At 49.4% G+C, this 86,068-nt stretch carries 67 protein-coding genes and 1 pseudogene; 40 read left to right on the top strand and 28 right to left on the bottom strand.

Features of this window, described 5'->3' with window-relative positions; all coding sequences use genetic code 11:
* Positions 1-62: 62 nt before the first annotated feature.
* A complete protein-coding gene (locus tag AC23NW_RS30485) occupies positions 63-779 on the bottom strand; it encodes a hypothetical protein (protein ID WP_487454271.1) in 717 nt (238 codons plus the stop codon).
* 153 nt (positions 780-932) lie between these two features.
* Here AC23NW_RS30485 and AC23NW_RS30480 point away from each other — a divergent pair, with 153 nt between their 5' ends.
* The 4 genes from AC23NW_RS30480 (at position 933) to AC23NW_RS30465 (ending at position 4,200) form a co-directional block, all read left to right on the top strand.
* Positions 933-2,621, top strand: a complete 1,689-nt coding sequence (locus AC23NW_RS30480) for a histidine kinase dimerization/phosphoacceptor domain -containing protein (protein ID WP_487454270.1) — start codon at positions 933-935, stop codon at positions 2,619-2,621.
* 8 nt (positions 2,622-2,629) lie between these two features.
* Complete coding sequence (locus AC23NW_RS30475; RefSeq protein WP_487454268.1) at positions 2,630-3,397, top strand: response regulator; 768 nt, start codon at positions 2,630-2,632, stop codon at positions 3,395-3,397.
* Positions 3,398-3,466: 69 nt separating this feature from the next.
* Positions 3,467-3,595 (top strand): hypothetical protein, encoded by a 129-nt coding sequence (locus tag AC23NW_RS30470; RefSeq protein ID WP_487454266.1) that lies wholly within the window; start codon positions 3,467-3,469, stop codon positions 3,593-3,595.
* A 152-nt stretch (positions 3,596-3,747) separates the two neighbouring features.
* Positions 3,748-4,200 (top strand): DoxX family protein, encoded by a 453-nt coding sequence (locus AC23NW_RS30465; protein ID WP_487454265.1) that lies wholly within the window; start codon positions 3,748-3,750, stop codon positions 4,198-4,200.
* Positions 4,201-4,732: 532 nt separating this feature from the next.
* Here the strand turns inward: AC23NW_RS30465 and AC23NW_RS30460 are convergent.
* Together AC23NW_RS30460 and AC23NW_RS30455 are read right to left on the bottom strand one after the other, a co-directional pair.
* Positions 4,733-5,080 carry a hypothetical protein gene (locus AC23NW_RS30460; RefSeq protein ID WP_487454263.1) on the bottom strand — a complete coding sequence of 116 codons (348 nt, stop codon included), beginning with the start codon at positions 5,078-5,080 and terminating at the stop codon, positions 4,733-4,735.
* A gap of 87 nt (positions 5,081-5,167) precedes the next feature.
* Positions 5,168-6,574 (bottom strand): DNA/RNA non-specific endonuclease, encoded by a 1,407-nt coding sequence (locus AC23NW_RS30455; RefSeq protein WP_487454261.1) that lies wholly within the window; start codon positions 6,572-6,574, stop codon positions 5,168-5,170.
* Positions 6,575-6,814: 240 nt separating this feature from the next.
* On the opposite strand from AC23NW_RS30455, the gene AC23NW_RS30450 reads away from it, so the two are divergent.
* The 5 genes from AC23NW_RS30450 (at position 6,815) to lepB (ending at position 11,304) form a co-directional block, all read left to right on the top strand.
* Entirely contained in the window at positions 6,815-7,603 is a 789-nt protein-coding gene (locus AC23NW_RS30450; protein ID WP_293834669.1) for a ParA family protein, read from the top strand.
* Between the two features lie 109 nt (positions 7,604-7,712).
* Positions 7,713-8,633, top strand: a complete 921-nt coding sequence (locus AC23NW_RS30445) for a ParB/RepB/Spo0J family partition protein (protein ID WP_487454260.1) — start codon at positions 7,713-7,715, stop codon at positions 8,631-8,633.
* 22 nt (positions 8,634-8,655) lie between these two features.
* On the top strand, positions 8,656-9,336 hold the full coding sequence (locus tag AC23NW_RS30440; RefSeq protein ID WP_487454258.1) for a DUF5683 domain-containing protein: 681 nt from the start codon (positions 8,656-8,658) through the stop codon (positions 9,334-9,336).
* 44 nt (positions 9,337-9,380) lie between these two features.
* Positions 9,381-10,103 carry a 4-hydroxy-tetrahydrodipicolinate reductase gene (gene dapB, locus AC23NW_RS30435; RefSeq protein ID WP_487454256.1) on the top strand — a complete coding sequence of 241 codons (723 nt, stop codon included), beginning with the start codon at positions 9,381-9,383 and terminating at the stop codon, positions 10,101-10,103.
* A 34-nt stretch (positions 10,104-10,137) separates the two neighbouring features.
* Entirely contained in the window at positions 10,138-11,304 is a 1,167-nt protein-coding gene (gene lepB / locus AC23NW_RS30430; protein ID WP_487454254.1) for a signal peptidase I, read from the top strand.
* 76 nt (positions 11,305-11,380) lie between these two features.
* Here lepB and ung read toward each other — a convergent pair whose 3' ends face one another.
* Positions 11,381-12,046: a uracil-DNA glycosylase gene (gene ung / locus AC23NW_RS30425; protein WP_293834660.1), complete on the bottom strand. Its 666-nt coding sequence runs from the start codon at positions 12,044-12,046 to the stop codon at positions 11,381-11,383.
* Between the two features lie 91 nt (positions 12,047-12,137).
* On the opposite strand from ung, the gene apaG reads away from it, so the two are divergent.
* Genes apaG through AC23NW_RS30410 form a run of 3 tightly spaced genes read left to right on the top strand, consistent with a single transcriptional unit; the run spans position 12,138 to position 14,695 of the window.
* Positions 12,138-12,524: a Co2+/Mg2+ efflux protein ApaG gene (gene apaG / locus AC23NW_RS30420; RefSeq protein WP_293834658.1), complete on the top strand. Its 387-nt coding sequence runs from the start codon at positions 12,138-12,140 to the stop codon at positions 12,522-12,524.
* 11 nt (positions 12,525-12,535) lie between these two features.
* Positions 12,536-13,321, top strand: a complete 786-nt coding sequence (locus tag AC23NW_RS30415; protein WP_487454253.1) for an O-methyltransferase — start codon at positions 12,536-12,538, stop codon at positions 13,319-13,321.
* Positions 13,322-13,333: 12 nt separating this feature from the next.
* Entirely contained in the window at positions 13,334-14,695 is a 1,362-nt protein-coding gene (locus tag AC23NW_RS30410) for a monooxygenase (protein WP_487454251.1), read from the top strand.
* 105 nt (positions 14,696-14,800) lie between these two features.
* Here AC23NW_RS30410 and AC23NW_RS30405 read toward each other — a convergent pair whose 3' ends face one another.
* Together AC23NW_RS30405 and AC23NW_RS30400 are read right to left on the bottom strand one after the other, a co-directional pair.
* The gene (locus tag AC23NW_RS30405) at positions 14,801-16,714 is read right to left on the bottom strand and encodes a DEAD/DEAH box helicase (protein WP_487454249.1); all 1,914 of its coding nucleotides are present in this window, start codon (positions 16,712-16,714) and stop codon (positions 14,801-14,803) included.
* 501 nt (positions 16,715-17,215) lie between these two features.
* The gene (locus AC23NW_RS30400; protein WP_293834651.1) at positions 17,216-18,190 is read right to left on the bottom strand and encodes an NYN domain-containing protein; all 975 of its coding nucleotides are present in this window, start codon (positions 18,188-18,190) and stop codon (positions 17,216-17,218) included.
* 275 nt (positions 18,191-18,465) lie between these two features.
* Between AC23NW_RS30400 and hisB the strand changes: the two genes are divergently transcribed.
* Together hisB and AC23NW_RS30390 are read left to right on the top strand one after the other, a co-directional pair.
* Complete coding sequence (gene hisB, locus AC23NW_RS30395; protein WP_293834649.1) at positions 18,466-19,614, top strand: bifunctional histidinol-phosphatase/imidazoleglycerol-phosphate dehydratase HisB; 1,149 nt, start codon at positions 18,466-18,468, stop codon at positions 19,612-19,614.
* Between the two features lie 274 nt (positions 19,615-19,888).
* Entirely contained in the window at positions 19,889-20,455 is a 567-nt protein-coding gene (locus AC23NW_RS30390) for a 1-acyl-sn-glycerol-3-phosphate acyltransferase (RefSeq protein WP_487454247.1), read from the top strand.
* Here AC23NW_RS30390 and AC23NW_RS30385 read toward each other — a convergent pair.
* From AC23NW_RS30385 to AC23NW_RS30330, 12 genes are all read right to left on the bottom strand, one after another.
* The gene (locus AC23NW_RS30385) at positions 20,452-21,486 is read right to left on the bottom strand and encodes a hypothetical protein (protein WP_487454245.1); all 1,035 of its coding nucleotides are present in this window, start codon (positions 21,484-21,486) and stop codon (positions 20,452-20,454) included. The two genes, AC23NW_RS30390 and AC23NW_RS30385, sit on opposite strands and share 4 nt — an antisense overlap.
* Positions 21,486-24,191, bottom strand: a complete 2,706-nt coding sequence (locus AC23NW_RS30380) for a hypothetical protein (protein WP_487454244.1) — start codon at positions 24,189-24,191, stop codon at positions 21,486-21,488. The genes AC23NW_RS30385 and AC23NW_RS30380 overlap by 1 nt, the downstream gene beginning before the upstream one ends.
* Positions 24,192-24,323: 132 nt before the next feature.
* Positions 24,324-25,715, bottom strand: a complete 1,392-nt coding sequence (locus tag AC23NW_RS30375; protein WP_487454243.1) for a protoporphyrinogen/coproporphyrinogen oxidase — start codon at positions 25,713-25,715, stop codon at positions 24,324-24,326.
* 2 nt (positions 25,716-25,717) lie between these two features.
* Positions 25,718-26,482: a glycosyltransferase family 2 protein gene (locus AC23NW_RS30370; protein WP_293834640.1), complete on the bottom strand. Its 765-nt coding sequence runs from the start codon at positions 26,480-26,482 to the stop codon at positions 25,718-25,720.
* A 189-nt stretch (positions 26,483-26,671) separates the two neighbouring features.
* A complete protein-coding gene (locus tag AC23NW_RS30365; RefSeq protein WP_487454241.1) occupies positions 26,672-27,823 on the bottom strand; it encodes an acyltransferase family protein in 1,152 nt (383 codons plus the stop codon).
* Positions 27,824-27,832: 9 nt separating this feature from the next.
* A complete protein-coding gene (locus AC23NW_RS30360) occupies positions 27,833-29,494 on the bottom strand; it encodes a hypothetical protein (RefSeq protein WP_487454239.1) in 1,662 nt (553 codons plus the stop codon).
* A gap of 37 nt (positions 29,495-29,531) precedes the next feature.
* Positions 29,532-31,202 carry a hypothetical protein gene (locus AC23NW_RS30355; protein ID WP_487454238.1) on the bottom strand — a complete coding sequence of 557 codons (1,671 nt, stop codon included), beginning with the start codon at positions 31,200-31,202 and terminating at the stop codon, positions 29,532-29,534.
* Between the two features lie 51 nt (positions 31,203-31,253).
* A complete protein-coding gene (locus AC23NW_RS30350; protein WP_293834633.1) occupies positions 31,254-32,162 on the bottom strand; it encodes a transketolase family protein in 909 nt (302 codons plus the stop codon).
* A gap of 57 nt (positions 32,163-32,219) precedes the next feature.
* Entirely contained in the window at positions 32,220-34,235 is a 2,016-nt protein-coding gene (locus tag AC23NW_RS30345; RefSeq protein ID WP_487454236.1) for an NAD-dependent epimerase/dehydratase family protein, read from the bottom strand.
* Positions 34,236-34,404: 169 nt separating this feature from the next.
* Entirely contained in the window at positions 34,405-35,208 is an 804-nt protein-coding gene (locus tag AC23NW_RS30340; protein ID WP_487454235.1) for a transketolase, read from the bottom strand.
* Positions 35,209-35,271: 63 nt separating this feature from the next.
* Positions 35,272-37,044 (bottom strand): glycosyltransferase family 39 protein, encoded by a 1,773-nt coding sequence (locus tag AC23NW_RS30335; protein ID WP_487454234.1) that lies wholly within the window; start codon positions 37,042-37,044, stop codon positions 35,272-35,274.
* Positions 37,045-37,182: 138 nt separating this feature from the next.
* The gene (locus AC23NW_RS30330; RefSeq protein WP_487454273.1) at positions 37,183-39,207 is read right to left on the bottom strand and encodes an OmpA family protein; all 2,025 of its coding nucleotides are present in this window, start codon (positions 39,205-39,207) and stop codon (positions 37,183-37,185) included.
* 227 nt (positions 39,208-39,434) lie between these two features.
* Between AC23NW_RS30330 and AC23NW_RS30325 the strand changes: the two genes are divergently transcribed.
* Genes AC23NW_RS30325 through AC23NW_RS30315 form a run of 3 tightly spaced genes read left to right on the top strand, consistent with a single transcriptional unit; the run spans position 39,435 to position 41,969 of the window.
* Complete coding sequence (locus AC23NW_RS30325) at positions 39,435-40,658, top strand: nucleoside permease (RefSeq protein ID WP_293834628.1); 1,224 nt, start codon at positions 39,435-39,437, stop codon at positions 40,656-40,658.
* A 2-nt stretch (positions 40,659-40,660) separates the two neighbouring features.
* Positions 40,661-41,428: an exodeoxyribonuclease III gene (locus tag AC23NW_RS30320; protein ID WP_487454232.1), complete on the top strand. Its 768-nt coding sequence runs from the start codon at positions 40,661-40,663 to the stop codon at positions 41,426-41,428.
* 58 nt (positions 41,429-41,486) lie between these two features.
* Entirely contained in the window at positions 41,487-41,969 is a 483-nt protein-coding gene (locus AC23NW_RS30315) for an MOSC domain-containing protein (RefSeq protein ID WP_487454230.1), read from the top strand.
* Here the strand turns inward: AC23NW_RS30315 and AC23NW_RS30310 are convergent.
* The 3 genes from AC23NW_RS30310 to AC23NW_RS30300 are packed head-to-tail and all read right to left on the bottom strand — an operon-like array spanning position 41,966 to position 44,677.
* Positions 41,966-42,739, bottom strand: coding sequence for a hypothetical protein (locus AC23NW_RS30310; protein WP_293834623.1), 774 nt, complete (start codon positions 42,737-42,739; stop codon positions 41,966-41,968). The genes AC23NW_RS30315 and AC23NW_RS30310 overlap by 4 nt on opposite strands.
* Before the next feature lie 57 nt (positions 42,740-42,796).
* Positions 42,797-43,465, bottom strand: a complete 669-nt coding sequence (locus tag AC23NW_RS30305; protein ID WP_293834622.1) for an HAD family hydrolase — start codon at positions 43,463-43,465, stop codon at positions 42,797-42,799.
* 12 nt (positions 43,466-43,477) lie between these two features.
* Positions 43,478-44,677, bottom strand: coding sequence for an MFS transporter (locus tag AC23NW_RS30300; protein ID WP_487454228.1), 1,200 nt, complete (start codon positions 44,675-44,677; stop codon positions 43,478-43,480).
* A 130-nt stretch (positions 44,678-44,807) separates the two neighbouring features.
* Here AC23NW_RS30300 and AC23NW_RS30295 point away from each other — a divergent pair, with 130 nt between their 5' ends.
* Positions 44,808-45,653: a helix-turn-helix domain-containing protein gene (locus AC23NW_RS30295; protein WP_487454226.1), complete on the top strand. Its 846-nt coding sequence runs from the start codon at positions 44,808-44,810 to the stop codon at positions 45,651-45,653.
* On the opposite strand, the gene AC23NW_RS30290 is transcribed toward AC23NW_RS30295, so the two are convergent.
* Positions 45,625-46,668 carry a glycoside hydrolase family 113 gene (locus AC23NW_RS30290; protein ID WP_487454224.1) on the bottom strand — a complete coding sequence of 348 codons (1,044 nt, stop codon included), beginning with the start codon at positions 46,666-46,668 and terminating at the stop codon, positions 45,625-45,627. The genes AC23NW_RS30295 and AC23NW_RS30290 overlap by 29 nt on opposite strands.
* A 25-nt stretch (positions 46,669-46,693) precedes the next feature.
* Positions 46,694-50,365, bottom strand: coding sequence for a VCBS repeat-containing protein (locus AC23NW_RS30285; RefSeq protein WP_487454222.1), 3,672 nt, complete (start codon positions 50,363-50,365; stop codon positions 46,694-46,696).
* Positions 50,366-50,705: 340 nt separating this feature from the next.
* On the opposite strand from AC23NW_RS30285, the gene AC23NW_RS30280 reads away from it, so the two are divergent.
* The 15 genes and pseudogenes from AC23NW_RS30280 to AC23NW_RS30210 all read left to right on the top strand — a co-directional run bounded on the left by AC23NW_RS30280 (position 50,706) and on the right by AC23NW_RS30210 (position 71,334).
* On the top strand, positions 50,706-53,990 hold the full coding sequence (locus AC23NW_RS30280; RefSeq protein ID WP_293834613.1) for a SusC/RagA family TonB-linked outer membrane protein: 3,285 nt from the start codon (positions 50,706-50,708) through the stop codon (positions 53,988-53,990).
* A 24-nt stretch (positions 53,991-54,014) separates the two neighbouring features.
* Complete coding sequence (locus tag AC23NW_RS30275; protein ID WP_487454221.1) at positions 54,015-55,763, top strand: RagB/SusD family nutrient uptake outer membrane protein; 1,749 nt, start codon at positions 54,015-54,017, stop codon at positions 55,761-55,763.
* Positions 55,764-56,128: 365 nt separating this feature from the next.
* Positions 56,129-59,365 carry a SusC/RagA family TonB-linked outer membrane protein gene (locus AC23NW_RS30270; protein ID WP_487454219.1) on the top strand — a complete coding sequence of 1,079 codons (3,237 nt, stop codon included), beginning with the start codon at positions 56,129-56,131 and terminating at the stop codon, positions 59,363-59,365.
* A 42-nt stretch (positions 59,366-59,407) separates the two neighbouring features.
* Positions 59,408-61,138 carry a RagB/SusD family nutrient uptake outer membrane protein gene (locus AC23NW_RS30265; RefSeq protein ID WP_487454217.1) on the top strand — a complete coding sequence of 577 codons (1,731 nt, stop codon included), beginning with the start codon at positions 59,408-59,410 and terminating at the stop codon, positions 61,136-61,138.
* 130 nt (positions 61,139-61,268) lie between these two features.
* Positions 61,269-61,715 (top strand): HYC_CC_PP family protein, encoded by a 447-nt coding sequence (locus AC23NW_RS30260; protein ID WP_293845738.1) that lies wholly within the window; start codon positions 61,269-61,271, stop codon positions 61,713-61,715.
* Between the two features lie 77 nt (positions 61,716-61,792).
* The gene (locus AC23NW_RS30255; RefSeq protein ID WP_487454216.1) at positions 61,793-64,024 is read left to right on the top strand and encodes a TonB-dependent receptor; all 2,232 of its coding nucleotides are present in this window, start codon (positions 61,793-61,795) and stop codon (positions 64,022-64,024) included.
* Positions 64,025-64,029: 5 nt separating this feature from the next.
* Positions 64,030-64,596 carry an AraC family transcriptional regulator gene (locus AC23NW_RS30250; protein WP_487454215.1) on the top strand — a complete coding sequence of 189 codons (567 nt, stop codon included), beginning with the start codon at positions 64,030-64,032 and terminating at the stop codon, positions 64,594-64,596.
* A gap of 94 nt (positions 64,597-64,690) precedes the next feature.
* A pseudogene (locus AC23NW_RS30245) lies at positions 64,691-64,810 on the top strand (four-helix bundle copper-binding protein); the annotation flags it as partial.
* A gap of 41 nt (positions 64,811-64,851) precedes the next feature.
* A complete protein-coding gene (locus AC23NW_RS30240; RefSeq protein ID WP_293833630.1) occupies positions 64,852-65,205 on the top strand; it encodes a heavy-metal-associated domain-containing protein in 354 nt (117 codons plus the stop codon).
* A 378-nt stretch (positions 65,206-65,583) separates the two neighbouring features.
* Positions 65,584-66,366, top strand: a complete 783-nt coding sequence (locus AC23NW_RS30235) for an alpha/beta fold hydrolase (protein WP_293833632.1) — start codon at positions 65,584-65,586, stop codon at positions 66,364-66,366.
* A 160-nt stretch (positions 66,367-66,526) separates the two neighbouring features.
* The gene (locus AC23NW_RS30230; protein ID WP_293833634.1) at positions 66,527-67,195 is read left to right on the top strand and encodes a CBS domain-containing protein; all 669 of its coding nucleotides are present in this window, start codon (positions 66,527-66,529) and stop codon (positions 67,193-67,195) included.
* Between the two features lie 62 nt (positions 67,196-67,257).
* Positions 67,258-68,133: an NAD kinase gene (locus tag AC23NW_RS30225; RefSeq protein WP_487454214.1), complete on the top strand. Its 876-nt coding sequence runs from the start codon at positions 67,258-67,260 to the stop codon at positions 68,131-68,133.
* Between the two features lie 127 nt (positions 68,134-68,260).
* Positions 68,261-69,226 (top strand): DUF6089 family protein, encoded by a 966-nt coding sequence (locus AC23NW_RS30220; RefSeq protein WP_487454212.1) that lies wholly within the window; start codon positions 68,261-68,263, stop codon positions 69,224-69,226.
* A 30-nt stretch (positions 69,227-69,256) separates the two neighbouring features.
* The gene (gene porG / locus AC23NW_RS30215; RefSeq protein ID WP_487454211.1) at positions 69,257-69,919 is read left to right on the top strand and encodes a type IX secretion system protein PorG; all 663 of its coding nucleotides are present in this window, start codon (positions 69,257-69,259) and stop codon (positions 69,917-69,919) included.
* 137 nt (positions 69,920-70,056) lie between these two features.
* Positions 70,057-71,334 (top strand): anthranilate phosphoribosyltransferase, encoded by a 1,278-nt coding sequence (locus AC23NW_RS30210; protein ID WP_487454209.1) that lies wholly within the window; start codon positions 70,057-70,059, stop codon positions 71,332-71,334.
* A 33-nt stretch (positions 71,335-71,367) separates the two neighbouring features.
* Here AC23NW_RS30210 and AC23NW_RS30205 read toward each other — a convergent pair whose 3' ends face one another.
* The 4 genes from AC23NW_RS30205 to AC23NW_RS30190 form a co-directional block, all read right to left on the bottom strand.
* Entirely contained in the window at positions 71,368-72,135 is a 768-nt protein-coding gene (locus AC23NW_RS30205) for a phosphatidylinositol-specific phospholipase C/glycerophosphodiester phosphodiesterase family protein (protein WP_487454208.1), read from the bottom strand.
* A gap of 102 nt (positions 72,136-72,237) precedes the next feature.
* Positions 72,238-72,996, bottom strand: coding sequence for a DUF4397 domain-containing protein (locus AC23NW_RS30200; protein ID WP_487454207.1), 759 nt, complete (start codon positions 72,994-72,996; stop codon positions 72,238-72,240).
* 38 nt (positions 72,997-73,034) lie between these two features.
* On the bottom strand, positions 73,035-74,579 hold the full coding sequence (locus AC23NW_RS30195; RefSeq protein ID WP_487454206.1) for a SusD/RagB family nutrient-binding outer membrane lipoprotein: 1,545 nt from the start codon (positions 74,577-74,579) through the stop codon (positions 73,035-73,037).
* A 13-nt stretch (positions 74,580-74,592) separates the two neighbouring features.
* On the bottom strand, positions 74,593-77,682 hold the full coding sequence (locus tag AC23NW_RS30190) for a SusC/RagA family TonB-linked outer membrane protein (protein ID WP_487454205.1): 3,090 nt from the start codon (positions 77,680-77,682) through the stop codon (positions 74,593-74,595).
* A 233-nt stretch (positions 77,683-77,915) separates the two neighbouring features.
* Between AC23NW_RS30190 and aroB the strand changes: the two genes are divergently transcribed.
* Entirely contained in the window at positions 77,916-78,974 is a 1,059-nt protein-coding gene (gene aroB / locus AC23NW_RS30185) for a 3-dehydroquinate synthase (RefSeq protein ID WP_487454203.1), read from the top strand.
* Between the two features lie 124 nt (positions 78,975-79,098).
* A complete protein-coding gene (locus AC23NW_RS30180; RefSeq protein ID WP_293833650.1) occupies positions 79,099-79,635 on the top strand; it encodes a DUF4136 domain-containing protein in 537 nt (178 codons plus the stop codon).
* Between the two features lie 162 nt (positions 79,636-79,797).
* Here AC23NW_RS30180 and gldA read toward each other — a convergent pair whose 3' ends face one another.
* Positions 79,798-80,718, bottom strand: coding sequence for a gliding motility-associated ABC transporter ATP-binding subunit GldA (gene gldA, locus AC23NW_RS30175; protein WP_487454202.1), 921 nt, complete (start codon positions 80,716-80,718; stop codon positions 79,798-79,800).
* A 277-nt stretch (positions 80,719-80,995) separates the two neighbouring features.
* On the opposite strand from gldA, the gene AC23NW_RS30170 reads away from it, so the two are divergent.
* The 5 genes from AC23NW_RS30170 (at position 80,996) to AC23NW_RS30150 (ending at position 86,008) form a co-directional block, all read left to right on the top strand.
* Positions 80,996-82,684, top strand: coding sequence for an amino acid permease (locus AC23NW_RS30170; protein WP_487454201.1), 1,689 nt, complete (start codon positions 80,996-80,998; stop codon positions 82,682-82,684).
* A 92-nt stretch (positions 82,685-82,776) separates the two neighbouring features.
* Positions 82,777-83,154: a phage holin family protein gene (locus tag AC23NW_RS30165; protein ID WP_487454200.1), complete on the top strand. Its 378-nt coding sequence runs from the start codon at positions 82,777-82,779 to the stop codon at positions 83,152-83,154.
* 251 nt (positions 83,155-83,405) lie between these two features.
* On the top strand, positions 83,406-84,470 hold the full coding sequence (locus AC23NW_RS30160; protein ID WP_487454199.1) for a glycosyltransferase family 9 protein: 1,065 nt from the start codon (positions 83,406-83,408) through the stop codon (positions 84,468-84,470).
* A gap of 200 nt (positions 84,471-84,670) precedes the next feature.
* A complete protein-coding gene (locus AC23NW_RS30155) occupies positions 84,671-85,003 on the top strand; it encodes a hypothetical protein (protein WP_487454198.1) in 333 nt (110 codons plus the stop codon).
* 309 nt (positions 85,004-85,312) lie between these two features.
* Positions 85,313-86,008, top strand: a complete 696-nt coding sequence (locus AC23NW_RS30150; protein ID WP_487454196.1) for a carboxypeptidase-like regulatory domain-containing protein — start codon at positions 85,313-85,315, stop codon at positions 86,006-86,008.
* Positions 86,009-86,068 lie beyond the last annotated feature (60 nt).

Here is an 86,068-nt window from a genome sequence, read left to right as displayed (position 1 = left end):
TTTAGGTCTGCTTAGTTGCTGCATGATCTTGCGAAGTTAAGCAAGTTCACTGTGCCGATAAATTAGACCATCTCAGTGAAACCATTTAATGAGTAGTATTTACCACTTTGGGATGCACTCTGAATACCAGCTTTAAAGCCAAAACGAAGCCCTTTTGACTCTGATACTGACTTTGATTGATAGACAGGGGCAGGTACATAGGAGGTAGGGGCTTGTGCCGTTGTTTGTGCAGGGGTAGCGGTTGTTTGTATCGTTTGCACTGGTGTTTGTATTGCTTGTACGGCAGTTTGTGCCGGTGCAGACTGAACCACTTTTGTAAACTGTTCCAGTTCTCCATTACTCCCATACCTGAGATAACTAAAGTCAGCTTTCTGTGACCGGAAAATGGGGCCATTCAGATTATTAAAACGTTTGTAAACAATCTCTTTATCGGTTATTTCAGTGACCAGCACTTCTAGCTGTGTACCATCTCGACGAACCAAAAGGTCCGGCTTTGGAGCAGGTGGTTTATTTGTAGAAGATTTTGAGGGAGCCTGGCGAGGTGGTTTGGGTTGTGCATAAGCAGGAATTAAAAGAGCAGCAGGCAGGCTCAATAAGCATACTACCAGCAGCGTGTGGAATGTAGTCAAGTAGTGAGTTTTCATATATGATAAATACTTTATAACAATTTGGTTGCCGTTAACAAGATCAATTTTAGGCATATTTTGAACCTGCTTTTTGTAGAATTTCCCAGTTCGCCAGATTACTTTCCGAAATTCGATAATCGCTTTCCAGCCCATTTTTAACTTAAAATTTCAGGATGAAGGAGACCGGTAATCTGCTCGGAAAGCCTATCTTTACACTGAATAACTTCTCTTTTCCGGCTGTTCTCTATGGGATTGTATAGCAACAAATTGCTATTCTTGTTCGCATTCATGTTAGTCCGAACCAGTATGGGTGTTGCACAGCCATCATTCTTGCCTCTCCAGTCCGGGAAACTTGTCTATGCTCAGAAAATAGAACGGGATGCAATTGTCAAAAAAGACTCTTTACTGTTTGCCGAAGCCTATTATCTGTATGGGAAAACCTATGTAGACGCCGGTGATTATCTGACAGGCAAGCGCTATTTCATGAAGTCGCTTCGAATTGTAGAACAGAATCATCAATCCGATAAAATCAGCAGGATTTATCTCAGGCTATCATGGATAGAGCGGGAGCAAAAGAATTTGACTAAGGCCCTCGAAGAAGCCCGGATTGCTCTGGCTTATGCCCGTAATGGTACCCCGAAAACGCTGATGTCTGCTTATCAGCAGCTGGCCGATATTTACATATTTTTGTATCATGATAGTTTAGCTAACAATCGGCAGCGTCCATTGCTGGATACGATATTTCACTATGGTAAACTGGCTGAGCGGATTGCTTACCAACTCAATGATTCCGTCAGTATAGCAGGGATAAGTGGCATACTTGGGGCAGTCTATCGATTCCGGCATGAGGATCAGGCATACCGCTATTATCAGACAGCTTTAGGCATCCATACAGCATTGAAGCACACTAGCAGTCAGGCTGTAAGTAGTCTGGTGCTTGCACAAACCTATTTAGAATTTAATCAGCCCGAACGAGCGTATCACTTATTGCAGCAGGCAAGTTTATTATATAATTCCTTAAAAGTGAGAGAGTTGTCGATAGAGAGGGATTTGGCTATAGCCTATATGCGATACTATCAACAGACAAAAAACTGGCAAAAGGCATTTGAGCAATCGCAAAGAGTCCGGGGCTTTGAACGTGATCAGATGGTCGCCGACCGGAATGGAGCTGTCACCCGGCTGGGTGTTGATTATGAAATGGCTAAAAAAGAAACAATCCTGAAAAGCCAGCAGCGTGAATTAGCCCTCAGCCAGGATAATCAGAAAACGCAACATCGCCTTCTGCTTATTCTTTCTGCTTTGTTATTGGGAACTGCCTTTGCTAGCGGGGCTTTTTATCGACTGTCAAAGAAGAATCAACGACTTAGCCTTACGAATGCGAATCTGGTACGGGAGCAAAACCATCGTGTCAAAAATAATTTACAAATCATCTCGAGCCTGTTAAGTTTACAATCCAATCGTCTTGTTGATGAAAGTGCCAAAAATGCGGTGGAAGATAGCCAACGACGTATTGAAGTCATGAGTTTACTTCAGCGAAAACTCTATGATGGCGACAATCTGGTTAGTGCTCCCGTAGGCGATTTTATTCGTGAATTAACAGAAATGGTTTTACAGGCATTTAATGAATTGAACCAGGTTAAAACGGTATATCAAATTCCATCGACGCTTACTTTATCCGCCGACTACGTAATGCGTATTGGGTTGATTGTAAATGAGTTGGTTGTGAATGCATGCAAGTACGCGTTTCCGGATAATCCGCATCCTACTTTATACATAGAAGCAGCGTTAGTCAAAAACACATTTCATCTGCGTGTAGCCGACAATGGCAACGGCTTTGATTCATCAGCATCATCAAAATCGTTTGGAATGCGGTTGATTAAAATTCAGGTCGAGCAGTTGTTCGGCACCTCACAATTTGATAGTAAAGATGGTACAACCTTCACAATGACATTTCCTTTACTACCAGTTTTACCAGGTAGCAAAAGGATACAATAGTTTGGTTTATGATGAACTCACTTAAAATCCTCATCATCGAAGACGAGTTGGTGACGGCCTATGACATCCGGGAAACACTGGAGGCAGCCGGGCATACGATAACCGATATTGCCCGTAGTTTACCTGCTGCGATGACTTCCATTCGCACTAATCCTCCTGATCTGGCATTGATTGATATTCATCTGGAACACTCCGTTGAAGATGGAATTTCCATTGCTCAGCATCTCCTTAACCAGTCTCCTTTACCCATTATTTATCTTACTGGCCACTCTGAACAGCACACAATCTCACGAGCCAAACAGACCTGTCCTGCTGCCTATCTGCTTAAGCCGTTCCGGCACAAAGAACTATCGATCCAGGTTGAACTTGCCTATTACAACTACCAAACAACCCAAATTAAATCAGTTGATCCTTTTTTATCGGATAGCCTTTATCTACCCGTCGATCAGGGGAAAGGGTATGTAAAAATCAAAAAGGATGAAGTGCTTTATTTACAAGCCGCCAGAGCGTATGTTGAAGTTTATCTGATAAATGAAAAGCAGGAGCGTGTTTTTTCAATGAATTTAGGCTATCTCGCGCAATTCTTTACAAGTGAGAATTTCTATATTCTTCCTCGTTCTATACTGGTCAATCTTAACTATGTGGAGCGAATCGAAAAAGGTCAGTTTTATGTCCAGGGTCGCTCGGCGCCAGTTCAGTTTTCGGAAAGTAATTACAAAAATTTTCTACAACAATTCGCAATTATAAAAACCCCGTCTAAACGTGAGCACAGGTAAAACTGAAGTAGTCTTTTAAGGATCTGATCAGAAGCTACCGTGGAGAATACAGACTAAGGCATTGACCAGATGCCCGTCCGGAAGGGGCTGGAGGCCGGCGATAAGGCCGAAGTGTTCGGCGAGCTGCACGAAAATGACCAGCTGGTCATGACGGCCACCGAAGAAATCCGCGACGGCAGCGTGGTAACTGTAAAATAATGGTAGTGCGTTCATGGGTGGTAAAGCTGGTTTTGCCCATGAACGTGTTTACACTTGTTCGCATCTCAGGTCCCGGTCTGAAAGTGTAGAACGAAAACATGCATGGATTGGCAGTCTGCGGCAATATCCGGAAAAATACCTTGCTTTGCAGCATGAATCGAATCCTGTATACAAATGCTGCTGACTGGCCGGCATTGATTGCCAGGCTGTCCCTGGCAATCGTCGTGTTTCCGCACGGTGCCCAGAAACTGTTGGGCTGGTTTGGCGGTGGTGGTTTTCAGGGAACCATGGGCTTCCTGACCGGCGATGTGGGACTACCCTGGATACTGGCGTTGCTGGTGATCCTGATCGAATTTTTCGGACCGTTGATGCTCATCGCAGGAGCGGCTACCCGCGTGGCGGCGTTAGGCATTCTGGGCAATTTCATCGGTATTGTCGTGTCGTCGCACCTGAAATCCGGCTTTTTCATGAACTGGTACGCCGAAGCCAACAAGGAGGAAGGGCTTGAATATTTTATTCTGCTTTTCGGCCTGACCCTGATCAGCCTGATTGCCGGTGGTGGTAAAGCGAGCGTAGATGCCGCGTTGATGAAAAGACGCGTGTAGGAGTTTGTACAGGAAACCTCGTTGGGCATGGATAACATATGACCGGGCGCTGACCGGCATTCAGGCTGCTTGTGCTGTATGGCTATCGACTGGCTGTTTTGGAATTGCTGTTTTTCCTGCTTTTCAGGGTTGTTGTAGTCAATAACCATGCTTTGGAAAGCGGTAATGAGTTCGGCCATGCGTGGGTTATCAATCCGCATGATCAGAGAGGTTAAAAAGTACTCATCATCCGAACCAAAGCGATAATCGAACTTCACGAAGTTAAATACACCGGTTTGTGCCTGGTCAAACCATGCCGAAAACTTACGGTTCCTGGCGTTGGCTTACTTTTGGGCAGTACGCGGCCGGCAAGGGGCCAAGCCTGCGACAGGCCGGGCCGCGTTGAGCTGGGCCATTAGATTGACGCTCAGCAGGCCCAGGGCTGCGGTGAGGACGACGGTGGTATGTGGGTAGTGGTGGTACATTGGTTTATGGGTTACGGGATTTTGACAGGTTCTATTTTACTCAGCCTTCCCTGTAAGTCTGTCAATTTTTAATAATTGATAAATTGATAGTCAATGTCTTTATCTTCATTAAAGTTATCCCCATAGCGTAAGTAGTATTTAAGCGTATTCCATGCAGGGAAGTATTTTTTCAAGGGGTCGGAATTAGTCTTCTCCTGAAATTCCGGAAATTTCAGTTGCCAGAATTTATCCAGATTGAGCGGATAAATTCTGGGATCGTCTTCTAGTATTATATGACTCTGCTCATCAATTTTGCCATTCAGAACTATGACGGTTGCCACAGCAGTTTTCCAGTTTATCTCGGGCTTAATTTCAAATGCAATTCGCTCAAATAAACTTTCGTACAAACCGGAAACTGCCGATTTAGCTGTTCTCACTTCTTCTTGTAATTTATCCGATTCATCTAAAAAAAATGATGTTCTGAACCTGCCATCTCGAAAGACTGTTATATCACCTTTGTTCCACTAATTTACTTTTGCTGATTCTCTAATATCATCGGTAAATTGTGAGTAACCATTTAATATGGCTCTTGCTATTTCACTTCCCTTTGATCGTAAGATAATCATTCCAGCACTTACGGTATTATTTGTGGAAATTTGTATTGGATAAATTGCTTCATCCCACTCAGAATTATTGATTGTCTCAATAATTCTTTTTGAACCAATAAAAGTAGGGTTTATTTCAACTTGAATGGGTGGACTAACAGTTGTCCCATTAATTGTTGTCGTTCTCCGTTGTAAAACAGCCTGCCATTCATCTTCCATACTTTTCCAGTCACCATAACGATTTGAAACGGTATTTTGCGGAAAGTAATTTAATTGTTCAACCGGCCCGTTAAACCGCGCGCCTATCATATGTCCTCCATCGTCTACAGTGTTATCGTTAACATTACCATCTTTTTCAAATTTTGCTCTTCGTTGTTCATCGGAATCACGCCGATTAGGTCCATCATGTAACAAGCCAGTTATTTTCTTAACACGCCCTAAATCATCAGTTTCATATTTAAAGTCTATGTCAACTTCATACGTTACATTTAAAAGCAATGGCACCAAATTAAGAAATTGATTTCGTCCCGCTTTTGCGGTTACGGTCCCTACCCCACCTACTGCCTCAATTTTGTTTCCAATTAATTTCGCCCATAACTTAGCATTAGTCCCCGTTGATGAGACTGTTACATTTTTCCGTCCAACTACTTTAGTCTGATAATTATACTGTGTTGTCACATCCCGAATAGCTTTAAGATAATCAAATTTATCTTCGTAATCCGAGGTATACAATTTATCGTAAGCGCTCACCAGGTCAACCGTCAAGTCAGAAATATGCATGGACAGTTTGTTACTGTCAAATGTGGGTTCAAGCACGTCTCCCAGGAATGCCGGTATCTCTCCGGTTGCTGTAAAGCTCAATATCCGATCTACAACAGCTTTTAACTCGGGGTTACTCAGAGTACTTGAGCATAGCTTTGTTACACCTGCTTGTCCATTCATGGTACCTCCCCGTTGCTGTAAGTCCGTCAATGACTGGCAGAGGGTGGGATCGTTCTGGGTGCGGGTTTTACATAAAGCACAATTACTCTGGTCTTTAATAACGCTAATGATTGCCCCTTCGGCAGCAATGTAGGCAACCGGTGTTAATACATTATTCGCTTTGTTTATCAGCGAAACTACCTGTCCCCCTTTTGAGGTACTATTGAAAACAACCTGGCTGGCAGGCTCGAAATTAAGCGTTCCTTTTCCATCAACTACTAATTTCCCTAAGCCCGACAGGCTGCTTTCCAGTGCCTTTTCGGGTTGGCCTAGCACTTCCACAACCATAGCCTCAGCCTCGCTTATTTCGGCAGGTGTGGCATTTAGTTTAGGACTAAACTGCATAGTAGGCTTACCTACGGGCTATAAGGCTTACACACCAGCACACCGATAACATACCTTATACGCCTGCCCTCAACGCTTGCGGGGTATTGGTTTTCAATGATAAGAGTTTCATTTTTAACATATCGTTATATTTTCTCCCCTTTTCACACCATTAAGTTTTTTTGTGAAACATTTCCGTGAAACATCCTTGGATTATCCGAAAGTATCCGGCATCTTTGGGACTGCAACGAGCTAATACAAATGGGTAAAGTCATTGCTGTCGCCAACCAGAAGGGGGGAGTCGGAAAAACAACTACCACGATTAATTTAGCGGCTAGCTTAGCCGCTCTGGAGTTTCGGACGCTTATCGTCGATGCCGATCCACAAGCAAACTCCACGTCGGGTTTAGGATATAATCCAAAGGAAATATCAACCAGCATCTATGAATGCATGGTCGAAGGCGTTGATACACACGATGCAATCATTCAGACGGATTTCCCGAACCTGGATCTGCTGCCGTCACATATCGACCTCGTCGGAGCCGAAATCGAGATGATCAACCTGGGCAACCGGGAAGATAAAATGAAAGATGCCCTGGACGATGTCCGGCAGGAATATGATTTCGTTATTATCGACTGTTCGCCGTCGCTGGGCCTGATTACCATCAACGCCCTTACAGCTGCCGATTCGGTAATTGTACCGGTTCAGTGCGAGTACTTTGCGCTCGAAGGCCTGGGCAAACTCCTGAATACAATCAAGATCATCCAGTCGCGGCTCAATACCCGGCTGACGATTGAGGGTATTCTGCTGACCATGTATGACCTGCGCGTGCGCTTGTCGAATCAGGTTGTCGGTGAGGTAACTTCGCACTTCCAGCAAATGGTCTTCAATACCATCATTCCGCGCAACATCCGTTTGAGCGAATCGCCGAGTTTCGGTGTGCCGGCCCTGGCGCAGGATGCCGAGAGCAAGGGTGCCATCAGCTACCTGAATCTGGCCCGCGAAATCCTGACGAAAAACGGACTGATGCCGCACGACCAACCGGCTTAAACATAAGGCAGGGGGCGAACCGGTTCTCCTGTAATAATCAATTTAATCAGGGGCTTACGAGGGCCGTTGCAGAACGGTACCCGTAAATCATACATCATTAACTAAATGTATGGAGACATTGAATAGTAAAGCACCAAACAAACGGATGACGGGTTTAGGGCGGGGACTCGGTGCGCTGCTCCAGGATAGTGATGCGGTCAACCGGCAGGCCAAACCATCGCCTTATGAGACGATCAGTACCATGAGCGAAATCTCAATCAACCAGATTGAGACGAACCCGTTTCAGCCCCGTACGCGGTTTGACGAAGAAGCCCTGCAGGAGCTGGCCGAATCCATCCGTGTGCAGGGAATTATTCAGCCGATCACTGTCCGGCAACTGGAAAAAGACCGCTATCAGCTGATTTCGGGGGAACGCCGTCTGCAGGCCTCCAAGCTGATCGGCATGGTCACGATTCCGGCCTATATCCGGATGGCCAATGACCAGCAGATGCTGGAAATGGCGCTGATTGAAAACATCCAGCGTGAGAATCTAAACTCCATAGAAATTGCCCTGAGCTATCAGCGCCTCATCACTGAGTGCAGCCTGAAGCAGGAAGAACTGGGCGAGCGGGTCGGCAAAAACCGCACAACGGTCAACAACTACATCCGTTTACTGAAACTACCGCCGGTCATTCAGGCCGCGCTCCGCGATAACGTGATTTCGATGGGACACGCCCGCGCCATTATCAACATCGAGAATCCGGATACGCAGATCCGCATCTTCCGCAAAATTGTCGATGAAGAGTGGTCAGTACGGAAGGTAGAGGAAGCCGTTCGTAACCTGTCAGCAGATGGTACCGAACTGGTTGCCCGCAAGGTGACGCTGCCCAAAATGGAACTGCGGAGCCTGCAGTTTAAGCTGTCGTCGATGTTTGGTACGAAAGTATCAATCAAAGCCGATGAGAAACACAAGGGCGAGATCAAGATTCCGTTTACATCACAGGAAGAGCTGGACAAAATCCTGATGGTTTTGCGCCACGAAGGAAAATAACAGCCGGAAGTTACGAACTGACATGAAGTATCGGGGAGTTTGGGTGTGGATGGTCCTGTTGCTGGCAACCGGTGCGGTTCAGGCACAGAAAAAGGCAGTTGCCGATAGCGTGCGGGTTGGTAATTCGGTGCTGACCGCCGACGACTCTACTGTTGTGAATGCGACCGATACGGTTCGGATCAGCGAGAAGAAAACGGCCGAAATCCGCAAGATTATTCCGCGTCAGGCAACCATCCGCTCGGCGATTTTGCCTGGTTTGGGCCAGATTTATAATGGACAGCCCTGGAAAGTGCCGTTTGTGTATGCGGCCCTGGGCACGGAGGTGTACCTGATCGTTGATTTCAATAAAAAATACCTTCAGTTCGAATCGGCTTACCGGACCGCTTACGAGGATAAATCGACCGGCGAAAATGCGAAAACAGCCGTTGTCCGTATCAAACGGGATGGTCAGTGGCAGGATGTACGCTTTGGCGTTGCACAGTTGAAGACCATTACAGACATCTATCACCGGTATCGGGATCTGAACGTGATTCTGATGGCGGCGTTCTGGGGGCTGAATGCGGTTGAAGCCAACGTGGCGGCTCACCTGAAAACGTTTGACATGTCGGATGATCTGTCGATGCAGGTAAAGCCAATGCTGATCCCGAACTTAGCCGGTGGTCCGCCGATATTGGGGGCTAAACTTACGCTGACGATTAAATAAACGGGGATTTCGGTCTTTTAGAACGAAACGAAAATAGCTTTTACATGAATATTCTGTTGCTCGGCTACGGTAAAATGGGGCGCACCATTGAAAAGATTGCGCTTGACCGTGGCCATCACATTGCCGGACGGATCGATGTTTCTAACCGTCAGGAAATGGAATCCCTCAGTGGCGACGCTGTGGATGTGGTTATTGAATTCAGCTCACCTGAATCGGCTTTCGAAAATATAACCTATTGCCTGCAACGCGGATGGCCTGTTGTCAGCGGTACAACCGGCTGGCTCAACCACCGCGCAGAGGTGGAAGCACTGTGTGAGCAGCACAAGGGTGCTTTCTTCTACGCATCGAACTACAGCATCGGCGTGAATCTGTTTTTCCGGCTGAACAAGGTACTGGCGCAGTTTATGAAAAACTATCCGTCGTACGAGGTGTCCATGACCGAAATTCACCATACGGAAAAGAAAGACGCGCCGAGCGGAACCGCCATTACGCTGGCTGAAGGTATTCTGGAAAACCTGCCGGGCAAAACCGGCTGGGCCGAAAAAAGTCCTGAGGCTGTAGCCGGGAGTGTGCTGGAAATCGAATCCCTGCGCGAAGGGGTGGTGCCGGGAACGCACATTATCCGCTATGGGTCGGAGGTTGATCAGATCGAGATTTCACATATCGCCCACAGCCGGCAGGGGTTTGCCCTTGGTGCCGTTGTGGCGGCTGAATGGCTGGTTGGCAAGCAGGGTATTTTCGGAATGGATGACCTGTTAGGAGAGTAGCAAAGATTGAATTAGTCGAAAAAAAGAAAACGTTGTGTCAGAGGTAAATACAAAACCGCAGATTAAATCGGACAAGCCGAAAAAATCACCAGCCCGCGAGTGGTTCGACTCGATATTGTTTGCTGTTGTGGCTGCTACCCTCATCCGGTGGCTGTTTATGGAAGCGTTCACAATTCCGACGCCATCCATGGAGCGAAGCCTGATGGTAGGCGACTTCCTGTTTGTCAGCAAGCTGCATTACGGAACGCGGACACCGCGCACGCCGCTACAGGTGCCGCTTACCCACCAGAAAATATGGGGAACTGAGATTCCGTCGTTCAGCGATGCGATTCAGTTGCCGTCGTTCCGGTTACCGGGCTTCACCCATGTCAAAAACGGGGATGTCGTGGTATTCAACTTCCCGACTGAAGAGCAATACCCGCCGGATCTGCGGACAAACTACATCAAGCGTTGCATCGGTATTCCGGGCGATGTGGTCGAAGTACGTCACCGTCAGGTCTATGTAAACGGAAAGGAATCGGTTAATCCGCCGCGGATGCAGTTGTCGTATTTTCTGGACACGACAAACCCTGATCTGAATGATGCTTTCTTCCGTCAGTTCGATATTGTGAACGATTACCGCAAAGGCAGTGAGACGTATAACTGGCAGCCGATTGAGCAATACAATGACTCAACAAAAACCAATGCGCTGGTAGGCTACAAGCTCGTGACAAACGCCGAAACGATTGAAAAATTCAAGCAGTTTGACTGGTGTAAGAAGATTGTGCCATATGACGAAAACCGTCCGGAGAAACCATCGCCATACTCACAGATCTACGGCGGCGCGCTGATGAACTGGACCATCGACAATTTCGGGCCGCTGACGGTGCCGAAGAAAGGCGTAACCATTAAGCTGGACTCGGTGAACATTGCGCTGTATGGCACCGTGATTCAGAAATACGAAGATAACGGCAAGGTAGAGGTAACGCCGAAGCAGATCACCATCGAGGGTAAGCCGGTTACCTCATACACCTTCAAGCAGGATTATTACTTCATGATGGGGGATAACCGGCATAATTCATACGATTCACGGTACTGGGGCTTTGTGCCGGAAGATCACATCGTCGGTAAAGCCGTCTTTATCTGGATGTCAATCGACCCGAATCCGGAAAGCTTCTGGAATAAAATCCGCTGGAACCGCTTATTCCGGATTATTGAGTAAGCAGGTCAGGATTAACGCATAAAAAAGGGGCGGTGGATCAACCATCGCCCCTTTCTCTTTTACGATATACGGTCGTTTACCAGTCAATCTCCGGCAGACCCTGTTCGCGGAGGTATTCGTTGGCCTGGCTGAAATGTTTATTGCCGAACCAGCCGCCCCATTGGGCTGCCATCGGCGAAGGATGCTTTGATTTAAGGACTAAATGCTTCGAGGCATCGATAACAGCGCCTTTCTTCTGCGCATAAGCGCCCCATAGCATAAAGACAATATGTTCTTTCTGCTCGGAAAGCACTTTGATGGCAGCATCCGTAAAGGTTTCCCAGCCCTTGCCCTGATGCGAGCCCGCCTGGCCGGCCCGGACCGTAAGCGTGGCGTTCAGGAGCAGAACCCCCTGCACGGCCCAGCGCTCGAGGTTGCCGGATTTGGGAACGGGAATGCCCAGATCGTCCTGAATTTCCTTAAAAATATTGATGAGCGAAGGCGGTTTGGTGACCCCGTCGGCTACAGAAAATGACAGGCCATTTGCCTGACCTTCACCGTGGTAAGGGTCCTGACCAAGGATCACAACCCGCGTGTCATCAAAACTGCATTTATCAAAAGCATTGAAAATAAGACGTCCGGGAGGGTATACGCGCTGGGTACTGTATTCGTGTCGGACAAACTCAGCCAGCTCCTGAAAATAAGGCTTGTCGAATTCAGGTTGAAGCCGTTGTTGCCATGACTCGGCGATTGCAACTTTCATGGGAATGCGTGAAAAAAAACGTTTGCTGCTTGCGAAAGTAAACTAATCAACCTAATTTTCGTTTCAAGGTTGTCAAGAACGGCAAAAATTTATGGTTTCGGCAGTTACAGAAGGCATAAAGGTTAGCGTAAGGACGGAATATCAGGCCGAGTACTCAAGCCCGCTTCAATCACATTACGTATTTACCTACCGCATCACCATCGAGAACGCCAGTGAGTATACCATTCAGTTGCTCCGGCGTCACTGGACGATTTACGATTCAAACGGAACGGTTCGCGAAGTCGAAGGCGAAGGCGTGGTCGGGCAACAACCGGTGCTTGAGCCCGGCGAAGTACACGAGTACGTTTCGGGCTGCAACCTGCGCTCCAGCATGGGTAAAATGATCGGCCATTACCTTGTCGAACGCATTATTGACGGAAAATACGTCAGCGTAGCCATCCCTGAATTTACCATGGTGGCTCCGTTCAAGTTGAATTAAACGCTTCCACGTTGATTATTCCCTATTTACGGTACGCAGTTAAGGCCGGGAACGAGCATTCCCTGCATTCTCCGTTTTTGTTTGATCTGTACCGGCAAACCATCCGACCTGAAAGAAAAGGCGCTGACGAGCCGTTTTTCGCGCAGATAGAAGCGCTCCGGCGCGAACTGAAACAAAGCCGCGAAGAACTGGCCGTTGTTGATTTAGGGGCCGGTTCCCGTCTGACGCCGGCCAACACGCGGACGGTAGGGGCTATTGCCCGCCACTCGGCGAAATCACCGGCCTATGCGCAACTGCTGTACCGCCTGAGCCAACGTTTTCAGGCGCGTACCATTTTTGATTTAGGTACATCGCTTGGCCTCACAACTGCTTATCTTGCCAAAGGCGCTGCCAGGACCGGCGGCTTTGTAACCAGCTTTGAAGGGTGTCCGGCAACGGCAGAAAAGGCACGTCAGCATCTGGCCCGGCTCGGGTGTAACCAGGTAGAGGTCCTCGTAGGCGATCTGGCCGCAACCTTGCCGGAACAGGTACAGAAGGTAGCGCAGCTGGATATGGTGTTCTTCGATGCCAATCACCGGTATACGCCTACTGTTCAGTATTTTAATGTATGTTTACCCAAAATACATAACGATTCTGTGTTTATCTTTGATGATATTCATTGGTCGAACGAAATGGAACAGGCCTGGGCAACGATTAAAGACCATCCGGATGTAACCGCAACGGTCGATCTCTTCGGCGTAGGACTGGTTTTCTTTCGTAAAGAACAGTTGAAACAACACTTTACCCTGCGTTTCTGATCTGCTTTTCGCATGAAGTATTTCTTATCTTATCAAATCGCCCTGGCGGGTGTCGTTGGCATCGCTATACTGGTTGGCTCGTGTCAGCAAACCGGCACGGATGCAAAACCTGCTGATGAGTCCAGTTTCGGACTCATGCAGAAAAAAATCCTGACGCCTTCCTGCGCTACGGCCGGTTGCCATGCATCGGAAAAAGATGCGGCGTTTAAGCAGCACGGACTCGTTCTGGCAGAAGGCGCAGCGTATCAGAATCTGGTGGGCGTAGCACCGGCCAATACCGATGCGAAGGCCGATGGGTATCTCCGTGTCAAAGCGTTTGCGTCGCTACAAAGCCTCCTGTATTATAAGCTGAACTTTGAGCCGGCACACCATGCCACAAAACAGTATGGTAATCCGATGCCGTTGGGTGGTGATGCATTGTCGGTGGGTAAAATTGAGTTTATCCGGCGGTGGATTGAAGCCGGTGCGCCGAAGGATGGTAATGTTGTGGATGCATCCCTGCTGGATGATACGACACCGAGCTATGTGACATCGCTTTTTGAAGCCTTACCGGTACCGGCTGCAACGGAAGGGCGGCAGATGAGCCTGCCGCAGTTTACCGTCGCCCCGAATTTTGAACGGGAACTGTTTATGCGCCGGATGGTTGGCAATACGGGCGACATGTATGTTAATCGTATCCAGATCAAAATGCGGCCGAACAGCCACCATTTTGTTGCCTATTCGTTTTCCAACGCGTCCTATCCGCCGCTTGATCAGGTACGTGACCTGCGGAATGCCGACGGATCGCTGAATCTGACAACCTTCCTGACGATGCAGAACCATGTGTTTCTGGCCGGCAGCCAGTCAGCAAGCTACGATTATACATTCCCTGCCGGAACAGCGCTGCTTTTACCGGCCAATACATCGCTGGATATGAATTCGCACTATGTCAATAAGACAACTGCCCCCATTCCCGGCGAAGTGTCCATGAACCTGTACTCAGTGGATAAATCAAAGGTGCAGACGGTTGTGCAAACGCTTAATCTGGCTAACCAGAGCCTGAATATCCCGGCAAATTCGCGGGTGACGCTGTCCAAGACTTTTACCTTCAATAAGCCAAGAACAATTCTGGCCCTGACCTCGCACACGCACAAGCTCGGTGAGAAGTTTGTCATCAAGATTTATGGCGGTACGCGGAACGGGGAAGTGCTGTATACGGCGACGGACTGGGAGCATCCGGACATTCTTACCTTTAAAACGCCGGTTACGCTGAAAGCAGGAGAGGGGCTGATCTCGGAGATTACCTACAACAATACAACCAACAAAGCGGTTGGCTTCGGTCTCACCAGCGAAGATGAGATGGGGATTATTTTCGGCTACTTTTACGAAAATTAAGCTCGAAACGTAGCACAAAAAAAGTGGTGGCACGATTCTGAATCGTGCCACCACTACAAAAAGATTTAAAAGCAGAACGGAATGTCATTCCGTTCTACAATGTATTTACCGGGCTACTTCAACATTCACACGGCGTCCTTTAATGGTATTGCCTTCCATGGCGTCCAGCACACTGTTTACGGCATCATTCGGTACATCAACGTACGTGAATTTGTCATAGATGTCGATGTGGCCGATGCTGTTACCCGGAATGTTTGATTCACCGGCAATGGCACCAACAATATCACCCGGACGAACAAAATCCTTACGGCCGATGCTTACGAACAGACGGGTCATGTGTGCTTCACGCTCCCGTGGTTCGCGTGGCTGACGGCGGTCGTCTGAAGAACCACGGCGGTCACCGCCGCTGCGTTCGCGGTCACCGAAGCGACTCCGGCGGTCATCACCGCCAAACCGGCTGCCTTCACGCTCACGGTCGCCGAAGCGGCCCCGGCGATCATCGCCACCGAAGCGGCTACCTTCGCGTTCGCGGTCGCCAAACCGGCCACCCCGACGGTCATCACGGTCACCTGAGCGGCCGTTGCGGTCCTTACGGTCGCCCCGACGATCATCTTCCAGTGCCAGATTCTGATCAGAGAATTCGTTTTTCTCGATACCCATGCTACGTTTCACCAGGGCGGCAACAACCTGTTCAGTAGACAGGCCTGCGTGCTGTAGCTGCGTCAATACATCTTCAAACAGCGACAGATCGTTGCTGGCTTCGATGGTCTGCTGCAGTTGCTCAATGAAACGGGCTTTCCGGATACCGACGATATCTTCAAACGAAGGAATTACGCCTTTATCTACCTTAACCTTTGTATAGGTCTGGATTTCGCGGAAACGGAATTTCTCGTCACGGCTTACCAGTGAGAACGCACGGCCTGATTTGCCCGCGCGACCTGTACGGCCGATCCGGTGTACGTAATATTCTTCGTCGAGCGGAATGTCGAAGTTAATAACCGCATCCACATCGTCAACGTCAATACCACGGGCGGCTACGTCAGTAGCTACCAGGATGTTGGTTGTACCGGCACGGAACTTCGCCATAACGTTATTCCGCTGCGACTGGCGCAGGTCACCGTGCAGGCCTTCGGCCATATAGCCGCGGATCTGCATGTCTTCCACGATTTCGTCGACTTTGCGTTTCGTGTTACAGAAAACGAGCATCAGCTTCAGGTCGTACATGTCGATCAGACGGCACATTACCTCCGCTTTTGCTTTTGGTTTCACTTCGAAATAAACCTGCTCAATGTTCTGGTTGGTCAGTTCTTTCTTAACTACCTTCACCAGTACAGGCTCTTTCTGGAAGCGCTGCGTCATGGCCATAATCGGCTTCGACATAGTAGCCGAGAACAGAATCGTCTGACGCTCTTCCGGCATATCTTCCAGAATGCTTTCGATATCTTCGCGGAAGCCCATGTCTAACATTTCATCGGCTTCGTCGAGAATCATCATTTTTACGTTATCGAGCTTCAGGGTGTTACGTTCCATGTGGTCCATAACGCGGCCTGGTGTGCCGATTACGATATGCACGCCACCTTTCAGGGCACGGATCTGGCGTTCGATAGAATCACCGCCGTAGATGGCTTCAACGCGGAGACCGCGCTTGTGTTTCGACAGTTTGCGGATTTCGTCCGCTACCTGAAGGGCCAGTTCACGCGTCGGGCAAAGCACCAGCGTCTGAACTGAACGTTCAGTGATATCAATCATTTCAAGGGCAGGGATACCAAACGCGGCGGTTTTGCCGGTACCGGTTTGCGCCTGACCAATTACATCACGTCCTGATAAAATGTGCGGGATTGCTTCAGCCTGGATAGGTGACGGGGTTACAAAGCCCATGTCATCGATGGCGCGCTGTATGTCATCCGAAAGGTTGAGGTCGTGAAAAGTGCGTTGATTCGGGTTGTTCAAAGACTTAGGTTGTTCTGTAACAACAGATTGTTCCAATACGTCTGATTGGTTTTGTTCCAATTCGATCATGATGTTATAAATAATAAAAAAAACATCCCAAGCAACAGACGATCTGCCTGCTGACGGTACTGGTGAACTATGCTTTGCAGAAATATACCCAACGAAGTTGCCCCACCTGATTCCCCAAGGCCCTAAGCCTAAACCCTTGCGCGAAGTTGACCGCGCTGAACCATTTTAAGACCAACAGTGATGTGATTCCCCTACGTATTGATAGCCCACAGAGACCGTCGGATCATCCGTACCGGTTCTGTCTGATAAAATTGAAGAACTGAAAGTAGCAGGAAAAAACAATGGTTTTTTCGTTACGCCTTTCTTCGTTTTGACCGAGATAAAAAAACAGAAGCTTGACGGATGTCGCTTGTAAAACTTTTACAAAAGTAAGAAGAAACTAATAAAAAAGCAACTATGAGCTTTATAAGATTGCATTATTTTTATTTTTCAGCCTCTATAATGTATTCTCTTAGCCGGAAAAATTTGTACTATCCGGCTAAGAGAAAAAGTTTATATGGTTTAAACCGGCAGAAGCCGAACATCTACGGCAATATCCTTGCCTTCGGCATTTTTGCCAAGTTTAAATTCTACTTCGTCCTCAATCTGTAATTCGTTGAAATCAGAGTCGATCAGGCTGGTATAATGAAAAAACAGGTTATTCGGCGGGTAGTTGATAAACCCGTACCCGGTTTTCAGGCTCCGGATCGTACTGATTCTGCGTTCTTCCGGATCAGCATCCAGCAGTTCATCATCAAACGAGGAATCCTGATCGAAGCCGGTTGTCAGCAGCCCGCTGGTGCTGGTAGTGCCTGGCACCGAAAAGCTGGGACGGGGCTGTTGTTTGACAAACAGATTCTGAACCGTCGGATCATTCTTACGGAGCCGGTTGTCGATCATCTCGTGCATGGCTACCGGATACGATACTTCGGCCAGCAGATCCTGGGATGTGCGGGTGACAAGCTTTTCGCCTTCATCATTAAAGAACTCGAAGTCCCAGCTCAGAACCATCACGCGGGTACCCAGTGTATTCAGTTTACGGATAAGTGGAACATAGTCGCCGTCGGCAGTAATTAATACTAATACGTCAAATTTTTTATAAAGTGCCAGTTCAAAGGCTTCCAGGGCAAGCCAGACATCAATTCCTTTTTCCTGCCGGAATCCCTGATATGTTTTTACCGGTAGATAATGGGTAACAACGCCCTCCGACATCAGAATGTCATCAAAAAGGCGGTCATAAAAAAGCTGATTGCCGCGTTGATGCGCCTCATGCGCGTTCAGGCGACCTCTGAAATAATGGGCATCTACAATCTGGCAGAGCCGTACATCCGCACCTTCTTCTTCTGAAATCTGACGGCGGATGAATTCGTGTAAACCGGAAATACTTATTCGACTGCGACGTTCGTGAGAGTAGTTATAGTAATTGCTGACGTGTAAGAAATAATTACCATCGTAAAAAACTCCGATACGGGTTAACCCATGACGAGTGTTAGGCATATTTGTTTTTTTATCTATTATTTTATTTACAATTTTTCTGTTTTTACAACCTATGAGGATGACTTATCAGTATGGACAGCTATTGTGGCGTGATTGATAGATAGACACCGGATAAGAATAATACTGTATAATCAGAGTAGTCTTACTGCTGGTATAAACGATATTGTATAGCGCACAGCGTGCAGAAATTCATATTAATAAACGCAAAAATACGATGATTTTCGCAGTAATTAAAGCGGATAGGTATCTTTGCCTACTCGTAGAAAAACTGCACTATGCGCAACGTATTATTCATAGACCGCGACGGAACGCTGATTATTGAACCCCAGTCTGACTTCCAGATTGACTCGCTGGAAAAGCTTGAATTCATCCCCGGTGTTTTATCAGCGCTGCGAAAAATCGCGGAAGAAACTGATTACGAACTGGTAATGGTGACGAATCAGGATGGCCTCGGAACCGATATTTTTCCGGAAGCGACATTCTGGCCGGCCCACCGGAAAATGCTGACAACCTTTGCGGGTGAAAATATTCACTTCGCAGCCGAGCACATTGACCGTCATTTCCCCCACGATAACTCAACAACCCGTAAGCCAGGCATCGGTATGCTAAGCCAATACCTGACCGGAGAATACGACCTGGCCAATAGTTATGTTATCGGTGACCGGATGACGGATGTCCAGCTGGCGATCAATCTGGGCGCCAAAGCCATTCTGTTTTTACCGCCTAACCTGTCACAAACTACGCAAATGGCTGATATTGCCGGCCTGACGGAGTCAATGGAACAGACGATTGCGCTCAAAACCGACAGCTGGCACGCCATTTATGAATTCCTGCGTCTGCCGGCCCGTACGGCTTCTGTAGAACGTAATACGAAAGAAACGCAGATCCGGATTGAGTTGAATCTGGATGGTACCGGAAAATCATCCATGAAAACCGGTCTCGGCTTTTTCGATCACATGCTGGACCAGGTAGCCAAGCATTCCGGGGCCGACCTCAGCATTGAGGTGAACGGTGATCTGCATATTGACGAACATCATACCATCGAAGACACTGCACTGGCCCTCGGTGAAGCCTATCGCAAGGCCCTCGGCGACAAACGGGGCATCAGCCGGTATGGCTTCCTGCTGCCGATGGATGAGGCCTTGGCGCAGGTAGCCATTGATTTCTCCGGCCGGCCGTGGCTGGTATGGGAGGCTGAATTCCGCCGCGAAAAAATCGGGGATATGCCGACCGAAATGTTCTTCCATTTTTTTAAATCATTCTCCGATACGGCTTTATGTAATCTGAATATTAAGGTGGAGGGTGATAACGAGCATCACAAAATTGAAGCGGTTTTTAAGGCGTTTGCGAAGGCCATCAAAATGGCCGTTAGCCGGAACATCGCCGAAATTGATAACCTGCCCAGTACAAAAGGCGTTCTGTAACGGGCATAAACTTTCTGAAAAGGCAGGGGAATAGGGTTGCAAAACCACTCCTCATTGCCGTACTTTGCCAAAAAAACAACCTGGTTCAGATTATGGATTTGTCAACTCCTTTAACGCTCCTGTTCTATGCTGTTTTGTTAACTGCCGCATTCATTGCAGGCCGTTGGCTGCAACGCAAAGAGCGGAACTACTAAGCATAAGCTGGTTCGCAAACAGCCCGTTCTGTGGCTGTTTGCGGGCTACTTGGCTGTAACACATTGTCGTTCCTACGCCTATGTTCAGTGCACTTGCCCGCTGGTTGTTCGGGCTGTCCGGCTGGAAGATTGCCGGCAACATTCCTCATATTCCTAAAGGTATCTGGGTCGTTGCTCCCCATGCAACCAACTGGGACTTTCCCGTTGGCGTCGGCGTACGGGCCGAACTCCGGATCTGGATACAGTACCTCGCCAAAAGCCAGTTATTTACCTGGTATGCCGGCTGGTTTTTCCGTATTCTTGGCGGTAAACCGGTTTATCGTAATAAGGCCAATAACCTGGTTGATGCCATTGTTGACATTCTGAACAGCAATGAGCAGCTTCATGTGTGCATTACGCCGGAAGGCACCCGCAGTAATGTGTCAAAGTTAAAGACCGGCTTCTACTACATTGGTCTTAAGGCAAACGTTCCGCTGATTCTGACTGGCTTCGATTATCCCCGCAAACTCGTTATCCTGAGTGAGCCCATGTACATGACCGGGAATTATGAGCAGGATATGCGGGCGATATACGATTTCTTCCTGCAGGTGCAGGGTGTCCGGAAAGACTGGTTACAGCACTACGCCGAAACGGGCGAAATCAGCTAACGGATCACGTTCACTACCTGCTCCAGCCAAACCTTGCGGCCCGTGCAGTTCCAGTGCGAATCGCCGGTGGCGTACACCGGTACCCGGCTGTTTCTGTACGATGAATACACATCTATAACAGGTACCTTTAAACGCGGATGCTGCTGAATACGCTCAATCAGGTGATTATAGGGGCCGCGTGACGGATCGAGAATACTTGCCTTATTAGGAATAATCGACAGGTAAACGGCATCGAAACCGGCTTTGCGGTAACGCAGGGCTACCTGATTCAGGCTATCAACCAGGCGTTTGACCTCTTTATTCCCCAATGGCGCAAACGATGAATTAAGCACTTTGGCGGTGTCTACATCCAGATCAACAAAGACATGCTGCCGGTCTTTCGATAAGCCGACTTTCGGACTATACCGGTCAAACAGGTTAAGCGTCAGGGAGGCTTTCAATTCCTTTACCCATAAAAACAGATTCTGACTGAACAGTACGGTTTCGAGGCGCTCTTCAATGCCTTTTGACTGAATCTGGTCGAATAGCTGACGACGCCACGTTTTCGCAGGTTCTCCGCCGGTTGCCGTGCGGCTAGTATCCTGAACAACGGCCAGTGACTGCACCGGCCGCGCAAAGTGCTCCCGGAAGTGGCGTTCTACAGTCTCCAGAATCAGCACATTGTATTTACTGGTATCAAGCTTTACCGGCAGTTGGTTTTCCCAATGTACCCGCCGGTAATCGTTCACCGGCAAACCTGCGCCCTGAAAGGCTGCCTGGCTCAGGCGTTGAGGCTCGCTGAAACTGTCACCGATGATGTAGAGTGACATGGGGCGCGCAGCGGAGTCGGTTTGGACCGGCGCGGGATCGTCGCAGGGAAGCTGCGGTTCCTTAAACTGCGGCAGGCTGGAGAGCCGGTACAGATCGCCGAAGCGGTAGTCATCGGCAACAAATCCGGTCTGATACATCCAGTGCATAACGGAGCCGGAACAGCCGCCCAGCCACAATAAGAAAGCAACGCCAATCAGGCTATAGCGAATTAATCGGGTCATTATCGTATTCGGATCGAAAAGAGCTGAACCGCTTTGCTGATTCCGCTCAGAATGTACAACTCACCCGTTTGCTCGTCGAGCTGAAGTACCACGGGGAAGTCACTTGGTATGGGCCGGTCGTTGATTTTTCGCCGGTTCAGGGTGTAAATATCCGTAAAACCGCCGGATTTAATGCTGATCAGTTCCACACCGGTACCAAGCCGGTGGTAACGGACATTACTTTCGCCGGGCTTGAGGCCGCGAATATCCAGCTGAAGATTGCCCTGCTGATCCAGAATGGCGGTTTCAGTATCGGTTGTGCGCAGCAGCAGCCAGTTGGTCTGGGCAGCATCCGGAAAAAGCCGGAACGATCCGTCACGGATGGGCCGGTAGAGCTGACTGCGTTTGGCAATGAGACCATTGGGGTGCAGATCAAGTACTTCGCCCTGGGTAGTAACGGCCTGCATCATGGTACTCCCTGCCGGTTGCAGTACAGGGCTGACGAAGGGTTTATCAACCCCGTCAAAAGTCAGTTTTGCCGGAAAATGCGTCACATACGTACCGTCGTCGTGCCAGCGATGCAGCGTCCCGTCGGCCTGAAGGGCCAGAATTTCCATGCCGTTCCCCTCATCTATCAGCTGAAAAGGCAGCAGCAGCGGGCCCGGATGCGGGTTTTTAATCAGGCGGGTAAAGGCTTTTTTCTGCCGGTCAAGAGCGTAAATATGGCCATCCTTGTGGGCGGCCAGCGCAATCAGGCTGGATTGCCTGCTCCCCCTCGGTAGCAGGAGCAGGGAAGGGTCGATACCGGCTGGCAGGGTAATGCTTCTCAGTTTAACCGTCCGTGCATCCGGATTCGGGTCGGCGACATACAGCTTCCTGGCGGTCATGAACAGGTATTGCAACCGTCCGTTGCTGAGGTAATCAGCCGCAACAATATTGCTGCGGATCGCTCCATCCGTTGTATCCTGTACAATTTTATCGCCTTCCGGCGTCACCAGCACAAACTGACCGGCGTTGTTCTGGGCATAAAACTGGGCCGAACCGTCGGCGAGGTTGCCGGAAACGACCGGGGCGGCAATCAGCGGCGCATTAAACTCAACACGCCGGCGCAGCAACAGCCTGTTCAGGACATTGCTACCCGATTGCCGGGTGGAGCGCCCCAGTACGAGTGTGGACTGTACTTTTTCATTGCCGTAGCTCGCCTGATACACCATGTTTTCAAGGTTATTCAGCGAGGCCGCCGAATAACCAAGCAGATTACGCCACGTAATGGGCCAGCTGGCCGGCAGGGTGGTCTGTGACCGGTTTACGCGGACAAAGGCCGTAAAATTGGCCGGACGCAGAATCTGGTTCAACAGCCCCAGCTGGCGCGGATCAGTTGCCCAGACCGCTTTGCGGTCAAGCTGCTGTAAATAGTCCTGCATCACATCTTCGCCGTTGGCAATGAGGAGGTAATTGCCGTGCTGGGTAATCCAGCTTTGCGGAAAACCGCTGAACAGATTGCTGAAAAGTGAGGCCGGCAATTCGGGGACATTTACCCGCAGCAGCTTGTGTTTCAGGAAGGTTTTGACCGTTGACGGCCCTTTCGCACCGGTCAGAAAGGCCAGATTCTGGAATTCTGTCGACAGCTTCCGGACATCTTTCGCTTTCAGGATAATTATTTTCCGGTTGGCATTAACGGCCGATTCGAGCCGGCAAAGAATGACGTCCTGACCCAGGGCGTTAAAGAAACCGGGCAAATCTTCTTCCAGTTTCTCGATGCGCTCCTGTACGGATTCGTTGGACGTAGAGCCCAGTACACGCGCCATCGACTGACCGAACCGGGCCGGATTACTCAGACCGAGATGATACAGTACGGCGGTATTTTGCGGGATGACATCCCCGCTCTGAATGCGGACAGGCGTTTGATCAACAAAGATATTTGCAATATCCTGCCGGTTGCCGATGTCATCGGCCGCATAACCGATCAGGTGGGTCCGACTGGCCGACTGCCGGAACTGGAGACTGAGCTTTTCGGGCAGGAACAGGTTCACCAGCGACCGTTTGGCTTCCGGCTGCTCAAAGAGCGCCTGCATTACTTCGGGACGGATGGATAAACCGGCAACATGATCGGCGTCGATCCGGAAATTAATTTCCTGTTCACTGCGGGGCAGTGTCTTATGCAGCGTCCGGATTACGTTCTCAACCAATACCCCCGACGAACTGCCAATCAGAAAATGTTCGGTTGCGAAGAAGGTACCATACGACTGGTTGGTAAGGCTGACCAGTTCCTGGATCCGTTCGTCGGAAAACGAGCGTGCCAGCATCCGGTATTTGCTCTGATCGGGGTGGCGGATTTTTTCGAGAAATGCCGGATCACTGTTCTGATCGAGGGGAATATAAAAAACAAAGCCTAACTGCGTTTTTGAGATCGGGTGGAGCGAGTACCGGACCACTTTCCGGGCCAGAAACGCCCGCGCGGTCGCGGTGTCAGCGGCCGAATAAAAAAAGCGTTCGAGATTCTGGAGAGCTTCCTGAAAGACCGGTACTTTCCGGAGCGGCATCTGAGTCCGTAAGGCGCGCATGGAAACCGGTGCCTGTAGTGCCTGGCTGTCGAACACGAGTAAGGCATCTGCCGGTATCAGGGCTGACAGCGACCGGGGTCTGGCTATGAACTGCTGATAGCCTGCCCATGCCAATATCGCTGCTGCAATTGCGCCAATACCAATCCAGATACGTTTTTTCATAAGCAGCAAAAATACGACAATGACCTTTAATCAACGGCGGAAAGAGTCGTATATACGCACTGATATTTATGAACAGGTATAAAAAAACGAGACGGGCAGGACCCGTCTCGTAGCAAGGCATGTGCCTCAGCCTTATTTGCCCCACATGGCGTTGGCGGTTTCGGGGAAGAATAAGGTCAGCTCCGGAACCTTTGTAACCATCCGGCTGGCCCATTCCACTCCCTGCATCAGCGAGTGGTCCTGATTACTGACTTCATATTTCCAGGCACCGAAGCGGCCGCGTGAATAAATATTGAACGGTTCGAGCGCAGGTAAAACATCTTTCAGGATACCGTCGCGCTCAACCGAAGGCGTCGGGTACCCATATTCGAATGCTACGTGGAAGGTTGATACAACATCGTCGGCCGACTCGATAAGCTGGTCTTCGAGCAGGGCCTTAATGGTGTCCTGAATCAACGTTTCACGGTCAACCGGCTTTGCGGTTGATTCGCTGGTTTCGGTCATAAGCGACCAGTACTCACCATCGGCCGGTACGTTGTTCGGGCTGTAGTTCGAGAAAACCGTTACCCGGTAATACGGGCTGTTGGCTTCCGGGAAATACATCCAGCACATTGTTTCCAGCGATTTCTTCGGCTTTCCTTTCAGGCCGATACCTACCACATTGGTCGATGAGTGCTTCAGCCCCTGTGCTTTTTCGGTTACCGTCCTGTCCAGTCCTTCAACAAGACGTGTGAAAATGTCGACCGGCATTGTATTGAGCAGGTGTTCATATTCGATCTCTTCACCGGTGCCAAGGGTCAGTTTTTGGGCCGGGGCATTAACGCTGGTGACGGCGGCGTTCAGTTTGATATACTCACGGCCGACCAGATTACCGACCGACTCCCAGATGCCGCCGGTTCCACCGAATTTCGGAAACTGGAAGGTTGAGTTAGGGCCCCACGAGTAGTCTTCCTGATTGAAGATAATATTTTTGGTTACCCGGGCCAGATCCGTTACCGCTACGCGTTCACCGACCCAGACAGCGTTCATCTCTTCGGCAGGGTAAGCCCAGACCTTGAAATTGTAAGGAAACATAAACGTGTCGGCCAGACCAGGGCCGAACGTTTGCAGAATCCACTCCCGGAAGTTGGCGGGCTTGCGGTTACTCGGGAATTTATAGTTCTGGATGATGCCTTCAAGGCATTTCCACATCGTTTCCGGCTTCAGGTACCTGATGTTGTTCTGGAACGGATACGGCACAAACCGGTCTTCGATCCAGACCCATGATTCACGCTGATGCGTCAGCCAGCCGTCTTCGCCGAGGGCTTTGCGCATCAGATCGTCAAAATACGAATAGTGAGAAAACTGAACGTGGCCGCCAACGTCCCAGACAAAGCCTTTTTCGTCGACGAAGCTTTTGGCTAAGCCACCGATACGGTCTTCTTTTTCCAGAACAATAAAGTCTGTAATACCAAGCTCTTTGAGTCGATATGCTGCTCCTAAGCCGGTAGGGCCGGAGCCAATGATCACATATTTATGCTTCATGATTATAAGGTAGTCACCGGTTCAGGCTGGCGGATTGCCCTGACCTTACGGTTTAGATCGAGCCGGAACTGCGCTAATTCCCGGAAGCTCTGCATGCACACTTTCAGCAGCTTCCACTTCAGGATAGAGACAGTTCCCGTCTGGCGTTCTTTGTGCGTAATGGGGATATCAAACAGATTACAGCCGGCTTTCTTCGCCATCACGGCCAGGAAAATATTCGGTGCAAACGGTTCCGGATCCGGTAATTGGGCCAGCAGTTTTTTCAGGAAACTGCCTTTGATAAGCCGGAAAGGAATATTGCTGTCTGAAATAAACGTACCGTAAATGGCAGCAATACTGTATTGCAGGATCCGTGTGATGATCAGACGTGCACCGGCATCATGACGCACCTGCCGGTAGCCCAGGATAAACGGTGATTCGTGGCGTTTGGCCCAGAGCTTCATGAAGTCATCCGTAACAAACTGATCGTCGCTGTCGGTCTGGAATACATACTCCGAGTCCAGCGCGACCGCCTGCCGGTAGCCATTCACAACGGCATTGCCGTGGCCGCCGTTTTTCTGGTTAACCACAAACAGCTTAGGGTATTTGTCTTTGATCTGATCCAGGATTTCGCCTGTACGGTCTTTTGAGCCGTCGTTGATGACGATCAGCCGGGTATTATCAGCGGGAAATTGCCGGTCTAGCATACCGGTCCATTGCTCAACAACAAGTTCGATGCACTCTTCCTCATTATAGGCCGGCATCACGATTGACAGCAAAATACTCATCTGGTCTCTGGAGTACGATTGGCTCCGCTTTTGTATACACACAGGTCGGGTGTACACCATCGAAGAACCCTGACTCTTTTATCTATTGATAATGATTGTGCAAATATAGCTAATTGTTAGCCGTAAGTCTGTGAAGAAAATTGGACTTTATCAAGCGGCCGGTTCCCATAGCCTTACTATTCGCCTTCCTTAATACGAAAATTTATCTTTTAGCGAGTTAACGGGCTTTTCGATGATAAACCACGACAATGTTGCCAGCAGAACCGTTAACCCGTAGAAATAACACAATTTCAGTATTGGTGTACTTGTCAATAACGGCAGGAGGGAGGCCGCTTTATTCCAGACCCGTAAGGTGATATAAGCAGGCTGTGTATGGTAATAATTGAAAATCAGGTTATGAAAAAGGTACAAACCATAGCTGATCTGGCCCAGGTAGACACTCACCCGGTTGGTTAGCAGTGCCTTAACCGGACCGCTGAAGCCAACAACCGCCCGTCCGATCAGAAACATACAGAACAGCGATGTAACAAACCGGTCTGTAATGTCGGTAGCGATATTGCGGGAGGCATTATCCGCCGTTCCGGGCAGTATTTTCATCAGGTAGATATTCAGGGCATATAGTACAAAACTGAGGAGCAGCAGTCCGTTGCTGCTCACCAGTCTGGTGAACCGTTCGCGCTGATTAACCATAAGGTAGGCCAGTATGCCGCCCAGCCCGAAGGCGTCGAGGCAGGTAGGCATCAGTACAAACTGAGCCATCCAAGGGGCCTGCGTCACAAACAAGGCCACCCGTAGCAGAAACGAAACTGCAATCAATATAAACAGCGTCCGCAGCAGGTACCGGCCCGGAATAAAGAGCACCAGGAAGGGAAAAAAGATATAAAACTGCTCTTCAACGGCGAGTGACCAAAGGTGATCGATCGCTCCCAGCCAGGTTTGATGAGCCACAATCCAGATATTCTGGGTGTAGGTCATTAACCAGCCAAAAGCCATGCGTACCGACTGAAAGTTGATCAGCGCCAGTATGAGAATAGTCAGGTAATAGACCGGGAAAATGCGCAGACTCCGGCGGATAAAAAAGGCTTTAAGGGAGTGGCCGTGACCGCGCCCGAGCCGTTCGTCATGCTGCTGGCTGGTGATCAGGATACGGGTAATCAGAAAGCCGCTCAGAACAAAAAACAGGTTTACACCGAAATACCCCAATGGTAACTGATTCTGCTCGCCCAACCAGTGATCGAACATTACCAGAGTCACGGCAATAAACCGTAAACCATCCAGCTGAACAAGGTAGTTCTTCTGTTTTTGACTTGTTTCTATAGACTGATGGGCATTCGACTGCATAATGACGTGTTAAAGCGAGGTAAAAATAACGGTTCGGTTGGTCATGGCAAGCCGGATCCGGTGATTCTGATTCGTCAGAATACCGATGCGGTACTGGCCGGGTTCCAGTTTTTCCTTCAAAACCTGAGCATAGAAATGGTCTGGTGTGAAGTATTGGTCAAAGCCGGTGATGGCGGTTGGTGACGAACGTACCGGACGTGCCGGAAACAAGTATGTATGGGCTGGACTCTTAAACAGCAGATATGATCCATCAGTTGGCTGGTCAACGGTTGGGTTAATGGCGCCTTTCCTGGTAATGTTGTACATAAATGGCTGTTCACTGAAGGTATCCAGTTGTCCGGTGACGGGAGCCTGTAACAGGTATTTATTTGTCAGAACCGGTACTTCTCTGATAAAAAATGGCTGTTCAGACGGCCTGAATACGCTTTGTATAGCCAGTTGCCGGTCCGGAGGAGTATTCGCAAGGAAGTTGAAGTATTCAGCAACTGTGCGCCGGTGCTGGTTAATGATTCCTTCAAGACAAAGGTAATCCGATAACAGGCTTTGTACAATCACCAGTGCACTGATAAAACCAATCGGACGGAGCATATACGTTCTGACTGTATGAAGCCACAGCAGATAGACAACGCTAATAGCAAAGGGCGAGTAAATCTTATAACGCCCCTGTAGCATATAGGCCGGTCCGGCGAAGCCAACACGTGAATAAACCGTTATGGCGGTAGTTGCCAGTAAAAACAGCAGGCAGCCAAGGCTGAACGTCAACAAAGGCGTCTGTTTGTTTTGCTGCCAGGTATAGCGGTAGCGCATCAGAAAGTACAAAGCTGAACCTACCACAATGGCACCTAACAACATGGTCAGCCACAGGGGATTTTCATAGCCCAGTGCTGCTGATCCTGAATAGGGATATGGGTCGGCAAAGGCGCCAAGGAATACGAAGAAGGCTTTTATCCAGTCAATGAACGGGTAATTGAAAGGTGACGGGAAAAATGTAACGCGATGATAGTTGGCGAAATAGCCCGCCAGTGAACCGGCGGTTACCAGACCCCAAAGCAGCATAAACCGCCACTGCTTCTGATAGGCCAGCACCAGCAAACCGGCAATCAGCACGAGGGCGCCGTTGCCGCTGGTGAAGGTAGCGACAACGCCTGCTGCCAGGGCAAGAAACCGGCCCGTGAGGTTATTCAGAGCGAGTACATAAAACGCGCCCGCGGCGAAGGCCAGAATCCAGAAGTTCTGGATCGACGCCATGCCCCAGATCAGGTTTTCGTGTGACTGGAGGGTGAACAGCAAAAACGGTACGGGCAGAAAATAACCCAGTGGCAACCGTAACTGCTTGAAAACAGCGGTTAAGATACCGAGCAAAACTACTAATCCGGCAAAGCCGATAAAGGGCAGATGCGCATAATTGAGTGAGCCGGTCAGTTTTGTATAGGCCGCAAAGATGATCCGGGTCCAGACAATACGGTGTTCCCAGTGCTGGTCAAATAAGTGACCGATCTTTTGCCGCATTGATCCGGTTTTCAGATTGAGCAGATGCTCCTGTACCAGATAATCATCCCAGTAAGGCAGGTTTATAGCATAGCGGCCGATTGTCCAGAGCAGGATGCTCACTGGTATGAGCATCAGCAGTCCGTAAATGACTTGTGGCCAGACTGGTACAGGCCGTTGCATCGGGCGAGATAGTAGATCCGTTTTAACCATATACAAGTTACCAGTTCTTTTGAATATCCTTGGCGGCTACCACCTGTGCCTTTATTTGTTGTCCGGTCGGATGGCGTTCAGCGTGTCCGTCCGGAAGTACGATCAGGCGTTCGACCTGATAGGTAGCCGTATCCAGCTGTGCTTCGGCAAACTGTGCCGTAAAGCCTGTTCCGAAAACCGGTGCCAGCCCGAAGCGTGCCTTTCGTCCCGAATTCAGCGATGGTGTTGTCTGGTAAAGATACAGCCGCTTCGCTGAGCGCAGCAGAATGTACGTATTAGCGTCTTTTTGAACCTGATTCCGGAATGACGTATCGCGCAGGCTGATCTGCCCGTTCGCCTGTGTCAACGACACAAACGGTTCGGGGGTGCCCCCGGCAGGCTGGTATAATTCGTTCAGGAAAGTATCATAGAAGGCCGGAGCGTTGTCAATCCAGCGCGCCGTTGTACCATCAATCGCCGATACGGGCTGATTTGTTTTGTATGTCCAGTTAAACTGACTGGTCGTCATCCATTGCCGCCACCAGATGGTATCATCCTGAAAAGCCGGATATGATAAGCCACAGAGGGCAGCGCTGACGATAAATCCGGTAATCCCGATGGCTTTCCGCTGCCAGCCTCTTGTCTGACTGACACCATAGACATATAAAACCACCAGAAGCATCAGCGAATACATTTTGTAGCGGCTGGTAATGAGGAGCTCCAGTCCGAAACCGGCCCTTGACCGTACGACGATTGCCGCCGTACCGAGCAGAAAAAAGGTAGCTCCGATAAACAGCAGTTCGGGTTTGTTCAGCGAGAACGGTGCCTGAACTGATTTGCGGGCCAGCCGGGCTAACTGGATGAATGTCAGCAGCAGCAGCAGGCCGCCCAGAAAAAGGGACACACGGAATGCATCACCCAGCGGCAATGCTTCGCCGGCCGCACCGTTAAAGGCCAGCCAGCCTTTAAAAATGGCACCGATACCGGCCTGCGCCACCGGATTACCTTCGGGCTTTTCGTACCCTAAAAAATATAGACCGATACAGGCGGCGGCAATCCCCAGCCAGTAACCGAACTGTCTCCAGCGCATCTGCTGCGCCAGCAGTACTGCTCCTATCGGCCAGATCAGCAGGCCGTTGCCGCTGGTGATCGTAGCCAGCACAGCCATCACGACGGCACTAACAAGCGAGGATTGGTAGCAGAGGGCATAGAGACTCCAGAACAGCCAGAACACCACCGTAAAATTCTGAAGCGCGGCCATACCCCAGAACATATTTTCCCACTGTGAGAGATTGAACAGCAGGAACGCAACAGGGGGGAGGTAGATGAGCCGGGACGTCCGGCCGGTATCCGGTTGTTTGTTCAGAATGGCCGCAAAAATGCCGGTCAGCCCGACCAGACTCAGGTTACCGATGATCATCAGCGTCCGGAAATCCAGTTTACCGCCCAGGCTGAAATCCAGCCAGGTAATAAACCGGTCGTAGGCAATCCGGTGCTCGTTGTGCTGACTGAAAAAGAGTAACAGCCGGTCTGTTAAACCGGTTGTAGTATCGAGTTGATAGAGAAAGAATTTCAGGGCATGGTCATCCCATTTGGGAATATTCAGCGCATACTGCGCCCAGACATACCAGAAGATAACAATCGGGAGAGCCGTTAGCAACCCTGCTAAAACCAGCTCTAGCGGTCGTAAACGGCCCAAGAGGACAAGGATTATAGGCCCGCTTTCTGCTGAAAACGGGCCTTGCGGTGATTAGTTCAGAAAGTTGGCTAACTGCCGGGCGATGTTGGCTGTATCAAGGCCGGACTGCTGCTGGTGATACTGCTGATTACCATACAGGCCATCAGGGTACCCCTGTGCTGACAGGCTGACAAATTTACTCGGCGTGATTCCTTTTTCCAGCAGTTTTACCGAAAGCTGCTGGGCCAGACCACCAATGGATACGTGTTCTTCAACGATGAGCATCGGTTTACCGCTCCAGCTGCCGGCTTGTTCATCAGGCAGTGACAGCGGCAGGTTTGTGGCTGTGTAAACGTCAAACTGACCGGCCAATTCCTGGTTATCGAGGGCTTTGAGGGCGTTAGCCGCCACCGGCCCCAGCGCTACAATGGTACCCCGTGAGGTTTCGCTTTTGACAATCTGTTTGAAGGTACCCATGCGTTGTGCGCCTTCCGGAGTACCCGGACCGGCACCCAGCCGCAGATAGGCAGGCCGTGCTTCGGCAACGATCTGTTCCAGCATCGGTTCTACCTCGTCGGCAAAAGCCGGAATGTAGGTATTCACGTTCTGCAGGCTGCTCAGGCAGGCCAGATCTTCAATTGCGTGGTGGGACGATCCCATGATGCCATAACCATAGCCCCCGCCGTTGCCGACGATAAATACCGGCATATTATGCAGACAGACATCGTTACGGAACTGCTCCAGACACCGGTAAACCGCAAAAGGGGCGATGCTGTAGACAAACACCTTGTATCCTTTATAGGCCATACCGGCGGCCACACCGACCATGTTTTGTTCGGCTACACCCGCGTTAATGAAGCGGGGGCCCATGGTCGTCTGCAGGTTTTCCAGTGCACTATAGCCAAGGTCTCCCGTAATGAAAACGATTTTTTCGTCTTCACGGGCAAGGCGTTCCATGGCGGCAGAAAATTCTTTTCTCATAATTCGGGTCAATTGCGCCGGCTGCCTGCGGTCTTACCAACCGCCTGTCAGACTGCGCTATTTGGAATTTCGTTGCTCGATCAAAGTACTGATTTCGGCGGCTGTTTTGTACACTTTTATGCCTTTCTGCACCCGTGTCCGGATAAACTTCGGCCGTTTTTTCGTCTCTTCGAAGATTTTGCTGATGTACTCTCCGAGGAACGAAATACCCAGCAGGTTAATTCCACCGAAGAAGGTAACCAGAATAATAACCGTTGACAGACCGGCAGGTGTTTCCGGATAGAAGATAAACTTAGCCAGTATCTGCCACAGGATTCCCAGAATGGATAGTCCGGTCAGCGCAAAACCGCTGTAGACCATCAGTTCGAGGGGGACAAAGCTGAACGAGAAAATAGCTTTACGGGCCCAGGCGATGTTTTTCCGCCAGTTATTGGTCGAAACACCGAACATACGCTCCGGCCGGACATAATTTACGCCGATCTGTTTGAACCCTACCCACGCCCGTAACCCGCGCAGGAACTGTTCCGTTTCAGGCAGGCTAATCAGTTCACGGACTACTTTACGGTCGATGATGGAGAAATCACCGGCGTCGGCCGGGATGTTGATGTAAGACAGGTTTTTGAAAATGCGGTAGAACGTCTTGTAGAAGAAGTGCAGCCACGGTTTCATTTCGCGCTGTACCCGCACACCGTATACGACATCATATCCTTCCTGCCATTTGGCATACAGTTGGGGAATTACCTCCGGCGGATCCTGTAAATCGCCGTCCATCAGCACAACCATGTCACCGGTTGAAATTTCCATACCACTCAGGAAGGCCGATTGTGAACCGAAATTCCGTGAGTGTTTAATGGCAATCACATTCGGGTCTTTGGCGCAGATCTGCTCCAGAACCTCATCGGTATTATCGGGCGAATTATCGTTGACGAAGATGATCTCATACCGGACCTTCATCTCGTTAAACGTTTTCACGAGCCGTTCGTACATGAACGGAATGGCCTGGGCATCTTTATAGCAGGCAATAATCGGGGTAATGACCGGATTCAGGGACGGCGTTTTAAAGGCCGGCAGTACGCGGTCTGCGTAACCGCTTGCATTTTGCCAGGCAGCTGTCTTCAGTAAGCCGTCTGCCAGACTCGTTGTCGCTTTCCAGTTCAGATCCTGCTCCGCTGCGGCCGGGTCGCCGTACCATTCGGCCAGGTCCCAGTTGCGGTTATTCATACTGCCCCAAACCGGTTCCGTTTTAATGGAGAACGCCTCGCGTGTTACCTCGACCAGATCGCGCATGGTTGTTTTCCGGCCGGTTGCAATGTTGTAGGAACGGCCGGATATACCCGACTTAACATGCAGGGCCGCCTGTACGAAGGCATAGACACAGTCGTCGATGTACACGAAATCGCGGCTGATGTCCGGTGACACCAGCGGCGGTAATTTGCCCTGATTGGCTTCTTCAACCAGTCGAGGAATCAGGCGGTCGGGTTCTTCCCAGCCCCCGTAAATGGAATATAACCGTAAATTGAGGGTATTCAGGTTATGCAGTTTGGCGTAGTATTCGAGCACATAGGCACCCGATACCTTCGATACGGCATAATGGCTATTGGGCTGAACCGGATCGGTTTCTTTCGGGGCTGTACAGTTAAAACCGTACTCCGAGCTGCTACCGGCATGGATATATACCATGTCTGGCGAACAGTTTTCCAGAATATTTACCGTACCGATTACATTGGTTTCGTAGGTCAGCGAAACGTTTTTCTGTTTTGAATACGCCCCGTACGCCGCCAGATTGAAGATGGTTTTCGGCTTATAGCGGTCAAACGTTTCTTTAACGGAATTGATGGAGGTAATGTCACAATGGACGATATTTTCCGCCGGAACATCCAGTAATTTCAGGCGCCAGGCTTTGGTTGCATCATGCGTGAGCGCATATACATCGGCCTGACCAACCTGTTGGCGGGCACGAAACAGTTGTTCGAACAGATTGGCTCCGATAAAGCCGCTGGCCCCGAAAACAAAGATCGGGCCGTTTAATTTGAGGATAGCGTCGTGTAGCAAACCAGCAGTTGAATTGGTCATTCAGGACGCAATATTACAAGAATTGCCCGTAAGTATTGCCAAAAAATTGGACTTTAGAGGGAGTGGCACCGGCGGTGACGCTTATTCCGGCCCATCCTGTAGAATTGTCAGGAGCAGCGTTTGTATTTGCCGAATATACCCGGCTGCTCCTGAATACGGTCTTATCTGATCAGAAATAACGTGATGTTACGTCATTAACCGCCTGAGTATACTGCTCCGGCGACATTGGCAGGTAGTGCCATTCCAGCCGGTCTTCCATGTATGAAACGCCCTTCCCTTTTATCGTATGGGCAATAACTACCTTCGGAATCCCGTTCTGACGGGCACTAACTTCATCAATGGCACTTGTCAGCGACTGAACGTCGTGGCCGTCGGCTTCGACGACATCAAAGCCAATGGCTTTCCACTTGGCCGGATCGGCGGTATCACCCAGCACATCCTGTGTATAGCCGAAACCCTGTAATCCGTTTTTATCGATCAGAATAATCAGATTATCCAGCTGGTTCTGCATCGCAAAATGGGCGGCCTCCCACGTAGTACCCTCGTTGGTTTCGCCGTCAGACATCAGTACGAAGACCGTACCGTTTTCACCCGTAAGCTTGTTGGCTTTGGCAATGCCGGTACCGATCGGCAGGCCGTGTCCCAGGGAGCCGGTCGCAAACGGAATACCTTTGTGCTTGTTGGGAGCCGGGTGCGCAGGCAGTGTTGTTCCGTTGTGGTAATATGAAGCGAGGTCTTCATCCGTTAACTCACCCAGGTGATGCAGGCTGGCATACAAGGCGGCAGCGGCATGGCCTTTTGACAGAATAAACGTATCCTGATCGCGCTTACGGAGCACCAGCGAGGCCGCTATGATGTCAATGCAGCTGAGAGAGCAGCCAATATGACCGGCGTGCGCCTGATTATATAAATCGAGTACTTTGAGCCGGAGCTGGCCGCAAAGAGTTTTTGTATCGATAGCTTCTGTTACCAAAGTAGTAGTGGTTTCCCGTTGGCAGAGTTGAAAAAAAAGCCGGGCACAGGTGCCGTTTTGCTGTTAATATCGGACGTTCTTCAGGTCAAAAATAGTGATTTTTTGGCCTGTATTACCTTTAACCAACACAATTTTGTCCCGTTCGTCGGGGTCAATCCGCTGGATATAAGTGGCGTTTTCCGGTAAATACACATTTACCAGCTGGGCATCTAACAAGGCTACGGGCGAATAAGTTTTGTCGATTTTTTCGTCGTAAATCATCCGCTTCATGTTGGGATACAGGATCGTATCGCCCTGTGCGTATTGCTGTTCGAGTTGTTTGGCCGAATACCAGTACGGATTTTCAATCCGCGGTTTTTCAAAGTAGGTGTATTTTCCCTGTTCGCCGGCGTAGATATGCCCCAGTAACTCTGCAACAAAGAATAGCTGAACCGCCAGTACCGCCGCAACCGGCAGACTGAAACTACGTGGAACTGCCATCAGTTGCTTTAACCCCATGGCAATCAGGATGCAGACATACGGGAAAGAAAATCCGGAGTACCGCTGTGTGATGCCAAATGTGTGGCCGGACCGCCAGGCCATAAACAAGAGGAAAAACGTAGGCACAAAGGTCAGCAGGATCAGCAGCAATACCAGCCTTTTCTGCTGAGTGTCTGTTTTGGTCAGTATATAATACGTGATCAGGTAAACAATAGGAACGGCGGCCGACAGCACCAGAAACCGCAACGGTACGACCGAATAAACCGGCAGACCAGCCAGCAGCACCAGTGTTGGTGCCACCTGCAACCAGACCGGTTGCTGTTGCGTACGGGCATTCATGCTGCGGTGGAGCAGAAAGGTGAAGGCGCCGCCCAGCAACAGTGCCAGTGCTGAGTTCCGCAGCCCGATGAGTGCCCCGCCCAGGCCGTTTGTGAAAATAAACAGATCGGCAAAAATCGGGATGGCCCGTTTGGCAATGTTCGGAATCGTGGCCGGTAAAATCATGCCGAAGGGCGAGCCCAGCGGATTGGTCTCTGCAATATTTTTATAGAATTTGGCCTGATACGCCAGCGTCTGGAAGGTGTATTTGCCGCCACCGAAGATAAACCAGAGCGAAACCAGCCCCAGTCCGATCACGGCGGTTGCGGCGAGGGTCAGCCACGCATTCCAGTTTCGCAGGTAAAAAAGGGCGTAAATACCATGGCACAGGAATACGGTCACGGTCAGGTAATGGGAGAGGACCGACAACGCGAAAACCACGCCGTAGCCAAGGTAAAGACCAACGGGCTTCTGTTGCGGTGACTGCTTCACCCGTTCCATAATCAGCAGAAACAAATGAGTGGCCAGCAGGGTCAGAAAAAACGACATGGAATAATTGCGCGCCATCTGGCTGTAAGCCACAAAAAAAGGCTCAATGGCCGCTAAGCCGCTGCTGACGAGGGCCAGACTGTCGGATTTGAAATGCCGCCGGACAAAAACGAAGAGCAGCAATATGGTCAAGGTGCTGAATAATACCGACGGCAGCCGCATCGACAGATCGCTCAGGCCGAAGACCTCCATCCACGCCCACAAAACGGCATAGTAGGAAGGGCTGTTGCCGATGTCGCCGCGAATGTTGGCTTCCACAAAGTCAGCAATGGTCTTTGGGGCCCAGAACTCCTGCGGGGTAAAGTACTTTTTGGTAAAAACGTCTTTCTGATTGGCTCCTTCGAGACAAACCCCCTGACTAATCAGGAGCGTCGATTTTTCGTCGAAGTAAATGCCGTATTTGCCTGCATGGTGAAGTCGTAAAAAGAAGGCGAGCAGCATAATGCCGCTCAAAACGATAAGAACGTTCTGCTTGGTTAACGTAAACATGTGATAGCTGTTGGGTGGCAAAAATACCAGTTGCCACGCCGGATGCCAAATCCGGGCGTAACCTCTTAGGCTACGGAAACAGATTTAACCGCCGGTCTGCTGGTCAGATGAGGTAATCGGAGCTTTTGGTAAAGGTACTCACATTTTCATAATCGTGAACTCAACACGGCGGTTCAGGCGGCGTTTTTCTTCCGTTTCGTTGCTGGCGATCGGTTTGCTGGGGCCCCATGCCTTGGTTTGAATCCGCTTTTCGGTAATGCCCTTGCTGATCAGGTAATCTTTCACAACCCGGACCCGGTCTTCGGCCAGTTTCATATTCGGCGCCCATTCGCCCTGATTATCCGTATGGCCTTCAATCATAATCTCCATATCGGCATATTTGTTCATCATGTCCACGATGCGGTCCAGTTCAACGTTGGCGCCTTCCAGCAGCTCAAACTTGCTTTGCTCGAACAGTACCTCCCGCATGACAATTTTCTGTCCGGGCTGAATCGGAATCAGGTACAGATTGCGTTTAATGTCGCGGAAACGCTTATCCTTGCTGAGGTCAAGGGTTTCGCTGGCCGGAAAATACCCTTCTTTCGTTGCCGTCAGATTATAGGCAGATTGCGTCGGCACAATCATTTTGTATTCGCCCGTTTCGGGGTCGTATTCCACTTTGGTAATCTCCTTATTCTTATCCTGTAAAAGACCCGTGGCAACTTCTGACGACACCGGCTTTTTACTTTGTGCGTCGAGTACCTGACCGGAAATAATGGCTACCGGATCGGGCTTGATGGCCGGAAACAGTTTTAAGCGGAAAATATCGTCCTCGCCCAGCGAATTGGCCCGTGAACTCAGGTACGCAAAATCGCCGGACGCGGGAATGGTGAAATACCCGTCCCACTCAGGAGTATTGATTGAGGGCCCCAGATTCTCCGGTGTCGACCAGTTCGTCCAGGTATCGTCCTGACGGCGGGTGACGAAAATATCGCCTTTACCGAAGCCGGGTAAGCCGCCCGACGTAAAATAAAGTGTACGGCCGTCGGCAGCCAGGAAGGGTGAACTTTCAAAATCGGCGGTATTTACCGTGGCACCAAGGGTTTTCGGCTCCGTCCAGTTGCGGTTACTTTGCAGAAACGACACATACAGATCGCGGTTGCCTTCGGTGTCTTTCCGCTGAACCGCCAGAATCATGGTCTTGCCATCCGGCGAAACGGTAAACTCTAACTGATTGTCTTTGTGGAGATTGTAATTGTTAGTAATCCGGCACTCGACCGGAAACGACCAGCCCGCTTTGGTATGCGTTGATTTGGAGATGCCAAACGCCAGGCCGCCCTCGGGCTTGTAGACGTTGATGAGGTAGATCGTGCGCCCGTCGGTCGACATACCGCTGATGGCATTATCTCCGTCGTTGTTAATGGGCCCGCCAATGTTAACCGCTTCGCTCCAGACACCGCCGGACTCCAGGTTCGAAAACCAGACGTCCTGTTTGTTGGGGCTGCCAATGTTGTTTTTGTTGAAGTTACGGGTAAAGTAGAGCGTTTTTCCGTCGGGGGCAATGACGGGGGCTACTTCCTGTCCCGTGGTATTGATGGTTTTTCCTAAATTTTCTTTCTGTAAATCTTTTGGCGTGCCTTTTGAGACGTTGACCTCAATTGGCAGTGGAGCAGCGGCATTGGAGAGGCCGATGGCATCAATCTGATTCGGACCTTTCAGGGCGCCGGTGTTCAGATAGACCTTTACCTGGGCAATGCTCAGTGCCGTATCCTTGAGCATCACATAGAGCGCAGGCTCAGCCCGGGCGGCGGCATTGGCCTGATAAACCGGATGTTCGGTCCCTTTCGCGTCGTAGGCAATCACCCGGATAACCGCACCCGGATTTACGTTCTCGGCAATGATAATCTGTCTGGCATTCATGGGTTTATCAAAACCGACGTGAATCCACTCCTCATTCGGACTATCCGGATAGAGCGGTGCCCACGCACAGACAGATTCGCCGGTCTGAGGCAGTTTACTGGGCCGGCCAAGCGCCTGTGAGGCCTTGTATTGCTGGCCATAGACTTCGCCTTTCCCCTCCGATGAAACACCGATAACACGACTTGCCCACTGTACCGTTTGCGCAGAGACACCCGTACAAAACAGCCATAGACTTAAGCTAACCAAAACACCTTTCATGCGCATGCAAAAACCAACCACAAAAATTGTGCGGATTAAGTTAGCAACAAAACCCCACTTTATGAATACAGCCTTTTATTTTTCAACGGACCGGAACGCCCGTTATTTTTTGGACGGTTCCGGGAAAGGATTAACCTCTATTTATACCTTATAAATGGTTTGGTGTACTTGCATTGGCCAATCAGTAATATTATCTAATTTACGCCTTTCATTGCAAAAAATTAACTTTCCTGATGAAACTAGTAACCCGCGTTCAACTTTCCCTCATGATGTTCCTGATGTTCTTCATGTGGGGGGCCTGGTATGGCCAGATGAGTAAGTACCTCCTGACACAACTCAACGCAACCGGCGATCAGGTCGGTAATGCCTATACGGCTTTCTCTCTGGCGATGATCATTGCGCCGTTTTTCATGGGGATGATTGCCGACCGCTATTTTGCTGCCCAGCGGGTAATGGGCGTGCTGTGTCTGGCCGGCGCGGGGATCCTCTATTTTCTGATGAAAGAAAACAACCCTGATCGGTTCTTTTACCTGATTCTGGCCTATTGTATCACCTTTGCTCCGCTGCTGGCCCTGTCGAATTCAATTGCTATGCAGCAGATGGTCAGCCCTGAGAAGGAGTTTCCGGGTATCCGTGTTATGGGAACAATTGCCTGGATTCTGGTGACGAACATTGTCGGCTATTACGGTTTCGGTGATAAGGCACAGATTTTTGAACTGGCTATGTATGCGTCAGCCGTCCTGGGTGTTTTCTCGTTTTTCCTGCCGAATACGCCGCCCAAACAAACCGATGGGGCTTCTGTTTCGCAAATTCTGGGCCTCGATGCCTTTAAGCTGTTTAAAGATCGTTCGTTTGCCATTTTCTTCCTGTCCTCCGTTCTGATCTGCATTCCGTTGTCGTTTTACTATGCCATGGCTAACCCCTCACTGACGGATTCGGGCATGACCAATGTGGAGAACAAAATGTCGCTGGGGCAGGCCTCGGAAGTGATTTTTATGTTGCTGATTCCGTTTGCCTTCACGCGGCTGGGCGTAAAGAAAATGCTGATCGTCGGACTGGTGGCCTGGATTGCACGGTTCCTCCTGTTCGGGTATGGCGATGCGTCGACGAGCGAGTGGATGCTGTACATTGCTATTCTGCTGCACGGCGTATGCTACGACTTTTTCTTCGTAACCGGTCAGATTTATACCGACAATAAGGCGGGCGATAAGATTAAATCGTCGGCGCAGGGCTTGATTACCATCGCTACCTACGGCATCGGTATGGGCATCGGCTCAAAGCTCTCTGGGATTGTGCTGGATATGTACACCGCCGCCGACGGTACGAAAAACTGGACATCGGTGTGGTTAGTACCGGCCGGTATTACGGTGTTCGTCCTGTTGCTGTTCATTTTCTTATTTACAGATCGTACTAAACCGGTTCCGGCAGCCTCTGAAATGGCAACGAGGGAAGTGTAATCATGAAACTGCTTACGTATAATGTAAACGGCATCCGGTCGGCCATGAGCAAAGGGCTCGTGGACTGGCTGGATGCTCATAATTTTGATGTCCTTTGTTTTCAGGAGGTAAAGGCAACGCACGATGTGGTTGATCTGAAACCGTTTGAAGACCTTGGCTATTGCTATCACTGGCATGCTGCCGAGAAAAAAGGATACTCCGGCGTGGCGACGTTTTCGCGCGTAAAGCCGGAACAGGCCGTTTCGGGTTGCGGGTTACCCCATTATGATTGCGAAGGCCGGATTCTCCGCACAGACTTCGGCGACGTGACCGTATTAAACTGTTATTTCCCGTCGGGGACCAGCGGGGATCTGCGTCAAGGTGTTAAAATGCAGTTTCTGGAGGAGTTTTACCAGTACGTGCATACGCTGAAAGCAGAACGGCCGAACCTGATCATTGTCGGTGATTACAACATCGCACATACCGAAAAGGACATTCATGATCCGGTCCGGAATAAAAATACGACCGGCTTCCTGCCCGAAGAACGGGCGTGGATGACGAAATGGTTTGCGTCCGGGTTTACCGACAGTTTCCGGCTGATGCATCCGGATTCGGTTGAATACAGCTGGTGGAGTTACCGGGCCGGGGCACGTGCCAATAACAAAGGCTGGCGGATTGACTATATCTCGGTCAGTGATACAATCAAGGACCGGATTATCGGGGCAGGGCACTTCCGGGAAGCCGTTCATTCGGATCATGCCGGTGTTTGGGTGGAACTGTCAGCAAGTTGATGCGGTTAGTAGACTATTGACAGTACGTAACCGTAATTATTGTCTGATTTTCTGATTAATGCAAACACAGCTAAAAGAGCTTTTCGAGCATTTTGCCCATCCGGGGCGTATTGACTGGATCGGTATCCGGCCGGTCCGGCGGGGGGCCATCCGCGAGATGGATGCCATTGACGTAACGACCGAAAAAGGTATCATCGGTGATCATTACAGCGGTACGAGCGGCAAACGCCACGTAACGCTGATTCAGGCGGAGCACCTGCCGGTTATTGCCTCGTATGTTGACATGGAGCATGTTACGCCCGATCTGCTGCGCCGGAATATCATGGTCTCAGGCCTGAACCTGCTGGCCCTGAAAGACCACAAAATCCGGATCGGAGAGGAGGTCATTCTACAGATTACGGGAGCCTGTCATCCGTGTTCCCGCATGGAGCAGAATCTGGGTCCGGGTGGCTATAACGCTGTACGCGGCCACGGCGGCTTAACGGCGCGGGTGCTTCAGAGCGGCACCATCCGCGTGGGTGATCCGGTGGTTGTCCTTTAATTAGTTTCAGGGTCGGCTTTGATGCGCGAGCGCGACGGCACATTCCGGTAGCCGACCCTGTATAAGCGCTCACGGTTCTGGAGCGTAACAATCAGATCGTAATCTTCCGCCACTAGTAAATAGTCATCGTTCAGGTCGCAGAATTCGATAAAAGCATCGGTTTCGGCGGCGGTAATGCTGGTTGCCTGTTCAATGAGCAGCCGTAACCGCTCCATGGCAAGTTTATGGCGTTTATACTCCTGCATCAGCGCGGCGGCTTTGCGTTCTCCTTTAGCCCGTTTGCTGAATAATTCGTACAACAGGGTAATACCGGCTCCGTCGGCAACGCGGTCAAAAGCCTGTTCGCCGGTTACCTTGCGGGAAGCAACGGGGGCCATCAGTTCCTGCTGAATTTCACGTTTTACTTCTTCGTATCGTTTGGCGGTAATCGTTACTTCCTTGAGCTCGTACACACGATCCGGAAGCTTGGGTAACGGGCGGGCATTAATGACCGGATTATCAGTACCATCCCACTTAATACCTACGCTGCCGTAAGCCTGATGGGTGAAAATCAGGGAGTCACCCGTTAACGCGGTAATAAAAAAACGCCCGGCAGCATTGGTCCGGACACGCTGACGCGTCCGTTTATTAGTCACCATACCCTTATCGACACCTTTGCTGTCGTTCCGGTCGATGACTGTCCCAATCACATATTTGCCCTGAGCGTAGCCCGATTCTATGGAGCCAAAAAGCCCCGGCAACAAGAGAATCAAAATCTGTAAATACCGCATGAAGAGCGAATTTACAGTTTATCAGCTTGCCGGGGCATTAGTAGGCTGTTAAAAAAGCTAAAAAACGATTTCCGGGAATAACGCCTGGAGCCGGTCAACCGACATTTCGGTAAAATCACGGATCACATCATCAACCAGCGGACGCAGGACGGCATCCGGTTCGGTGGTCGCGACCCCGACAACCCGCGCTCCCGACGATTTACCTGCTTTAATACCGGTCAGCGAATCCTCAAAAACGACGCTGTCGGCGGGTGTTACCCCGAGCATGTCCATCGCTTTCAGGTAAATTTCCGGATCAGGCTTGGGGTTGGTGACCAGTCCTTCGTTCAGCAGGGCATCGAAATAGTGCCGGAAACCAAGGGCATCAATCACAAAGTCAAGGTTTTCGACCGGTGCCGACGTGGCAACGGCTGTCTTGATCCCGGCAGCTTTCAGGCTTTTCAGAAAGGTTTCGAGGCCGGCAACCGGTTGAACGGCGTCCTTGTATAGCTCGCGGAACAGGGCTTCCTTTTCGTAGGCCAACTGCCGGGACTCGTCGGCGGTCAGCGGTTTGCCGTCAAACAGGTGAGCAATGATGTGATTGTTATGCTTACCGGATATGTATTCGACAAATTCATCGTCGGTCAGCGATTTGCCGTAGCGTTCGTAATATTTCCGCCAGGCAATCTGGTGATGCGGATTGGTATCGGCAATGACACCATCCATATCAAAAATGACTGCTTTCATGTTTGGTTGAGGTTATTCGTGAAGGGTAACTTTGCGGGACAGGGCAGCGGCTACCAGCAGCATCAGGGCTACCAGTCCCAGGCCGTAGACCAGTCCGTATGATTCAGAAACAAAGCCGATGACCGGCGGACCGGCCAGGAAACCTACAAAGCTGTAGGTGGCAAACGTAGCGAGACCGGCGGCCGGCGAGATGCCCGGAATCCGCATCGATGCCGCATACAGAATCGGTGCGCCGAGTGAACATCCGGCACCCAGGAGGGCAAATCCAAGCAGACTCGTGGCCGGGAAAGGCAAAAGGATGGCCAGTAACAAGCCACTGGCTGCAACCAGCCCGCCAAGCAGCAGGATACGCTTTGAGCCAATAAGCGGAATGATAGCGTCGCCCAGAAAACGGCCGAGGGTCATGGTCAGCGAGAAACTGGCAAAACCGAGGGCCGCAATCTGTTTGGTTGCGTGGGCATTGTCGCGCAGATAAACCGCGCTCCAGTCGAAGGCCACACCTTCGCCCATCGAAACGGCCAGCCCGATGAGAATCATAATCATCAGCGCCAGATTAGGTTTGACAAACGACGAGCCGGAGCTGCCGACAATCTGTCCCGGAATGCTGACCAGCGTGGGCCGGATCAGGAACGTGATCAGCACCACAAACAGAATCGAGACCAGCATATGGGCCGGCGGCGGAATGTGGAACGATATGGCCAGACCCGCCAGACCCGAGCCGGTCATGCCGCCCAGGCTCCACATCCCGTGGCAGGCCGACATAATCGAAATCTTTTCTTCGCGTTCAACGTTGGTCGCGGCCGTATTCATCGCCACGTTGATCAGGGCGTTGCACATGCCGACCATGATCAGACCAAACGTCAGTACTATGGCGTTCGGTGCATTGATCGGGACCAGCATGCTGAAACACAGGGCCAGAACAGCCACAAAGCAGGAGCGGGCTTCACCCAGTTTACCGACGATCCAGCCGGTCATCGGGTTCATGAGCAATAAACCGACCGGTAAGCCGAAGAGTGTCATGCCCAGCTCGGCATCGCTCAGGTGCAGCTTATCTTTTACGTATGGTATATGACTTACCCAGCTTCCGAAAAGCAGGCTGTCGGTAGCAAACACAAGGCCAACCGCACGCGCTTTGGCCGATGATGTAAATGTATGGAGGTTGCGGACAAACCGATTGCCACGCCAACCCATGGTTGAGGTAACCGTATTCATGACGCAAAGGTACTGTCCTGCGGGTGATTCATCTTATACTGCATTTGCTTCTTGTAGTGCTATATTTGCATTATGGGATTGTTATTTCAACGATTATAATCAATTTTGCATTACATCCTGGAATAGTACTATGCGCCTTCAATTTGAAAAAATAGAACCTGAAATCGGCAGTTCGTTTAAAGCTGTTCACCACAGGGAGCCGAACAGTTGTTGGGTGTTCTGGCATTACCACCCTGAATATGAAATTGTTTACCTGCCGTTTGGAAACGGGAAACAACATATTGGTCAGCATATTTCAACGTACGAAAACGGGCAGCTTTTATTTATCGGTCCGAATATCCCGCATCTGAACCTGAGCTATGGCGTCGAGCATAAGTTTGAGGAGGTGGTTGTGCAGCTCAGGGATGATTTTCTGGGTGGTGAGTTTTTCGGCAGACCTGAGCTGACAGCGATCCGTCGTCTGTTTGAACGTGCGAGGCTGGGGTTATCGTTCGGGCTGGAAACGCGGCAGATGCTGGGACCAAAGCTCATTGAACTACCAACCTTGCCGCCATTTGAGCGGATGCTGAGTTTACTGGCAATTTTTCAGCATCTGGCCACTACACCTGACGTGACACCGCTGCATGCCGAAGGTATTTTGTTTGACCCGAGTCCCCGCGAGCAGGAACGCATCAACCGGATTTATAAATACGTGGAGGTCAACTATGCTACACTAATAAATCTCGAAGAGGTAGCAGAAGTGGCTAATCTGACGGTACCGGCTTTTTGCCGCTATTTCAAAAAAGTTACGCAGATGACGTTTACTGAGTTTGTCAATGAATACCGGGTGAACCAGGCACAGCGGCTGCTGCATAGCTCACGAACGGTGGCTGATGTTGGTTTTGCCGTCGGTTTCAACAACCTGTCCCATTTTAATAAAACCTTTAAGGCGGTTACCGGTCAGACCCCTAGTGCGTATCGGGAGGAGCTGGTGTAGACATTTGCCACCCTGCTTTCAGCACGTTTGCCGCTGCTTTGCCCTGCGGGCTGAACTGATCGCGTTCCCGGCCGCGGTGGGTGTCCTGCATAAACCATTTCCAGACAAAGCCGCCGGCAAACCAGGGCTGTGGCCAGACACTTTCCAGAAAAGCAGCATAGGCATTCGCCTGAATGGTTTCATCGGGTGTACAGGCAGTTTCTGACTCCCACGGTTTCTCCGTAGAAAAAGCGCAGGCCCTATACCCGAATTCGGTGAAAAGAATTGGTTTCTGCGTTTTGCGGCTAAAGCCGGAAAGATCACTCACATGCCGTTTCCAGCCTTTAATAAGTTGTTTAACAGTAGGTTGTGCGTCATCTGAAAGTGGGAAATAGGCATCCACGCCAATGTAGTCAAGGTCGTTCCAGAACGGGATTTTTTCGTATCGGTCCCAGTTAGCGGCGTAAGTAAGTTTCCCTTTGTACTGCTGTCGTACCTGCCCGATGAGGCGCTTCCAGAATTGGGGCCGTGCGGTTGCAAAACGGTCCAGTTCGGTGGTGATGCAATAGAGATCGACATGCAGGGAGTCAGCCATGCGGGCAAAATCGAGGATGTACTGGCTGTAATCGGTTTCAAAGGCCTGCCAGTCCTGTTCCGAATCAAAAGCCAGATCAAGGTGGGAGCCACCCATCATCCAGACGTGGGGTTTCAGCATGACCTTAAGCCCCTGTTCGCGGGCCAGCTGAATGGTACCGGCAACGCCTTCCGGGGTTTCTCCCCACCATTGGCCGCCGCGTCCCTGCTCTTTGCGGTTACCAAAATAATGAAAGCGGGCTTCGCCTTTCCGGCAAAAGCCATACGGAACAATGGCTATCCATTCGCCGCCGATGTGTTTAACCTCAGTCAGGCTGTTGGTTTCCGGTTTGCGGGGGGGAGCAACCAGATTTACCCCTTTCAGCTTTTCGCCGGTGTATACGACATCCGCCGCTGACTGGCAGCTCAACAGGCAACTCAATAAGAGAAAAAGCCTAAGCATAGGGTAAATCCGGTTACACAACTGTCTACTGTATCTGACGTTTTTTGCCCTGACTATCTGTTACTTCAATCGTTTTCACCGTCGGTGTCAGTACCATCATCCGGCCTGACTGTGACATAAACGACTGTCCGTACGGAAACTCAACTTTCTGCTTCTGCCCGTTGGCATACGTGACCAGTGCGGACGCGTCTGCTGGCTGAAGTTTAACGATACGGGCCGGTTTCTGATCCTTGAAGACACACAGCCGGCCACGGTTTTGTGAGGCAATCAGCAGTTCATGCCCTTTGGCGTCGGTCAGCTGAGCCAGACCTTTGGCATTGGCTGGCACAAAAAATCCGCTGCCGGCCATGGATTGCGGCGCAAAACCGCCTTTGCCGTCTCCCTTGAGCCACAAACCGTTTAAGCCGTCATACCGCCCCATCAGTACTTCACCGCTGTAGTCGTTGCCGACCAGCATGACGTCCAGATTCCCGTCGCGGTCAACGTCACTTGCCACCATACCGAAGATCGGGGCGAGCTGGGCCAGTGTTGGCAGCGGCCGGATCGCAAACGTACCATCGCCTTTATTTTCGAGATAAGACGACTGGAAGTAATTGGCTTCCAGTACGAGCGCTTTTTCGCGTTCTTCCGGTTTCAGCAACTTATCGATTGTGGCGGTCGTAAAATCCTTGTAGTACGGGAAGCGGGCCCGCATGGCAATCATCTGTTTAATCAGATCTTCACGTCCATGGAAGGTATATTCCTGCATTTTACCGGTTTCATCCGGTATATAGATGGTTGGAATGGCATCGTAAAAGCCATTATTATCAAAGTCGGCAGCATATATCCGGGCTGGTTGTGCGTCACTGGCCCGCATGCGGGCGTTTAAGCCAAGGTTCCCGGCAATGTAATCAACATCTCCGTCATGGTCGAAATCACCGGAAACTAGGGAGTTCCACCAGCCTTTTTTGGCCCCCAGAGACTTCTCATCAACTTTAGTAAGTTTGCCCTGCTGATTTTTCAGGAGTGTTAACGGCATCCACTCGCCGGCCAGGAAAAGATCCGGCCAGCCGTCATTGTCCACATCGGTCCAGAGTGCATCGCAGACAAGACCGACATCTTTGAGGGTAGGCGCTACCTGCGCTGTAACATCGGTAAACTTAACCTGCCCGCCTTTCGTATCATTCCGCAGAATCAGGCTGGAAACCGGTTGTGGATAGTGGTCAGGCTCAACCCGGCCACCGATAAACAAGTCCAGATCGCCGTCGCGGTCGATATCGGTGGCTTTTACACAGGATTTACTGGAGAAAACCGGAGGCAGCGCATTGACTGCAAGCGTAAAATTGCCTTTACCGTCGTTAAGGTACAACCGGTCCATAAAGACGTCTGTGCCGGCATTTCCTTCGATACCGCCGCTGGCAATGTACAGGTCCAGATCACCGTCGCGGTCTACGTCGAGCAGCAACGTACCCATGTCTTCTGACTGCTTTTCCGGATTAGGCGAAGGGGCCCGCAACGCCGACTGTGTAATCGGTTGCATTCCACCCGACTGCGCTTTTGCCGTAGGGGGGAAGAGAGGCTTCTGCGTGAACTTGCCGTTAGCTCCCTGCAGGAAAAACGTACCCTGATGGAAGCGTGAGCCGCTGACAAAGAAGTCGTCCAGACCATCGCCGTTGACGTCGCCTACTGCAACGGCCGGCGCAAACTGCGATAACTTATGCGGCAGAAGTTTCTGCACGTTAAAGTCAATATATTCCGGTTCCTGATGGGTAAAGTTAATGCCCAGCGAGTCGGTTACTTCGCTGAACAGGGGCTGAACAGCAGGATCGGGAACAACTTTTTCGGTTGCATCCTTGCTGTTGACTGTCAGGATCTGATTCACTTTAACATTCCGCAGTGTTTGTTTTACCTCGCCGTTCTTAGTTGGCCAGATCACCCGCACTTCGTCAATAGTCTGCACATTGCCTAAACCAAAATGGGCGGATTGTTCAACCGTCGACAGATAGCCGCGATACGGGCTGTGTTCATAGACCTGCTTACGGGCCTCGTTTGTTTTCGGGTCGTGGTAATAGAGCTCTACAATGGCACCCAGGCCCATCCGGTTTTGTGCCGGACCCACAAAGTGCATCCGCAGGTAAGCGGCATCATCTGGTTTGCGTTCAACCAGGTTATTGCGGTAAACAAAGGCCGAATCGTTGATATTATTGACGACATAATCCAGGTCACCGTCGTTGTCGAGATCACCGTAAGCGGCTCCGTTTGAGAACGATGGCTGCTTAAGCCCCCATTTTTCGGTAACGTCACTGAATGTCAGATCGCCGTTATTTTTAAAGGCATAATTGCTGATTTTCACCACCGGAATCTGCGAAAGCATGTAGTCCTTCGTTGATACCGACGAACTGTTGGCCCGGAATGAGATAAAGTCACGGTCAGTAATGTCTTTCGGAAACCCATTCGTAACCACCAGATCGCGGTTGCCGTCATGGTCGAAATCGATCAGGAGGGGAGACCAGCTCCAGTCGGTTTCGGCTACGTCTGAAAACAGGCTGATTTCGCTGAAAACCGGTGCGCCCTTTTTTTCTTTCCCTTGCGCCGGGCGGTTACCCATGTTCAGTTGCAGGGTATTGCGGACGTATTGATACCCGAAGTTAAACTCTTCATTGTTGAGGTAAACCTGGTAATTGCTGGGGCCCATGAGCATCTTCTTCCGGTAGTTGTCGCGCGGGAGCATGTCAACGGCAACGATGTCGGCCAGACCGTCGTTGTTAATATCCGCTACATCGTTGCCCATGGCCGAGTTGCTGGTGTGCTTCAGGTAGGTCTGCCGCTGGTCTGTAAATGTTCCATCCTGATTATTGATATACATCAGGTCGTCAGACAGGTAGTCATTGGTCACATAAACGTCTTTCCAGCCATCGCGGTTAATGTCGCAGATGTTGATTCCTAATCCATAGCCTTCGATCTGAATACCAGCCTGTTTCGATACATTTTCAAAGAGCGGTTTACTGGTAAGTGCCGCATTCGATGAGCGTTCCACCGACAGATTCCGGTACAGGCGGTCCGTCGTCGGTGAAGTACCGTTTGTAATCTTAGGCCGGTAAGCGTTCGGATACTGCTCAATGGTATTTGTCAGCACATATAAATCGAGGTCACCGTCATTATCATAGTCGAAAAAGGCGGCGTTGGTAGTGTGACCATCATCAGCGATACCGTATTCCTGTGCCATTTCCTTGAAAACCGGTGTACCGCCTTTGGTGCCGCCCTGATTGACAAATAACAGGTTTTGCCGTTTCTTCGGGTCTTTGAAAACGGTTGCACCCACATAAATATCCAGCCAGCCGTCATTATTGATGTCGACCAGCGCAACGCCGGAACACCATCTGCCGTTGCCTTCAACACCGGCCTTTGTGGTTACGTCATCAAATTTCAGCTCGCCTTTGTTGATATACAACTTATTCGCTACCTGATTTCCCGAGAAGAAAATATCCTGTAAACCATCATTGTTAAAATCGCCGATTGCTGTACCGCCGCCATTATAAATGTACTCAAAGTCAAGAATGTTCATTGAGTCGTTGTCCGTAATCCGGTTAGAAAAAGTAACACCGGTTTTATCGGCCGAAACGAGGGTAAACAAAGTATCAGTATTCTGTTGACAGGCTGTGCCCAGCCAGCTGACCAGGGCGGCTACAGCCACAACAAGTAGAACGCGTTGGAACATTGTTCAGTAGGTAAAAAATAGGATGGCTAAAATACAAAAAACAGTTGGAATGGTGCCAGAAATACCGGAAGAGCCTGCTTTCTGTGCATCACTAACAGTAACCGCTTAATAATTTTATACATTAAATAAGAAAAGGTATACAATTTTTTGAAAGTTGATTGTCAGTATAATAATACTACTTCCAGTAAAGAAATTGATAAAAAAGTACACAAAAATACGCGTTTATACTGCTTGTATAATTCATAGCTAATTTTTGATTATAAATATTTTTCATAAAATTGTTACAAATTAATATACATTAATTGATAATAATTTAACTAAACAATTTCCTTAACATCCTATGAAGGTAACTCTTTACAAGTTGCTGCAAAGGGTCACGCTTTGTGTATGCATGCTGATGAGCATCCATGCATTTGCTCAGGACCGACGCATTACCGGGCGGATAACCGGTACCGATGGGGCCGTGCCGGGGGCCAACGTGGTTATAAAAGGCTCTTCGACAGGAACGGCCACCGATGCAGAAGGTAATTATTCTCTGAATGCCCGTGCAGGTGACATTACGCTGGTCATTTCTGCAATCGGTTTTAAAACAAAAGAAGTAGCTGTCGGGAATCAGACAACCGTGAACGTCTCGCTCGAGGACGATGTAACGGCGTTGAGTGAAGTCGTGGTTACGGGTTATTCAACAGACAGCAAACGCGAGACAACGGGCGCGGTTTCTACCGTAAAAGCCCGTGCTTTACAGGCGACTCCATCCGGAAACGTCGAACAGCAATTACAGGGCCGTGTATCCGGGGTAACCGTTATTACCAACGGGCAGCCGGGAACGACCAGCCAGGTGCGGGTTCGTGGTTTCGGCGCGTTTGGCGGTAACCAGCCGTTGTATATTGTGGACGGTGTACCGGTAACGTCGACGGATTTCCTGTCGCCTGATGATATCGAAACAACAACCGTTCTGAAAGATGCGGCAACGGCGTCGATTTATGGTGCCCGTGCGGCCAGTGGTGTAATTGTCTATACGACGAAAAAGGGCTCAAAAACAGCCCGTAAACTATCTGTTTCCTACGACGGCCAGTATGGCGCAACGCTGCCGGGTAAAGGCCAGGAAATGCTTAACCCGACTGAATTCGCTGACTGGACATGGCGTGCTTTCCGGAATTCAGGCTATAAGCCCGGCGATCCGGAATGGACACATCAGCAGTTCGGTAGCGGTGCTACGCCGGTAATTCCTGATTATCTGATTGTTGGAAACCGGTATGGCGTTACCGGATCTATTGATCTGGCCGCAGAAAAAGCAAAATATAATGTTGACCAGAATGCCGGCGCAATCTATCAGGTTGTGAAAGCCAACAAGCAGGGTACTGACTGGTATGACGCCATCACACGCGTTGCACCGATTCAGCGCCATGGCCTTGGTTTCTCGGGCGGCACGGAAAGCAGCCGGTATTATATTGGTTTCGGGGCACAGCGCCAGGCCGGTATTCTTTTATACAATGACTTTTCGCGGTATACATTCCGTGCAAACACTGAATTTGATCTGACCAAACGGATCCGCATCGGTGAAAACCTTCAGTTTACGTACCGCTCCGTGATTGGTCAGGGTGGTGCCAATGGTGGTCAGGGTGTTGCTGCCGATGAAAACCAGATTCTGGGTGCGTTCCGGATTCCGACTATTATCCCCATTTATGATGAATTCGGCGGGTATGCCGGCACAGCGGCTAAAGGGTTTAACAACCCGCGTAACCCGGTTGCCGAGCGCGATAACCTGCGGAATAACAAGGATTTCAACGGAAATGCCTTTGGTAACGTTTACATCGAAATCGATCCGATTGATAACCTGACCCTGCGGAGCAGCATTGGCGGTCAGTACAACAACTATTATGGTGTTGGCTACAACCGGATTCAGTACGAAAACTCGGAAAATAACAAGGATTTTGGGTATAACGAGTACGGCGGCTATTCATTTGGCTGGACAGTTACTAATACCCTGAATTATAAAAAGCGGTTTGGTATCCATAATGTAGATGTGCTGGTCGGCCAGGAAGCGTTAAATACAGGTTCAAGCCGGAATATCTCCGGAAATGGTATTAATCCGTTTGCACTGGACCCTAATTATATTACACTCAGTACCGTTTCGGCAACAAACCGTATTGTGGGCAGTGGCTATTTCAAAGGAATTAACTTCTATTCGCTCTTTGGTCAGCTGAAGTATTCGTACAATGACAAATATCTGGTTTCGGCCATTGTTCGTCGTGACGGGTCATCGCGGTTCGGGGCCAATAACCGGTATGGTGTGTTCCCTGCCTTCTCGGCGGCATGGCGGTTGTCTTCTGAAGAGTTTATGAAGGATCTTCCGTGGGTTACCGACCTGAAAATACGGGGTGGCTATGGTCTGATGGGTAACTCAAACAACGTTGATCCGAACAACCAGTATAGCTTATATGGTGCCAATCTGGGTAACTCGGCATATGACATCAACGGTACAAACAACAGTACATTCGAAGGCTATTACCGAACCCGTATCGGAAACCCGAATGCGAAATGGGAAACCAGCGTTTCATCAAACATTGGTTTTGACGGATCGTTTTTCAACAATCGCCTGGAAGTAATTCTGGACATCTGGCGGAAAGATACTAAAGACCTGCTGTTCCAGGTGCCGGTACCGGACGTAATTGGTACGTATGCGGATGCACCATTCGTGAATGCAGCTAAAATGCGTAACCAGGGTGTTGATTTGCAGGTCATTACCCGCGGTAAAATCAACGGCGAAGTTGGTTATGAAGCGAACATTACCGGTAGTGTGCTGAGCAATAAAATTGTGGAACTGACGCAGGGCTTAACGTATCTGACGACGATCAACCCTGGTTTCCGGGGCATCAACCCAATCCGTAACCAGCTGGGTTATTCGATTTCAGCCTTCTATGGCTATAAGGTAATGGGCTTGTTCCAGAACCAGGGAGAAATCGACGCCGCTCCAACTCAGGAAGGTGTTACCAAAACGAAGGACATTACTTCAGAAAATCAGGGTAAGCCAACTGGTATCGGTCGTTTCCGCTACGCCGACCTGAATGGCGACGGGCAAATTACTGCCGATGACCGTACGTATCTGGGTAGCCCGGTGCCAAAGTTTACCGGTGGTCTGAACCTCAAGTTTACATATAAGAACTTCGATATCGAGACGTATATGTATACCTCGATCGGGAACAAGATCTTTAACGTATCGAAGTGGTATACAGATTTTTATCCGTCATTCTCTGGTGCTTCAATCAGCGCCCGTGTGAAGGACTCATGGTCGCCTGAAAACCCGGGCGGCAAACTGCCGATCTTCGAATCTGCGTCAAATTTCAGTACCAACACCCAGTCGAACTCTTACTACGTAGAAGACGGCTCGTACTTCCGTTTGCAAAACCTGTCAATCGGGTATAACATTCCGGCCAGTGCATTGGGACGTCTGAAAATACAGCGTCTGCGCGTATTTGCATCGACAAACAACCTGTTGACGATTACGAAATATCAGGGTCTGGATCCTAGCGTTGGTGGTTCGGCAGATACAAACTTTGGTATTGACGTTGGTAACTATCCAATCACGCGGAGTTTTGTCGGCGGTATTAGCCTTGGTTTCTGATAACCTAAACTTGATTTAAGCAATATGACAAACAATATAAAACAGGTAGCTGCCGGCGCCGCGGCCACCCTCATGCTAACCTTCATCGGGTTTGCCTGTAAAGATAAATTTCTGGATGTACCGGCGACGGGGCAGCTGGGTGCCTCACAGCTGGCGTCGAAAAAAGGCATTGAAGGTGCCGTTATCTCGGTTTATGCCATGTTGAACGGTCGTTCTGAACGCCTTGGCTCATCGTCGAACTGGGTCTATGGCAGTATCCGTGGGGGCGATGCCAACAAAGGAACTGACCCTGGCGATTTCTCATCCATTAACCCGATTCAGCGGTTTGAGACTATCCCTACCGGCGACGTGGCCGGTGCATGGCGTGTCAAATACGAAGGAATCAGCCGGGCAAACAACGTGCTGCGTCTGTTGGCGGCTGCCGGTCCGGATGTGACTGATGCTGATAAAGCCCGCATCGGTGCTGAAGCAAAATTCCTGCGCGGATTCTATTATTTCGAACTGAAGCGTTTGTATAACAACACGCCTTATGTCGATGAAACGCTGGACTATGCGACTGGCATTGAGAAAGTTAAGAACGATCAGGATTTATGGCCGAAAATTGTAGCTGATCTTCAGACCGCCTACAATAACCTGCCGGAAACCCAGGAGGCAGCTGGCCGAGCCAATAAATGGGCAGCAGCCGCCTTGCTGGCCAAGGCCTATATGTATCAGCAGAAATACACGGAAGCCAAGACGTTATATGATCAGATCATTGCCAATGGCAAAACGGCTAACGGTAAAAAGTATGCGCTTGTGGCTAAATATGCAGACCTGTATAGAGCCTCAAATGACAATAACGAGGAGTCTGTTTTTGCCATTCAGGCAGCTACCAATACCGGTGATGCCAATAATGCCAACCCTGAGTTTGACCTGAATTATCCGTACAACACCGGTACAAACGGACCGGCGGGATGCTGCGGATTTTTCCAGCCAAGCTTTGAACTGGTGAACTCTTTCCGGACAAATGCCAACGGATTACCGTTGCTGAACGGAACCTATAATGCGGCTGGTAATGAGGTTAAAAACGATCAGGGGATTCTGTCAAGCGCTGCGTTTACGCCGGATGCCGGTAACCTCGATCCGCGCCTTGACCATTCAGTGGGTCGTCGTGGCATTCCTTATCTTGACTGGCAGGATCACCCGGGTTATGACTGGATCCGGAAACAGGATTACGGCGGACCGTATACGCCGAAGAAGTACGTATATTACCGGGCGGACCAGGGAACCTACCAGCAAAGTAATGGCTGGCACCCGGGCTATACCGCTATGAACTATACGATTATCCGGTATGCCGATGTGCTGTTAATGGCCGCAGAAGCTGAAGTTGAGGTTGGTTCGCTGACCAAAGCGCTGGAATATGTAAACATGGTGCGTAAACGGGCGGCTAATCCGGCAGGGTTTGTCTTGAAAAACAATGCACCGGCTGCCAAATATGTAATCAGCGAGTATACCGCAGCGGCATTTGCTTCAAAAGAAGCTGCCAGAACGGCCGTACGGTTTGAACGCAAGCTGGAGCTTTCGGGTGAAGGACACCGTTTCTTTGATCTCTTACGCTGGGGTGTTGCAGAAGCAAGTATGAATGCCTATTTGTCATATGAAGGACAAAAGCTTCCGGTTGCCTTAGGCAGCGCTAAGTTTACGCCGAATCAGGATGAATATCTACCGATCCCGCAGGCACAGATTGACCTGCAGGGGAAAGATGTTCTGAAGCAGAATCCAGGCTACCAATAAGATCGCACATATTGGTTTTGTACAAAAAGGGGCTTTATGCCCCTTTTTTTTTGATCCTTTTTGTTACCCTATAGCTTTTATAGTTTATCAATTGTTTATTTTCTACTAGTAAATAATAAGTAAAAAAATAAATACATAATTTTCATGTATGTATGTCATAGGTATATAATAATAATTATAGGAATAATTATAAGTGCAAAAATGCTGATTTACAGCGTTTTAGAGATACAATTTGAGGGTTTTATGATAAAATTGTATTATATCGTTAACTAGTAGTACTAAAAAAAATGTTAAAATTATTTTATGGTATAAGAGAATTGATATAAAATTGAATCGGTTTCAAACTTAACAATCCCTTAACAACTATGAGAGCAAAACTTTACAAGTTATTGCCATCTGCTTTATGGGTAGGATTTATGCTATTTCTAAGCATAAGCGCCTCTGCCCAGGAACGCCGGGTTACCGGTAAAGTTAGTGGTCCCGATGGTGCGGTTCCGGGTGCCAACGTGGTGTTGAAAGGCTCCTCAACAGGGACAGCCACCGATGCAAACGGAGCTTTTTCCGTAAATGTAAAGGGTGCAAACCCTGTTTTGGTGATTTCTGCAATCGGTTTCAAAACCCGTGAAGTGACGGTTGGAAACCAGACAGACATCTCTGTGAAACTGGATGATGATGTGACAGCGCTTAGTGAAGTAATCGTAACCGGTTACTCGACCAGTAACAAGCGTGATGCAACAGGTTCAGTAGCGACGGTAAAAACAAAAGACCTGACAACGGTTCCATCCGGTAACGTTGAGCAGCAGTTACAGGGTCGTGTGGCCGGTGTAACGGTAATCGCCACCGGACAGCCGGGCGCATCAAGCCAGATTCGTGTGCGTGGTTTTGGTAGCTTTGGTGGTAACCAGCCATTGTATGTTGTTGATGGTGTGCCTACGCAAAACATTGATTTCCTTGCTCCGGACGACATCGAAACAACAACTGTACTCAAAGATGCGGCTTCTGCATCAATTTACGGTGCGCGTGCAGCCAGCGGTGTAATTGTTTACACAACAAAGAAAGGATCACGCAATGCCCGCAAACTGAACGTGACGTATGATGGTCTGTATGGGGCAACTGATCCTGGTAAAGGCCAGAAGATGATGAACCCCACTGACTTTGCTCAGTGGACTAATCAGGCATACATCAACTCAGGTTCGACTTACGCTCACCCTCAGTTTGGTACATTAGGTGCCGGTAAAACACCGGTAATTCCTGATTACATTAACGTAGGTGGCCGTTCAGGCGTTGTTGGTACTGTTGACCTCGCCGCTGAAAAAGCAAAATACAACGTTGATCCGACTGCCGGTTCAATCTATCAGGTCGTGAAATCTAACCGGGCTGGTACTGACTGGTACAAGGAGATCACCCGTACAGCACCGCTGCAGCGTCACTCACTGGGTTTTTCAGGCGGTACTGAAAACAGCCGTTTCTACATCGGTCTGAATGCGCAGAATCAATCTGGTATCCTGAAATACAATGACTTCAAACGGTATAGCTTCCGGGCAAACTCTGAATTTGATATTTCTAAGAAAGTCCGGATCGGTGAAAACCTGCAGTTTACGTATCGCTCAACAAACGGTGCGATTGGTGATAACGGTGGTTTCGGTGTGTCTGATGATGAAAGTGTAATCCTGTCGGCGTTCCGTATGCCATCAATCATTCCGGTATATGATGAGTTTGGCGGATACGCCGGTACGGCTGCTAAGGGCTTTAACAACCCGCGTAACCCGGTTGCAGAACGGGATGGTCTGAAAAATAACCGCGGCTTTGGTACAAGCGGATTTGGTAACATCTATGTAGAAGTTGATCCTATTCCTGGACTGACACTGCGCAGCAGCGTTGGTGGTAGCTACAGCAATTTCTATAACTGGAGCTATGGCCGTTTACAGTACGAAAACTCTGAAAACAACTCGGCATTCAGCTATAACGAAGGTGGTGGTTTTGGATTTGCCTGGGTATTAACAAACCAGGCGACATACTCGAAACGGTTTGGCTTCCACAGTGTGAAGGCAATTGTTGGTCAGGAAGCCCTGAATGATGGTCGCGGTAAAAATATCTCAGGAAATGGTTTGAATCCATTCTCGACCGATCCTAACTACATCACGTTGAGTACAGTATCGGCAAGTGGTAAAGTTGTTAACTCAGGCTATTTTAAAGGTGTTAATTTCTACTCACTGTTCGGACAGGTTGAATATAACTTCAACGAGCGCTATTACCTGACAGGTGTTGTTCGTCGCGACGGTTCATCCCGTTTCGGTGCCAATAGCCGTTATGGTGTCTTCCCTGCGTTCTCGGCTGCATGGCGTGTATCGTCAGAGAGCTTCATGAAGGATATTCCGGCAATCTCTGACCTGAAAATTCGTGGTGGTTATGGTACAATGGGTAACTCGAACAACGTTGATCCGAACAACCAGTACAGCTTATACGCTGCCAGCGTAGGTGCATCAGCCTATGACATCAACGGTACCAACTCAAGTGTTGCAGAAGGTTATTACCGGACTCGTATCGGTAACCCGGATGCACGCTGGGAAACGGCTGTTACGAAAAACATTGGTGTTGATATCTCCCTGCTGAATAACCGCTGGGAAGCAAGTGTTGACCTGTGGCAGAAAGATACCCGTGATCTGTTGTTCCAGGTACCGATCACTGCAACAGCCGGTCCTCGTGCTTCGGCTCCTTCAGTTAACGTTGCCAAAATGCTGAACAAAGGTCTGGATATCTTAGTAACAAACCGTGGTAAGATTTCTGGTGACTGGAATTATGAAGCAACACTGACGGGTACATTCCTGCAGAACAAAATTGTTGAACTGGCCAATGGGCTGACATACATTACCTCAATCAACCCTGGTTATCGTGGTATCAACCCGATCCGTAACCAATTGGGTTATTCACTGTCTGCATATTACGGATACAAAGTAGTTGGTCTGTTCCAGAACCAGTCAGAAGTGGATGCTGCTCCGGCACAGGATGGTAAAGGAGTAGGGCGTTTCCGGTATGCTGACCTGAACGGAGATGGTAAAATCACAGCAGATGACCGTACGTTCCTCGGTAGTCCGGTTCCTAAGTTCACGGGTGGTTTTAACTTCACCGTTCGTTACAAAGGCTTTGATCTGAACGCCTATATGTATGCGTCAATGGGTAACAAAATCTTTAACGTATCGAAGTGGTTTACTGACTTTTATCCATCGTTTGCCGGTGCTGCCATTAGTGAGCGTGTAAAAGAGTCATGGACACCACAGAACACAGGAGCTACTATTCCGATCTTCGAAACAGCGTCTAACTTCAGTACGAACACGCAGTCTAACTCATTCTATGTAGAAGACGGTTCATACCTGCGCTTCCAGAACCTGTCAATCGGTTACAACGTGCCTGCCAATGTATTGGGCAAGCTGAAAGCTAACCGTCTGCGGATTTCTGCTTCGGTGAATAACCTGGCTACCCTGACAAAATACCAAGGTCTGGATCCTGCCGTTGGTGGTAATGCCGATACGCAGTTCGGTGTTGACGTAGGAAACTATCCATTGACCCGCAGCTGGAACCTGGGTATCAACCTCGGCTTTTAATTAAACACTTAACCGTTTTATCATAATAGAAATCTTATGAACATGTCATTAAAAACAAAAGCGGTGGTGGCCTCACTCTCTCTAGCAGCCATTGTTTTTGCTTGTAAAGATTCATTCCTTGACGTTCCGCCAACGGGACAAATCAGTAATGCTCAGTTAACGTCCAAAAAAGGTCTGGAAGGCTCCCTGATTTCAGTGTATAGCCACCTGAATGGCCGGGAATGGCGGATGGCGTCAGCTACTAACTGGGTTTGGGGAAGTATCCGGGGTGGTGATGCAAATAAAGGTACTGACCCTGGTGATTTCAGTGATATCAACCCGATTCAGCGTTTTGAGTACCTGTCAACCCAGGGTGTATTACTGGAATCATGGCGTGGTAACTACGAAGGCATTGCCCGGGCAAATAGTCTGTTGGCATTGATGCCTAAGGCAGCTGCCGATGTGTCTGCGGCAGATAAAACCCGCATGACCGCTGAGGCACGTTTCCTGCGCGGCCATTACTACTTCCAGCTGAAACGCAACTTTGGCAATACCCCGTATGTAGACGAGTCTGTAGACTACGGTACAGGTATCGAAAAAGTTAAAAATGATGCTGACCTGTGGCCGAAAATCGAAGCTGACCTGAAATTTGCGTATGATAACCTGCCGGAAACACAGTCGGCGGTTGGCCGCGCAAACAAATGGGCTGCTGCGGCTTATCTGGCAAAAGCCTATTTGTATCAGAAAAAATACAGCGAAGCGAAAACGCTTTTTGACCTGATTATCGCTAACGGTAAAACATCGGGTGGTAAAAAGTATGCACTGGTTGCTAAATACGGTGATGTGTTCAAGGCATCGAATGACAACAACGAAGAGTCAATCTTTGCTATCCAGAACGCGGCTAATACTGGCTCAGTGAACAATGCGTTCCCTGAATTTGACCTGAACTATCCGTACAACACAGGTCCTAACGGTCCTGGTAACTGCTGCGGTTTCTTCCAGCCCAGCTTCGAACTGGCGAACTCATACCGGACAAACGCAAACGGTCTGCCTTTACTGGATGGTTCTTACAACAGTGCCGCCAATGCACTGAAAACAGACATGGGGCTGGATTCAAAAACTGCCTTTACACCGGATGCCGGTAACGTTGACCCGCGCCTTGACTGGGCAGTTGGCCGTCGTGGTATTCCGTTCCTTGACTGGCAGGATCACCCGGGTGCTGACTGGATTCGTAACCAGCCAAACGGTGGACCATATTCTCCTAAGAAATATACGTACTACAAATCTGATGTAGGTTCACTGCAGGATAACAGCTCATGGACACCTGGTTATACCGCGCAAAACTTTACAATCATCCGTTTTGCTGACGTCTTACTAATGGCAGCTGAGTGTGAAGTCGAAGTTGGCTCGCTGGCAAAGGCACTGGAATATGTAAATACGGTTCGTAAGCGGGCGGCCAATACTGCGGGTTTTGTAACGAAAGCTGGTGCGCCTGCTGCTAAGTATGTGATCAGCGAATATACTGCGTTTGCTGACAAAGCTACTGCCCGTACGGCTGTTTACTTCGAGCGCAAGCTTGAATTATCAGGCGAAGGTCACCGCTTCTATGATCTTGTTCGTTGGGGTACTGCTAATACGGAAGTTAATAACTACCTGACCTACGAAAGCAAACTACTGACCGGTGCTTTAGGTGGTGCTAAATTCACTGCCGGTAAAAACGAACTGCTTCCAATCCCACAAGATCAGATTGACTTGTTAGGTAAGGATATTCTGAAGCAAAACCCTGGTTACTAATCCGGATCCGGATTCAGGGTAGTCAATCAGTAAATGGGTTGTCGGGTGATTACCGCCTGATAACCCATTTTGTTTTTTTATGAGGTCACCACTTGTTTATTTGAAAATGAGCCGATACTTTTGACCCGTCATGAAACGCGCTGTCCAACATATTGTCTGTTTGCTAATGGCCTGCATTGTACTGATCAGCAGTACAGGGTTTGGCCTGCTGGAGCATACCTGCCAGATGCGCGGAAAAAAAGTCCAGCTCATTGGACTGCATGATCCGGCCTGCAAAGGGTGCCCGGCAGACCGGACAGCTCAATCAGACGGCAAAACCATTGTTAAAAAAGCGGACTGCTGTAAGGAAGAAACCCGGTATGAGAATGTAGATATTACATCGTCGTTCAGCCAGCTTTTCGCGAAGTTTATCAAAGCAGTTGCCCAGGCGATAACCGTTGCGGTTGTTTCTGTCATAACCTGGGTATTCAGCTGGATTTATGACCGTGATGCTGAAGCGGTCCTTAGTTTACCGAATGCCCCTCCACCTGCCTATGGCCGCGCCTTATTAGCCATTGTGCAGCGTTTCCTGCTATAAACCGATAAGTTTCTGTCAGACTGCCGATACCGATCAGGTATGGGCTTTACTCATTGTTTTACAGTTTACTTATCAACATGCGATTCCTCATAATATTTCTTTGCCTGAGCGCAACCGGTGCGTTCGGTCAGCTGGTTCGTGGACGTATCAGCGAAACAGTTAATAACCGTAAAGTCCCTTTAACCGGTGCTACCCTACAATGGGCTGGCACGTCTTCCGGTGCTGTAACGGATTCCGCCGGAAACTTTTCCGTACACAAACACGGCGAAACAAACAAGCTGATTGTGAGCTATATCGGCTATCGTACGGATACCGTCAACGTAACGTCATCGGAGCAGTTTCTGGAAATAACCCTTCGCCAGGAAGCGACCCTTCAGGAAGTAACGGTTTCCGGTGGTTCGACCATTATTGACCAGATAAATCCGATCCATACGGAAGTACTGACAACCCGCACGCTGGCCAAAGCGGCCTGCTGTAACCTGTCTGAAACCTTTGAAACAAATGCGTCCGTGAGTGTTTCATACGCCGATGCCGTGACAGGCGCCAAACAAATCCAGTTTCTGGGGCTTGGCGGGCAATATGTGCAGACAAACGTTGAAAATATACCGGCAATCCGCGGTCTCGGAACGACGTTCGGCCTTAATTATGTGCCTGGTACCTGGATTACATCCATTGATGTCGGCAAGGGTATTGGTTCGGTCGTAAATGGATATGAAGGCATGACCGGTGCGTTGAATGTCGAACTCCAGAAGCCTGATTTTCGTGCCGAAACGCATACGTCGCAATGGTTGCTGAATGGCTATGTCAATTCATTTGGCAGGGGAGAAGGCAATGTTAACTTTTCCAGAGCCCTGAACGATAAATGGAGCGTCGGGGTTCTTGGCCATGTAAGTGCCCTGCAGGCCAAAATAGATCAGAACAGTGATAATTTCATGGACCTGCCACTGTACCGGCAATACAACGGAATTAACCGCTGGAAATACACCAGTGACCGCTGGATGGCCCAGTTCGGCGTAAAAGCGTTGTATGAAGACCGGACCGGCGGGCAGCTTACTGCACAAAACGGTAACCCACTTTACCGCTTTACCAACGAAACCAAACGGCTTGAGGCTTTTTCGAAACTGGCCAGGCTGTTTCCGGATAAACCGTATAAAGGGCTTGGGTTGATTATCAGCGCCCTGAACCACGATCAAAAGGCGGTATTTGGCTTTAAACCGTATGTGGGTAAACAACAGTCCTTGTACACCAATCTGATTTATCAGACGATTATCAACAATACTAATCACACGGTAAAGGCAGGTGTCAGTTATCTGCTGGATAACTATAACGAATCACTGGGAAGTATGCCGGTACCGACCAACCGGACGGAATCGGTAGCAGGGGCGTTTGCTGAATACGCCTACACAGCATCCGAACGATTTGCCGTCGTTTTGGGTAACCGGGTTGATTACCATAACCTGTTTGGTATGCAGTGGACCCCGCGTGTGCATGCGAAATACCATATTCACGAAATGCTCACCCTGCGTTTTTCGGCAGGCCGTGGCTGGCGGGTGCCAAATATGCTGGCCGAAAACTTTGGCTACCTGGTCAGCTCGCGTACCGTTATTTTCCGCGATAAGCTACAGCCGGAAGTATCCTGGAATATGGGTGGTAGCCTGACCTATGAATTTCTGCTGCTGGGTAAAAAAGCCAGTTTTGTTACAGACTATTACCGGACAAATTTCCGGAATCAGCTGATCGCCGATCTGGAACATCCGCAGGAAATCAATTTTTATAATCTGACCGGCCCTTCCTACGCCAACAGTTTTCAGGCCGAGCTTAATTATTTTCCGATAAAGCGGCTGGAGGTGAAAGCTGCTTACCGGTTGTTTGATGTACGGCAAAGCATGGGGGCGCCGCTGGGTGAAAGTGTGTTACTGGAAAAAATGATGGTCAGCCGTGACCGGATACTGCTTAATGCGGGTTATGCTCTGCCATATGACAAATGGAAGTTTGACGCAACCCTGCAATGGAACGGACCAAAACGGATTCCTTACATGGCCCCCGGTTATGTGCATACCAGTTACCGGAATATGCCCCTCAGTATAACGCCGTCTTTTTTTAACCTGAATGCGCAGGTATCAAGAGGTTTCAAAAGCGGCTGGGAAGTCTATCTGGGCGGGGAAAACCTGACCGGTTTCCGGCAGACTAACCCGATTATGTCGGCCGGAAACCCGTTTGGCTCTGGTTTTGATGCCGCTTCACATGTCTGGGGGCCGGTAACCGGAAGCATTGTATACCTTGGTTTCCGTTTTAAACCGCAAACGTAGAACGTATGACCATCCAGATAAAAAACATGGTGTGTAACCGCTGTAAGCGGGTGGTTCAGGAAACACTCGAAAACTTAGGTTTTACCGTCAGCGAAATAACATTGGGCCGTGTGGAGGTAGCCGGCTGGCCGGCCGGTATGACGGCAGATGCGCTGAAAGCCGCGCTGCAGAAAGAAGAGTTCGACCTGATTGATGACCGGCGGCAGGGTTTGGTTGAGCAGACAAAGGCGCTGCTTATTGCCGAAATCCAGCATCAGGCCGGTGAAAAAAAGGAGGCCGAAAACTACTCGGCATTTCTGGAACGGAAACTCGGCTATGATTACTCGTACTTAAGCCACCTGTTTTCAACGTCGGAGGGGCAGACGCTGGAGAAATATATCATTGCGGTGAAGATCGAAAAGGTGAAAGAATGGCTTCAATACGGTGAAATGTCGCTGAGTGAGATCGCATTCCGCCTGGGTTTCAGCAGTTCACAACACTTATCGACCCGGTTCAGGCAATTGACCGGTCTGACACCGGGGCAGTTCCGGAAGGCAGATAAAACCATACGGCAACCGCTGGATCTTTTGTAACAGGAGACCATAATCTTATACAGTAAACCGTAAATTCTGTACAGTAGCATTGACTGGTAGTTAATAGCTTTGTCCGGTTTATTGCCCGTTACCTTGCCTTACGGTAAAAAAGCGGGAAAAGAAGCATGCTGCTCATCATGCACACTGCCGCGCCTGTGCAGAAGCGTGTCGCGCCTGTGCTGCTGAATGCCGGGAAATGGCAGGAACAGAATAATGTAAATAATTGTTTTTCAGTTTAATAATTAGTCACGTAACATGAAAAAAGGATTGATGACGCTGTTGATTACAGCATTGGCACTGGTAGCCACCTGGTCTGTCGCAGGCGATGACAAAGAGATTAAAATCAAGACATCGGCTGTATGCGAAATGTGTAAGGAACGAATCGAACGCAATTTGTCGTATGAAAAGGGAGTGAAAGAGGCTACGCTTGACGTTAAAACCAAAGTGGTTACGATCAAGTACAATCCAAAGAAGACAGACGCGGCTAAACTGAAAGCCAATATCTCTAAAACCGGATATGATGCCGATGAGGTGACTGCGGATGACGCCGGTTATAAAAAGCTGCCAAGCTGCTGTAAGAAGGACAGCCCGATGCATCACGATCACTAAGCCGGTCCGGTGTCAATAAAAAGCCCTGCTGCTGTTTAGTAGCAGGGCTTTTTATTGAACGGCTGCTGAAAAATTAAAAACTTATTGAAAATCACGCTTGTAACAATAAATAACTTTAGTACTTTTTTTAGGAATTTAGGATTATTTTATGTTTTTAATAATTAATAAGCTGATAATCAGATTAGAGAAAAATTAATTACTTACTTTTTTTTAGAATTTGTATTTTTGCAGACAGACAGGGCGCTCATATAACTACATATTACGTTAATCAGTTGACATACAGACAGCTGAACAAAATTCCGGGTTTAATAGTATTTTACAATGGATTAGTTGTATGATTGCCGGGCCGAAAATTTAACAATTTATATTTCAGCAGATATGAATTACCAAATCCGTGAAGAAGCTGGATTCAGCTACGTAGACGAAGGTCAGGGCGATGTGCTGCTTTTGCTGCACGGCTTATTTGGCGCATTGAGTAACTGGGATAGCGTTATCAATGTCTTTTCTAAACAATACAGAGTGGTAATTCCAATGATGCCCATCTATACCATGCCGATGCGTGAAGCAGGCCTGGAGGGTCTTGTTGCCTTTATCGAACGCTTTCAGGCCCATAAAGGCCTGACTGATCTGACGTTACTGGGCAATTCGCTGGGCGGCCACGTTGGGTTGTTATATACATTTAAACACCCTGATCAGGTAAAGCGGCTGGTATTGACCGGTAGCTCAGGGTTGTTTGAAAACTCGATGGGTGGTTCGTTCCCGAAACGGGGTAGCTATGACTATATCTCGGAACGGGTCGCGTATACATTCTATGATCCGAAGGTGGCAACCAAAGAACTTATTGACGAGGTCTTTGACATTACCAGCAGCATACCAAAATGTATGAACATCGTTGCCATTGCCAAGTCAGCGCAGCGGAACAATGTGGCGAAGGATTTAACCAAAATTCAGGTACCAACGTTATTGGTGTGGGGATTAAATGATACCATTACACCACCGGAGGTTGCCCATGAGTTTAACCGGTTAGTAGCCGGATCTGAGCTGCACTTTATCGATAAATGCTGTCATGCCCCCATGATGGAGCACCCTGAGCGTTTCAACGAATTACTGATTGACTGGCTGGAGCGTAATCCGGTGTCGGTTCCGGCTGTTATGTCCTGAAACAGGTATATCTGGCAGACAGCAGCCAAACGAAACCCGGAAAAATGCAGAAAAACGACTGCTGACAGGGTGTGCAAAACTTTTCAGTTAATAAGGTTTGGAAACTAAGAAAGAAATTTCTTAGTTTTCTGCCATACAGATTGGCTAAATTAACTGCGTTATGCTCGCTGCTGAACTTATAGATCCTATGTTGCCCGCCCTGAAACTGACGGATACCGTCGGTAAGGCGCTGGATTGGATGCAGGAACACCGCATCGGGCAATTGGTACTCACCGATCAGGAGGAGTACAGAGGGCTGCTTGACGAAGACGGATTGATGGATGCATCAGATGATATGCTGCTGCTGTCAAACGTGATGGTTCGTCATGAGCAGCTTTTTGTTTTTGAACACCAGCATCTCTACGAAGTCCTGCAGACCGCACTGGAAAACCACCTTGACGTTGTTGCTGTCCTGAGCGATAACAACGATTTTATGGGAACCATTTCGATCAGCGAACTCATAAAACAATTCGCCCGCGATCTTGGCGTGATGGAGCCCGGAGCAATCCTGATCCTGAGTATTGATGAGCGGGATTACTCCCTGGCCGAGATCAGCCGGCTTGTCGAATCAAACAACGTTAAGATTATAAGCTGCTATTTCTCAAGTGCCGCCTATGGCATGCCGGATAAATCCCGGCTTACGCTGAAACTCAACCGCAGAGACATTACCGCTGTTGTATCGACGCTTGAACGCTTTGGCTACCAGATTGACTCTGCCTTTGCCAACGAACCGATCGAGAGTGTGGATCAGGAGCGTCTTGATCTGCTGCTTCGTTATTTAAATACATAGTCAGGAGGAACGCTGTGCTGCCTGGGGGCTGCGGCTAAAAACCTTGACAAATTCCGCGAACAATGAAAATAGCCATTCACGGGCGAAGCTTTACCGTCCAGACAAAGCCGTTTATTCAGGCGATGTTTGATGATCTGAACGAGCGGGGCACGGAGATCCAACTATCGAATACATACCGCGAGTTTCTCAACTTTGCCGGTGTTTCTCATAATAGCCAGATTACATATCATGCGCCGGAGGAAGTCTTCGACGCTGATTTTGTTTTAAGCCTTGGCGGTGACGGTACCCTGCTGGAAACCGTTGCCCATGTAGGAGCGCGGCAAACGCCGATTGTCGGGATCAATACCGGCCGTCTGGGTTTCCTGGCAACGGTGTCGCCGAATAACATCCGCGGCATGATCCATGCCCTGTTCAATCAGCATTTTACGATTGACGAACGGTCATTGGTAAATGTGCAGGCCGATCATGAAATGTTTGAAGGGATTCCCTTCGGACTGAATGACTTTACCATCACGCGGACCGAAATGTCGTCGATGATTACGGTTCATACCTATCTCGATGGTGAGTTTCTGAACTCATACTGGGCAGACGGGCTGATTATTTCAACGCCGACAGGGTCAACCGGATATTCCCTGAGTTGCGGCGGGCCGGTACTACTGCCACATAATAATAATTTCATCATTACCCCGATCAGCCCCCACAACCTGAATGTCCGCCCGATGATTATTATGGATACGTGCCAGCTGTCGTTTGAAGTAGCCAGCCGGAGCGGCAATTTTCTGGTGGCACTCGACTCCCGCTCGCGTACAGTCGACACGTCAACGCGGATAACGCTCCGGAAAGAAAAGTTTAAGGCCCGTCTGGTAAAGCTGAGCGATGACAATTTCCTGAATACGCTGCGCAGCAAGCTGAATTGGGGATTTGATGTACGAAATTGACGGGCGGTTTAATAAGCCTGGCATAATTTTAGCCTGAATATTCAATAAAAACATCCTTTTAGCCGTTTCCGAAATAGGTTCAATGATCCTGAAAAGGAAAACCAGCGTTCGGAGGGGACAGTCATTTATGAAACGTAATTATTATTTAAAAAGAGGGGTAATCGCTTTGCTGCTGACGGGTGGCCTGATCCACCAAAGTTACGGGCAGGCCCGCAGAAATACCCATTTCTTACCATATTCTGAAGTCGGCGGCGGAATCGGTACCTCAAGTTATTACGGGGAACTGGCCTCTTACCGTCAGCCAATTAAGGCAACATTTCTGATGATGCGCTGGAATGCAGGGATTAACTATACACGACATTTTACACCGAAACTAGCCGCCCGTGCGTCGTTTACCTGGGCGCGGATTTCCGGTGATGACTATACATTTAACAAGAGTAATCCTGATAAAAATCCGATTCAGTTTACCCGGAACCTGCATTTCCGGAATGACTTAAAGGAGTTTGCGATCACCGGCATCTATCAGTTTAAGCCCGATGGCCGTACACCGGAACAACGTCCGAAAATCAATCCGTATCTGTTTGCCGGTATTGCCTTATTAGCACACAGTCCGCAGGCCCGGACCCCAGAAAATCCTAATGACCAAAATGCCTCTCGCCGTTGGGTTCGATTACAGCCATTAAATACGGAAGGGCAGGGGCAACCCGGAATGGCCAAGCCGTATTCGTTAGTGACGCTATCAATTCCGGTAGGTATCGGTGTTAAATATGCGCTGAATGAAAGTTTTAATGTTTCATTCGAGGCAGGTTTTCGCTATACATTTTCGGATTATCTGGATGATGCGGGAGGAGCATATCCAAGCGCAGATCAGTTAATAGGTCTTGCTCTCCAGATGAGTGACCGGCGAAATGAAGTTATTGCTGCAAGAAAAGGTGAAGATCGAACAGCGGCTTTGCAGAAAATTCAGCCAGGATCATTACCGGCTGTTACAACGCGAGGTACCAAAGGCATTCTACCTGATTCGTATTTACTGACGAGCCTGCAGCTGACCTATATCATTCCGGCTAAGATTAAGTGCCCGCCAATCCGGTAAGAACGAACGTACTATAAACGTAAAACTATTTTGAAATCAGGTTTTCAAGTCTGGCTGCTGTTGCTGCCCGGACTTTTTTTTACCCCTGTTGCGCTGGCGCAGCAAGTTGAAATTGGTGGCGGTCTGGGTACCTACCTATATAAAGGTGATATTTCACCGTCCATTAATCCGCGTTTTGCCCTGCCGGCCGGTAATCTGTTTTTCCGGTATAACGCCACCCGTTCGTTTTCGGCCCGGGCAAGTATTGGGCTGGGTGTGATTAAAGCCACAGACCGTATCAGTAAAGATCCGTTTCAGCAGGCGCGTGATTATTCATTCCGCACCTCAATCGGTGAGATTTCCGGTGACCTGGAGTACAATTTCCGCGATTTCCGGATGGTTCGCTGGCCTAAAAACTGGACACCGTATGTATTCGGAGGCATTGGGTTTATGGTATACTCTCCGCGGCCGGTTAAGGATACCCGGATCATGTTTCCGCTGGGGGCAGGGTTTAAATACGAGATCAGCCGTCCGTGGAGTATTGGGTTTGAGTTTGGTACGCGGTTCACCAACAATGACACACTTGATGGCTTAGGAAAGGCTGCTGCCGGCACTGCCAAGCTACAGCAGGGCAATCCGGCACTGCGGGATCAGTATTCCTACGCAGCGCTGACGCTTAGCTATACCTTTTACCGTATTACGTGCCCTGAATGATAAGTAGTATGATGCAAATGTTAAGAAAATCAAAATAAAATTTTATTTATTAACTTATACTTAAAATAATATACTATCAATGTTGAAAATGTAAAAATTTGATATATTTGCTCCGGACCCAATATCCTGAATTAGTCATGACTGCTACATGGCCAGAAAACGTTTCAGCGGTTCCGGAGGATTCATCACTTACACAGGCTATCCGCCTCATTGGTGTTGGAAAAAACGGAAGTAAACCTTTACCCGACGAGCTTATCCGATCGTGTCAGGCTGAATTACAATCCGGAGGCACACACCCACTGCAACGCGGCGCATTCTGGGGCGCTTTATTAACTAAAGGCCCTACACCTGCCGAACGCCAGCTTGAGGCGCTGGTCGGCAAGGGCGCGTTTTCTCACCCGACCTTTTTTATCCATAAGGTATGCCCTGACTTGCCGATGGGTATGCTGCCCATTGCAACCAAACTGCTGAAAGGGCACACCCTGCGGGTCAGCGAGGCCCATCAGTTAGGTGAGTATTTATTCAAAGAAGGAGAAAGTGAAGTTTTTAAAGGCCTTGCTGCCAGTATCCTGCGCGTCCGTCACGAAACGAATGACGAATATGTAGGCCTGATGGAAGCAGCAAAGCGGACATTTACGCCGGGCTTTAAAACTATGAGTTGTGCCAGCCGGCCACTGGTGCAGCTGGCCGAACCATTTGATGGGGTAGATCATAGTTTTATGATTACGCCCTTACTGGCCGGTTATATCAGGCAGCGGGGTTACGGTACTGTGTCGATGGTCAGCCGGTCGGGCGGACCCAAATACACGCTGAATGCCTATGATCTGTTTGTACAGCTGGGCTGTACGTTTGCGCAGAGTAACCATGAACTTTGCGAAGATCCCGGACCATACGGCTGGGTAGTCGATCAGAAGGCACTTTCTCCTGCGCTGGACCGCTGGGTTGACCGGCGGCGGCTGTTGCTCAAGCGTCCGTTTCTGGCAACGATGGAGAAGCTCTTAAATCCCTGCCACGCACGTATATTGGTTACGTCGGTATTCCACATCACTTACCAGATGAAAATGGCTGAGCTGGCACTATTGGCCGGTTTTGACGGGGTCATTGTCATGAAGCGGGGACTTGAAGGAACGCTGGCACCCTCGACGAGCCGGGCTTCTGGTATCCTGTGTGCGGTACGAACGGCGAAAGGCCATTTATTCTTCCAGCATTTTGATACGACAGCGCCCGGGTTTCAGTCCTACAAAACCGAGTCTGACGATGTGGTCGATACGTTATATGCGGATGAAAATGCCCGCCTGATCCGGAAATTTATGGCGCAGCGGGTAACGGGAAATATAGATTTTGATAACCGGGTACGTCTCGCCGAAGCGATGCTCGACCGCGGGCTGGACTGGATTGAAGGACAGCTTGCTTAATACGAAAGCCGGTGGTCTCCCACCGGCTTTCATTTATTTCATCGTCTCAATACACTCGGCAACCTTATCGGTATTGATAATATCGACACCAAGTTTCCGGAGCTGCTTCCAGCCGTTCGGCGTGTCGGGAATGGCCCAGAACCGGATTGGTTTATTGTCGTTATGTGCCCGTTTGATAATGCGTTTCAGCTTTTCGCGGTCAGTCTCCGGAATTTCCCCGTTACCGTCCCAGCGTGAATAGCTTTTAAAGTTATCGCTCACCAGCGCTACCCGCTTCAGCGTTTCTTCATCATACAGTTCAGTCGGCCGTCCGTCGAACCAGATATAGGGCGGGTAGTCCAGGAATACCTCCGGCTTAGGCCGGTTGCCGCTGATAATCAGCTGAACAGCCATCGGGTTGGCTGTACGGTTGAAACAGTTAATACACTTCTGAATCTGGGTTGACAGCAGCGGAAAGACCTCTTCAAACTTGTCTTTTACATCAATAACCAGGGCCGGAGCATACGACCGGTCGTTGCTGATCCGGTCTTTGTGTTCCGAATACCGTTTGATAATCTGATTAATATACAGCGAGTCCAGGGTCAGCGCCGGATTAATTTCTTCGCGTGTGTGCGCTACGACAAGTTTGCCGTTGTGTAGCCAGACATCGGCCTCAATAAAATCAGCCCGTGATTCATAGGCTTGCTGAAAAGGCTTTGGTTTTTCATAATCATTGTGAGCATGTACGCGGACAGGGCCTTTCTGGGCAAATGCCGCAAGGTGCCAGCAACAGAAAGAAAGGAATAGGATCGTCCTTTTCATGGTAAAGGGAAGTTAGCGGATCAAGGGCAGCAAGGTAGCAAAAAAGAAATCCCCCGGCAAAGAAGACTATGCCGGGGGATGCTGAACGTACCGCTGTTCGGATTAACGGTTTACGTATAAATTAATATTCGGTGCCGGTGTACCCGTACGACCGGCTACACCACGGGTGAATACCGTGAGTACCCGACCCGCCGACGTTGAGGTCAGGGTAACCGTACCAACGTTTGTGGTTGAACCCGGCAAGCGGAAAACAAACGAAGGGGAGATATTGGCATCGACGGCAATAAATCCGGTCATGCCTTTGTAGGCTAAGTTTGGTGCCAGTATAGTACCTGTGCTAAGGCCAATATCATAATTCTGACCTGACGTCAGATTGACAAAGCGGACATAGATTTTAGTTGGATCAATGGCTGCGCTGAAGTCATCGTTTACCAGAATCAGCTCCGGTTTGATTGTCGGGCCGGCTACAAACAACGAGTAATACTTGTTGTCTTCCAGCGTCAGGCTTTGCGAACCTATGGCTGTTGCACTGGCAGCAGTTGTTGTCGCCGGCGCTGTGATACTAAGTGAAACAGAACCTGCCGGTGCAATTCCGTAATTAGACCCTGTACTTGGCGATGTACTGTTATAGGGTACGCCAACAGGGTTGCCGGCAAAAGTAGATGTAGCACCGGTAGGCGTAAATCCGGTAAACTTAGCTCCATTGATGTAAAAGTCAAGAGCAGGGGTGTCTGGTGCTGCATGGATAAATTTGATCCTTGCCCCCGACGTAACTGTTTCAACAGGCAGTTGCAGTGCATTCTTTTCGCAGGAAACGAACAGCACTGACGCCAGCAGTATATAGATGATATTTTTGAACATTGCTTTACAGTCTTTTTAAAACAAGCGATTGTCGCGGATTAAGGCTGAACGAACCAGACCGGTTTTGTGTGATAATCCGGTTCAAGCCCACCCAGCGGCTGAAGTGCTGCCTGATTCCAGACGTACTCTGAGTTATAACGCGGACGCAGACGCTGTACAGATTTGCCGTTGTTGAATGACGGGAATGCAGCCGTTGGCAATTGCAGTGACGTAAATACATCCGGGCTGTAGTTGTAGCGGCGAAGGTCGGCCCACTGCTCCAGGAAGCCCCAGCCCCACTGTGCGATGTACTTCTGCAGCATGATCTGGTTTAGTTTCAGATCAGCCGCAGCCGTTGGCACAATGGCCGGGTTGCTCAGATAGGCTGTACGGTCAGCAGCCGATACGTTGACATACGACGATGTCAGGTGCGCCTCAATCCCTTTACGGTAAGCGGCCAGCGCGGTTGCCATATCGCCCTTAAGATAGGCAGCCTCAGCCTTTATAAACTGCAGCTGCGCATAGGTCATCAGCGGGAACGGACCTTTGTCTGTAAAGAAGAATTTACCGGTTGTTCCGACAGGAGGGGCAAGGGCAATCTGGCCACCCCACAGGTTAGGGACACGCGTGGCTACCGGTACACTGGCAGCGGTTGATTGACCGGCACCGGCATTAATGCCACGGTAAGTACCGTCGCCGCTGGCTGACAACAGAATTGGTTGACGCGGGTCTTTTACGCCGTTGAATACCGTTCCATCCAGTAACCGTAACATAAAGGCTGATTGGCCATACACCTGTAAGTTTTGACGCAGCGGGCCGAAGAAACTACCATCGGCTGTGCTCAGACCGTTAAAGGTAAACAGTGCATCGTCGGCGTTGCTGCTCAGCGCACTGTCTACATAAGAGATAACCTGATCCGGTTTATAGATTGACTTTTTATTTGACAGGTGGTGGGCATTGATAGCCAGCAAACCATACGCAAACTTCTTCCATTTAATCCGGTCACCTTTGTAGATGATATCACCACGGCCCAGTGAAGCGGCTGACACAGCTCCGTCCGAACGGTTTAGGTTTTTGATGCCTTCCTGCAACAGACGGACAACTTCCGAATAAGCAAATTCCTGCGTGTCGTAGTTGAACGTATTTTTATTCGGGTCCTGATCGTAGGCTTCCTTAATGATGATCTCACCGTGGATATCAGTCAGCATCTGCCAGCCCCAGGCCTGAAATACCTGTCCGACGCCCAGATAATCCCAACGTTGTTTGGCCGTGGCATCATCCATCATATTCAGGATATTACGCCCGCCACGCCAGTAGACGTTCCGCCAGATTTCGCCCCCGGCATCGCTGTTTTGTACATAACCATGCACGTCCCAGGTTGTACCGGCTGCGTTGTGGTGCCAGTTCTGTACATAAGAGCCGATATAGCGGGCGTCAAACTGAATACCTAACACGTATTGGTTCTGAATGGGTGCCAGCAACAAGGCGGCTTCGACCACATCCGGGTTGTTAGGGTTTTTGTTTATGTCTAAAAATTTATCGCAGCTGCTGAGGGTCAGCGAAAGACCGGCAATCAACAGGGCGGAAAGTTTCTTGAAGTTCATTGATCAAAAATGTTTAAAGACCGATGTTGATCCCTACGTTGAAAACGCGTGGCAGTGGCAGGTTACCAAAGTCAATACCCTGACCGCCTGATCCACCGGTTGCGGTGTTGGCACCGTTTACGCCCGGATCTCCACCCGTATAGTTGGTGAGAATAAACAAGTCATTACCAGTTACGAACAGGTTGGCTGATTTGAATACTTTTGTCCGCGCCAGCAGTGTATTCGGCAGGTTATACCGCAGTGTAATCTCTTTCAGACGAACCCAGCTAACGTTACGCTCGATAAAGTTTTCATCCGATAAGGAGCCATAGTATGCTGTGTTGTAATAAGGAATAATCTGGATATTGTTAGGCGTTGGTGTAGCCGAGTTTTCCAGACCGTCTTTCAGTACGCCTTTGTAGACGATTGGTTTCTCGCGGTCGAGCGTTTTCATACTCAAACCGTTACGGAACAGGTATGACTCTGTCGCATTGTAGACATCACCACCTTTACGAATGTCCAATACAAAGCTCAGACCGAAGTTTTTGTACGAGAAGCTGTTAACTAAACCAATCACGAAATCAGGATTCCGGTTGCCGACTACGTTCCAGACCGTTTCTGTTACCGGTAAACCGGTCAGCGGGCTGATCAGGATATCGCCGTTCGCATTGCGCATGTAGGTATTACCTGTTAACGTCGTCAGCGGACCGCCAAGGCGCATACCATTCCGGACGTTACCATAGATCCAGGTATCTGAATTATAAAACTCTGACTGACCAGCCGGCAACTCGGCCAGTTTGCTGTTTGTTTTTGTAAAGTTTGCCGAAATATTCCACGACAGGTCTTTCGAACGGATAGGCTCCCCATTGATGGAGAATTCAACCCCATTATTCCATAGACGGCCACCGTTGATCGTTTTCAGGATAAAGCCCGTTGCGTAGCTGATCCGCAGGTCACGGATGATTTGGTTAACACTCGTCGTTTTGTAATAGGCAAGGTCAAAACCCAGACGGTTGTTGAAGAACTTCATTTCGGTACCCACCTCAAACGATGTTACTTTTTCCGGAACCAGATACGGGTTTGGTGCTGTAAAGCCGTAGCTGAAGCCACCACCGGTTGTTGTCTGGCTCTCGTAAGCTTGTGAGGTCGAGTATTCCGGCGCTTCTTTACCTACCTGAGCGGCTGAAATCCGGAATTTACCGTAGCTCAGCACATCCTTGAATTTACCGGCCGGTAACAGTTCCGTATAGACAAGGCTGAACGAAGCGGATGGATAGAAGAATGAGCGGCTTGCTTTCGGGAACGTACTTGACCAGTCATTACGGCCGGTCACGGTCAGGAAGGCCACGTCGTTATACCCAATTGTCATATCACCGAATACACCGATCAGGCGGCGTTGACGGATAAAGTTCTTCGATTTCTGCGTCAGTGGATCGGTGTTGTTGATCGAGATAAAGTTCGGGTCTAGGAATTTCTCGCCACGTGATGCCAGCGAGTTATAATTATAGTCATAGATCGCCTGGCCAACCCGTAGTGATGTGCTCAGTTTACCAAAGTTTTTCTTGGCTGTTCCGAAATACTGGGCTGTCAACGTACGGTTATTGTCTGTTGCCTGATCCAGTGACCCACCGATAACGCCACCTGCCCGGTTAGATTCAGGATGGTACATAAACAAATACTGCGTTGAATAGACATCAAGGCCTACGCGGCCGGTCAGTGTGAGCCAATCAGTAGGTGTAAAATTTACACCGACATTCGTGATGGCCCGGTTGCCCTTATCCCGGAGTTTGTTTTTGTTAACGTCAAAATACGGGTTTTCAATTTCAGACGAGCTGGTCGTTACTTTACGGCGAGAGCCATCTGCATTCATGTAATTTGCCATATCGTCGCTGGCAGGCCATGACAATAAGCCAAGCAGGAATGAGTTTGTCCCTTTCGACACCTTCTGGTTATCGGTGTTGATGTACTGCAACGTCGATTCAACCGAGAATTTATTACTGATCTTAGCCGTACCGCCCAAGCTTACGTTAAGGCGTTTGTATTCCGTTGTCGGAATTACCCCTTTGCTATTAAAATAACCGGCCGATAAACGATACGTGACACGCTCAGAACCACCATCGAATGAGATATTGTGGCGCTGACCGGTACCGTCGCGCAGAAAACCATCGGCATTGTTGAAAAACGGAGTCGTTTCTGCATACTTCGGACCAAATGCGGTAAAACTGGTATTGTTTGCCGCTCCGTTTACCCCCTGGCTATACACACGTTGTGTCTCCGGCAGCGGACCAACCTGCTGGCTGGTAAAGGTCGCTGAGTACGTAACGCGGCCCTGACCGGCTTTGCCTTTTTTCGTCGTGATGACGATGGCACCGTTGGCAGCTTCAACGCCGTAAAGAGCGGCCGCTTCAGGGCCTTTCAGCACGGTAATAGTCTCAATGTCGTTGGGGTTAATGTCCTGTGCGCGGTTTGAGAAGTCAATGTTCCGGTTTTCGAACGACTGACCTGAGATACCACCGGCAACGAACTGGTTGTTCTGCGCCGTACGGTTATCAATCGGCATCCCGTCGATTACGTACAGTGGCTGGTTGTTGCCGCTGATGGAGTTAACCCCGCGGATGATCACACCCGAAGAGGCACCCGGCATACCGCTGGACGTACCTACCTGCAAACCGGCTACACGGCCCTGCAGGGCGTTAATGAAGTTATCCCGCTGCGAGTTAGCCAGATCTGCTCCATTTACTTCGGTTACGGCATAACCCAGCTGCCGCTTTTCGCGCTTGATACCAAGTGCTGTAACAACAACTTCATTCAGGCTGGAGGCTTCGGCTTTGAGCGACACGTTCAGGGTCGTTGCGTTGCCGAGCTGGATTTCTTGTGGTACAGTGCCGATGAAGCTGATGCGTAGTGTCTGGCCCGCATTGGCCGAAATGGTGAAACGACCATTGGCGTCGGTAGTCGTACCGCGTGTGGTGCCTTTAACAACAACGTTGGCACCCGGAATAGGCGTATTATCCTCTGCCGACGTGACCCGCCCGCTTACGGTACGCTCCTGTGCCATCACCTGAAGAGTGGTCAGCGCAACAGTGAGCAGCGCAAATAACCACTTGTGTAGAAGTTTCTGCATGGGAGTAGTTTAAAAAGTAGATTATAAGAGTATATAGATTAAAAAATTGTTAATGAACTTACAATTTTCAAAGATTAATTCGCCTGAACAAATAAATGACAAAGAATAAATTTGGTGGCGTTTAATAAATAAAGGGATTTGTCTGGTTACAAAAGACTTAGATAAAAACTCTGTTTCTTTGCAGAAAAGTAAAAGTGGCCGGCTGATTATCAGGGGCCGAACCTTTAATTCGTATGTCATCCGTAGTAATTGCTCCGATTGCCGATAGTTTAGCGGCCTTTCTTGAAAAAAATAATTTCTCATCTATCGCAACCATTGTCGATAATCATACGTACCGTCACTGTTATCCCGCGATTAAATCCCTCTTAAACAAGCATACACTGATCCGGATTCAGGCAGGGGAGGAACAGAAACACCTGCAGACGTGTGAGACAATCTGGTCGGCCCTGACGAAAGCCAATTTCGACCGTCATGCACTGGTGCTTAATCTGGGAGGAGGCGTAATCGGTGATATGGGGGGCTTTTGTGCGGCTACCTATAAACGCGGAATAACGTTTGCGCAGATTCCGACAACCTTACTGTCGCAGGTAGATGCGAGTGTCGGCGGGAAACTGGGTATCGATTTTCAGGGCTATAAAAATCATATCGGGGTATTTCAGTTACCCGAAACGGTGCTGATCGATACAACATTTCTGAACACGCTTCCGGCCAGTGAACTGCGCTCGGGATTTGCCGAGATCATCAAGCATTGCCTGATTGCTGATGGCGCGAAATGGGACGAAATCCGCCGGAAAGATCTGGCCGATCAGGACTGGCAGGGTCTGGTGGCTCATTCCGTTGCGGTAAAACAGCGGGTGGTTGAACAGGATCCAACCGAGAAGGGCCTTCGGAAAATCCTCAATTTCGGCCATACGCTGGGCCATGCGGTAGAGACCTACTTTTTGAATAGATCGTTGGAGGCCGCCCCGAAGCCAGGCAAAGGTACTGGCCGGCTACTACATGGAGAGGCCATCGCTGTCGGCATGATTGCCGAAGCCTACATCGCGTTTACGCGGCAAATGATAGAAGAAAGGCTGCTGGCGCAAATCGAAGAATATGTGTTTTCCGTATATGGTCGGGTAGCGATTACGGATGCCGATATTGAACCAATTCTGGCATTAACGTTACAGGATAAAAAGAATAAGGGAAAACAGGTACGGATGGCGCTGCTGAACGGATATGGAAGTTGCGCATATGACATAATCGTAACAAAAAGTGACATGCAGCAGGCGCTTGATTATTACCGGGGTTAACGCCAAATAATCTGGACCCGAAACCTTGTTTTTATCGAACAAAAAAGCTTATATTACAGTTTTCAACCAATAAAACAGCAGTTGTAATATCTTGATAATTTCTATCTAAACGTATCGGTAACTCATGAGAAAAGTCTTCGGTGTTCTGTTTGTACTGGCTGTGTTGAGTCTGGCTGGTTGTATGCCTGGTAAGCTGTTTGTAGAGCACGATTACAGCTATGAGGGTCACTTTAAAGATTACAAATCCTTCAACTTTCTGGAGTGCGAATACATTGATTCAACCCTGCTTTGTTCCGACATACAGGATGCAATCCGGCACCAGATGGAAGCACGGGGGTATAAAATCAGTAACCGCAGCCCGAATCTGCTGATCTCCTATAACATTTTCCGCAGCGATCTGCGCTTCAGAGGCTATCAGCAGCCGGTCATTAAAGATTGGGTTGTGCGCGAAGATGATGAAGCAACATACAAGCGGATTGACTACAATCTGGACGAGGGCACGCTGATGATTTCGCTCATTGATGCCGAAACGTATCAGGTAATCTGGAAAGGATACGCGTCTAAAATGATGCGGAATCCGAACTTCAAGAATAATTACTTCAAGGGTATTGTGCGGTCGATCTTCGATCAGTACCCGTTGATGGCGACAACGAAAAACTGATTCAGTTACCGGGTAAAACGGAGTACTAATTGTTCGTATCTAGTGGTGGCACGACTGGATGGCCAGCCCCGTTAAACAGGGACGCCTGGCGGTCGTGCCACCACGTTTATTTTATAGCCACGCAGTAACAATCAGCAACACAGAACAACCAGTAACAAAAGGTTATCCCTGCGTGAGATCCCGGAAAATGCCTTCGAGCGAGCTGGCTTCCTGCCGCAGGCCGACGAGCGTCAGGCCACGGTCGGCAGCCAGGCGGAAGACCGATGCCCGCAGATCGGTGCCGGCAATCGCCGTGATGCGGTAGTGGCCGTTGCCCAGCGCTTCTACCTGTTCGATGCCGGTCAGCGAGGCAAGTACCTGTGGATCGGCCAGATCCTGCTCAAATTCCGCAACGACAACCGCTTTGTCTGCCGCTGATGACCGTAACTGGCTCAGTGCACCGTCGGCCACGATTTTTCCGCGGTTGATGATAATGACCCGGTCACAGAGCGCTTCAACCTCCTGCATGATATGCGTCGAGAACAAAACCGTTTTATTGCGGCCTGCCTGCTTAATCACGTTCCGGATGTCGGCCAGCTGGTTGGGGTCAAGGCCGGTCGTGGGCTCATCGAGAATCAGCACTGCCGGATCGTGCAGGAGTGCCTGCGCCAGACCGACCCGCTGCCGGTAGCCTTTCGAGAGTTGACCGATTTTCTTACCCTGCTCGCGGGCTAAGCCCACCAGTCCGATCAGGTCGGAAACCCGCTGCGTTAGCTTACCGCCGTTTAAGCCGTGCAGGCGGCCCGAAAAACGCAGAAATTCTTTGACGTACAGATCAAGGTACAATGGATTGTGTTCGGGCAGGTAGCCAATGTGCTGCCGGACCTCCATCGGCGATTTACTGACATCAAATCCTTCGACCATCACGGTACCTTCCGTTGCGGGCAGATAGCCCGTCAGAATTTTCATGGTCGTAGACTTGCCGGCACCGTTAGGGCCCAGAAACCCGACGATTTCGCCGGCTTTCAGCGAAAAGGAAATCTGATCAACGGCGCGCTGCCCCGTTTCATATTGTTTGGTCAGTTGTGTGACCTCAATGGACATAGTAATAAGTTCGGTTTAAGATCAGAAATACGGCAGATAACCGGAAAGTGACCGGGACCTTTTACAAAATATCAGCGAAACACTACCTTACGAACGTACAAAAAACCGGAAACTATTTCTATTTTTAGCGTTTAAAGGCATTTTTGGTAAAGGTACGACGGAAAACCCATGATCTGAAAACGGGTTTCCGCTGCCTCTACATCAACGTTTTTCTATTCACATTAATTATTATAGTCCGGAACGTTTCTCACTTTCACGACACATACAAACTGAATTCATGAGTACCTCCCTTTTTCGTAAAAAGTCAGTCAGGCAGGCTCTCGGCGATGCCGGAGACGGAAATTTAACAGAAGGCCATCCAGCAGAGAACGGTGGTTACGAAGACAAAAGCCTGGCAAAAGTACTGGGTGTCCGCGATCTTACCTCATTCGGGATTGCGGCTATTATCGGGGCAGGTATTTTCAGTACCATCGGCCGCGCGAGTGCCGACGGTGGTCCGGCAGTATCATTACTGTTTGTTTTCACGGCTATCGCCTGTGTATTTACGGCCCTCAGCTATGCGCAGTTTGCTTCGACAGTGCCGGTGAGTGGTAGTGCCTATACCTATGCCTATGTGTCGTTCGGGGAGATTTTTGCCTGGATCATTGGCTGGGCGCTGATTCTTGAATATGCCGTTAGTAACATGGTGGTGGCGATTTCGTGGTCCGAGTATTTTACGTCCATGCTCAAAGGCTTCGGGATAAACTTTCCAGGGTATCTGGCCACAGACTATGGTTCTGCGGCGGCAGCCTACAAAGCCGTTACCTCGGGTGAGTCCGTTGATGAAGGGGTAAAAGCACTGGCACAGGCCTATGCAGCCGCTCCGGATTTGGGTAGCTTTAAACTGATCATGGACTTACCGGCCGGTATTATTACCGTATTGATCACCGCACTGGTCTATACGGGTATCAAGGAATCGCGGACGGCGAGCAATATTCTGGTCGTGTTGAAACTGGCGGTAATCGGCCTGGTCATTTTGGCTGGTGCCTTTTACATAAAGCCCGACAACTGGTCACCCTTCGCGCCAAACGGGGTAAAGGGTGTATTGAGCGGGGTTGCTTCCGTTTTCTTTGCGTTCATTGGTTTTGACTCGATTTCGACCACGGCCGAAGAGTGCCGGAATCCGCAGCGTGATTTGCCGCGGGCAATGATCTATTGCCTTGTTATCTGTACAGTCCTGTATGTATTGATTACGCTGGTGCTGACCGGTATGGTAAATTACAAGGAGCTGGGCGTAGATGATCCGCTGGCGTATGTTTTCCAGAAGGTAGGACTAAACTTTATTGCCGGTGTCATTTCAGTGAGTGCTGTGGTTGCGATTACGAGTGCGCTGCTGGTGTATCAGCTGGGCCAGCCACGTATCTGGATGACTATGAGCCGTGACGGGTTGCTGTGGCCGAAATTCTCAAAGATTCACCCGAAATACAAAACACCCTCTTTTGCAACGATCATGACCGGTGCTATTGTGGCCATCCCGTCGCTGTTCCTCGACATGCAGTTCTTTATCGACCTGACGAGTGTCGGAACGTTCTTTGCTTTTATTCTGGTGTGTGGCGGTATTTTGTACCTCGATGCCAAAGGCATTTCACAGGAGTCGAAATTCCGGGTACCCTACATTAATGGTAAGTTTATTGTCGGATTCGGTTTATTGATTGCGCTGGCTTTTGCCATCAACTCCGGTAACTTTACCGGAATGATTGCCGAAAAACCGTTAATGGCGTTTTTCTGGATCACATGGTCAGTATTGGCCGTGCTGAGTTTTATGCATAATTTCTCGCTGCTGCCCATTCTCGGTATTCTGACAAACCTGTACCTGATGACCGAACTGGGCGTCAGCAACTGGCTGATTTTTGTCGTCTGGCTGATAATCGGGCTGGTCATTTATTTCTCATACGGGTATCGTCAGAGCAAACTGGCGCGTAAATAGACCGTTAACGAAAGTTCCCCATTTGTTAACCGGCTTTTATTGCCGTTCGGTCAGTAAGTTGTTAGCTTTGACAAACGTAAGCTCCTGTTCATATGAATTTCATCTTACATCTACTCATCGATGCAGCCGTAATTTTCGGCCTTGCCTACGTAATGCCTCAGGTCGAGGTTAAAAATTTTACCAGCGCCTTACTGGTGGCTTTACTGCTAGCGGTTCTGAATTTTTTTCTGGGCTGGCTGATTTATTATCCGCTGCACCTGGTTACGTTCTTTCTGATGCCGTTTGTTGTACGGCTTGTCGTAACGGCGCTGATGCTGAAACTGGTTGATAAGCTGATGGCCAGCTTTACCATTGCGGGTTTCTGGCCGGCACTGGTTATCGCCCTTGCGGTAGCGTTGGCGGGCACCTTGATCGACGAGTCATTAGCAAAGCCGGAGGTAGATGCGGCAACCGTTACCATGGTAAGATAATGCTATCAACAGGATCAACCCAGAGGTTGATCCTGATTTTTTATAGACAACACGTGATAAACGTCTGGTAAGTCCGGTTGATAACCGTACGCACAGACCAGCAAAACACAATGGGTAACCATCGAAAATACTGTGCCCCCCGAAGCGTAAGTTATCCACTCCAGGTAGTCGACTTTTTCGCAGATATTTACGGAAAATACATTTACAAAAAACGCTTTCGACCCAATACGGATAAAACCACTCCTGCTGTTTTGTTACTGACATCCGGGCATTTGGGCGATGCGCTGACTCTCTCATACTTATTCCCGTTTATTAAAAAACAGCTGCCAGGGTGTGTAATCGATGTAGTGGCAGGTAGCTGGTGCGACCCGATTCTGAGCAATAATCCGTACATCCGGAAAATTATCCACCTGAACCATGCCCTAACCAACCGGAGCCGGAAAAGTACACTGGCCAAGTGGCGTGAGCATATCCGTACTAGCCGCAGTGCTATCCGCGAGCTACAAAAGGAAACGTATACGGTCTCAATTGATATACGTTTTTCGAGTGCTCCCATGCATTTTCTGTTGCCGTTTATCAATGTAGAGAAAACGATAGGGTTTGGCTCACGCGGCCTGGGTGGCTGGCTGGATCATGAATATTTTTTGCCGGATACGGACTTTCATCACCTGGATGTAATTACGGCCTTGCTGAAACCAGCGTTGGTAAATGTCAGCCTCTCTGAGATCAAGCCTTACTTCTATTTCCCTGATACGGCGGGAGAGTCTCTTGCCGGAAAAATTGGGAACCAACCGCAAAAACGGATTGCGCTGATTTGCCCCGAGAGCGGTTCGCCAAGCCATTTCCTGCCGGATGCGTTCTGGCTGAAGCTGGGGCAAGGGATACTGGCAGAAACAGATTGTATGCTCATGATCTGCGGACAACTGACATCAACGAAGGAGCTGGCAGCCAAGATGCAGACGTCGATGCCGGACTATGCGGCAGACATTCAGGATACGGTAAATAAGCTAACGCTGTATGAACTGGCTGCTTTAGCCTCAAAAGCTGCTGTCGCCATTACGATTGATTCGTTGCCGGCCCATTTATGCTCGGCGCTCTGCCCGACGGTCTCGTATTTTAACCACGGCGAAGGAGTGCAGTTTTTCCCGATAAACGGATATCCGGCATTACTGTTTCATAACCACCGGAAGAGTGAGCACGTCGGTTTTGTCAGAAAGGACTTTACCCGTTCCTATGTAACGGCGTTTGACGAAACCGTTATCAATGAATCCCTGATCTGGATCCGGCAGATTGTTGTTGAGGGCGTTAACCCTTGAGCGGTGCAAGTCTCCTGAACAAGCTCTTTACCGACTGTACAAGTTCTTTCCCGGTTCTGCGCACGTTGCCTGTAGCAGTGAGGCATTTGTGATTGGGAAGGTGTTTCTGCCAATTAAACAAAAGTAGTTGCATATGAGTGACAATTTATTTTTGTTTGCGTCCGTACAACACCATCACGACAGAAAAGAAACACCAGATAATGCTACAGAAACTGCTGAACCGGTTCGATTACCTGAACCACCTCATCCGTACCCAAAAAACGGGTACGCCTGTCCAGTTAGCCGGTAAGTTAGGCATCAGCCAACGCACCTGGTACAAACTCCGCGACGAGCTGGTCAATGAAGTGGGTGTGCCGCTACGCTACTGCCCCTACCGGAAAACTTATTATTACGAAGAAGACGGTGAACTTGTGTTTGCCTTCCGGCGGAAAAAACTGCCGGAAAGCGAGCGCGAAAAACTGACCGGTGGGTATGGGCTGCGGTCTGCCGAAGTACAGCAAAATTATTTTGCCAAAAGCTGGCCACTGCATTGAGAGTGCAGTGGTAGAAATCATATTTGTCATGTAAATAATTTTTAACAGTACAATTATGAAAAAACTTAATGCAGCTGCGGCAGAAAACATCCAGGGTGGTGTTAGCCGTGATGAGTATTGTAATCAGCAAAAAAGCTGGTTTCAAGGGATGGTAACCGGTGATTTTGATTACTAAGGTGATTTTGCCTGGTTTATGCAAAACTTTGCAAATAATTGTGGTAATTACGGTTATTCTCTTTGGGAAATGTAATAACTGTCTTAAGCCGTTAGGTCTTTGTATCTAACGGCTTTTTTCTTCTTATCTCGTCAATGAAAGTAAATATACTAATTTTTAGTACAATCCTGATTGCTCTGTTAGGTGTGACTGTAAGCAACGCACAAATGCTGCTCTTAAAAGGTGAAATAAAGAATAGCACTGATTCAAGTGCGTTACCATTTGCGAATATTTATATTAAGAATCAGGGAATTGGCACCTATACAAACGAAGCCGGTGCTTTTGAATTGCATATAACTGAACAGCATCTAAACGATACCATAGCGGTTAGCTTTCTTGGGTTTGCTTCCGGTGAAATCATAGTTAAAGATGCCTTACAAAAAAAACAGCCGCTTCAGATTTTTTTGAAAAGCGAGCCGGTCAAACTAGCAGAAGTAAGTGCGAAAGGCGATACGGCTTACCGGATTGTAAAAAAAGCCTTTAAGCTTATCAAGAAAAATTACCCGACCCGTCAGTATTACCTGGATACTTTTTATAGGGAATTATGCCTGAAAGATGATAAATATACCCGCCTGATAGAAGCGGCGGTTGGTATTCAGGATTTCGGATTTGACGCCTTGCCGGAAGAACGGAAAATTAAAATTCTCGAACTTAGAAAAAGTGAAGATTATATTGAACGGGGTTGGATTAGTAAAGTTGCTGATTTGATATTTGGTAAAACAAATTCTTTAGTCGTGTCGTTGAGATTAGGCGATTTCTTACGTAAATATCGAACCAGGGCTTTCTCATAAAACCCTATGCATGGTCATAAATTCGATTAGTGAGTTAAAATCATCCGCAAACTGATCGAT

The sequence above is a fragment of the Arsenicibacter sp. R0_47 genome, from assembly GCF_057652235.1.
The sequence above is the reverse complement of the archived record's forward strand: the minus strand, read 5'-3'. Positions and strand labels throughout refer to the sequence as shown.

Coding starts and splice junctions, on each gene's coding strand:
- AC23NW_RS30485 (WP_487454271.1), bottom strand. CDS start 779: ATGGGCTGGAAAGCGATTATCGAATTTCGGAAAGTAATCTGGCGAACT.
- AC23NW_RS30480 (WP_487454270.1), top strand. CDS start 933: ATGGGTGTTGCACAGCCATCATTCTTGCCTCTCCAGTCCGGGAAACTT.
- AC23NW_RS30475 (WP_487454268.1), top strand. CDS start 2,630: ATGATGAACTCACTTAAAATCCTCATCATCGAAGACGAGTTGGTGACG.
- AC23NW_RS30470 (WP_487454266.1), top strand. CDS start 3,467: ATGCCCGTCCGGAAGGGGCTGGAGGCCGGCGATAAGGCCGAAGTGTTC.
- AC23NW_RS30465 (WP_487454265.1), top strand. CDS start 3,748: ATGAATCGAATCCTGTATACAAATGCTGCTGACTGGCCGGCATTGATT.
- AC23NW_RS30455 (WP_487454261.1), bottom strand. CDS start 6,574: ATGCAGTTTAGTCCTAAACTAAATGCCACACCTGCCGAAATAAGCGAG.
- AC23NW_RS30450 (WP_293834669.1), top strand. CDS start 6,815: ATGGGTAAAGTCATTGCTGTCGCCAACCAGAAGGGGGGAGTCGGAAAA.
- AC23NW_RS30445 (WP_487454260.1), top strand. CDS start 7,713: ATGGAGACATTGAATAGTAAAGCACCAAACAAACGGATGACGGGTTTA.
- AC23NW_RS30440 (WP_487454258.1), top strand. CDS start 8,656: ATGAAGTATCGGGGAGTTTGGGTGTGGATGGTCCTGTTGCTGGCAACC.
- dapB (WP_487454256.1), top strand. CDS start 9,381: ATGAATATTCTGTTGCTCGGCTACGGTAAAATGGGGCGCACCATTGAA.
- ung (WP_293834660.1), bottom strand. CDS start 12,046: ATGAAAGTTGCAATCGCCGAGTCATGGCAACAACGGCTTCAACCTGAA.
- apaG (WP_293834658.1), top strand. CDS start 12,138: ATGGTTTCGGCAGTTACAGAAGGCATAAAGGTTAGCGTAAGGACGGAA.
- AC23NW_RS30410 (WP_487454251.1), top strand. CDS start 13,334: ATGAAGTATTTCTTATCTTATCAAATCGCCCTGGCGGGTGTCGTTGGC.
- AC23NW_RS30405 (WP_487454249.1), bottom strand. CDS start 16,714: ATGATCGAATTGGAACAAAACCAATCAGACGTATTGGAACAATCTGTT.
- AC23NW_RS30400 (WP_293834651.1), bottom strand. CDS start 18,190: ATGCCTAACACTCGTCATGGGTTAACCCGTATCGGAGTTTTTTACGAT.
- hisB (WP_293834649.1), top strand. CDS start 18,466: ATGCGCAACGTATTATTCATAGACCGCGACGGAACGCTGATTATTGAA.
- AC23NW_RS30390 (WP_487454247.1), top strand. CDS start 19,889: ATGTTCAGTGCACTTGCCCGCTGGTTGTTCGGGCTGTCCGGCTGGAAG.
- AC23NW_RS30385 (WP_487454245.1), bottom strand. CDS start 21,486: ATGACCCGATTAATTCGCTATAGCCTGATTGGCGTTGCTTTCTTATTG.
- AC23NW_RS30380 (WP_487454244.1), bottom strand. CDS start 24,191: ATGAAAAAACGTATCTGGATTGGTATTGGCGCAATTGCAGCAGCGATA.
- AC23NW_RS30375 (WP_487454243.1), bottom strand. CDS start 25,715: ATGAAGCATAAATATGTGATCATTGGCTCCGGCCCTACCGGCTTAGGA.
- AC23NW_RS30370 (WP_293834640.1), bottom strand. CDS start 26,482: ATGAGTATTTTGCTGTCAATCGTGATGCCGGCCTATAATGAGGAAGAG.
- AC23NW_RS30365 (WP_487454241.1), bottom strand. CDS start 27,823: ATGCAGTCGAATGCCCATCAGTCTATAGAAACAAGTCAAAAACAGAAG.
- AC23NW_RS30360 (WP_487454239.1), bottom strand. CDS start 29,494: ATGCAACGGCCTGTACCAGTCTGGCCACAAGTCATTTACGGACTGCTG.
- AC23NW_RS30350 (WP_293834633.1), bottom strand. CDS start 32,162: ATGAGAAAAGAATTTTCTGCCGCCATGGAACGCCTTGCCCGTGAAGAC.
- AC23NW_RS30345 (WP_487454236.1), bottom strand. CDS start 34,235: ATGACCAATTCAACTGCTGGTTTGCTACACGACGCTATCCTCAAATTA.
- AC23NW_RS30335 (WP_487454234.1), bottom strand. CDS start 37,044: ATGTTTACGTTAACCAAGCAGAACGTTCTTATCGTTTTGAGCGGCATT.
- AC23NW_RS30330 (WP_487454273.1), bottom strand. CDS start 39,207: ATGCGCATGAAAGGTGTTTTGGTTAGCTTAAGTCTATGGCTGTTTTGT.
- AC23NW_RS30325 (WP_293834628.1), top strand. CDS start 39,435: ATGAAACTAGTAACCCGCGTTCAACTTTCCCTCATGATGTTCCTGATG.
- AC23NW_RS30320 (WP_487454232.1), top strand. CDS start 40,661: ATGAAACTGCTTACGTATAATGTAAACGGCATCCGGTCGGCCATGAGC.
- AC23NW_RS30315 (WP_487454230.1), top strand. CDS start 41,487: ATGCAAACACAGCTAAAAGAGCTTTTCGAGCATTTTGCCCATCCGGGG.
- AC23NW_RS30310 (WP_293834623.1), bottom strand. CDS start 42,739: ATGCGGTATTTACAGATTTTGATTCTCTTGTTGCCGGGGCTTTTTGGC.
- AC23NW_RS30305 (WP_293834622.1), bottom strand. CDS start 43,465: ATGAAAGCAGTCATTTTTGATATGGATGGTGTCATTGCCGATACCAAT.
- AC23NW_RS30300 (WP_487454228.1), bottom strand. CDS start 44,677: ATGAATACGGTTACCTCAACCATGGGTTGGCGTGGCAATCGGTTTGTC.
- AC23NW_RS30295 (WP_487454226.1), top strand. CDS start 44,808: ATGCGCCTTCAATTTGAAAAAATAGAACCTGAAATCGGCAGTTCGTTT.
- AC23NW_RS30290 (WP_487454224.1), bottom strand. CDS start 46,668: ATGCTTAGGCTTTTTCTCTTATTGAGTTGCCTGTTGAGCTGCCAGTCA.
- AC23NW_RS30285 (WP_487454222.1), bottom strand. CDS start 50,365: ATGTTCCAACGCGTTCTACTTGTTGTGGCTGTAGCCGCCCTGGTCAGC.
- AC23NW_RS30280 (WP_293834613.1), top strand. CDS start 50,706: ATGAAGGTAACTCTTTACAAGTTGCTGCAAAGGGTCACGCTTTGTGTA.
- AC23NW_RS30275 (WP_487454221.1), top strand. CDS start 54,015: ATGACAAACAATATAAAACAGGTAGCTGCCGGCGCCGCGGCCACCCTC.
- AC23NW_RS30270 (WP_487454219.1), top strand. CDS start 56,129: ATGAGAGCAAAACTTTACAAGTTATTGCCATCTGCTTTATGGGTAGGA.
- AC23NW_RS30265 (WP_487454217.1), top strand. CDS start 59,408: ATGTCATTAAAAACAAAAGCGGTGGTGGCCTCACTCTCTCTAGCAGCC.
- AC23NW_RS30260 (WP_293845738.1), top strand. CDS start 61,269: ATGAAACGCGCTGTCCAACATATTGTCTGTTTGCTAATGGCCTGCATT.
- AC23NW_RS30255 (WP_487454216.1), top strand. CDS start 61,793: ATGCGATTCCTCATAATATTTCTTTGCCTGAGCGCAACCGGTGCGTTC.
- AC23NW_RS30250 (WP_487454215.1), top strand. CDS start 64,030: ATGACCATCCAGATAAAAAACATGGTGTGTAACCGCTGTAAGCGGGTG.
- AC23NW_RS30240 (WP_293833630.1), top strand. CDS start 64,852: ATGAAAAAAGGATTGATGACGCTGTTGATTACAGCATTGGCACTGGTA.
- AC23NW_RS30235 (WP_293833632.1), top strand. CDS start 65,584: ATGAATTACCAAATCCGTGAAGAAGCTGGATTCAGCTACGTAGACGAA.
- AC23NW_RS30230 (WP_293833634.1), top strand. CDS start 66,527: ATGCTCGCTGCTGAACTTATAGATCCTATGTTGCCCGCCCTGAAACTG.
- AC23NW_RS30225 (WP_487454214.1), top strand. CDS start 67,258: ATGAAAATAGCCATTCACGGGCGAAGCTTTACCGTCCAGACAAAGCCG.
- AC23NW_RS30220 (WP_487454212.1), top strand. CDS start 68,261: ATGAAACGTAATTATTATTTAAAAAGAGGGGTAATCGCTTTGCTGCTG.
- AC23NW_RS30210 (WP_487454209.1), top strand. CDS start 70,057: ATGACTGCTACATGGCCAGAAAACGTTTCAGCGGTTCCGGAGGATTCA.
- AC23NW_RS30205 (WP_487454208.1), bottom strand. CDS start 72,135: ATGAAAAGGACGATCCTATTCCTTTCTTTCTGTTGCTGGCACCTTGCG.
- AC23NW_RS30200 (WP_487454207.1), bottom strand. CDS start 72,996: ATGTTCAAAAATATCATCTATATACTGCTGGCGTCAGTGCTGTTCGTT.
- AC23NW_RS30195 (WP_487454206.1), bottom strand. CDS start 74,579: ATGAACTTCAAGAAACTTTCCGCCCTGTTGATTGCCGGTCTTTCGCTG.
- AC23NW_RS30190 (WP_487454205.1), bottom strand. CDS start 77,682: ATGCAGAAACTTCTACACAAGTGGTTATTTGCGCTGCTCACTGTTGCG.
- aroB (WP_487454203.1), top strand. CDS start 77,916: ATGTCATCCGTAGTAATTGCTCCGATTGCCGATAGTTTAGCGGCCTTT.
- AC23NW_RS30180 (WP_293833650.1), top strand. CDS start 79,099: ATGAGAAAAGTCTTCGGTGTTCTGTTTGTACTGGCTGTGTTGAGTCTG.
- gldA (WP_487454202.1), bottom strand. CDS start 80,718: ATGTCCATTGAGGTCACACAACTGACCAAACAATATGAAACGGGGCAG.
- AC23NW_RS30170 (WP_487454201.1), top strand. CDS start 80,996: ATGAGTACCTCCCTTTTTCGTAAAAAGTCAGTCAGGCAGGCTCTCGGC.
- AC23NW_RS30165 (WP_487454200.1), top strand. CDS start 82,777: ATGAATTTCATCTTACATCTACTCATCGATGCAGCCGTAATTTTCGGC.
- AC23NW_RS30155 (WP_487454198.1), top strand. CDS start 84,671: ATGCTACAGAAACTGCTGAACCGGTTCGATTACCTGAACCACCTCATC.
- AC23NW_RS30150 (WP_487454196.1), top strand. CDS start 85,313: ATGAAAGTAAATATACTAATTTTTAGTACAATCCTGATTGCTCTGTTA.